The organism is Thiorhodovibrio frisius (assembly GCF_033954835.1).
Classification (GTDB): Bacteria; Pseudomonadota; Gammaproteobacteria; order Chromatiales; family Chromatiaceae; genus Thiorhodovibrio; species Thiorhodovibrio frisius.
Genome location: NZ_CP121471.1, coordinates 57,672 through 167,255, shown reverse-complemented (window position 1 = coordinate 167,255; position 109,584 = coordinate 57,672). Strand labels below are relative to the sequence as shown.

The 109,584-nt window shown below is 57.6% G+C and carries 126 protein-coding genes and 7 pseudogenes (2 of these 133 running past the window's edge); 9 read left to right on the top strand and 124 right to left on the bottom strand.

Annotated elements, in window-relative coordinates:
- The 19 genes and pseudogenes from Thiofri_RS00865 to Thiofri_RS00785 form a co-directional block, all read right to left on the bottom strand.
- On the bottom strand, positions 1-532 hold the 5' portion of the coding sequence (locus Thiofri_RS00865) for a capsule polysaccharide biosynthesis protein (RefSeq protein ID WP_009146701.1). 701 nt of this gene lie to the left of the window's left edge; only the first 532 of its 1,233 coding nucleotides appear in the window; its start codon is at positions 530-532; its stop codon lies beyond the left edge, outside the window.
- Between the two features lie 2 nt (positions 533-534).
- Positions 535-1,068, bottom strand: a complete 534-nt coding sequence (locus tag Thiofri_RS00860) for a hypothetical protein (protein ID WP_009146700.1) — start codon at positions 1,066-1,068, stop codon at positions 535-537.
- An 11-nt stretch (positions 1,069-1,079) separates the two neighbouring features.
- Entirely contained in the window at positions 1,080-2,030 is a 951-nt protein-coding gene (locus tag Thiofri_RS00855; protein ID WP_009146699.1) for a glycosyltransferase family 4 protein, read from the bottom strand.
- Between the two features lie 12 nt (positions 2,031-2,042).
- Positions 2,043-4,514, bottom strand: a complete 2,472-nt coding sequence (locus Thiofri_RS00850) for a glycosyltransferase (protein WP_009146698.1) — start codon at positions 4,512-4,514, stop codon at positions 2,043-2,045.
- Positions 4,515-4,744: 230 nt separating this feature from the next.
- Complete coding sequence (locus Thiofri_RS00845; protein ID WP_009146697.1) at positions 4,745-4,999, bottom strand: DUF2442 domain-containing protein; 255 nt, start codon at positions 4,997-4,999, stop codon at positions 4,745-4,747.
- Between the two features lie 13 nt (positions 5,000-5,012).
- Positions 5,013-5,540, bottom strand: coding sequence for an Rpn family recombination-promoting nuclease/putative transposase (locus Thiofri_RS00840; RefSeq protein WP_407702926.1), 528 nt, complete (start codon positions 5,538-5,540; stop codon positions 5,013-5,015).
- A gap of 167 nt (positions 5,541-5,707) precedes the next feature.
- A complete protein-coding gene (locus tag Thiofri_RS00835; protein ID WP_009146851.1) occupies positions 5,708-6,112 on the bottom strand; it encodes a type II toxin-antitoxin system VapC family toxin in 405 nt (134 codons plus the stop codon).
- Positions 6,112-7,029, bottom strand: coding sequence for a hypothetical protein (locus Thiofri_RS00830; RefSeq protein ID WP_323705790.1), 918 nt, complete (start codon positions 7,027-7,029; stop codon positions 6,112-6,114). The genes Thiofri_RS00835 and Thiofri_RS00830 overlap by 1 nt, the downstream gene beginning before the upstream one ends.
- A 1-nt stretch (position 7,030) precedes the next feature.
- A complete protein-coding gene (locus tag Thiofri_RS00825; RefSeq protein ID WP_009146854.1) occupies positions 7,031-7,366 on the bottom strand; it encodes an RpnC/YadD family protein in 336 nt (111 codons plus the stop codon).
- Positions 7,363-8,184, bottom strand: coding sequence for an Rpn family recombination-promoting nuclease/putative transposase (locus tag Thiofri_RS00820; protein WP_323705788.1), 822 nt, complete (start codon positions 8,182-8,184; stop codon positions 7,363-7,365). The genes Thiofri_RS00825 and Thiofri_RS00820 overlap by 4 nt, the downstream gene beginning before the upstream one ends.
- 84 nt (positions 8,185-8,268) lie before the next feature.
- Positions 8,269-9,135 (bottom strand): Rpn family recombination-promoting nuclease/putative transposase, encoded by an 867-nt coding sequence (locus Thiofri_RS00815; RefSeq protein ID WP_009146695.1) that lies wholly within the window; start codon positions 9,133-9,135, stop codon positions 8,269-8,271.
- Positions 9,132-9,563 (bottom strand): hypothetical protein, encoded by a 432-nt coding sequence (locus tag Thiofri_RS00810; RefSeq protein WP_040854245.1) that lies wholly within the window; start codon positions 9,561-9,563, stop codon positions 9,132-9,134. The genes Thiofri_RS00815 and Thiofri_RS00810 overlap by 4 nt, the downstream gene beginning before the upstream one ends.
- A gap of 153 nt (positions 9,564-9,716) precedes the next feature.
- Positions 9,717-9,926: a hypothetical protein gene (locus tag Thiofri_RS00805; RefSeq protein WP_040854243.1), complete on the bottom strand. Its 210-nt coding sequence runs from the start codon at positions 9,924-9,926 to the stop codon at positions 9,717-9,719.
- A 157-nt stretch (positions 9,927-10,083) separates the two neighbouring features.
- Complete coding sequence (locus Thiofri_RS00800) at positions 10,084-10,938, bottom strand: Rpn family recombination-promoting nuclease/putative transposase (protein ID WP_009146694.1); 855 nt, start codon at positions 10,936-10,938, stop codon at positions 10,084-10,086.
- 40 nt (positions 10,939-10,978) lie between these two features.
- Positions 10,979-11,296: a Rossmann-fold NAD(P)-binding domain-containing protein gene (locus Thiofri_RS00795; RefSeq protein WP_407702959.1), complete on the bottom strand. Its 318-nt coding sequence runs from the start codon at positions 11,294-11,296 to the stop codon at positions 10,979-10,981.
- Between the two features lie 27 nt (positions 11,297-11,323).
- Positions 11,324-11,392: pseudogene (locus tag Thiofri_RS24635) on the bottom strand (hypothetical protein); the annotation flags it as partial.
- Between the two features lie 74 nt (positions 11,393-11,466).
- Positions 11,467-11,700 (bottom strand): annotated as a pseudogene (locus Thiofri_RS24630) (hypothetical protein); the annotation flags it as partial.
- A 47-nt stretch (positions 11,701-11,747) separates the two neighbouring features.
- On the bottom strand, positions 11,748-12,077 hold the full coding sequence (locus tag Thiofri_RS00790; protein WP_051023710.1) for a hypothetical protein: 330 nt from the start codon (positions 12,075-12,077) through the stop codon (positions 11,748-11,750).
- A 2-nt stretch (positions 12,078-12,079) separates the two neighbouring features.
- Positions 12,080-14,458: a glycosyltransferase gene (locus tag Thiofri_RS00785; protein WP_323705787.1), complete on the bottom strand. Its 2,379-nt coding sequence runs from the start codon at positions 14,456-14,458 to the stop codon at positions 12,080-12,082.
- Here Thiofri_RS00785 and Thiofri_RS00780 point away from each other — a divergent pair.
- Positions 14,451-15,008, top strand: coding sequence for a hypothetical protein (locus Thiofri_RS00780; RefSeq protein WP_323705786.1), 558 nt, complete (start codon positions 14,451-14,453; stop codon positions 15,006-15,008). The two genes, Thiofri_RS00785 and Thiofri_RS00780, sit on opposite strands and share 8 nt — an antisense overlap.
- A gap of 108 nt (positions 15,009-15,116) precedes the next feature.
- Here Thiofri_RS00780 and Thiofri_RS00775 read toward each other — a convergent pair whose 3' ends face one another.
- The 14 genes and pseudogenes from Thiofri_RS00775 to Thiofri_RS00710 all read right to left on the bottom strand — a co-directional run.
- Entirely contained in the window at positions 15,117-16,040 is a 924-nt protein-coding gene (locus tag Thiofri_RS00775) for a DUF4351 domain-containing protein (protein ID WP_009146689.1), read from the bottom strand.
- The gene (locus tag Thiofri_RS00770) at positions 16,037-16,666 is read right to left on the bottom strand and encodes a hypothetical protein (protein ID WP_040854240.1); all 630 of its coding nucleotides are present in this window, start codon (positions 16,664-16,666) and stop codon (positions 16,037-16,039) included. The genes Thiofri_RS00775 and Thiofri_RS00770 overlap by 4 nt, the downstream gene beginning before the upstream one ends.
- Before the next feature lie 327 nt (positions 16,667-16,993).
- A complete protein-coding gene (locus tag Thiofri_RS00765; protein WP_009146688.1) occupies positions 16,994-17,278 on the bottom strand; it encodes a hypothetical protein in 285 nt (94 codons plus the stop codon).
- Positions 17,279-17,318: 40 nt separating this feature from the next.
- Positions 17,319-17,573: a DUF2442 domain-containing protein gene (locus Thiofri_RS00760; protein ID WP_009146687.1), complete on the bottom strand. Its 255-nt coding sequence runs from the start codon at positions 17,571-17,573 to the stop codon at positions 17,319-17,321.
- A gap of 14 nt (positions 17,574-17,587) precedes the next feature.
- Entirely contained in the window at positions 17,588-17,848 is a 261-nt protein-coding gene (locus Thiofri_RS00755; RefSeq protein WP_009146686.1) for a DUF4160 domain-containing protein, read from the bottom strand.
- Positions 17,849-17,853: 5 nt separating this feature from the next.
- Positions 17,854-18,384, bottom strand: a complete 531-nt coding sequence (locus Thiofri_RS00750) for a UDP-N-acetylglucosamine 2-epimerase (protein WP_083848386.1) — start codon at positions 18,382-18,384, stop codon at positions 17,854-17,856.
- Between the two features lie 316 nt (positions 18,385-18,700).
- Positions 18,701-19,612, bottom strand: coding sequence for an Rpn family recombination-promoting nuclease/putative transposase (locus Thiofri_RS00745; protein ID WP_009146684.1), 912 nt, complete (start codon positions 19,610-19,612; stop codon positions 18,701-18,703).
- Positions 19,613-19,735: 123 nt separating this feature from the next.
- Positions 19,736-20,239 (bottom strand): annotated as a pseudogene (locus tag Thiofri_RS00740) (Rpn family recombination-promoting nuclease/putative transposase); the annotation flags it as partial.
- Positions 20,240-20,262: 23 nt separating this feature from the next.
- Positions 20,263-20,811 carry a Uma2 family endonuclease gene (locus Thiofri_RS00735; RefSeq protein WP_009146682.1) on the bottom strand — a complete coding sequence of 183 codons (549 nt, stop codon included), beginning with the start codon at positions 20,809-20,811 and terminating at the stop codon, positions 20,263-20,265.
- Positions 20,812-20,935: 124 nt separating this feature from the next.
- Positions 20,936-21,895, bottom strand: coding sequence for a sulfotransferase family protein (locus Thiofri_RS00730; RefSeq protein ID WP_009146680.1), 960 nt, complete (start codon positions 21,893-21,895; stop codon positions 20,936-20,938).
- A gap of 4 nt (positions 21,896-21,899) precedes the next feature.
- A complete protein-coding gene (locus tag Thiofri_RS00725) occupies positions 21,900-23,030 on the bottom strand; it encodes a hypothetical protein (RefSeq protein ID WP_009146679.1) in 1,131 nt (376 codons plus the stop codon).
- Positions 23,031-23,204: 174 nt separating this feature from the next.
- Positions 23,205-23,498, bottom strand: coding sequence for a hypothetical protein (locus tag Thiofri_RS00720; protein ID WP_009146678.1), 294 nt, complete (start codon positions 23,496-23,498; stop codon positions 23,205-23,207).
- Positions 23,482-23,685, bottom strand: coding sequence for a BrnT family toxin (locus Thiofri_RS00715; RefSeq protein ID WP_255324616.1), 204 nt, complete (start codon positions 23,683-23,685; stop codon positions 23,482-23,484). The genes Thiofri_RS00720 and Thiofri_RS00715 overlap by 17 nt, the downstream gene beginning before the upstream one ends.
- Before the next feature lie 23 nt (positions 23,686-23,708).
- Positions 23,709-24,108 (bottom strand): annotated as a pseudogene (locus Thiofri_RS00710) (transposase); the annotation flags it as partial.
- Between the two features lie 180 nt (positions 24,109-24,288).
- Between Thiofri_RS00710 and Thiofri_RS00705 the strand changes: the two are divergent.
- Entirely contained in the window at positions 24,289-24,570 is a 282-nt protein-coding gene (locus Thiofri_RS00705) for a type II toxin-antitoxin system TacA family antitoxin (RefSeq protein WP_009146676.1), read from the top strand.
- The gene (locus Thiofri_RS00700; RefSeq protein WP_009146675.1) at positions 24,567-25,055 is read left to right on the top strand and encodes a GNAT family N-acetyltransferase; all 489 of its coding nucleotides are present in this window, start codon (positions 24,567-24,569) and stop codon (positions 25,053-25,055) included. The genes Thiofri_RS00705 and Thiofri_RS00700 overlap by 4 nt, the downstream gene beginning before the upstream one ends.
- 15 nt (positions 25,056-25,070) lie before the next feature.
- On the opposite strand, the gene Thiofri_RS00695 is transcribed toward Thiofri_RS00700, so the two are convergent.
- Positions 25,071-25,208: a hypothetical protein gene (locus tag Thiofri_RS00695; RefSeq protein WP_190275755.1), complete on the bottom strand. Its 138-nt coding sequence runs from the start codon at positions 25,206-25,208 to the stop codon at positions 25,071-25,073.
- Between the two features lie 96 nt (positions 25,209-25,304).
- On the opposite strand from Thiofri_RS00695, the gene Thiofri_RS00690 reads away from it, so the two are divergent.
- The gene (locus Thiofri_RS00690; RefSeq protein WP_407702925.1) at positions 25,305-25,502 is read left to right on the top strand and encodes a hypothetical protein; all 198 of its coding nucleotides are present in this window, start codon (positions 25,305-25,307) and stop codon (positions 25,500-25,502) included.
- Positions 25,503-25,840: 338 nt separating this feature from the next.
- On the opposite strand, the gene Thiofri_RS00685 is transcribed toward Thiofri_RS00690, so the two are convergent.
- From Thiofri_RS00685 to Thiofri_RS00515, 35 genes and pseudogenes are all read right to left on the bottom strand, one after another.
- On the bottom strand, positions 25,841-26,824 hold the full coding sequence (locus Thiofri_RS00685) for a KpsF/GutQ family sugar-phosphate isomerase (protein WP_323705785.1): 984 nt from the start codon (positions 26,822-26,824) through the stop codon (positions 25,841-25,843).
- Between the two features lie 22 nt (positions 26,825-26,846).
- Positions 26,847-27,173 (bottom strand): hypothetical protein, encoded by a 327-nt coding sequence (locus Thiofri_RS00680; protein ID WP_313777876.1) that lies wholly within the window; start codon positions 27,171-27,173, stop codon positions 26,847-26,849.
- A 104-nt stretch (positions 27,174-27,277) separates the two neighbouring features.
- Positions 27,278-27,325, bottom strand: a pseudogene (locus Thiofri_RS00675) (cytidylyltransferase domain-containing protein); the annotation flags it as partial.
- A gap of 36 nt (positions 27,326-27,361) precedes the next feature.
- A complete protein-coding gene (gene kdsA / locus Thiofri_RS00670; protein ID WP_323705784.1) occupies positions 27,362-28,174 on the bottom strand; it encodes a 3-deoxy-8-phosphooctulonate synthase in 813 nt (270 codons plus the stop codon).
- The gene (locus Thiofri_RS00665; RefSeq protein WP_040854232.1) at positions 28,171-28,413 is read right to left on the bottom strand and encodes a hypothetical protein; all 243 of its coding nucleotides are present in this window, start codon (positions 28,411-28,413) and stop codon (positions 28,171-28,173) included. Before Thiofri_RS00665 ends, kdsA begins: the two co-directional genes overlap by 4 nt.
- Positions 28,413-28,670, bottom strand: a complete 258-nt coding sequence (locus Thiofri_RS00660; protein ID WP_009146672.1) for a UPF0175 family protein — start codon at positions 28,668-28,670, stop codon at positions 28,413-28,415. The genes Thiofri_RS00665 and Thiofri_RS00660 overlap by 1 nt, the downstream gene beginning before the upstream one ends.
- Positions 28,671-28,870: 200 nt before the next feature.
- On the bottom strand, positions 28,871-29,161 hold the full coding sequence (locus Thiofri_RS00655; protein WP_009146670.1) for a helix-turn-helix domain-containing protein: 291 nt from the start codon (positions 29,159-29,161) through the stop codon (positions 28,871-28,873).
- Positions 29,154-29,477: a type II toxin-antitoxin system RelE/ParE family toxin gene (locus Thiofri_RS00650; RefSeq protein ID WP_009146669.1), complete on the bottom strand. Its 324-nt coding sequence runs from the start codon at positions 29,475-29,477 to the stop codon at positions 29,154-29,156. Before Thiofri_RS00650 ends, Thiofri_RS00655 begins: the two co-directional genes overlap by 8 nt.
- Positions 29,478-29,649: 172 nt before the next feature.
- The gene (locus Thiofri_RS00645) at positions 29,650-30,135 is read right to left on the bottom strand and encodes a hypothetical protein (protein ID WP_051023708.1); all 486 of its coding nucleotides are present in this window, start codon (positions 30,133-30,135) and stop codon (positions 29,650-29,652) included.
- 104 nt (positions 30,136-30,239) lie between these two features.
- Positions 30,240-30,422: pseudogene (locus Thiofri_RS00640) on the bottom strand (transposase); the annotation flags it as partial.
- 6 nt (positions 30,423-30,428) lie between these two features.
- Positions 30,429-30,809, bottom strand: a complete 381-nt coding sequence (locus Thiofri_RS00635; RefSeq protein ID WP_009146668.1) for a clan AA aspartic protease — start codon at positions 30,807-30,809, stop codon at positions 30,429-30,431.
- Positions 30,810-30,827: 18 nt separating this feature from the next.
- Entirely contained in the window at positions 30,828-31,052 is a 225-nt protein-coding gene (locus tag Thiofri_RS00630) for a sugar phosphate nucleotidyltransferase (RefSeq protein ID WP_009146667.1), read from the bottom strand.
- 59 nt (positions 31,053-31,111) lie between these two features.
- Positions 31,112-31,354: a hypothetical protein gene (locus Thiofri_RS00625; protein ID WP_009146666.1), complete on the bottom strand. Its 243-nt coding sequence runs from the start codon at positions 31,352-31,354 to the stop codon at positions 31,112-31,114.
- Positions 31,338-31,757 (bottom strand): BrnT family toxin, encoded by a 420-nt coding sequence (locus tag Thiofri_RS00620; protein WP_223296637.1) that lies wholly within the window; start codon positions 31,755-31,757, stop codon positions 31,338-31,340. The genes Thiofri_RS00625 and Thiofri_RS00620 overlap by 17 nt, the downstream gene beginning before the upstream one ends.
- Positions 31,724-32,242: a transposase gene (locus tag Thiofri_RS00615; protein ID WP_223296636.1), complete on the bottom strand. Its 519-nt coding sequence runs from the start codon at positions 32,240-32,242 to the stop codon at positions 31,724-31,726. Before Thiofri_RS00615 ends, Thiofri_RS00620 begins: the two co-directional genes overlap by 34 nt.
- 129 nt (positions 32,243-32,371) lie before the next feature.
- Positions 32,372-33,349: a hypothetical protein gene (locus Thiofri_RS00610; RefSeq protein ID WP_009146660.1), complete on the bottom strand. Its 978-nt coding sequence runs from the start codon at positions 33,347-33,349 to the stop codon at positions 32,372-32,374.
- A complete protein-coding gene (locus Thiofri_RS00605; protein ID WP_009146659.1) occupies positions 33,349-33,642 on the bottom strand; it encodes a hypothetical protein in 294 nt (97 codons plus the stop codon). The genes Thiofri_RS00610 and Thiofri_RS00605 overlap by 1 nt, the downstream gene beginning before the upstream one ends.
- A 104-nt stretch (positions 33,643-33,746) precedes the next feature.
- Positions 33,747-34,157 carry a DUF2887 domain-containing protein gene (locus tag Thiofri_RS00600; protein ID WP_009146658.1) on the bottom strand — a complete coding sequence of 137 codons (411 nt, stop codon included), beginning with the start codon at positions 34,155-34,157 and terminating at the stop codon, positions 33,747-33,749.
- Between the two features lie 1,036 nt (positions 34,158-35,193).
- Positions 35,194-35,634, bottom strand: a complete 441-nt coding sequence (locus tag Thiofri_RS00595; protein WP_009149576.1) for a toxin-antitoxin system TumE family protein — start codon at positions 35,632-35,634, stop codon at positions 35,194-35,196.
- Positions 35,609-35,875, bottom strand: a complete 267-nt coding sequence (locus tag Thiofri_RS00590; protein ID WP_143741904.1) for a hypothetical protein — start codon at positions 35,873-35,875, stop codon at positions 35,609-35,611. Before Thiofri_RS00590 ends, Thiofri_RS00595 begins: the two co-directional genes overlap by 26 nt.
- A 32-nt stretch (positions 35,876-35,907) precedes the next feature.
- Positions 35,908-36,549 (bottom strand): RpnC/YadD family protein, encoded by a 642-nt coding sequence (locus Thiofri_RS00585; protein ID WP_009149574.1) that lies wholly within the window; start codon positions 36,547-36,549, stop codon positions 35,908-35,910.
- 24 nt (positions 36,550-36,573) lie between these two features.
- Positions 36,574-37,374, bottom strand: a complete 801-nt coding sequence (locus Thiofri_RS00580; protein ID WP_009149572.1) for a DUF2887 domain-containing protein — start codon at positions 37,372-37,374, stop codon at positions 36,574-36,576.
- Positions 37,375-37,475: 101 nt separating this feature from the next.
- A complete protein-coding gene (locus tag Thiofri_RS00575) occupies positions 37,476-37,658 on the bottom strand; it encodes a hypothetical protein (RefSeq protein ID WP_009149571.1) in 183 nt (60 codons plus the stop codon).
- 13 nt (positions 37,659-37,671) lie between these two features.
- Positions 37,672-37,770: a hypothetical protein gene (locus Thiofri_RS00570; RefSeq protein ID WP_407702954.1), complete on the bottom strand. Its 99-nt coding sequence runs from the start codon at positions 37,768-37,770 to the stop codon at positions 37,672-37,674.
- 148 nt (positions 37,771-37,918) lie between these two features.
- Positions 37,919-38,113 carry a hypothetical protein gene (locus Thiofri_RS00565; protein ID WP_009149569.1) on the bottom strand — a complete coding sequence of 65 codons (195 nt, stop codon included), beginning with the start codon at positions 38,111-38,113 and terminating at the stop codon, positions 37,919-37,921.
- Positions 38,097-38,555: a type II toxin-antitoxin system VapC family toxin gene (locus Thiofri_RS00560; protein ID WP_009149567.1), complete on the bottom strand. Its 459-nt coding sequence runs from the start codon at positions 38,553-38,555 to the stop codon at positions 38,097-38,099. Before Thiofri_RS00560 ends, Thiofri_RS00565 begins: the two co-directional genes overlap by 17 nt.
- Before the next feature lie 638 nt (positions 38,556-39,193).
- Entirely contained in the window at positions 39,194-39,592 is a 399-nt protein-coding gene (locus Thiofri_RS00555) for a sulfotransferase family protein (RefSeq protein WP_009149565.1), read from the bottom strand.
- 44 nt (positions 39,593-39,636) lie between these two features.
- The gene (locus Thiofri_RS00550; RefSeq protein ID WP_323705782.1) at positions 39,637-40,620 is read right to left on the bottom strand and encodes a KpsF/GutQ family sugar-phosphate isomerase; all 984 of its coding nucleotides are present in this window, start codon (positions 40,618-40,620) and stop codon (positions 39,637-39,639) included.
- 114 nt (positions 40,621-40,734) lie between these two features.
- Positions 40,735-41,031 (bottom strand): cytidylyltransferase domain-containing protein, encoded by a 297-nt coding sequence (locus tag Thiofri_RS00545; RefSeq protein WP_323705781.1) that lies wholly within the window; start codon positions 41,029-41,031, stop codon positions 40,735-40,737.
- A gap of 28 nt (positions 41,032-41,059) precedes the next feature.
- A pseudogene (locus tag Thiofri_RS24625) lies at positions 41,060-41,227 on the bottom strand (hypothetical protein); the annotation flags it as partial.
- A 198-nt stretch (positions 41,228-41,425) separates the two neighbouring features.
- A complete protein-coding gene (gene ltrA, locus Thiofri_RS00535) occupies positions 41,426-42,760 on the bottom strand; it encodes a group II intron reverse transcriptase/maturase (protein ID WP_009149561.1) in 1,335 nt (444 codons plus the stop codon).
- A gap of 557 nt (positions 42,761-43,317) precedes the next feature.
- A complete protein-coding gene (locus Thiofri_RS00530; protein WP_009149557.1) occupies positions 43,318-43,803 on the bottom strand; it encodes a DUF3368 domain-containing protein in 486 nt (161 codons plus the stop codon).
- Positions 43,803-44,060: a UPF0175 family protein gene (locus Thiofri_RS00525; protein WP_009149555.1), complete on the bottom strand. Its 258-nt coding sequence runs from the start codon at positions 44,058-44,060 to the stop codon at positions 43,803-43,805. Before Thiofri_RS00525 ends, Thiofri_RS00530 begins: the two co-directional genes overlap by 1 nt.
- A gap of 409 nt (positions 44,061-44,469) precedes the next feature.
- Complete coding sequence (locus Thiofri_RS00520) at positions 44,470-44,760, bottom strand: helix-turn-helix domain-containing protein (RefSeq protein WP_009149553.1); 291 nt, start codon at positions 44,758-44,760, stop codon at positions 44,470-44,472.
- Complete coding sequence (locus Thiofri_RS00515; RefSeq protein WP_323705780.1) at positions 44,753-45,076, bottom strand: type II toxin-antitoxin system RelE/ParE family toxin; 324 nt, start codon at positions 45,074-45,076, stop codon at positions 44,753-44,755. Before Thiofri_RS00515 ends, Thiofri_RS00520 begins: the two co-directional genes overlap by 8 nt.
- Before the next feature lie 150 nt (positions 45,077-45,226).
- On the opposite strand from Thiofri_RS00515, the gene Thiofri_RS00510 reads away from it, so the two are divergent.
- On the top strand, positions 45,227-45,421 hold the full coding sequence (locus tag Thiofri_RS00510; protein WP_040855998.1) for a hypothetical protein: 195 nt from the start codon (positions 45,227-45,229) through the stop codon (positions 45,419-45,421).
- Between the two features lie 379 nt (positions 45,422-45,800).
- Here the strand turns inward: Thiofri_RS00510 and Thiofri_RS00505 are convergent, their stop codons facing one another.
- The 21 genes from Thiofri_RS00505 to Thiofri_RS00405 all read right to left on the bottom strand — a co-directional run bounded on the left by Thiofri_RS00505 (position 45,801) and on the right by Thiofri_RS00405 (position 62,745).
- The gene (locus Thiofri_RS00505; RefSeq protein WP_009149549.1) at positions 45,801-46,670 is read right to left on the bottom strand and encodes an RpnC/YadD family protein; all 870 of its coding nucleotides are present in this window, start codon (positions 46,668-46,670) and stop codon (positions 45,801-45,803) included.
- Between the two features lie 131 nt (positions 46,671-46,801).
- Positions 46,802-47,119 carry a hypothetical protein gene (locus Thiofri_RS00500; protein ID WP_009149546.1) on the bottom strand — a complete coding sequence of 106 codons (318 nt, stop codon included), beginning with the start codon at positions 47,117-47,119 and terminating at the stop codon, positions 46,802-46,804.
- A 154-nt stretch (positions 47,120-47,273) separates the two neighbouring features.
- Positions 47,274-47,936 (bottom strand): SAM-dependent methyltransferase, encoded by a 663-nt coding sequence (locus Thiofri_RS00495; RefSeq protein WP_009149544.1) that lies wholly within the window; start codon positions 47,934-47,936, stop codon positions 47,274-47,276.
- A gap of 295 nt (positions 47,937-48,231) precedes the next feature.
- The gene (locus Thiofri_RS00490) at positions 48,232-48,981 is read right to left on the bottom strand and encodes a glycosyltransferase family protein (protein ID WP_009149542.1); all 750 of its coding nucleotides are present in this window, start codon (positions 48,979-48,981) and stop codon (positions 48,232-48,234) included.
- Positions 48,978-50,561 (bottom strand): phosphotransferase, encoded by a 1,584-nt coding sequence (locus tag Thiofri_RS00485; RefSeq protein WP_009149540.1) that lies wholly within the window; start codon positions 50,559-50,561, stop codon positions 48,978-48,980. Before Thiofri_RS00485 ends, Thiofri_RS00490 begins: the two co-directional genes overlap by 4 nt.
- Before the next feature lie 77 nt (positions 50,562-50,638).
- Entirely contained in the window at positions 50,639-51,019 is a 381-nt protein-coding gene (locus Thiofri_RS00480) for an HAD family hydrolase (RefSeq protein ID WP_009149538.1), read from the bottom strand.
- A gap of 36 nt (positions 51,020-51,055) precedes the next feature.
- The gene (locus Thiofri_RS00475) at positions 51,056-53,452 is read right to left on the bottom strand and encodes a glycosyltransferase family 61 protein (RefSeq protein WP_009149536.1); all 2,397 of its coding nucleotides are present in this window, start codon (positions 53,450-53,452) and stop codon (positions 51,056-51,058) included.
- A 155-nt stretch (positions 53,453-53,607) separates the two neighbouring features.
- Positions 53,608-54,633, bottom strand: a complete 1,026-nt coding sequence (locus Thiofri_RS00470; RefSeq protein WP_009149534.1) for a sulfotransferase — start codon at positions 54,631-54,633, stop codon at positions 53,608-53,610.
- The gene (locus Thiofri_RS00465) at positions 54,630-55,610 is read right to left on the bottom strand and encodes a hypothetical protein (protein WP_009149532.1); all 981 of its coding nucleotides are present in this window, start codon (positions 55,608-55,610) and stop codon (positions 54,630-54,632) included. Before Thiofri_RS00465 ends, Thiofri_RS00470 begins: the two co-directional genes overlap by 4 nt.
- A 47-nt stretch (positions 55,611-55,657) precedes the next feature.
- Positions 55,658-56,863, bottom strand: coding sequence for an ATP-grasp domain-containing protein (locus Thiofri_RS00460; protein ID WP_009149531.1), 1,206 nt, complete (start codon positions 56,861-56,863; stop codon positions 55,658-55,660).
- Between the two features lie 28 nt (positions 56,864-56,891).
- A complete protein-coding gene (locus tag Thiofri_RS00455; protein ID WP_040855993.1) occupies positions 56,892-57,209 on the bottom strand; it encodes a sulfotransferase family protein in 318 nt (105 codons plus the stop codon).
- Positions 57,196-57,603 carry a sulfotransferase gene (locus Thiofri_RS00450; protein WP_051023884.1) on the bottom strand — a complete coding sequence of 136 codons (408 nt, stop codon included), beginning with the start codon at positions 57,601-57,603 and terminating at the stop codon, positions 57,196-57,198. Before Thiofri_RS00450 ends, Thiofri_RS00455 begins: the two co-directional genes overlap by 14 nt.
- Positions 57,604-57,661: 58 nt before the next feature.
- Positions 57,662-57,979: a hypothetical protein gene (locus Thiofri_RS00445; RefSeq protein WP_009149530.1), complete on the bottom strand. Its 318-nt coding sequence runs from the start codon at positions 57,977-57,979 to the stop codon at positions 57,662-57,664.
- Between the two features lies 1 nt (position 57,980).
- A complete protein-coding gene (locus Thiofri_RS00440) occupies positions 57,981-58,289 on the bottom strand; it encodes a nucleotidyltransferase family protein (protein ID WP_009149529.1) in 309 nt (102 codons plus the stop codon).
- 91 nt (positions 58,290-58,380) lie between these two features.
- Positions 58,381-58,749 (bottom strand): type II toxin-antitoxin system VapC family toxin, encoded by a 369-nt coding sequence (locus Thiofri_RS00435; RefSeq protein ID WP_009149527.1) that lies wholly within the window; start codon positions 58,747-58,749, stop codon positions 58,381-58,383.
- Positions 58,746-59,021 carry an AbrB/MazE/SpoVT family DNA-binding domain-containing protein gene (locus tag Thiofri_RS00430; RefSeq protein WP_009149526.1) on the bottom strand — a complete coding sequence of 92 codons (276 nt, stop codon included), beginning with the start codon at positions 59,019-59,021 and terminating at the stop codon, positions 58,746-58,748. Before Thiofri_RS00430 ends, Thiofri_RS00435 begins: the two co-directional genes overlap by 4 nt.
- A gap of 64 nt (positions 59,022-59,085) precedes the next feature.
- On the bottom strand, positions 59,086-59,394 hold the full coding sequence (locus Thiofri_RS00425) for a nucleotidyltransferase family protein (RefSeq protein WP_009149525.1): 309 nt from the start codon (positions 59,392-59,394) through the stop codon (positions 59,086-59,088).
- 32 nt (positions 59,395-59,426) lie between these two features.
- On the bottom strand, positions 59,427-59,873 hold the full coding sequence (locus Thiofri_RS00420; protein WP_143741903.1) for a hypothetical protein: 447 nt from the start codon (positions 59,871-59,873) through the stop codon (positions 59,427-59,429).
- 115 nt (positions 59,874-59,988) lie between these two features.
- Positions 59,989-60,471 carry a hypothetical protein gene (locus tag Thiofri_RS00415; protein ID WP_009149523.1) on the bottom strand — a complete coding sequence of 161 codons (483 nt, stop codon included), beginning with the start codon at positions 60,469-60,471 and terminating at the stop codon, positions 59,989-59,991.
- A gap of 14 nt (positions 60,472-60,485) precedes the next feature.
- The gene (locus tag Thiofri_RS00410; protein WP_407702924.1) at positions 60,486-61,544 is read right to left on the bottom strand and encodes a DegT/DnrJ/EryC1/StrS family aminotransferase; all 1,059 of its coding nucleotides are present in this window, start codon (positions 61,542-61,544) and stop codon (positions 60,486-60,488) included.
- Positions 61,545-61,770: 226 nt separating this feature from the next.
- Positions 61,771-62,745: a sulfotransferase family protein gene (locus tag Thiofri_RS00405; RefSeq protein WP_009149521.1), complete on the bottom strand. Its 975-nt coding sequence runs from the start codon at positions 62,743-62,745 to the stop codon at positions 61,771-61,773.
- Between the two features lie 344 nt (positions 62,746-63,089).
- On the opposite strand from Thiofri_RS00405, the gene Thiofri_RS24620 reads away from it, so the two are divergent.
- On the top strand, positions 63,090-63,287 hold the full coding sequence (locus Thiofri_RS24620) for a transposase (protein WP_190275822.1): 198 nt from the start codon (positions 63,090-63,092) through the stop codon (positions 63,285-63,287).
- Between the two features lie 89 nt (positions 63,288-63,376).
- On the opposite strand, the gene Thiofri_RS00400 is transcribed toward Thiofri_RS24620, so the two are convergent.
- From Thiofri_RS00400 to Thiofri_RS00310, 19 genes are all read right to left on the bottom strand, one after another.
- The gene (locus Thiofri_RS00400; RefSeq protein WP_009149519.1) at positions 63,377-65,149 is read right to left on the bottom strand and encodes a glycosyltransferase; all 1,773 of its coding nucleotides are present in this window, start codon (positions 65,147-65,149) and stop codon (positions 63,377-63,379) included.
- Between the two features lie 114 nt (positions 65,150-65,263).
- Positions 65,264-66,220 carry a sulfotransferase domain-containing protein gene (locus tag Thiofri_RS00395; RefSeq protein ID WP_143741902.1) on the bottom strand — a complete coding sequence of 319 codons (957 nt, stop codon included), beginning with the start codon at positions 66,218-66,220 and terminating at the stop codon, positions 65,264-65,266.
- Positions 66,221-66,354: 134 nt separating this feature from the next.
- The gene (locus Thiofri_RS00390) at positions 66,355-67,212 is read right to left on the bottom strand and encodes a class I SAM-dependent methyltransferase (RefSeq protein ID WP_009149515.1); all 858 of its coding nucleotides are present in this window, start codon (positions 67,210-67,212) and stop codon (positions 66,355-66,357) included.
- 15 nt (positions 67,213-67,227) lie between these two features.
- On the bottom strand, positions 67,228-69,444 hold the full coding sequence (locus tag Thiofri_RS00385; protein WP_009149512.1) for a glycosyltransferase family 2 protein: 2,217 nt from the start codon (positions 69,442-69,444) through the stop codon (positions 67,228-67,230).
- Positions 69,441-71,042: a beta-1,6-N-acetylglucosaminyltransferase gene (locus Thiofri_RS00380; protein WP_009149510.1), complete on the bottom strand. Its 1,602-nt coding sequence runs from the start codon at positions 71,040-71,042 to the stop codon at positions 69,441-69,443. Before Thiofri_RS00380 ends, Thiofri_RS00385 begins: the two co-directional genes overlap by 4 nt.
- A gap of 4 nt (positions 71,043-71,046) precedes the next feature.
- Entirely contained in the window at positions 71,047-72,066 is a 1,020-nt protein-coding gene (locus Thiofri_RS00375; protein WP_051023882.1) for a glycosyltransferase family 2 protein, read from the bottom strand.
- 64 nt (positions 72,067-72,130) lie between these two features.
- Complete coding sequence (locus Thiofri_RS00370) at positions 72,131-74,740, bottom strand: glycosyltransferase (RefSeq protein WP_009149506.1); 2,610 nt, start codon at positions 74,738-74,740, stop codon at positions 72,131-72,133.
- Positions 74,737-75,822: a hypothetical protein gene (locus Thiofri_RS00365; RefSeq protein WP_009149504.1), complete on the bottom strand. Its 1,086-nt coding sequence runs from the start codon at positions 75,820-75,822 to the stop codon at positions 74,737-74,739. Before Thiofri_RS00365 ends, Thiofri_RS00370 begins: the two co-directional genes overlap by 4 nt.
- Before the next feature lie 7 nt (positions 75,823-75,829).
- A complete protein-coding gene (locus Thiofri_RS00360) occupies positions 75,830-76,708 on the bottom strand; it encodes a glycosyltransferase family protein (RefSeq protein ID WP_009149502.1) in 879 nt (292 codons plus the stop codon).
- A gap of 11 nt (positions 76,709-76,719) precedes the next feature.
- The gene (locus Thiofri_RS00355) at positions 76,720-78,804 is read right to left on the bottom strand and encodes a capsular polysaccharide biosynthesis protein (RefSeq protein ID WP_009149501.1); all 2,085 of its coding nucleotides are present in this window, start codon (positions 78,802-78,804) and stop codon (positions 76,720-76,722) included.
- A gap of 55 nt (positions 78,805-78,859) precedes the next feature.
- Positions 78,860-79,153 (bottom strand): helix-turn-helix domain-containing protein, encoded by a 294-nt coding sequence (locus tag Thiofri_RS00350; protein WP_009149499.1) that lies wholly within the window; start codon positions 79,151-79,153, stop codon positions 78,860-78,862.
- Positions 79,140-79,472: a type II toxin-antitoxin system RelE/ParE family toxin gene (locus Thiofri_RS00345; protein WP_009149498.1), complete on the bottom strand. Its 333-nt coding sequence runs from the start codon at positions 79,470-79,472 to the stop codon at positions 79,140-79,142. Before Thiofri_RS00345 ends, Thiofri_RS00350 begins: the two co-directional genes overlap by 14 nt.
- A gap of 60 nt (positions 79,473-79,532) precedes the next feature.
- Positions 79,533-80,795: a glycosyltransferase gene (locus Thiofri_RS00340; protein WP_009149496.1), complete on the bottom strand. Its 1,263-nt coding sequence runs from the start codon at positions 80,793-80,795 to the stop codon at positions 79,533-79,535.
- Between the two features lie 9 nt (positions 80,796-80,804).
- On the bottom strand, positions 80,805-81,812 hold the full coding sequence (locus Thiofri_RS00335; RefSeq protein WP_143741901.1) for a hypothetical protein: 1,008 nt from the start codon (positions 81,810-81,812) through the stop codon (positions 80,805-80,807).
- 53 nt (positions 81,813-81,865) lie between these two features.
- Positions 81,866-82,945: a chain-length determining protein gene (locus Thiofri_RS00330; RefSeq protein WP_009149493.1), complete on the bottom strand. Its 1,080-nt coding sequence runs from the start codon at positions 82,943-82,945 to the stop codon at positions 81,866-81,868.
- On the bottom strand, positions 82,942-83,661 hold the full coding sequence (locus Thiofri_RS00325) for an ABC transporter ATP-binding protein (RefSeq protein ID WP_009149492.1): 720 nt from the start codon (positions 83,659-83,661) through the stop codon (positions 82,942-82,944). Before Thiofri_RS00325 ends, Thiofri_RS00330 begins: the two co-directional genes overlap by 4 nt.
- The gene (locus tag Thiofri_RS00320) at positions 83,658-84,440 is read right to left on the bottom strand and encodes an ABC transporter permease (protein ID WP_009149491.1); all 783 of its coding nucleotides are present in this window, start codon (positions 84,438-84,440) and stop codon (positions 83,658-83,660) included. The genes Thiofri_RS00325 and Thiofri_RS00320 overlap by 4 nt, the downstream gene beginning before the upstream one ends.
- Positions 84,441-84,451: 11 nt before the next feature.
- Positions 84,452-86,179, bottom strand: a complete 1,728-nt coding sequence (locus Thiofri_RS00315) for a polysaccharide biosynthesis/export family protein (protein WP_009149489.1) — start codon at positions 86,177-86,179, stop codon at positions 84,452-84,454.
- The gene (locus Thiofri_RS00310) at positions 86,176-86,610 is read right to left on the bottom strand and encodes a DVU3141 family protein (RefSeq protein WP_190275820.1); all 435 of its coding nucleotides are present in this window, start codon (positions 86,608-86,610) and stop codon (positions 86,176-86,178) included. Before Thiofri_RS00310 ends, Thiofri_RS00315 begins: the two co-directional genes overlap by 4 nt.
- A 243-nt stretch (positions 86,611-86,853) precedes the next feature.
- On the opposite strand from Thiofri_RS00310, the gene Thiofri_RS00305 reads away from it, so the two are divergent.
- Complete coding sequence (locus Thiofri_RS00305; RefSeq protein WP_009149487.1) at positions 86,854-87,312, top strand: hypothetical protein; 459 nt, start codon at positions 86,854-86,856, stop codon at positions 87,310-87,312.
- Between the two features lie 13 nt (positions 87,313-87,325).
- On the opposite strand, the gene Thiofri_RS00300 is transcribed toward Thiofri_RS00305, so the two are convergent.
- From Thiofri_RS00300 to Thiofri_RS00250, 11 genes are all read right to left on the bottom strand, one after another.
- Positions 87,326-88,693: a capsule biosynthesis protein gene (locus tag Thiofri_RS00300; RefSeq protein WP_009149485.1), complete on the bottom strand. Its 1,368-nt coding sequence runs from the start codon at positions 88,691-88,693 to the stop codon at positions 87,326-87,328.
- A gap of 336 nt (positions 88,694-89,029) precedes the next feature.
- A complete protein-coding gene (locus Thiofri_RS00295) occupies positions 89,030-89,278 on the bottom strand; it encodes a hypothetical protein (RefSeq protein WP_009149484.1) in 249 nt (82 codons plus the stop codon).
- Positions 89,279-89,494: 216 nt separating this feature from the next.
- Positions 89,495-89,662, bottom strand: coding sequence for a hypothetical protein (locus tag Thiofri_RS00290; protein ID WP_223296747.1), 168 nt, complete (start codon positions 89,660-89,662; stop codon positions 89,495-89,497).
- A 373-nt stretch (positions 89,663-90,035) separates the two neighbouring features.
- Complete coding sequence (locus Thiofri_RS00285; RefSeq protein WP_009149482.1) at positions 90,036-90,236, bottom strand: hypothetical protein; 201 nt, start codon at positions 90,234-90,236, stop codon at positions 90,036-90,038.
- Positions 90,237-90,407: 171 nt separating this feature from the next.
- Positions 90,408-90,623: a DUF1640 domain-containing protein gene (locus tag Thiofri_RS00280; protein WP_223296746.1), complete on the bottom strand. Its 216-nt coding sequence runs from the start codon at positions 90,621-90,623 to the stop codon at positions 90,408-90,410.
- Between the two features lie 216 nt (positions 90,624-90,839).
- Positions 90,840-94,112 carry a beta strand repeat-containing protein gene (locus tag Thiofri_RS00275; RefSeq protein ID WP_009149481.1) on the bottom strand — a complete coding sequence of 1,091 codons (3,273 nt, stop codon included), beginning with the start codon at positions 94,110-94,112 and terminating at the stop codon, positions 90,840-90,842.
- A 288-nt stretch (positions 94,113-94,400) separates the two neighbouring features.
- The gene (locus tag Thiofri_RS00270; protein WP_009149480.1) at positions 94,401-95,432 is read right to left on the bottom strand and encodes a DUF4214 domain-containing protein; all 1,032 of its coding nucleotides are present in this window, start codon (positions 95,430-95,432) and stop codon (positions 94,401-94,403) included.
- A gap of 584 nt (positions 95,433-96,016) precedes the next feature.
- On the bottom strand, positions 96,017-98,929 hold the full coding sequence (locus Thiofri_RS00265) for a glycosyltransferase (protein ID WP_009149479.1): 2,913 nt from the start codon (positions 98,927-98,929) through the stop codon (positions 96,017-96,019).
- Between the two features lie 367 nt (positions 98,930-99,296).
- Positions 99,297-100,367 carry a class I SAM-dependent methyltransferase gene (locus Thiofri_RS00260; RefSeq protein ID WP_009149478.1) on the bottom strand — a complete coding sequence of 357 codons (1,071 nt, stop codon included), beginning with the start codon at positions 100,365-100,367 and terminating at the stop codon, positions 99,297-99,299.
- Positions 100,364-101,605, bottom strand: a complete 1,242-nt coding sequence (locus tag Thiofri_RS00255) for an ABC transporter ATP-binding protein (RefSeq protein WP_009149477.1) — start codon at positions 101,603-101,605, stop codon at positions 100,364-100,366. The genes Thiofri_RS00260 and Thiofri_RS00255 overlap by 4 nt, the downstream gene beginning before the upstream one ends.
- A complete protein-coding gene (locus Thiofri_RS00250) occupies positions 101,602-102,372 on the bottom strand; it encodes an ABC transporter permease (protein ID WP_009149476.1) in 771 nt (256 codons plus the stop codon). The genes Thiofri_RS00255 and Thiofri_RS00250 overlap by 4 nt, the downstream gene beginning before the upstream one ends.
- A gap of 309 nt (positions 102,373-102,681) precedes the next feature.
- On the opposite strand from Thiofri_RS00250, the gene Thiofri_RS00245 reads away from it, so the two are divergent.
- On the top strand, positions 102,682-103,647 hold the full coding sequence (locus tag Thiofri_RS00245) for an FkbM family methyltransferase (protein ID WP_009149475.1): 966 nt from the start codon (positions 102,682-102,684) through the stop codon (positions 103,645-103,647).
- A gap of 167 nt (positions 103,648-103,814) precedes the next feature.
- On the opposite strand, the gene Thiofri_RS00240 is transcribed toward Thiofri_RS00245, so the two are convergent.
- Positions 103,815-104,777, bottom strand: coding sequence for a GDP-mannose 4,6-dehydratase (locus Thiofri_RS00240; protein WP_009149474.1), 963 nt, complete (start codon positions 104,775-104,777; stop codon positions 103,815-103,817).
- A 513-nt stretch (positions 104,778-105,290) separates the two neighbouring features.
- Between Thiofri_RS00240 and gmd the strand changes: the two genes are divergently transcribed.
- Positions 105,291-106,376: a GDP-mannose 4,6-dehydratase gene (gene gmd / locus Thiofri_RS00235; RefSeq protein WP_009149473.1), complete on the top strand. Its 1,086-nt coding sequence runs from the start codon at positions 105,291-105,293 to the stop codon at positions 106,374-106,376.
- Here the strand turns inward: gmd and Thiofri_RS00230 are convergent.
- The 3 genes from Thiofri_RS00230 to Thiofri_RS00220 all read right to left on the bottom strand — a co-directional run.
- Complete coding sequence (locus Thiofri_RS00230; protein ID WP_009149472.1) at positions 106,339-107,499, bottom strand: glycosyltransferase; 1,161 nt, start codon at positions 107,497-107,499, stop codon at positions 106,339-106,341. The genes gmd and Thiofri_RS00230 overlap by 38 nt on opposite strands.
- A 13-nt stretch (positions 107,500-107,512) precedes the next feature.
- Positions 107,513-108,670 (bottom strand): glycosyltransferase family 4 protein, encoded by a 1,158-nt coding sequence (locus Thiofri_RS00225; protein WP_009149471.1) that lies wholly within the window; start codon positions 108,668-108,670, stop codon positions 107,513-107,515.
- A gap of 248 nt (positions 108,671-108,918) precedes the next feature.
- A protein-coding gene (locus Thiofri_RS00220; protein WP_009149470.1) for a glycosyltransferase family 4 protein crosses the window boundary here: on the bottom strand, positions 108,919-109,584 show its 3' portion. It continues 462 nt past the right edge of the window; only the last 666 of its 1,128 coding nucleotides appear in the window; its start codon lies beyond the right edge, outside the window; the stop codon is at positions 108,919-108,921.

The following is a 109,584-nucleotide window of genomic DNA, read 5'->3' as shown; positions in this document are numbered from 1 at the left end:
TTGGCGAGTATTGAAAAACCAAGTGAAAGGCCATCTGATACGGCTTTTTCCCTGAGAATACAAAAATCAGTTCATTCGTTTTGCTGATCTCGCCGTACCTTGTTTTCCAGTATTTTAACCAAGCATTGCAGTGAACAATAACCTGTTGATAAGCTTTTTTTGCATTTGCCACCTCAAACCAGGTCCTTATGTTTTCGCTCGTGATCGGCAATTCAGAATGGTGAATTTCTTCTCTCAAATTCAGCAAAAGCTCTTCCCTGAAAACCGAAAGAAATCTGTTTTCAATATAAACAACTTCTTCTTCTGTCAGTTTTTGATATTCGGTTTCAATATCGCTCTCGATGCCTAACGCAGAGCGATATTTCTCGTGGAGTTCAACTGCACTCGGAGGCAAGCGCGGTAGCCGCAACGGCTTCCATTCTGTAAGTTCCAAATCCAATAGATAATGCATGTCTTTAAATGCACTAAATAAGGTAGGGAAGTTACGGGGGTTTACATTAAACCCATCAAGGATTGCAACTTTGTGCTTCATATTCAAACAGTATCCACAACTTTTAAGGATAGCTCTGCTTTAGATAGAGGATTTCCTGAAAGTCGAGGTGGCACAATGCCTAGCTCTAGAATTTTTTGGACTCTTGAGGCAAGAATCAAACGAAAAGCCTTATTTTCACCGCGGCCGTATTTACCATCAATGGCTGTCAATAGTCCGACACTTGATGTTCTTAATATCAAGTCTGCTGCAAGCGCAAAAACATGCAAAGAGTTGAACTGCTGTCGCCCCAACACACCAACGTTATTAACACTTGTCAACATAGCAATCAACACAATAAGGCGATTACATGTCGAAATTTCTTTTTTTTCAGCTAAAAAAGCGAGTGTATGTTGCATTAAAGCGTTATCGATTAGATTGACCATTAACCTGCGACCGTTACTCGCTTTCAGGAAATGAAGCGCTACGGCATTTGCCAAAAAAGGAATTTCAGGCTCTAAACTCTTGTTTATCGCTTCATTGGATTCTATCGAGATCCCCCAAGGCTGGAGAAGTTGTGAAAAATTGTGATCGCCCATGAAGGTTTCCTTCAATTGAAGACTTCAGCGTACGCTCTGTGATATAAATGGCCTACCTGAGACCATGACGATAGTCTGTCTATGTTTGGCATGGCTAAGGTTTTTGAATTGCTGAACCAATCACGAATGCTTATTGCATCCTCCTCAGGATCTCCTTTCAAAATCACGCCGTCCTCTTGGTTTTTGATTAAGTCAGCCGCAGACCCTTTTTGCGTAGCTGCTACGGGTACACCCGCCGCAAGAGATTCGTTAATTTGCGCGCCCACTCCCTCGTGACCTGAGATCATGAGTAACATATCAATGTTGGAATAAACATTCATTAACGCTGGATAGGAGAGTACAGGCAACGTGATAACGTTGAATCCGTTTGATTTGAGGTATTGAGCCATGAAGCTCCGATCACGACCAACTAGGATTAAATTAAAATTGGGGCGACCAAGCCTGATTGCCAATTTAGTTAAGTAATGTTCGCCTTTGACATAGTTTGTATACGAGCGAGATATCATTCCTAGGGTCAAGGGTCTGAGCTTATCGGCGTTTCTCTGGGTCTTTTTTTCTCGAACCTCTGCACTCAGTAACTCATCGTAACCGTGCGGTATCGTAAACTTTGGTGTGAAACCTAGTGTTTTAAGTTGTTTATACTGCATCGAGTTGTGGACTATCACACCTCTGCAGTTTGAGAGATTGCTGATGAGGTTTTGTTTTGCTTCAGGCGTTATTTGTGGATTGGTCAAGTCATCGTGAAAGGTAATTATAGAGCGCTTGGTTATAAACTCAGGGATAGCAGCATAAGGGCGATTTATATGAACTAAATCTACCGCTGATGCCTCGTCCATTTCTATCGTAAAGCAATCCACCAAAGGTTTATTTGTATAGCAAATTTCTTTAAATATACGTGTAAATATTGCACTACGAACTTTTGGAGATGTAAGAATGCCAACTTTTTTCAGATTTGCAGCCACGATCCTTCCTGATTAGCACGCGATTAGAGCATTAGAATGCCATGTCGCTTTAAAGTGTTCATGGTTCTGAGTAATACGAGTAGAAGTCAATTTTTTATCCCGCCGCCGCGTACTACTTTCTGCATGCTGCAATCCAATATCCGTCATACACCAACATCCGAGCCCGAGATCCCGCCTCAGTCGTAAGCAGAAATCAATATCCTCAAGTCCATAGTCATATTCAGTTGCAAACCCACCCAGCTGAAAAAAATCACGCGCACGGCATAACAAAAACGCTCCGGTTACTGCCGGTTGCGCCTGCCCCACCGGCGGACGTTGAGCCAGATAATCGGCTAGGCTGGGATGCCGAATCTGACGCGGATGGTGATATCCGCGCTGGTGGCTCCATGGGAAGTGGATGCCGAGGTGCTGCACGCTCGGGGTCTGGCCGGGTGGCAGGCGCTCGGGGTCGTCGTCGAGACGGATGCCGACGGCGCCAATGCTGGGGTCTTGCAGCCGTTGCAGGGCGGCGGGCAGCGCATCGGCGGTGTAGCGGATGTCGTTGTTGAGGAACAGCAGGTGCGGGTAGCGCGCGAGCGCGGCGGCGAGGTTGCAGGAGGCGGAGAAGCTGTGATTGCGCCCGCGGCGTAGGTGCCAGATCGGCGTTGGGCTGGTCGCTTGGGGCGACTGGTGGCGGGCGATGACGGCGGCGGTCTGGTCCTCGGGGTCGTCGAGGGCGCCGTGGTCGACGATGATCAGCTCCACCGGCTGATGGCGGTTGGTGGCCAGAAAGCTGGTGAGCAGGCGGTCAAGCAGCGCGGCGCCCTTAAGGCTGAGAATGATCACCGAGACGCCCTGGCGCTGGGTTGGCGACGCCTGCTGCAACGCGCGCGGCAGCGGCCCGAGCACGGGCAGCGCACTGACGCGCTCCAGCAGCCGGGCGGCATTGTCAGCGGCAGGTTCGCGCCGCGCGCCGGCGAGCAGACGTTGCAGGCGCGGGCGGTTGGCCTGGAGGCTGAGTTCGCGCTGGAAGACCGGGTGTGGCTGGGGGGATGACTGGGGCGCTGGCTGGGTTGATGACGGCGACGCGGCGCGGCTGGCCAGATGCGCGCGCAGGCGCTCGGCCAGGGTCGCGCGACTGACCGGGATAAAGGCGCCCTGCTCTTGCAGGTCGGCCAGGCCGGGCGTCGGCTCGGCAAACACCGTCAGCCCCATGGCCAGCGCATCGCTCAACTTGGCCGGCGTCTGCGCGCGGGCGGCGGCGGAGTCCGGGTCTTGCAGAAAGATGGCGATGTCGGCGGCGGCGAGCAGGTCCGGGATCGCGGCGAAGGGTTGGTCGTCGAGCAGGCGCAGGGCGAACCCACCGCGCGCCTGTTCGGCCTCCAGCGCCGCGCGCAACGGTTGCTCGGCATCCCCGAAGCGCCCGACGATGAGAAACAGCAGCTCGGGCGCGGCCTCGCCGAGGCTGGATGTGAGACTGGGCCTGAGACTGGCCCCGAGACTGGACAGCGCTTGGGCGGTCTCAAGCAGGCCCTTGTGCCGGCGCGGGGTGCCGAGGAACAGCACCACCTGTTGCTCGGGCGCGATCTGCCAGCGTGCGCGGGCGCGTTGGCCGCGCGCGGCAGAGGGCTGGAACTGGGCCGGGTCGCGGGCGTGGCGGATGATGACGCCGCCGTGGCGCTGCTGGAGCGCGCGGTTGGCGACGCTGAGACCACCGAGGGGGCCACCGCAGGGGCCAGCGAAGGCGTGGCACAGACTCATGCCGAGTTCCGTCCAGGGGCGCCCAGGGAGGTTGCTCCACGCCGGCAGGCCGTCATAACGTTGCAGCCAGTGCTCCAGCACCTGCTCGGCGCTGTGGCTGGCGAGATCGGGCAGCGGCTCGCCCTGGACGAAGGCGAGTTCGTCGTCGTCGAGATCGACCAGCACGCGGGCGTCCCACAGCAATTGGTAGAGCAGGCCAAAGAGGATGTTCGGCCAGCGCGGTTTGGACAGATGCACCAGATCGGCGGGATGGGCGCTGACCAGGTCGATGGCCTGGGCCATGAAGGCGCGCTCGTCCTCGATGAGGATGCTGTGGATGGGAATCGGGCCGTGCTGGGCGAGCTCGCGCAGCGGCGCCCAGAGCTGGCGACCGCGACGGGCGAAGCGGCTGCCGATGAGGCTGACGCACTCAATGCCGGGCGCGGGCGGCGGCTCGGGGTGCTCGGCCAGGTCTTGGTAGAGGCCGGCGAGGGTGTAGGCGCGCCCGGCGGGGTTTTCCGACAGCGACCAGCAGGTGACCACGACCTGGAGCTTGCCGCCGGCTTGAAGATTGGCTTGGCGCTGGCGGCGATGGCGTTTGCGGGCGAGCAGGAGGTTGTGGGCGAGTTGGTGAGTGAGTGGGCCATGGTGTGCATCCTTGTCTCCATCTCGCATCCCAAGCGCATACCAACGAATCGCTTCAGCATAATGGTGGGACCGCAGCGCGGCGTTAGCTTGTTGAAGGGCGGTCGGCGATGTTGACATGTTATCGCCCTTCCCTGTCGTTCACAAGCATTAGCTTTGGGGTTGACTGTTGTGCCCCCTTGCATCGACTCAGCCGAGTGTTGCGGGGCAGTTAAAGTTGGCAATTCTAGCACGGTTGGGGTTGGGTTTGGGCACGGCGATGAGGAAGGCCTCGGCCAGCTCGGGTGTCGCCGGGGCCGATCATGGAGATGCGGTTGAACATGGGTGGCTGCTCGCGGGTTTTCCGTGGCCTAGTGAATGATCCATTCGCCTGATTGCTCGATCTGCTCATGCATTGCATCAGGCGCTAAATCCAGTTCTCCCGGCCAGGTGACAAAATAGCCGTTGACCATGAGCTTGTTGAATTCCGCTGGATCGCGCAGTTTGGCAAAAACACCGCGATAAGCGGTGGGCTGAAAGCGCACTTTGCCTTCGAGGCCATCGGCAAACTTGACATAAATGCAGCCATGTTCCAGCACATGGGCCTCTTTGACATCCCAATCCATCGTGGCTCACTCGCTATTTTAGTGGTGTGATCTCTTCGGGCAGCAGATAGGCTTGCTGGGGACGATAGTCGGCCAGGACGGGTGGCGCGGGCTCAAGCAGCGGCTCGATGGTCTCGGCGGCGTTCCAGACTTGGGTGCCATTGTAGAGCACGATCGGCAGCACCGGGGGCAGACGGCCGTGGGCGCTGAGCTGTTCGGCGCGGATGAGATCTTGGTAGAGCAGGCCGATGTAACTCTGGATGCGCACCGCCATCCAGGCGTCGATGGTGGATTGGAATTCGAGCAGCAGATAGACGTAGAGCCAGTCCTTGCCCCAGCGTAGGCGCCAGATGAGGTCGTCGGCGCGGTCGCGCAGGTCTTCGGTGACGTAGCTGCCGCTGCAGCGCTCGAGGGTGCTGAGATCGAGGCTGCTCACCCAGTCGCCGGGGACGAAGCCCGTGAGCAGGTCGCGCACCATGGCCGCGTGGCCATAGAGGAGCTTGTAGCCGCTGTCGTGGGTCGGCTCGCGCCGACGCGGGGTCGTGGGTGCCGGTGATGTCATGGCGTTAAACCGGCACGGTCCTGCTGAGGCTGACGCGCTCGATGCCTGGCGCTGGCGGCGATAGCCCTAGCGGGCGCGCCGCAGGTTGCGCGCGAGCTGGCCGGCGCGCTGGGCGGCGCGCTGGGCGCGGTTGCCTTGGGCGAGAGCGCTGGCATCTTGTTGATCCATCACATCTTATGTTCAAACACGTTGACCGCCATTGAACCGGCAGCGGACTGCAACCGGCTGTCATTCGTCCACAATTCATCACAGCCATACTGCTGCGCCGTTGCCAGGTGCAAGGCGTCCGGTGTCTTGAGACCAAAACGGCTGCGCAAAGCAAGCGCACGCGCAAAGATCCGGTCGTTGATCGTCAGCCAAGTTTGCGCCTCCAAAAGAGTTTCATAGGCCTGGATGAGTGACAGTTGTTGCAGCCGCATCGGCTTGACCAAGATCTCCATTCGCACCAGAGGAGAAATGCAGAGGTTCGCGTCAGCGTTGCCTTCAAGCCAGCGCTGTGCGGCCTGCGTTTGTGGTGCGGCGCGTTCCACCCAGTAGATGAACAGGCAACTGTCGACGTAGGCGCGGCGCATTAGTCGTCGCTCCAGTCGTTCCTGAGATCGGCGATGCGCTGCTCGATCTCGTTTGGATCAGAGGTTGGTAGCGATTGAAACGCGGGAGAACGCAACAGCGCCAAGGTTGTCGCCGCGCTGGCTTCACCCGGCGCGCTGATCGGCTCCTCGAGAAACGTGATCAGAACGCTCACCGGTTCTTGATGACGCACATGGGGCGGGAGCTTGATCTGCCCGTCGGGCTCGAGCGTGGCGCGGAGTGTCAGCATAACGACTCTCTTCAGCTCAGGGATGGCGGCGAAGGGTTGATCGTCGAGCAGGCGCAGGGCGAGCCGACCGCGCGCCTGTTCGGTCTCCAGCGCCGCGCGGCGGAGGGCTGGAATTGGGCCAGGTCGCGGGCATGGCGGATGATGACACCACCGTGGCGCTGCTGGAGCGCGCGGTTGGCGACGCTGATACCATTGAGGGGTCCACCGCAGGGGCCAGCGAAGGCGTGGCACAGACTCATGCCGAGTTCCGTCCAGGGGCACCCAGAGTTGGTAACCGCGACGGGCGAAGCGGCTGCCGATGAGGGTGACGTGCCCGATGCCGGGCGCGGGGGGCGGATCGGGGTGCTCGACCAGGTCTTGGTAGAGGCTGGCGATGGTATAGGCGCGCCCGGCGGGGTTTTCCGACAGCGACCAGCAACAGACCACGACTTGCAGCTTGCCGCCGGCCTGCTGAGGGGCTTGCAGGGGGGCTTGCAGGGCGGCCTGGCGATGGCGGCGGTAGCCCTGACGGGCGCGCCGCAGGTTGTGCGCGAGCTGGGCGGCGATGGGACCATGCGCGCTGGGTTGAGCATCATCGCGCAGCCCTGCGGCGCAGTGGCGGATGGCTTGGGCGTGCTGGCCGGCGCGCTGGGCGGGGTTGCCTTGGGCAAGGGGTGTTGCAAGATTCAACTCAAGTTGCGCGTTTGATCTGGGTCAGCCAGGTGTCGCCGTCGGGGCTGAGCAGAAGCTGATCGGCGAGTTCTTCGAGCTGCTCGGGATCGCTGATGCCGGCCAGCAGGGATCGGCTCTGCTCGGCAACCTCCGAGCCAAAGCGACGGCGGGCTAAGCGGGAAAGGATGTGCCGGGTGGTTTCGCGACCTTCCTCCAGGCCTTGTTCCAGGCCTTGTTCCAGGCCTTGTTCCAGGCCCTGCTCCAGGCCCTGCTCCAGGCCCTGCCGCTTCCATTGATCAGTCCAGGTTTCGACATTGTCGGCTAGCATGTGATAGACCTCGCTCAGATCATTCATGGGGGTGACCGAAACACCGGGTAAACGCCTGGGGAGGAACACGCGCCCAAACCAGACGGCAAAGGCACGACACAAGCTGTTTTGCTCGGGCTCTTGGAGCCAGTCGACCAGGGCGCGCACGATGGCCAGGGCGTCCTCGGCGCTGCGGCTGGCTTCGAGGCGAAAGAGCGCGGCGCTGAGATTGCGGGTTGGCCTCTGTTCGGCCTTCGCCAGGCGTCGATGGTGGATTGGAATTCGAGCAGCAGATAGACGTAGAGCCAGTCCTCGCCCCAGCGTAGGCGCCAGATGAGATCATCGGCGCGGTCGCGCAGGTCTTCGGTGACGTAGCTGCCGCTGCAGCGCTCGAGGGTGCTGAGATCGAGGCTGCGGACCCAGTCGCCGGGGACGAAGCCCGTGAGCAGGTCGCGCACCATGGCGGCGTGGGCATAGAGGAGCTTGTAGCCGCTGTCGTGGGTCGGCGCGCGCCGACGCGGGGTCGTGGGTGCCGGTGATGTCATGGCGTTAAACCGGCACGGTCCTGCTGAGGCTGACGCGCTCGATGCCTGGCGCTGGCGGCGATAGCCCTGACGGGCGCGCCGCAGGTTGTGCGCGAGCTGGGCGCCGATGGGGCCGTGCGCGCCGGGTTGGGCATCATCGCGCAGACCTGCCGCATAGTGGCGGATGGCTTGGGCGTGCTGGCCGGCGCGCTGGGCGCGGTTGCCTTGGGTGAGGGGTGTGGCAAGGTTCAAAAAGCGGGTGGTTTTGTGGTTAGTGGGCGCGCTTGGTGGGTGCTTGCCCTGACTGAGGGTGAGTATAGACCCCGGCGTGGGGTTTTGCATGCTGGTGTGCGCTGGGCGTCCAAATGGTGGCCATGCTCGGCACCCATGGCGTCCTTGATGATCGGCTGCTTGGGTTGAGGGGTTTCAGTGCTGCCCACGACCGTCCGCGAGTTCTTGCACCTCGCTTTCGCTGAGGCCGGCGTAGCGGGCGATGGTGGGGATGTCAAGTTGCCCGTCCTGCAGCATGGCCAGTGCCGTTTGGTGGCGAGCAGTCTGCTCACCCTTCTCCAGGCCCTCCCGCCGCGCCGCATTCAGCATGGTCACCTCATCGCTGAGCGCCCGGTCACGCGCCTCGGCCCAATAGCACTCCTCCTCGACCGCGCTCATGGCGCGCAGCTTCGCATGGGCTTTCTGAACGGGGGCATGGGCTAGATTGTTCATCACATCGTCCTCTTTCCAGTGCTCGAAGTAAGCAATCCAGGCCGATAGGCGCTCGGGCAGTTGGCCGAGGCGGTCGGCTTTACGCAGTTCGACAATATTGACCTCAATGGTGTCCTCAAGGCACTTGGCGCGCCGAGGGTCGACCATCACGAAGCGCCACAGGGCGTTATCATCGTCGCCCGGCTCGCCTTTGAACAGATCGAAGTCGAGCAAGTGAATGCCGATGACCGCCTGGGCTTGCTGATAATCCGTGCCGGCGTTGAGTTGCTCGCTGTACAGACGCGCGAGGTACATCATGGCGCGCTTGATCCAGAACGGGAAGTGGCGCACCTGGATTTCGATATTGAAGCGCCGTCCGCGCTCATCGACGCCCTTGAGGTCAAGCACCAGGCGTTTGCCGGTGATGCGCTCGGGCGTCAGGCGAGCATCGAGCAGCGTGATCTCGACAATCGGCGGCTGGTCGGCGCGCACCGCGTTGATCAGGTCGATCAGCAACTCCGGCGCTTCGGAGAAGATGCGAAAGAAGACGTAATCGTTCTTTGGGTCGAGCAGGTCGGTTAGCTTGGTCATCTCGGCCGCTGCTCCGTGTCGGGCTGTTTGGTCATGGCCGGCGATGTCACCACGACACGACCGCCCCGCCGCGCAATGCCGGGCGCGGGCGGCGGCTCGGGATGCGCGGCCAGGTCTTGGTAGAGGCTGGCGAGGGTGTAGGCGCGCCCGGCGGGGTTTTCCGACAGCGACCAGCAACAGACCACGACTTGCAGCTTGCCGCCGGCCTGCTGAGGGGCTTGCAGGGGGGCTTGCAGGGCGGCCTGGCGATGGCGGCGGTAGCCCTGACGGGCGCGGCGCAGGTTGTGCGCGAGCTGAACGGCAATGGGGCCGTGCGCGCTGGCTTGGGCATCATCGCGCAGACCTGCCGCATAGTGGCGGATGGCTTGGGCGTGCTGGCCGTGGCGCTGGGCGCGGTTGCCTTGGGCGAGGGGGGTTGCAAGGTTCAAAAAGCGGGTCTTTTTGTGGTTAGGGGGCGCGATTGGTGGGTGCTTGCCCTGACTGAGGGTGAGTATAGACCCTGGCGTAAGGGTTTTGCATGCTGGCGTGGGCTGGATCGCCGAGGCCGATCATGGAAATTCAAGTTGCGCGTTTGATCTGGGTCAGCCAGGTGTCGCCGTCGGTCGCGGATCGATGCCCAGTGCCCGGCGGGGCGGGCGCGCCAGGCTCAGTCCCTCATCGACACCGATCTCCAAATACAGCTCAGTCCCAAGCTGCTCATGCAGCCAGGACAGCACATCGTGCTTATGGCAATCGCCCCAGACGCGGTTTTCCTCGGGCGTGCCGCCGAACCCCTGCTGATTGCGGGCCATCGCCACAACTCGCTGCGGCTGGCGGTGAGCAGCTCGGGCTGGGCTTGATCTGGGGCTTGATCTGGGCCTCTGGCTTGCAGCTGGCGGTCGATGGCGCTGCCGACCATGCCGCGGTGTCCGGCGAGGAAAATGACGGGGTTGGGGGTCTTAGTCGGGGTCATCGGCTCGCATCACGCAGTGCTTTGACCGTGGCTTCGGTCAAGCCGGCAGCGGTTGCAATCTGCTCATCGGTCAGGAGGTTCATGGTCAGAAGATTGCGTGCCACTTCTTCGCGCGCTTGGTCGCGGCCTTCTTGGCGGCCTTCGCGTTTCGCTTCATTGAGAAACGAGACTTCATCGTGCAGCGCGCGCTCGCGCACGAACGCCTGACGGCGTGCTTCTTCATCGGCGCTGAGGGCGCGCAGGCGGTTCATGGCTTGGATCACGGGTTCGTGGGTGATGGCGGTCATGGTCAGTTCCTCCTGCCAGTGTTTGAAGAAGGTAATCCAGGTGCGCAGCGGTCCTGGAGGCAGTCCGAGGCGGTCGGCCTTGTTGAGTTCGATCAGGTTGAGCTGGAAGATGTTGCCGAGGGTGACCTGGGGCTGCGTCTCGTCGCGCATTTCGAAGCGCCAGATGGCCTGCTGACGTTCGGTCTTGGTGGCGGTGAAAAGGTCGAAGTCGAGCAGGTGCAGGCCAATGGAGGCGCGCAGCTCCTGATAGTCTTCGCCAGCTTGAAGCTGTCCGCCCAGGGTGCGTGCCAGGTAGAACAAGCCGCGCTTGTTCCAGGCACCATAGCGGCGCACTTGCACTTCGACATTGTAGCAGTGGCCGTTGGCATCGCGGGCCAGCACGTCGAGGATGATGTATTTGCCGGCAAGATCGCTGGGCTCGATGTTGGGGTTGAGGATCTCGACCGCGGTGATGTCGGGCAGGTCGGGGCGCAGGTCGTTGATCAGGGCCACCAGCAGTTCCGGGGCCTCGACGAACAGCCGCTTGAAGACGTAGTCGTTGGTGGGGTTGAGGAGTGTGTGCATGGCGAAGGGGGTTGCCGAGATCAGATCCTGTGGTCGGGATTCAGGCGCGGAAGTCGCGCTGATGCTCGCGAAACCACGCATACGCCTGCCGCAAGCCGTCCTCCAGTGCATAGTCCGCCCGCCAGCCAAGCGCGGTCAACCGCGAGACAACCAACAACTTGCGCGGCGGCCCATCGGGCTTGCTTGAGTCGAAGCGGAGCTGGCCGTGGTAGCCGGTGACGCGGGCGATGGTCTCGGCCAGCTCGCGGATGGTCACATCGACATCGTTGCCGACGTTGATGTGCGAGCACATCGGCTGGGTGTTGGCCAGATAGGTCTCGGCATCAAGATCGAGCACATGCAGGCAGGCGGCGGCCATGTCGTCGACGTGCAGGAATTCCCGCTTGGGCGTGCCACTGCCCCAGATGACGACCTCGGGGGCCTGGGCTTGGGTGGCCTCGTGGAAGCGGCGCAGCAGCGCCGGGATGACAAGGTTGCTAAACCGGCCTTGCCTGACAGCGCAAGATGGAGCGCGTCGGCAAAATCCATCCCAGCCTCATGCCAATCGATCGCTTGAGCAACCAAGGGCGCCTGTTCAACCTCGACTGTCGGCAACCCAGCGATGTGTCTGAGCCGCTCGGCAACGCAGGCCGGTTCAAGCGCGTAACCGCGCTTTGATCCCATCACCCAAGCGGTCTCCAAGATCACGCTGGGCAACAACAGACATTGGCGCTGCAGCAGGAACTGCGTCGCCCATTGCGTTTGCTCCACGTCATCCTTCATCAGGTACCGCAGAACGATGTTCGTATCCAAAGCGATCCGTGGGGAGATCATGACCGCTGCCCGGCCTCCCAGTCGATGGCGTCGCGCATTTGTTGGAGCGTCAGAGGCGGGCCTTGATAAACGGATCGCTTGGTCTGCGACTCAAATTCCGTGATGGGGAAAACCGCATCCTCGGCTGGGTCGCGCCAATCATCCACCAGACCGGCGGAATGGTCGGACAGCGCGCGCACTTCCGATACCTCTGATACCTCTGATACCTCTGGCGCAGCGTCGAGCAAGATGACGATCCGCGCGTGTTGATTTTCAAGCGACTGGTACTCTTCGGGGATTTTGACCATTCCTTGTCGAATCTCTGCTTCAAAGGCGATCGCATGCATGATTATTCACCCGCTGCGGGACAGTATCGACCGTCGCGGCATTCCCTCGATTGATCGCGGTGTTGGATGTGTTGGGTCATGAAGTGAAACAACGCGGAGGGTTCGGCGCGCAGATGCTGTTCATAATAACCCCTGGCGCCCTGCGCGAGGCGCTCGGCGAGGGGGCGGTCGTGCCAAAGCGTTCGCACGGCTTCGGCGAGTTGAACGGCGGCGGTGGTGTCGAGCAGCCAGGCTTGTTCGCCATGGCGCGGGTTGAGGTCGGGATGGCCGCGCGCCATGATCACCGGGCGGCCGATGGCGAAGTATTCGGGTAGTTTGCTCGGCAGGCGCTGGTTGTTGAAGGGGCCGGGGTCGCCGGGTTGGATGAGGATGTCGGCGGCGGCGAGGATGTCTGGCACCTGGGCGCGGGGGACCCAGCCGAGTTCACGTACCGCGCCGGGCGGAGTGGCAGGCATGGGGGGGGGTGCCGGCGCGGTTGACGCCGGTGCGCAGCAGTACCGTGGGCAGGCCGTGCTGGTTGAGCCGGATGACAGCGTGATAGAGCTCGACGACCTCCTGGTGGTTGGCCCGGTGGACGTTGCCGGTGTAGGCGAGCACGCAGTGCACGGCGGGGGGCTCTGGGCTTGGCGTAGGCTGTGGTTGAGCGGGCGCGGGGAGAACAGGGTCTCGTCCACCGGGGCGGGCAGACGCTGGGTAGGGAGGCGCCGGCGGTTGAAACGCGCGAGCGGGCTGGCGATGAGGGTGAGGCCGTCGGCACGGTCGAGCAGCCATTGTCCGCGGCTGGGGTGGTAGCGGTCGCTGGGGATGCAGCGGTCGAGTTCGGCCAGCGGCAGGCGGGCGAGCTCGGCATAGGGGCGGCCAAGGGCGATGGCGGTGAGATATTCTTCGTTGTCTTCCAGATGCACCAGCAGGCGGGCGCCGGTGACGCGGCGCAGGGGCTCGACAACCCGACGCACGCACTCGCGCGGGGTCCAGGCATGGAGAATGTCGGGGCCGCGACCGTTGCGGAATTGGGCGGCGGGGACGCGCGCGAGGGCCTGGCTGTGGGTGCAACTGGGCAGGGCATCGGTGCCGGGAGCCTGATTGCCGTCGGGCACGGCGACACGGCAGTCGGCGCCCTGGGCGCGGAGTTGGGCGGCGTGGTATTTGACGTGGTAGCCGCTGTTGCTGTCGAGCGGCACGGGCAGCACGAACAGGATATTGAGGCTAGCGGTGGGCCGCGCGCGCGGTTGGGGCGCGGGCTGGCTGGCGAGGGCTTGGGTGCGGGCGGCCCAGCGCTGCTTGAAGTGTTGGTGATTGCGGGCGATGCGCGCGCGGGTCGCGTGCGGATCGCGCCGCCTGGTGGTGCTTTCGGCATGCTGCAGGCCAATGCTGGTGAGGCAGCGGCTGGTTTTACCGAGCTGCTGGCGCATGCGCAGGCACAGGTCAATGTCCTCTAACCCGTAGTCATACTCAGCGCTGAAGCCGCCGAGGCACTCGAAGTCCGCCTTGCGACAGAGCAGAAAGGCGCCGGTGACGGCGGGTTGCTCGCTGACTGCGGGTGGGGATTGGGCGAGGTAGTCCTGCACACTGGGCAGGCGAATCTGGCGCGGGTGGTGGTAGCCGCGCTCGGCGCTCCAGGGGAAGTGGATGCCGAGGTGTTGAATGCCGGGGGTCTGGCCGGTTATTTGATCGGGCGGCAGGCTGGCCGGGTCGTCATCAAGGCGGATGCCAACGATGCCATGGCGCGGGTCACGCAGTTGGGCGAGCGCGGGCGGCAGGGCATCGGCGGTGTAGAGGATGTCGTTATTGAGAAACAGCAGATAGGGGTAGCGCGCCAGGCTGGCGCCGAGGTTGCAAGAATCGCTAAAGCTGTGATTGCGCCCGCGCGGCAGGTGCCAGAGATCCAGCGCGTCGCGGTGGCGGGCGATGACGGCGGCGGTGGGGTCGTCGGGGTCGTGCGGGTCGCCGTGGTCGATGATGATCAGCTCCACCGGCTGGTGGCTGTTGGTGGCACGGAAGCGGCCCAGCAGGCGCTCCAGCAGCTCGGCGCCGCGCAGGCTGAGGATGATGACGCTGACGCCGTCGCGGGCGGCGGGGTCGGCGGCCAGCAGCGCGCGCGGCAGCGGGCCGAGCGCGGGCAGCGCGGCGAGGCGCGCGAGCGCGGGGTCGAGCGGCGCGGGGGAGGCGGCGCGCCGGGCGGTGGCGTCCACCAGGGCGTGCAGGCGCTCGCGGTTGACCGCCAGGCTGAGCTCGCGGGTGGAGACGGGGTGCGGCTGGTCGGTTGGGGCCTCGGTTTGGCGCAGGCCCTGGAGCGCGGCGGCGGGCTGGAAGTGGCGCGGGTCGCGGGCGTGGCGGATGATGACGCCGCCGTGGCGCTGTTGCAGGGCGAGGTTGAGCACCGACGAAGGCGAGCTCGTCGTCGTCGATGTCCACCAGGACGCGGGCATCCCACAGCAGGCGGTAGAGCAGCCCGAGGAGTATGTTGGGCATGCGCGGCTTCGATATGTGGACCAGGTCGAAGGGGTGGGCGCTGACCAGGTCGATGGCTTGGGCCATGAAGTGGCGGTCGTCCTCGACCAGGAAGCTGTGCAGAGGGATGGCGCCGGGGCCGGGCGCGGGATCGGACCCCTGATGGAAAGCCTCGCGCAGCGGTGGCCAGAGCGCGCGACCGCGGCGGGCGAAGACGCTGCCGATGACGGCGACGCTACTGATGCCGGACGCGGGCGCCTCGGCCAGGGCTTGGTAGAGGCTGGCGAGGACCTGGGCGCGACCGAGGGGGTTTTCCGACAGCGACCAGCAGGTGACGGCGACGCGCCAGGGGCGGCGGCCGGCGCCTGTGAGGGGGTGCTGGCGGCGGTAGCGTTTGCGCGCGAGCAGGAGGTTTTGAGCCAGCAGCTGGCTGATGGGGGTCGGTGGCTGGGGCTGGTGGTGCGCGGGCGCGTCATTTAGTAGGCCGAGGGCGTAGTGGCGGATGGCTTGGGCGTGCTGGCCGGCGCGCAGGGCGGCGTTGCCTTGCTGCAGGGCGGTGGCTGTCTGGGGCACGCTCGCGCGCCGCGGTCAGTGTAGGACGTCATTGAGGGTCTGGGCGTCGAGGATGCGGTCGGACCACTCTAGTAAGTGCTCGGAATCGGCTTCGGCGATGCGCGCGCGGGTCCCATCATCCAGCGGGCCGAAACGGCGCTCCATTTGCCTTAAGAGCACGTCGGCGGCGCCTTGTTGCAGGCCCTTTTCGATTCCAATGCGTTCAACGGAGGTGACATATCGCATCTGTGTGTTCCTCTCGAGGGTTTCGAGCTGCTGCCAGAGTTGATGTTCCAGGTCTTTGGGCAGTTGCATCATCCAGTCGATGATAGCAAACAAATCGATGATGCGCTGCCGCTCCCAGCGGCGTTGGTAGAGCAGTCGGGCGAGTCGCCATTTGACAGTATAGCGCTCGGCGTGATTGCCATGGGTTTGCTGGGTGAGCAGATGGGCCGCAGTGATGAGGGCGAAGGGATTGGGGTCGGCGAGCAAGGCCTCAAGGCGATCACGAGCGTCCATGAGCTTGGCGACCGGAAAGCGCATGGCGATCTGACAGCCCAGGGAGCGGGCGCGAAAGCTGCGTGGTTTCCAGGTGGGGCTGGGATCGGCGAGAACCACCAGGGTTGCAATTGGGCGGCGATAGCGATCATAGAGGCGATAGTTGTAGATATAGAGCCGCTCAGGCAGCTGGTCATCGCGCTGGCTTTGGATTTCGACGTGAATGTAGAGCCAATGTTCGCTGCCATCGCGGTCGCTGACGCGCACCAGGACATCAAGCCGACGGCGACCCAACTCGGCATCCCGCACGACCTGGCGCAGTTCTTGGTCGAGAAAGGTGTAGCCGGCGCTCCAGTCGATCTGTGCGGCGGCGCGTGGGAAGTAGAAGGCCATGAAGTCAGGAAAGGCGTGGATGAGCGCGTCTTTCCAAGGGCTGTCGAAGTCGTCGGCGTCTTGATTCATGCTGCATCGGCGCTGATCGGGTGAGCGCTCCGCAGGCGCGCGAGGGCAGTGGCGCGGGGCGCGGCGGCGGGCTGGAACTGGCGCGGGTCGCGGGCGTGGCGAATGATGACGCCGCCGTGGCGCTGTTGCAGGGCGCGGTTGACGACGCTGAGGCCGTCGAAGGCGGTGGCGAGGCTCATGCCGAGTTCGGTCCAAGGGCGCCCGGGCAGGTCGTCCCCGGGTGGCAGGCCGTTGTAACGTTGCAGCCAGTGCGCGAGGGCGTGCTCGGCGGGCGAGCCGGCGCCAGCACCCGCGCTGGCGCCGTCGCGCAACAGCGGCTGGCCACCGACGAAGGCGAGTTCATCGTCGTCGATGTCCACCAGGACGCGGGCATCCCACAGCAGGCGGTAGAGCAGCCCGAGGAGGATGTTGGGCATGCGCGGCTTCGATGCGCGCACCAGGTTGGCGGCCAGTTGCGCGGCGATGGGGCCGTTGCGGTGCTGGGCTTCATCGAGCAGGCCGAGGGCGTAGTGGCGGATGGCGGCGGCAGGATCGCCCGCGCGCAGGGCGGCGTTGCCGCGTTGCAGGGGGCTTTGGTGTTGGGGTGCCTGCGCGGGTTGGGGCGAAGGTTCATGAGGGGCTGGCATGAGCAGGGGCGGCGGCGCGGGCGTGTGCTCTGCCTGGTTGTTTCTTCTGGTTTTGGCGGTTTGCCTTGGGGTTGGCGGCTTGGGCCTGAGGGGCCTGGGGCCTGGGGCCTGGGTCTGGCGCGGTTTTGTTTTGTGTTGCGCGATGTGTTGAAGTTTAAACTATCTTGGGAGGGAGGGGAAGGAAGAGAAAAGATGGTGCCCTGTGCGGTGATCTGATTGGACGGGTGTCTTGGCTCGGTCTTGAAGCCTGCGTGCCGCTCAGCCTTTTGCAATGCGAACAGCTGGTCTTGGAAGACCGGATTATTCAGGTCAAGCCTGACGCTGGGCTCAGGACTGGTCATGAGCAAGCCGGGTCAGCGTGGCATCAATATCGCTGTCCGACGCCGGGTGACTGAGCGACCAGTTCATGGCTGCCTGCAGATCAGTGGCTGCCGGTGATTCGTGCAGCCAGTGTTCATTGTCGGGAATGACCGTGGCGGTGCGCACGATCCAAACCCCTGGCTCACGCTCTTCAACCAAGACCTGGCGTCCTGCGTACTGCTTGCCCAGCGATATTTGGCCATTGGCGCCCACGACCTTGACCATAGATGCCTGTGCGGTGACTGCCATCATGACGATCCTCGATAGGTTTGCGCGATGCTTATGGGTCGACCTAGTTGATGACCCATTCTCCGGTTTCTTTGATATGAGCATGCATGGCATCTGGAGCCAAATCCAGCTCACCCGGCCAAGTCACAAAGTATTGATTGACCGCTAGCTTGTTGAATTCATTTGGGTCACGTAGTTTCTCGAAGACGCCACGAAAGGCCGTGGGCTGAAAGCGAACCTTCCCTTCCAAACCATCTGCAAACTTGACATAGATGCACCCGTGCTCGACCACACGGGCTTCTTTCACGTCCCAATCCATTCTCGAAAACCTCCTCAGTTTAGCGGTGCGATCTCATCCGGTTGCTGATGCTGTTGGCACAGCTCCCAATCACGCAACAATTCACTTTGGCGCAACTCAGCCCAATCAAGCACTAGCTCGGTCGCTCGACGAGGCAATTTGCCGTCCATGATGGTCAGCGAGCGAATGTCGATGGTGGCACGGTGTTCGCCATATTCGGCGTGAAAGTGCGGCGGGGCATGTTCGTTGAAGAACATCCGAATGATGATGCCAAAAAAGCGGCTGATGATTGGCATGGGCTTTATGCTTGAAGGGCGTCACGAATACGCGTCGCCGCTAGGCCATCCCCATAGGGGTTGAGCGCACGCGCCATGGATTGGTAGGCATCGGGATCGTCCAGCAGCCGGTTGGCCTCGGCGACGATCTTGTCTTCGTCAGTGCCGACGAGTCGGACGGTACCGGAAGTGCAGCCGGTCCCCCTCCAGGCGATAGTGCTCGGCGCTGGCGGGATTAAAGCCCAACCAGTGGGTTTGGCCGCCGACTTCGACGCGACAGTGAAAAAGCGCGGGCGAAGTGGCGCTTGGCTCCGGGGGATGGCGCTAGGGGGTGTCGTGGCTACCCCGTGATCGCGGCGGGCGGTGGCGCGTGCGCACCAGGTTGGCGGCCAGTTGCGAGGCGATGGGGCCGCTGCGGTGCTGGGCTTGGTCCAGCAGGCCGAGGGCATGGTGGCGGCCGGATGGCCCGCGCGCAGGGCAGCGTTGCCGCGTTGCAGGGGGCTTTGGTGTTGGGGCCCGTGCGCGGGTTGGGGCGAAGGTTCATGAAGGGCGGGCATGAGCAGGGGCGGCGGCGCGGTCGGGCGTGTGCTCTGCCTGGTTGTTCCTTGCGGTTGGCCGGTTTGGCTTGGGGTGGTGGCCTGGGTGGACCTGGGGCTGGCGCGGTTGTGTTTGTGTTGCGCGTTGGGTTGGAGTTTAGACCATCTTGGGATGTTGGGGAAGGGAATCGAATCTAAATCGAAGGGCTTGGGCGAGGGCGGGATGCCGGTTTGTCGTGCATGCACCAGCACGGGGGCTGGAAGGGTTGCGCTGTGCGCATCTCAAAGCCCAAGATGGCCTGCCGGCGGTCGGCCTCGGTGGCGAGCATGGAGATAATCAGTCCTTTACTTTTACTGCATCGCGAAGCGCTTGAACCTCAGCCTCTGTTAAGCCTGAAGCGGCAGCAATCTGCTCATCGGTCAGTAGGTTCATTGCGATCAGATTTTGCGCGACTTCTTCGCGGCCTTCTACGCGGCCGTCCTGCAATCCCTTTTGCATTCCTTTGTGCATTCCTGTCTGTAACCCTTCCTGTAACCCTTCCCGCTTGGCTTCGTTCAGAAACGACACTTCATCGCGCAGCGCTCGCTCGCGCACAAACGCGAGGCGGCGCGCTTCTTCATCGGCGCTGAGTTGGCGGATTCGGTTCATTGCTTGATTGACGGGTTCGTGGGCGACTGCGGCCATGACGAGTTCCTCCTGCCAGTGTTTGAAAAAAGTGATCCAGGCGCGCAGTGGACCGGGTGACAGTCCGAGGCGATCAGCCTTTTTCAGTTCGATCAGGTTCATCTGCAGGATGTTCCCCAGCGATACGTTTGGCTGACGTTCATCGCGCATCTCAAAACGCCAGAGCGCCTGCTGGCGTTCGGCATCGTTCGCGATGAACAGATCGAAGTCGAGCAGATGCAGGCCGACTGAGGCGCGCAGCTCTTGATAGTCTTCGCCTGCACTGAGCTGACCGCCGAGGGTGCGCGCCAGGTAAAACAACCCGCGCTTGTGCCAGGCACCGTAGCGGCGTACCTGGATCTCGACATTGTAGCAGTGGCCTTCGGTATCCCGTGCCAGCACGTCGAGGATGATGTATTTGCCGGTGAGATCGCTGGGCTCGATGTTGGGGTTGAGGATCTCAACTGAGGTGATGTCGGGGAAGTCGGGGCGCAGGTCGTTGATAAGGGCCACCAGCAGCTCCGGGGCTTCCGCAAACAGCCGCTTGAAGACGTAGTCGTTGGTGGGGTCGAGGAGTTCGCGCATGATCATTCCTGCATCTGTGCTCGAATGGTAACAGAAGTCAGAACAAGGTTGGCGAGAAAAGTCGTAGGCCCTGCTGAAACCGCCTAGCGGGCCGAGATTGGCCTTGCCACTGAGTTCGCGGGGTCATTGGCTCGCATCCCGCAGTGCTTTGACGGCGGATTCGGTCAAGCCGGCGGCGGTTGCAATCTGCTCATCGGTCAGGAGGTCCATGGCCAGGAGGTTGCGTGCCACTTCTTCGCGCCCTTCCCGCTTGGCTTCATTCAGAAACAAGACCTCATCATGCAGCGCCCGCTCGCGCACGAAGGCGAGACGGCGGGCCTCTTCGTCGACGCTGAGTTGGCGGATTCGGTTCATGGCGTGTTGGACGGGTTCGTGGGTCACGGCAGCCATGGTGAGATCCTCCTGCCAGTGTTTGAAGAAGGTGATCCATGCGCGTAGTGGGCCGGGTGGTAGCCCGAGGCGATCAGCCTTTTTCAGTTCGACCAGGTTCATCTGCAGGATGTTTCCGAGCGAGACCTGGGGCTGGGTCTCGTCGCGCATCTCGAAGCGCCAGAGGGCCTGCTGGCGTTCGGCCTGGGTGGCAGTGAACAAGTCGAAGTCGAGCAGGTGCAGGCCGACCGAGGCGCGCCGTTGGCTTTCTGCCGCGACGGTTAGAACAGGTCATGCAGGTGGATGGCTTGACCGAAGGGCGAGACGAGGGTGTCGGTGAGGATGTCGCATTGGCGATAACCCTCGGGCTCGGGGTCGGTGGAGACTTCGACGCTCTGCTCTTGCGCATTGACCAGCCAGTAACAGGGGATGCCGGCAGCGGCGCAGAGCGCGGCTTTTTCACGATCAATGCTCAGCGAAGAGACCGCCACTTCCACGACCAACAGAGCGGTGGTGGGATGCGCCTGGCGAAAATCCTTGGGTTTGCCTTTGACCACGGAGATGTCTGGTTCAGGCTCCGAGTCGGCGAATGTTAAAGGGCCTTCTTTGCGCAGGAAATAGCCTGGGGGCAGATGATCGCGCAGGGCGGCCATGAGGCGTTCGACCAAGTATTCATGCAAGGGGGTTTTGGTTATTTTGCTGGTGACGACACCACGGAGGAGTTCGGTTTTAATACCAACCGCGCCACAGTCGCGTAACAGATGGTAGCTGGCCACTGTCAGCGGCTGCGCGAGCTGGCGAATCGCTGGGTTTTCTAAAACATTTATCATGGTAACGATTAAACCGCGTCCATAAACAGAAACGTCATTTCTTCGCAGAGGGTGCGGTCAAAATTGCACATCCTGCCGGAGAGTTCGCTGGGCTCAATGTTGGGGTCGAGGAGTGTGTTGTGCATCATGCCGGATAGCTCAGGCGGGTGAGCAGGGTTTGATAGGCTTCGGAGGCCTGCGCTTCCTGATCGAGGCGGGGCGGGTGCGGGCGGCGCGGGCGGGGGCTGATCAGGTCGCCGCTGCGGCCGGTGTTGCCAGAGAGTTCGATGACCGCGAAGGTGTCGGTGAAATCTGGATTGTAGCTGAGTGCCAGGGCCTCGCAGAGGCTTGGCATGACGGTGGTAGGTTCGGCGACGAAGTCTTCGTAACGGATCAGCGGGCAGTCCGGGTAGGCATCGAGAAAGGCGTGGACGCGCTGGGCGTATTCGTTGAGCGTGGGTGGGCTGAAGTGCTGCACCCAGCCGGTGTCGAGCAGGCTGAGGTAGGCGTCGAGCGGGTGGCGCACGGTGACCAGGGAGCGCACCGGGTGGGCGCGCTGGACGATGTCGCGTAGCGTGGGCCGATCAGGGATGGTGTCGCTGAAATGAAAATGGCCGTGGCTGTGGTCGCGCAGGATGAGATGCTGGCCTGCGCGCAGGCTTTGATCATAGAGCACTTGCAGGCCGGCGAGGAAGAGCTGGATCTGGGTTTCGCGGTCAGCGGGGCGGGAGCTGAAGCGGCTCAGGCCGATGAGGTCAGTCGGCAGAAAGCCGCCGGGGACGAAGGGACTGAGGGGGTCAACTTCGCTGAGCACCTGCGTGTTGGGTTGGGCGGAGATGCAGCGACTGATGAGCGTGCCGCCGGTGCAGGCGAGGCTGTGAACGGTACGCACCGGTGGTGGGTTTTGAACATCGGTTTCGGCGAGCAGTTGTTGGCATTGCTCAAGCAGGCTGGGCAGGGGATGCGCGAGTTCCTTGGCCTTGGCGTTGGCGTTGGCGTTGGCGTTGGCGGCTGGATGCTCGGCATAGTCGTGCAGCAGGTCGAGGGCGCTGTCGATGGCCTCGCGGAAGCGGGGCGGGGCGCTGTTGGTTGTGGGGCGATGCATCGGCTTATTTTTTCTTGCGCTTTTTGCTAGACTTTCCGTGATGCTTGGTGAGTTTTCGCGTGTCGTCCGAGGGGTTGTGCTCTAGCTGGTGCAGGTAGCCGGAGGCGGCGGTGAGGCGTTCGGTAAGTTGTTTGAGTAGGGCGTCTTGCTTGTTTTTTTGCTCAAGGACTTGCGCGTAGCGCAGCTGCAGGTCTTTGAGATCGGCATCGCGCAGTTGTTGTAGTCGCAGGATAACGCCGTTGTCGCGCGCGAGCGTGGCCTGGGCTTGGTCGCGTTCGGCGAGTTGCCCGGCGTGCTGGGTGGCCAGTTGTGCTTGCTTTTCGGCTTCTGCTTTGTGCTGGGCCGCTGACTTGGTTTGTTTTTCCGCTTCGGCTTTCGCGGCGTCCCGGGCTTTGGTTAGCTCGGCGAGTTGCGCCTGGGCTTGGTCCCTGGCCTGATCCCCGGCTTGGGACGTTTTTTTGAGTTCCTCCGCCCGCTCGGCGGCGAGCTGGGTTTGTCGGCTTATCTCTGCCCTGGCCGCTTTTAGCTCCATGAGAAGCGCGTTGCGCTGGAATGTCCAGCGCGGTCGGTCAGGATCGTGCGCATCGTCGCGCTCAATCAGGTCGAAGCCTTGCTCACCCAACCAACCGAGGATTTCCTCGGCAGCAACCGCCTGTTCGTAGAGGGGCTGATTTCCGCAGTGGAGATCGAGCTGCCGGAAACCTTGCAGCTGACTGGCATCGGCCAGTGCCATCAGGCTGGCCATCTCCTGACCGGGCAGGTCGATGATGAGCCGGTGGTGCCCTTCGGCCGCGAGCGCAAGCGAGTTGATAAAATCGCCAAGGCCGAGGGCTTGCAGCGGTAGCTTCTCTTGCAGCTTTAGGCCGGGGAATAGGTTGTGGAGGCCGGTGGCCGGCTGCAAACTGCCCGCGTCAGGCAGGTTGTAGCGGTGGAAGGTGACAGCGCCTGCGGCGGGGGCTAAAGCGGCCTGGGTGACGCTGACCTGGGTGAGCCCCTGGGCGCGTGACCGCAGAGACTCCGTCAATTGCGGGTCGGCCTCAACGAGCACCAGCCGCTTGGTGCCGGATGCGAGATGGGCCTCGAACTCACGGCAAGGGCCGGCGCCGAGGTGAATGAGGGTATCAAGCGCTTTCATCGATTAATTCCGCTCCGCCCAAAACTCCCGGACAGCACGATGCATTTTCCAGGGCATGGTGATCCAGCCGAGGGGAGATTTTCTATTCTCCATCGCGGGGCAGACCATATATGGCCCCTTTAATTGAGGTGCGAACCCCGGGGCTGGATGGTAGGGGCCAGCGCTCAGGAGAGATCAGTGCGTGGGATTAAGTATACTGTCATCGGAATTGGAATTGGAATTGTAGTGGCTTGACATCAGGCGACGCAAAGCCTCATTAACAGCATCTGAATTTGGAAATCGCGTAAATACATCTGGTTCCAGAACGACCGCAGTTGGCGGCATCAGGTATTCTTTGACCACCGTGCCGCCATCTTTTTGATGAATCGTTATCTGATAACCCTCACGCATCTTCCGGTAATGCTTGCCCCAAACTCCACGGCTAAATTCATAACCCTCTTTAATCATCTCATCATGCTGCTCTTTCATATTCCTTGCGCTCCGCAGGCGTGGCTTTGCGACAACTGATCATGCGTATATTGTCACTTCGTTCAGTATAGACAACAACCAAAAGACGCCCTCTCGCTGACAAACCAACATCGATGAAACGAGGCTCCCCTTCGGAATGGGAAATATCTGGTATTGTGATCGCAAGCGCATCGGTAAATACAGTCACTGCTTCGTCGAAATCAATGCCGTTGGCCGTTGGCACAGGCGAGCGCGCACGGGATTCAGATCCACATATCGGGCAGCGGCGATCAAATGCCGCTCATCCATGACGAACGAGTGGAACCGGTCCTGCCATAGGTGCCTGCGCCAGCCTTGGCGAAAATTGATCATGCGGGTGTAGCGCCGATGATCCTCACCAAATGCATCGCGCAAGCCAAACTCCGTCGCGGGCACCAGAATCAAATGCACATGATTGGGCATAAAGCAGTAGGCCAGCACCTGCGTTTCACAAGCTCGACAGAAAAGCGCGAGCAATCGACGATACTCCGCATAGTCGTCATCGCTAAAAAACGTCTGCTGCCGTCGATTGCCGCGCTGCGTTACATGATGCGGCAACCCCGGAACTACCTGCTCTCGGGAGTCTTGCCATTGTTCTGTCAATTTCTCACCCGTCACTAACGCATTTGTAAGACTGTAACCCCATTTGGCGTTTTTCTTCCAGGAATTAGGTATAATGTCCCCGGAATTCCCCCACCAGCGCTGTAGCAATGGACGGCAATTTGCCGTACCCTTAGGGAGTCGGGTACATTCATCGTGACGGGACTCCATCATGCCATCCGCTTCGTCAACCGCTCGCCTTGAAGCACGGATCAGCACCGATCTGCATGCATTACTCAAACGCGCCGCCGAAATCCAAGGTCGAACGATGACCGACTTCGTCGTCACCGCCGTCACCGAGGCCGCCCAACAAGCCATTGAGCAGGCCGAGGTCATCCGCCTGTCTCAGGCCGATTCCCAACGCTTTGCCGAAACCCTGTTGTCACCCCCGCAAAAAACGCCGGCGATGGAGCGCGCCTTCGCGCGCCACCAAGCGCTAGTGACGCCTGAGTGAGCGGGGCGATCTTCCGCATCGTCGCGCTCGCTGCCGACCATGACCGCCGCCCGTTCGACAGTGGCTGCGTAGCACTCGACCACTATTTTCAACGCCAAGTCACGCAGGATATCCGCCGTCGAGTCACGGCTTGCTTTGTCGCGCTCACCCAGGGACAGCGGATTGCCGGATACTATACGCTCGCATCGGCAAGCCTCTGCTTATCCGAGCTTCCCGCAGAAACAGCCAAGAAACTGCCCCGCTACCCATCAATACCAGCCGTACGTCTGGGGCGCTTGGCGGTGCATCGCACGTTCCACGGGCAAGGCCTTGGCGGCGCCCTGCTCGCTGACGCGCTAAAACGAGCGGCCCGCGCCGAGATTGCCGCTTTTGCGCTGGTCGTCGAGGCAAAGGACGAACAGGCTGCGGCCTTCTACAACCACCATGGCTTCATCGCATTGTCCGACTCACCGCGCACCCTGTTTCTCCCCTTGTCCAAGGCCTGATCAACAGTGGCAACCTCAGCACCCAAGAGCATCTACCCCCAACGCCGCCGTGGATGACCTGTTGAGCTCTTCCAGCGCCCAGGCACCATGGGGCGCGTCGGTGAGGGCTTTGCCGAGCAGTTCATGCCGATGGATGCGGGTGTCGCGGCTCATCTCCACAGTCTAGCGGATACGCTGCTGGGGTGGGCTTTGGCTGCGTGCCTCAGGCTGTTTGGTATACAGGCCCCTTTGATTAACGGGGCGCGTGCAATGATGCGCTGGGTTGAGAAGAAGGACGACGCCCTCAGTCATTGGGCGCGGGATCTCAAGCAGCGCCGTCATGCCAATGTCGCCGTGGTTGCGATGGCCAACAAACTCGTGCGCATCGCTTGGGCGGTGATGACCACCGGCAAGGCCTTCGATGCCGAGCGCGGTGCCTTAGCGAAGCCTGCGGCCGTTACCGCGTAACGCCCGATTGGCCATGAACCACTCCGATTAACCCGCCCTGATTGGGCATCAACCGAGTTCCACACCACGAGTTGCGAAGAGTGAAATTCACTGTAATGGCATGAAAGGTACGGCCGCCTCGCCGAAAACCTGACGGGGACAGCAGCCAGCGTAAGCTGAGACTGATATACTGATTGAGGACGGCGAGGTACGCGAATTCCATTAGGGCACGGGGATCGACTTTGATGATGATCCCGCTAACGATGCCGGATATATGGCCGCAACGTTTCCTTCTACCAAATCAGCGATTTTCCTCTTGCATCGCGGGGCGGACCATATATGTCCCCGAAACCCCGAACTTACTTCAATTGACTCGCATCCTGAAGTTTCAAAATCCCCGTTAACACGCCTTGGTCATTCACTACCAGTAATGCTGTCACACTGGCTTTCAGCATAATGTTTTCAGCGTCAGCAAACATTTCGGTTTCATTCACCGTCAGGGGCGAGCGTGTCATGATGTCGCTGGCCGTCAGGCTATCCATGCGGTCATGATGAAACAACGCTCGGCGCAAGTCACCATCGGTAATCACGCCCTTCAGTGCCCCGTTATCCACCACCACGCCTACGCCCAACCCGGCTTGGGTGATGGTCATGATCACATCCCGCAAGCTGTCTAAAGGGGCGCACACTGGCAGGTTAGTGTGCATCACATCCTTGATGCGTGTTAAGAGGCGTCGCCCAAGACTTCCCCCGGGATGGAAGATGGCAAAATCCTGGGGCTTGAAATGGCGGCGGTTGATCAAGGCGACCGCCAAGGCATCGCCCATCGCCAGCGTGACCTTGGTCGAGGTCGTCGGCGCCAGGTTGTTCGGACAGGCCTCGCGCTCAACGGAAATATCCAGCACCAGATCGGCGTTGCGGCCCAAGGTCGATTGCACATTCCCCACCAGTGCAATCGTTTTCACGCCAAAGTGACGCAGTGAAGGAATCAGGCGAATCACCTCTTCCGTCTCGCCGCTGTAGGAAATCAGAATCGCAACATCATCAGCCGTAAACATCCCCAGGTCACCGTGATAGGCCTCGGCAGGATGCACGGCAAAACTTGGTGTGCCGGTCGAGGCCAAAGTCGCCGCGATCTTGTTGCCGATAATACCGGACTTGCCCATGCCGGAGACGATCACCCGCCCGGTCGTCTCGAGGATCAGATGAACGGCTTGATCGAAAACCCCATTCAGCCGCTCCGCCGTCGCCTCGAGCGCCTTGGCCTGGATCTGAAACACCTCTTTGGCAGTTTGAACGCTCGACAGAGCATCACGCTCGTTTTTCGTGTTTTCTTTGTCCATACTCGCGGCTTTCCCCGACCCCTTATTGCGCCATACCGGCGGCTACCCTATTAAACCCCGTCGCTGACTGGAAGACAGCCGCCTTGCCCTGCGCCTCCAGGATCGCATCGGCCAGCTCACGCAGCGCGCCCTGCCCGCCGGCTAGCAAGGCACGCACGGCCTCCAGGCACGCTGGGGTATCCACACCCGGCCCAGTGGGCGCCACCTCAAAGGCGCGGATGTGCACCCCGGCCGCGAGCAAGCGCAACTGCTCCAGTTGCTCGGTCTGCTCCAACGCGCTTGAAAAAGCCCGGATGCCGCTCGCCATCGCGCGGGTAAGGAATCGGCGCACGGCTGAAATAGAGCGCATGGCCCTGTTGCCCCAAGACCAGCTTGACCGCATTGGGATTCTGGGCCTCGTGCGGCGCAATGGCGTGATACCCACTGCACCATGGGCTTGCCGAGCAAATCCGCCAGCGGTTTACCCGGCAAGCGGCTGGAGCCGTAGCGGGCGGGAATCACCAGGGCGATCGATTGTGCGTGAGACACCGGGGCGACCTAGTCGATGTCCAGCGCCGGCATGGCTTTCACCACATCGTCAATGGCCTTGATCTGTGCGAGGAAGGGTTCAAGCAGATGCAGCGGCAAGGCACTGGGGCCATCGCACTGCGCATGATCCGGATCGGGGTGCGCCTCCAGAAACAGCCCGTCGAGGCCAACAGCCATACCGGCACGCGCCAACTCCAGCGCCTGCTTGCGCCGTCCACCCGAGGCCGCGCCCAGCGGGTCGCGCTGTTGCAAGGCATGGGTCACGTCGAAGATCACCGGCAGGCCGCCGCAGGCGTCCTTCATCACCCGAAAGCCGAGCATGTCCACCACCAGGTTGTCGTAGCCGAAACAGGTGCCGCGATCACACAGCAGGAGCTGGTCGTTACCCGCCTCGCGGAACTTCTCGACGATGTGCACCATCTGCCCGGGGCTCAAAAACTGCGGCTTCTTGATGTTGATCGGTTTGCCGGTCTTGGCCAGGGCGATGACCAGATCGGTCTGGCGCGCGAGAAAGGCCGGCAATTGCAACATGTCCACCACCTCGGCCACGGGTGCGGCCTGCCAGGGCTCATGCACGTCGGTGAGCAGCCGCACGCCGAAGGCCTGTTTCACGGCCTCGAACAGGCGCAGCCCCTCCTCCAGCCCCGGCCCGCGATAGGAATGGATCGACGAGCGATTGGCCTTGTCGAAACTCGCCTTGAAGACATAGGACATGCCCAGCTTGGCGGTGACGGTGACAAAGTGCTCGCAGGTGCGCAGCGCCAGATCGCGCGATTCCAGCACATTCATGCCGCCGAGCAGGAGGAAGCCTGGTGGGTTCATTCGCGGGTGCCCCGAGGGATTGTGAGTCCGGTTGATGAGCGCTGCAACGGCTCGCCGGTGGCAATGCCGGTGAAGCCAGCGTCCGGCGCCCCGGCCAGCAGGGCGCGCACCCTGGCCAGGCAGTCGGGCGTATCCACGCCCGGCCCGGTGGGCTCCACCTCGAAGGCGCGGATGCGCACCCCGGCCGCGAGCCAGCGCAACTGCAGCGCGATGAAGGGCGTCGTATTGCAGAACACCATTACAACAACGCCGTCTCGCGTCGGAAATCTTCCTCAGTGTCCTCCAGCAATTCGGCACCGGCGGCCATCGCCAGCAGCAGAAAATGCACGCGCGGCATACCAAGCCACTGGGCCGCTAACCCAGAGGACAAACGCCCTTCCCGAAACAACGCCATGGCGGCATCTCGTTGCACGCGCTCGGCGAGTTCTCGCGAGTTCATGTGTAGACTGAGCATGACCTCAGGCGGGCAGGTGATTTCAACGGTGTTTGACATCATTAACCCACATCCTTCCGGTCAACTCCGGACTTGGAGGAACAGCTCCGTCGCCGATCATAACCAACCCCGCCGGGTTCGGGTAGGGGCGGCGGCGCTGGCTGAGACCGCCGCATAAAAAAGCCCCCGAGGGGTGAACCTCGGGGGCTGGACTGGAAGTGTGAAACCTAGTTAGGCGGGATCAGTCAGGGGCTGAACACCAGCTACGCATGTATCGCCGAGAGCGCGTCAGGGTTGGCCTCGACGATCTTGAGTAAAGCCCGGGCAGGACCTGCCGGACGCACTCGGTGCTGCTCCCAGTTCTGCAGCGTCTTGGGCTTGACGCCGATCAGATAGGCAAAACGGCTCTGCGACAGCCCGGTGCGCTCGCGGATCGCCTTGACGTCGGGATCGGGAAACTCCAGGACGCGCAAGCCAGCCACCTTCTCGCCACGCATATGGCAGCCCATGTCACGCACACTGTCCAGCAACTCGTCGAACTGGTTGTCATTCATCTCGAATCTCCGCTTGCATCACATCAGACAACCGCCGCAACTGATCCTGAGTCAGGTCGGCAGCGACATTCTTCGCGTAGGCATAGAGCAAGTAGCACCGCTCCTTGCTCACCCAGTGGTAGTAGATCACCCGGGCGCCGCCCCGCTTTCCCCGTCCGGGCAGCGGAACACGCAGCTTGCGCAGTCCCCGACTACCGGGAATCAGGGCGCCGGCAGCAGGGTTTTCCAGCAAGGTGTTCTGCAGCTCGGAGATATCCTCATCCGAAAACAGATCGGCTGCACAACGGACGAAGATCGGAAGTTCCACAAAAAGCATGGGCGCATTATCCGCTAGAAGCGGATGGTCGAGCAAGCTGAGAACATGTCGAAAAAGTCGGCGCTGGCGGGGCGGCGATAAAAAACCTCCGCAGCCTGGTGAGCGACGGAGGGGGGCGGGTGCTTGCGCCCTCGGTGGGTTGAGGGTCAGGGGATTAAACGTCGTACGTCCCCTATTTGCGTAAGCTGAGACTGATTAAAAAAGCCTGTGCCATCGCCTCGCGGCGATTGGAGTAGCCCCGTTCGAAGTCGGCCAATGACGTCACCAGCGCTCGACGCTGCGCGCGCGGCACCTCGCGCAGGCGCTCTAGCGGCTTGTCAACCGCAGTGAAGCGATCCACAAAGGATTCGGCCCCTAAAAACACCTGATGGCGCAGCCCACCCCAAACGCTTGGCTGACCAACGCCAGCCGCCACGAACGCCGCATAGCCCGCGCGTGCCGGGGCGCGATCCCCGCCGAACTGCGCCAGCAGCCAATCGGTCTCGAGCCAGTCTGGCGCCCTGGCTTGGCCAACCATGGCCCCATAGCTGCTCCAAGGCCACTCCGCCGCCTGGGCCACCATCCGCGCCCGCACCGGATTGAGCACGACATACCGCGCCAGCTCCAGCAAATAACGGTCGCGCTCGACCAGGATGCCCTTGAATCGCCCCTGGAACACATGTCCGACGAGACCATGACGGCGGTTGAAGCCTTGCGTATAGACACATTGAGCTGGCGCATCCCCTTGGATAGATTCGCCTCGGCCGTCTCGACCACCAGATGATAGTGATTGGTCATCTGACAATAAGCGTGACAGCGCCAGTTGAAACGCTCACACACCTGCTGGAAGACCTCAAGCCAAGCCGCGCGATCTTCGTCATCTCGGTAGATCGGCTCGCGCCGATCCCCGCGTGCGGTCACATGGTAAAATCCACCCGCCAGTTCGATGCGTAAAGGCCTCGCCATCAGGTCTCACTTCACACGTGCATGCGGAATGTTTGGACTCTCCGGATTGACCATGATCGTCTGTCGACTCGGAGACAGAACCAGATCCATATCCTCCATGGGCACGGCGCCAAGCCGCACCTCGTCTCCCATCACCAACGCCCCCACAAAGCACAGTCGATTTTCAAACGTCACTTTCAATGGGCCAACATAAGGAACACGCATCGAACGGCCATCGGCAACCGTGACCTCCCGTAAGGACTCGGTTTGTAAATCGAGCTGCAGAGCAACATGCTCGGGGATACAGAGCATCAGCGCCCCAGTATCGGCCAGCGCTTGAAGCGTGATTGAGTGGAGGTCCGGTTTGCGTGGATTGCTCAACGTGATGTCAGCAAACAAGTGCCCCATGAAATGCGCTCCGAATACCTAGTGATGGACGACCAAGCATAGCCTAACGATGCTGGATTGCAAGACCTGACCCTTGAGCCCGTGAGCCCGGGCCAGTCGCGGCAGGATGTCGGTTTCCAGCGAGCACGGCAGGCGGTCGATGAACGGACGGCCGCCGATGTCGAGCATCGGTTTGGGCAGGGCGGCGGTCAGCGGGCCGAGGCGGGTGCCTTGGCCGCCGACGAGGATGAGGGCTTGGGGCATGGGTTAGTATACTGTCCACGAACTCCCCGGAACTCCGACGATGGGAACTCCCGATGGGTTCATCTTGGCATCAGGGTTCGCAGGGCCTGGTTAACAGCGGTTGAACTTGGAAATTGCGCAAACACATCGTCTTCCAATACAACCGCATTTGGCGGCATGACATATTCTTTAACCAGAATGCTGCCATCTTCTTGATGAATCGTCACCTGATAACCCTGTCGCATTGCCAGGTGATGCTTGCCCCGAACTCCACGGCTAAAATCGTAACTCTTTTCAATCGTCTCATCATGTTGCTCGTTCATACTCTTTGCGCTCCGCAGACGTGGCCTTGCGACAACTGATCACGCGTATATTGTCACCCCGCTCGGTATAGACAACAACCAAAAGGCGACATCTCACTGACAAACCGACATCGATGAAACGAGCTTCCTCCCTGGAATGGGAAGGATCTGCGATCGTGATCGCTAGCGCGTCGGTGAAAACGGTCACTGCCTCGTCGAAATCAATACCGTGTTTCGCGCGATTACTTGACGCTTTCGTTTCGTCCCACTCGAAGTTAAGCGCCATTGTCGAACAAATCCCGCGTGTCAGTATCCTGTTGGCGTGGCTTTGGCCCAGGCTTTTGCCGCTTGAGCGCACGACCGAGGCGCTGCTCCACTGCTTCGACAAAATCATCCCCGCCGAGCGGGCGTCCGGTGCGGGCATGGGCGTGCAGGGCTTCGACGGCGTCCTTGTCCTCCGGCTGGCCGAGGAAACAAATGCGCCTGCGCACTCGACCACTCCCAATCCTCTGGTCGTTGGCATAGACGAGCGCGCACGGGATTCAGCTCCACATACCGGGCGGCGGCGATCAAATGCCGCTCATCCATCACGAACGAGTGGAACCATCCCTGCCACAGGTGCCCGCGCCAGCCTTGGCGAAAATTGATCATCCGGGTGTAGCGCCGATGGGCTTCACCCAGCGCATCCCGCAAACCAAACTCCGTCGCGGGCACCAGAATCAGATGCACATGATTGGGCATGAAGCAGTAGGCCAACACCCGCGTTTCGCAGGCGCGACAGGAGAGCGATAGCAATCGACGATACTCCGTATAGTCGTCATCGCTAAAAAATGTCTGCTGCCGTCGATTGCCGCGCTGCGTCACATGATGCGGCAACCCTGGAACCACCACTCGCGGGAGTCTTGCCATTGTTCCGTCAATTTCTCACCCGTCACAAACGCCTTAGTAAGACTGTAAGCGCATTCGGCGTTCTTCGTCTAGGAATTAAGTATACTGTCCCCAGAATCCTATGAATCCTATGTCCCCAGAATCCGAATCCTAAGGTAAGGGCTGCGATACGAACCCTTCTGAATCTGGATGCGGCGCAATTGAATGTTTTTTGTGCCCATTTTCGGACTTTGGTTCGGTTGGCTGTGTGCAATTCAGCAGCGGCGACAATGCATCAGTTTTGATAGTGTGACTGGATTCTGCAACAATGTTTTTACTTGTGAAGTAACCCTGATAAAGCGTTGCTATGGCAAGGGCAAGGGTAGCTACAACAGTCGCCAAACCCACAATCAGATAATTTGAGGTTTTTGCACGGGCTCGATTAATTTTATCCACCAGCTTTTTGTTTTCTGATTCATAATTATTACGCTCGGTTTCAATACGTTCTCTATCTTCCAACGCATCCGCCAAATCCATTTCTAGCGCCGTGACTCTCGGCAAGGTCAAGGCGTTCATTTCCGCAAACAGCGTTTGTGCCTTTACCAACTCTTCTTGTAAAAAAGAATAATATTCGATGCGCGTTTCTGCTGAAAGTCTTTGTGCGTTGATGTTTTGAATAATGTCGAGCAAATCTTGAATGATGCGTTGTTTCTTTTCCGGGTCGTCAATATCCGCTACTCGACTTTGGAAAATGCGATTGGTTTCGTAAACAAACAAATCCAACGCATCAAAATAACCGCGCTTACAGTGTTTATAGGCTTCAATTAAATTTGATTGGATTTCGGTTTTATTCGATTGACTACAGGTGGTGGCTTTTAAAATATGATGCCCGGCATAACGCAGTTGGTTCATCGTTTGCGGCACAATAGATTGGAGTGTATTAGATACAACACGAGCCAAGTTCTCTGTAGCAAAATACCAATCTTTAACAACCTTTAAATCAATATTTGGTTCTTCGCCTGGGGCGATATTGATATCGGCTATCGACGCCAATCGGTCGATGTCCGCTTGATGGCAACGCGAGTGTACGAAATCTTCGGACGGATAATCATGCGCGCCATCTTCAGCGTAACGCATCCCCTCGCCCATTAAGCACGCCCCATTAAATGCTTTAATTGGCGAACAGTTTTTTCATTCGCTTGCTGTAATTGCACACTGTTGAAACGAGACGAAACCAGATTACGTTCATACACATCCGCTTCAACGCTCCCTAAACCAGAATGAAAGCTTTCGGGACGCTCTGCTTCAAACTTAGCGTGTTGAATATGGCGCTTTAATCGTGCACGACTGACTCGCGCCGTTCTGCGTACCGTTTTATGCGGCTGAAATTCAACCGCTTGCAACCCTGTCAATCGTGTAATTAAACGATCAAACCAGCCCATAACTGCTCCTCGTTAGCCAGGCAAAATAAAGTCGAATATTATACTTTTTAAGCTCTTACAAGTCAATTGATTCCAACCTTAAACCTTAAACATTCGTGCCGTTATCAAATACCACACTCTCCATGCATAGGGCCTTGATCATCGCCTGGTCCAATACCTAGCCTAGCGGTCAACAATAGCCTGTTTGAGTCAGCAAAATCACCGCAGCGGATCGGCGGGCCTGGGGCATGCACCCAGTGCGGGTGATCCGGACTATCGGCCGCGCGGAGGAATACGGCCATGCCGAGGACTTCGTGCTCGGGGTGTTCTTCGCCATAGAGCCCCTGAAACTCGACCACATAGGCGGGACCTGCATGGCCGTCAGGCGCGACCAGCCCATCGAGGCGGCGCTCCAAGCTTTTGAGGGTCAGCGAGCAGACCCTGTAGGCGCCTTCCAGCTGCAGACCACCGGTGAGCACTCGAAAGGCCTCGGGGCCACTGCGCAGAAACAGATAGATCGGGTGGTCGGTCTTCATGCCCGGCAGGATAGACGAAGACCAACCCGCTCGGATAGCGCGGCGTATTCAGTCAACAGTGACCAGAACGGCCGCAAGGCGATCAGCGGGGCTCGAGCGGATCAGCGCAGGGTTTTCGGTATCCGGAGAGTAAGCCGGGAACTTGTCCGCGTTTAGGTCAAGGTTTGTTTTCTCTGTTTCCGCCTGGTTTCCCGGCGGTGCCACAATATTATGACCGTGCGCAGCTTCGTTACCCGGCTCCTCGCAGAACCGGACTTGGAGTGTTACACCATCCGGCTCCCAGTTCAGGTCATTCACCAAGGAATGGGCTGTCTCAACCCATCAACACAGAAAGCCCTCCTTCCATCAGACCACCCATGTTTCTCGCGCTTGGCTCCATTGGTGTGAATCGCATCGGCTCTCGTTTTCACGCGCAGAGTCCTCTCGGTGTAGGGGCGTGTTAGACCAATGCAATCTCCCAAACCGCCACTCCTTTGCTCGACCCGCATTACCGGGCGTCATCGCTCATACGAGTGGCTCCGACTTCCAGCAACCACCGCCGATGTCCTCGTTGATTAGACTTGTTCATCGGTGCCCACCTCCCGCAGACCGGCTGTTGGATCTCCCTGGTTACCACGTGCTCTCAATGTAAGGCTCGATACGGCCTCGGACCCCGGGGAGTCTCCATGCCACTGACCTTGACGCGACATGGAGTGTTGCCTGCCGGGGGGACAAACCCGTCGGCACTCTCCGACAAATTCTTTTCGGGGCTCTACACCTTCAGGGGCGGCTTCACCCGCTACCTTTGCACCTCGCCTGTTTTCATGCCTACGCACCGACGCGTCAGTTACCCTTCGCGCCGTAAGGCTTGATACCGGGCTCGCGGCTCACGATTACCCAGGCGGGACTCTAACCCGCTAGAGCACGCGGCCTTGCCAGGCCGCACTGTCCCCGGATCTCCGATCTCTCGGATCTCCTGTCCCCGGATCTCTACTGATTAACCTTGGCCTCGGTGGGAGGGCTTGCCGCGGGGGAGAACCGCAAGGCGTTCTTTCGTTCAAGACGGATCTTGCGGTCGCGCCAACTCCAATTCTCCGATTTCCTGCAAAAGAAAAGGGATATTCGGCTGTTGAAAGCTTAACCCTGGGGCTGGAATCCGATGATGTTTGATATCGGGGTGAACATGCCGGTGATGAGGATGGGTATCGGTCAGTGTGGGATCATCCGGATGTGGCTGTGAATCATACCAATAGAGCAGCCGGCCTTCTTGCCAAACCTCATAGCCATACTCGCGAATCTTTCCCGGCGAGTGATCGAAAGTGAGCCGTTCACGCACGTTTAGGCGGATACCGTGGTCGAATTCGAGCTCGCCTCTCAGGACTGCCACCGTTGCACCACGACGAACGACGACCAAGGTCGAACGCCGGATAGCCGTAAACTGGCTTTCGAGGCCATAGATGAACGCCTCGTAATCAGCCAGCGATTGGAATGGATTCATGGCGGGCGGTGCGTTCCATCAGGTCGATGTAGCTCGAGACTTGCGCCGATTGGAGCAAGCGACGCGTTTCATTGCCAAACAATTCCATTCGCTCCTGAAGAATCTGATAAGAAGCAGCCCATTCGCTCCAGTCCAAAACCCACGATGAATCGGCCGGTTCTTCACCGTTGCAATAAGCCTCGTAGAACATCTCGGTTGGAACACCGAACTTGCGCTCGAAAACCAGCAGGTCTTCGCGCATGGCGTGGATGTCGCGGAGTACATCATCCAAGGTCATCTGATCACCTCTCTCTTATCTGAGACCAGCCGCCCATCAGGCCGCCGCTTGCTCCCGCCCGAGCAGTGCATCGGCCACCGCCTCGAGTCGGCGGCAGTGATGCGCTCGTAGTAGGCACCGACGCTGTCTGGACTGAATTTCGTCACAGACGGCATATGCTGTTGCTCCTCATAAGCATAGAGTGTTTGGCGGACGTCAACGCGACAGTCCCAGAGTGCGGTGCTGAACTGCTGGGGGCGAAAGCGCTGGTCGGTATCGGCCAAGACCGCAAGGCTGGCCACTGGCACCTGATAGCGGTCGCGGATCTTGTAGTGATAGGTGTACATGCGCTCGGCAAAGGCGGTTTCCGCTTCGCCTTGCACTTCGACATGGATCAGTACCCAGACCGCGGTGCCATCGCGCAAGGTGACGCCAACCAGCTTATCGGCATAGCGCTTGGTGGTCTTGGCCTCGCGCACCAGTTGCTGGAATTCCTTGTCGAGAAACTGCACCCCTTTGGACCAGTCGATCTCGGCATGCACCGTCGGGAACAGCAGCGCTAGGAACTCCGGGAAGAAGCGATCGAGGGCCTCCTTCCAGGGGCTGTCATCGTCGCGCTTGGGCGACGCGGTCTCGGCGCTGTGGCGATCGGCTGGCATGGTCTGAGGCTGAGTCGCCTGCCCTCAATGGCGCTCGCGCTGATCGCCGAGGAGATCCTCAACGCCCGTGGCATCGAAAATGCCATCCAGCCAGGTGTCGAGCTGCGCCTCAGGCGCCGCGGCAATGCGCTGCTCGGCCCAGGTGGGCAGCGGGCCGATCCTCTCACCCTTGGCAAAGATCGACTGATAGGCCTTGGTCTCCTCAAGCGGGGTCACGAGATTCAACATGGTCCAGATCTCCTCATCGGTATAGCGGCTGAAGCGTTCAAAAAACCAGAATTCCAACACTTCTGACAACGTCTCGCGGGTGTCTGCATCGAGCGGCGCTTGTTGGATCGTCTGCCAGAGCACCGGGGCGCGCTGCGTCAGCTCCGCATCCGTCTCGATGATCAGCGGGGCGAACACGGCAACATAGGGATTGTCGGGCTCACGCGCGAGCCACTCGCGCAAGAAACTGTCGAGACTGATGCAGCGGATCGGCGAGCCTGGGGCATGCACCCAGTGCGGTCGGTCCGGAATATCCGCCGCGCGCAGGAACACCGCCATGCCCAGCACTTCATGCTCGGGGTTCTCTTCGCCATAGAGCCCGATCTTGGCGGCGAGGTTGTACAGGGATTTAGCCTTGGGCTGGGCCTGAAACTCGACCACATAGGCAGGGCCTGAGTGGCCGTCGGGCGCGACCAGGCCATCGAGGCGGCGCTCTAGGCTTTTGATGGTCAGCGAGCAGACCTTGTAGGCGCCTTCGAGCTGCAGGCCACCGGTGAGCACTCGAAACGCCTCGGGGCCGCTGCGCAGAAACAGATAGATCGGGTGGTCGGTCTTCATGCACGTCAGAATAGTCGAAGACTGACCCGCTCGGATAGCGCGGGGGATTCGGTCAACGGTGACCGGAACTGCTGAAAGGCGTCCAGCGGAACTCGTGCGGATCAGCGCAGGGCATTCGGTATATATGTCCCCGGAATGCCGAGCAGTTTATCGTCCAACAATGAACTGAAAACGCCAGTGCAATAGGAAGAGTCGAGATGAATCGTACCCGTTAGTTCATCTGCAAACTTGACCGCAAGTGTGCGATTACCAGCAGGTTTAATTTCGATGACATCCCAATGCATGTTTATCTCCTGATTATTTCAAAGGCTCGATAGGCTTCGGGTGCTGCTTTATCTGACACAAATCCCAACTTTCCAGAAGATCCCGCTGGTGCAACTCAGCCCAGTCAAGCACCAATTGCGAAGCTCGACGGGGCAGATTTCCTTCACTGATCGGGCGCGGTGCTTCCTTGTTCTGGCACTTGTTTCAATCCGCACCGAGGAGCAAAAACGCGACCGCGCGTGGTGAATGCATGACCCCTTTGGTTTTATTGTCGATACCTTTAATTTACAGAATGCTCAGAATGCTCAGAATGCGAAAGCAGCCTATTTTCCCGCTGGCGCTCGCGTAAGGCGGCGGTGCGCTGGTGCCAAAATGCCAATTGCTCCTCCAGCGTCATTTTGTTGGTCAATTGCGCAACATATTCCGCACCGCGTTGTTTTAAGCGGACACACTCAGGCTCAGGGTTCGTTGTCATAGCGAATCACCTCCAACGGTGAAAAGATGCCAATCGGTCCATAGCCTTGCAGCGTATTGACCGCGTTATATTTCGGAATCTTGTCGAAATGAACAATGTGCTTGAAATTCCAACTGACGATCAGTTCACAAGCGGACACCGTGGCCATCGCTACATGCAGCGCATCATCGGTGGACTTGGTTGTGACCACCCCTGCTTGCAAGTAGGCCTGTTGCAGCAGCAGAACCTTGCCGTCGACTAAAGCAATCTCAGCCTCTGCCGTGTGGTGGAAAAAAGCGGCGCGAACAGCTTCGGGCGCAGGCTCAATCTCTGCTTCGACCAATGCGGAGGTGACCAAAACAAAGCGACCGGATTCGAATTCCTCAAACAGCGCTTGGCTGGCGTGGGCAAATTCAGGGTCGAACAAGCCACCAAAAACTGAAGTGTCAGCATAAATTCTCATTAAAATTCCATATCCGCCCGACTTTCACACCTGCCCCAGCACCGCGATGGCGGCGGCGCAAATAACAGGACAGACTTTTTGAGCGGAAGCTCGCTTTGCTCGCCGACAATGATCTGATTGCGCGAGCACCTGTAAGGCGAGCCAAAAATTTAACCTGCTTTTTTTTACGCTTTACAGCTTGACAGTAGAAATTAATTCGACCCCGGCCCCTTTAAATTTGTTTCGGTCTCGGCTGTCATGCGGTGAGTTTAGCCGAATTGGTGCAAGCAAGGATAGCCGTCAACCCGCCGGGTTCGGGTAGGGGCGGCGGCGCTGGCTGAGACCGCCGCACAAAAAAGCCCCCGAGGCGCGAACCACGGGGGCTGGAAGTGTGAAACCTGGTTAGGCGGGATCAGTCAGGGGCTGAGCGTCCTTGCCCGGGTGGCTCGGAAAATAAACCGAACCTAAGGCCCCTTAGATTATTTGATTATTTAGTCGCCAATCTGGTGAAAATCTTCTTGGGCAAGGGCCATAGGCTGTTCTCCTTCTGCGCGATCTCTGTAGCAGCGCTGCCGCACTCTGCCTTTTTCGATGCCGATTTGAGCAATGGAGGATATCAGAGTGCGAGCGTATCGCACGCTGTCCCACGCACCGAAAGGTCAAGGATCCTTCAGGCGATAGTCAAGGCGGGTGAGTAGGCTCATGAAAGGCTCGGAGTCGCGCGCTTCTTGCTCAAGTGCGGGCAGGTGCGGGCGACGTGGGCGGGGGCTGATCAGGTCGCCGCTGCGGCCGGTGTTGTCAGAGAGTTCGATGACCGCGAAAGTGTCGGTGAAATCCGGGTTGTAGCCGAGCGCCAGGGCCTCGCAGATGCGGGGCATGACGGCGGCGGGTTCGGCGACGAAGTCTTCGTAACGGATCAGCGGGCAGTCTGGGTAGGCGTCGAGAAAGGCGTGGACGCGCTGGACGATGTCGTGCAGCGTGGGCCGATCGGGGATGCTGTCGCTGAAGTGAAAGTGGCCGGGGACGAAGGGGCTGAGGGGGTCGACTTCGCTGAGCACCTGAGTGTTGGGTTGGGCGGCGATGCAGCGACTGATGTTCGAACTTACTTCAATTGACTCGCATCCTGAAGTTTCAAAATCCCCGTTAACACCCCTTGGTCATTCACTACCAGTAGCGCTGTCACACTGGCTTTCAGCATAATGTTTTCAGCGTCAGCAAACATTTCGGTTTCATTCACCGTCAGGGGCGAGCGTGTCATGATGTCGCTGGCCGTCAGGCTATCCATGCGGTCATGATGAAACAACGCTCGGCGCAAGTCACCATCGGTAATCACGCCCTTCAGTGCCCCGTTATCCACCACCACGCCAACGCCCAACCCGGCTTGGGTGATGGTCATGATCACATCCCGCAAGCTGTCTAAAGGTGCGCACAATGGCAGGTTAGCGTGCATCACATCCTTGATGCGTGTTAAGAGGCGTCGCCCAAGACTCCCGCCGGGATGGAAGATGGCAAAATCCTGGGGCTTGAAATGGCGGCGGTTGATCAAGGCGACCGCCAAGGCATCGCCCATCGCCAGCGTGACCGTGGTCGAAGTCGTCGGCGCGAGATTGTTCGGGCAGGCCTCGCGCTCAACGGAAATATCCAGCACCAGATCGGCGTTGCGACCCAAGGTCGACTGTGCATTCCCCACCAGTGCAATCGTCTTCACGCCAAAGTGACGCAGTGAGGGAATCAGGCGAATGATCTCTTCTGTCTCGCCGCTGTAGGAAATCAGAATCGCAACATCATCAGCCGTAAACATCCCCAGGTCACCGTGATAGGCCTCGGCAGGATGCACGGCAAAACTTGGCGTGCCGGTCGAGGCCAAGGTCGCCGCGATCTTGTTGCCGATAGCACCGGACTTGCCCATGCCAGAGACGATCACCCGCCCGGTTGTCTCGAGGATCAGATGAACGGCTTGATCGAAAACCCCATTCAGCCGCTCTGCCGTCGCCTCGAGCGCCTTGGCCTGGATCTGAAACACCTCTTTGGCAGCTTGAACGCTCGACAGAGCATCGCGCTCGTTTTTCGTGTTTTCTTTGTCCATACTCGCGACTTTCCGACCCCTTATTGCGCCATACCGGCGGCTACCCTATTAAACCCCGTCGCTGACTGGAAGACAGCCGCCTTGCCCTGCGCCTCCAGAATCGCATCAGCCAGCTCACGCAGCGCCGCCCTGCTGGCCGGCTAGCAAGGCACGCACGGCCTCCAGGCACGCTGGGGTATCCACACCCGGCCCAGTGTGCGCCACCTCAAAGGCGCGGATGTGCACCCCGGCCGCGAGCAAGCGCAACTGCTCCAGTTGCTCGGTCTGCTCCAACGCGCAGGCGGGCAAGGTGGCATAGCGCTCCAGCACCGACCGCCGATACGCATAGACCCCAACGTGCTTGAAAAAGCCCGGATGCCGCTCGCCATCGCGCGGGTAAGGTAATCGGTGCACGGCTGAAATAGAGCGCATGGCCCTGCTGTCCCAAGACCAGCTTGACTGCATTGGGATTCTGGGCCTCGTGCGGCGCAATGGCATGATACAGCGTGCCGACCGCGATGGACGGATCCGCCAGCATGCCCTGTGCCAGGCGCTCGATATCCGCTAGCCTGATCAGCGGCTCATCGCCTTGTAGATTGATGTAGATGGCGGCGTCGAGCGTCTCCATCACCTCGATCAGGCGCTCGGTGCCGGAGCGATGGGTTGACATGGTAAAATAAATTCAACCGGAGAGTAAGCCGGGGTCTTACCGTGTTTAGGTCAACGTTCGTTTTCTCTGTTTTCCGCCTGGTTTCCCGGCGGTGCCACGATATCTTGACCATGCGCAGCTCGACTCCCGGCTCCTCGCAGAACCGGACTTGGAGTGTTACACCATCCGGCTCCCAGCCTGAGCCATCCACCAAGGGACGGGGTAGAGATTATGGAGAATGCGTGCCTTGGGCAGCAGCAGCCGGATATACGCCGAGAACTGTTTCCAGTTCACCGAGCGCTTCTGACTTCGCCTGTTTAGCCATGTAAACAGCAGCCGTTGGGCAAAGTAGACGTAGCTCGACAGCCCGCGACTGTTACCGCTGACGCCATAGTACTGGATGTGTCCTTGCAGATGCCGCGCAAGGAAGGCCACCATGGCGTTCCCTCCCTCAGTACGCAAGTCCCGCAGGCGCGCGTTGAGGGCCTTGAGCTTCTTGCGCAGGCGCTTGCCGTCGGTTTTGCGACCGACCACAAAGCGCCCCGTCCGACTCCGACCCACGTAGTGGGTGAAACCAAGAAAACTGAAGGTGCGTGGTCCCTGGCATTGCACCCGCCGACGTCCGAGCATGGCACTGCCAAATTGCAGCAACGCCGTCTTGCTCGGCTCGATCTCCAGAGCGAACTCGGCCAAACGCGCAGGCATCTCGGTGAGAAATGCGCGGGCGTCGGCTTCGTACTCAAAGCAGGCCACAAAGTCATCGGCGTAGCGAATCAGGTAGGCCTTGCCCGCACACTGGCGTGCAAAACGCTTTTCGAACCAAAGGTCGAGAACGTAGTGCAGGTAGATATTACTTAACACGGGCGAGACCAATCCACCTTGCGGTGTCCCCTCGACGCTGGCTGTGAATACGCCATCGTCCATGATGCCGGCCTTCAGAAACCGTTGGATGATCCGTAGAAAGTTCGGATCGCCAATGCGGTGCTCCAGAAAGCGCAGCAGATGGGCATGGGAGACGTGGTCGAAGAAGCCTTTGATGTCGGCTTCAACCACCCATTGCGTCCGTTCGTTAGTGATGACCTCCGCGACCCGTCGCAGCGAATCGTGCGCACTGCGCCCAGGGCGAAAGCCATAGGAGCAGTCCCGAAACTCCGGCTCCCAAATGGCCTGCAAGATTTGGCTAAGACGATCCTGCACCAGACGATCCTCGAAACTCGGAACGCCCAGTGGGCGCATACGCCCATCTCCTTTCGGGATGTAGGTTCGCCGCACCGGTTGCGGCCTGTAGCCCAGTCGGCGTATCCGTGCCGATAAGTCCTCCAAGCGAGCCAATAGGCCCTTGGCATAGTCCTCCTTTCTTACCCCGTCAACTCCGGGCGCCTTGCGTCCGTCTTGCCGTCCGAAGCTCTCACGCAACCCCTCGGGATCAAACAGCAACCCCATCAGGGAGGTGAACCGCGTATGCAGTTCCTCGCGCGCCTTCAGTGTGAAACGCTTCAGTTTGGTTGTCACGCTCTTAGTCCTCTCAGCGTAGGGACGTGTGTCACTGTCACATTATCTCAGACCGCCACTCCTTTGCTCGTCCCGCATTACCGGGCGTCATCGCTCATACGAGTGGCTCCGACTTCCGTGCAACACCGCCGGCGTCCTCGCTTTTTACACTTGTTCGCCGGTGCCCGCTTCCCGCAGACCGATGCACGGATCTCCCTGGTTACCACGTGCTCTCAATGTCAGGCTCGATACGGCCTCGGACCCCGGGGAGTCTCCATGCCACTGACCTTGACGCGACATGCAGTGTTGCCTGCCGGGGGGCCAAACCCGTCGGCACTCTCCAACGTAATTTTCGGGGCTCTACACCTTCAGGGGCGGCTTCACCCGCTACCTTTGCACCTCGCCTGTTTTCGTGCCTACGCATGGACGCGTCTGTTACCATTCGTGCCCCAAGGCTCGATACTGGGCTCGCGGCTCACGATTACCCAGGCGGGACTCTAACCCGCTAGAACACGCGGCCTTGCCAGGCCGCACTGACCCCCCTTATGATTCTACAGCTTCGTTATGGTGAGTGCCGTTTACGGGAGTCGGTCACCTATTTCTCCGAGTCGTTCACCCAGACGGTCGATCAATCCCTGACTGTAATAGATACCTTGGCCACGCATCGCAGCGGCCGCTTCCCGGAAAGATGGGATGAAGCCGCTTGCTTTTGCCTTGACGAGAATGCCCAGGGTTCCAGTCACGCGCAGTCCAAGGTATTCGGCCAAGCTGCGCGCACGGCGTTCATCGATCACGACGAGGTCACTACCGTGGTGACGAGCCAGCAAAATCGTCTGCTTTTCGCCGCGATCCAGATCCAAGATCATCGACTCATCCGATGGCAAATCGGGATACAAATTCACCCAAGGCAGGCGCTGTAGGGCGGGTACCGAGATCGGCCCACCCCGGGCGCATTCCTCTGCCACGGCTTGCGCCACTGCGATGTCTCCGAGAACCAGATGCAGCAGGTCGAGTCGGTCAATGCTCGCCAGCGCGATGAAGGGCGTCGTATTGCAGAACACCATTACAACAACGCCGTCTCGCGTCGGAAATCTTCCTCAGTGTCCTCCAGCAATTCGGCACCGGCGGCCATCGCCAGCAGCAGAAAATGCACGCGCGGCATACCAAGCCACTGGGCCGCTAACCCAGAGGACAAACGCCCTTCCCGAAACAACGCCATGGCGGCATCTCGTTGCACGCGCTCGGCGAGTTCTCGCGAGTTCATGTGCAGACTGAGCATGACCTCAGGCGGGCAGGCGATTTCAACGGTGTTTGACATCATTAACCCACATCCTTCCTGTCAACTCCGGACTTGGAGGAACAGCTCCGTCGCCGATCATAACCAACCTCGCCGGGTTCGGGTAGGGGCGGCGGCGCTGGCTGAGACCGCCGCATAAAAAAGCCCCCGAGGGGTGAACCTCGGGGGCTGGACTGGAAGTGTGAAACCTAGTTAGGCGGGATCAGTCAGGGGCTAAAAAATAAACCGACCCCGGCGGCCCCTTTGATTGTTTTCCTCGGCAAAAAAGCAAGCCGCGCGGTTGTGGCCGCGCTGGATGACGTGGTGCGGGTAGTCGGCAATGTGCAGGCGCGGGCGTCTTGCTGCCCGGTCAGCTCCTTGCCGACCGAAACCGCATTGCTGCGGCACACACACTTATCCTGACACTGAGGGGCGAGCAGGGGCTGAACACCAGCTACGCATGTATCGCCGAGAGCGCGTCAGGGTTGGCCTCGACGATCTTGAGTAAAGCCCGGGCAGGACCTGCCGGACGCACTCGGTGCTGCTCCCAGTTCTGCAGCGTCTTGGGCTTGACGCCGATCAGATAGGCAAAACGGCTCTGCGACAGCCCGGTGCGCTCGCGGATCGCCTTGACGTCGGGATCGGGAAACTCCAGGACGCGCAAGCCAGCCAACTTCTCGCCACGCATATGGCAGCCCATGTCACGCACACTGTCCAGCAACTCGTCGAACTGTTTGTCATTCATCTCGAATCTCCGCTTGCATCACAACAGACAACCGCCGCAACTGATCCTGTGTCAGGTCGGCAGCGACATTCTTCGCGTAGGCATAGAGCAAGTAGCACCGCTCCTTGCTCATCCAGTGGTAGTAGATCACCCGGGCGCCGCCTCGCTTTCCCCGTCCGGGCAGCGGAACACGCAGCTTGCGCAGTCCCCGACTACCGGGAATCAGGGCGCCGGCAGCAGGGTTTTCCAGCAAGGTGTTCTGCAACTCGGAGATATCCTCATCCGAAAACAGATCGGCTGCACAACGGACGAAGATCGGAAGTTCCACAAAAAGCATGGGCGCATTATCCGCTAGAAGCGGATGGTCGAGCAAGCTGAGAACATGTCGAAAAAGTCGGCGCTGGCGGGGCGGCGATAAAAAACCTCCGCAGCCTGGTGAGCGACGGAGGGGGGCGGGTGCTTGCGCCCTCGGTGGGTTGAGGGTCAGATGCGCTGGGTTGAGAACAAAGACGACGCTCTCAGTCATTGGGCGCGGGGTCTCAAGCAGCGCCGTCATGCCAATGTCGCCGTGGTTGCGATGGCCAACAAGCTCGTGCGCATCGCTTGGGCGGTGATGACCACCGGCAAGGCCTTCGATGCGGCGCGCGGCGCCTTAGCGAAGCCTGCGGCCGTTACCGCGTAACGCCCTATCGGCCACGAACCCTTCCGCTTAACCTGCCCTGATCGGGCATCAACCGAGTTCCACACCACGAGTTGCGAAGAGAGAAAGTCACTGTAATGGCATGAAAGGTACGACCGCCTCGCTGAAAACCTGACGGGGACAGCAGCCAGCTTAAGCTGAGACTGATATCCTGATTGAGGACGGCGGGGTACGCGAATTCCATTAGGGCACGGGGATCGACTTCGATGATGATCCCGCTAACGATGCCGGATAGTTGGCCGCAACGTTTCCTTCTACCAAACAGCGATTTTCCTCTTGCATCGCGGGGCGGACCATATATGTCCCCGGATCTCCCCGGATCTCGGGTCGGTTGATTGATTGTTCCAGCGCTCCCGGTGCCTCAGTGGAAAATGGTCTCCGGCGTCTCGGCAGTGAGGACACGACCCAACCAAGTGTCCAGTTGCTCCAGCTCGGCGGTTTCTATGCGCTCGCGGTGCGCTTGCACGACCTCGGGGCCGAATTTTTGATCGAGCTGGCGCAGTAATGTCCTGGCTTCGCCCTGCTGCACTCCCTGGTCAATAAATCGATCAGCAAACGCGCTCATGGTTTCAGTCTCCTCGGCATAGTGTTGTTGGTAGCGCTGGCGTTCAGTCTCGTCCAGGTTGGCATAGATGTCGACAAAGTCGAGGTATTTGATCTGGCGCTCGCGGTCGGGTTCCAGGGTGCGCAGACCGCGCACCGCTTGGGCGTAGACCTCGACCTTCTCCTCGGGCGCATAGCGCATGTTGGGCAGGTTCAACCGTGCGACCAGGTTGGGGCTGTCGAAATAATCCCGGGCCTTGAGCCCAAACAACGGCCAGGCGAGATAGCTGAACTGAAGATAATCGCGCGTGTCGCTGCCCAGGGTGAGTGTTTCATCGAACTTGCCGGGGTGGAGGAAGATCACTACGGGTACCACGCGCTCGGTGTGGTACAGCTCGGCCAAGTCCAGGCAATAATGTGCCAGGCGATGGATCGAGAAGCGCTTGGGCTCGGTTTCTTCCTCAAAGACAAACAGCAGCGCCTGGCGGCGTCCATCAGGCCATTCGAGCAGCAGCGGCACATCCAGCTCGCGAAAGCGATCACCCAAACGTTCCTTGAGTTGCTCCTCGCGCAGCGGCAGGATTCGCACCTCCTCGCCCAGCCGCGCCACTTCGCTGGCGGCGGCAAACTCAATGGCCTGGCGTGGGTAGTCGAGAATAAGGTTCTTGAAGTTTTGATCGTGGCTCATGGTTGCCCCTGGCAGCGCGCGCCGGTATCAGGCTCCGGGGTGTCGGCTGTCATGGGGGGAGTGTAGCCGATTCGGGGGCGGGGGCGGGAGTGTGAGGAGCTTAGCCGGCCCCTACGCGATTCGGAGCGCCTTTAAGGGTTGACTTGGAAAAACAATTCGAGCCTGGCCCCTTTAGCCCAGCGCGGCAGACCGCCAACGATGCGCTTAATCGCCGCGTCGTTGACCGCCTGCTGGCAGCTGCCATCGTCGGCGAGTACCTGCGCCAGAAACATCGACAATGTCTCCGTCGGCGGAAACACCCGTTCGCGATGCGCCGGCAAGAGCGCTTCGACTCCGTCGAGCAGTTGCGAACTGGTCAACACGTTGAAGAACGCGTAGGAGTCGGTCTCCTCGGCGCGACGCTGAATCTGTTTCTGTTGCTCCAAGCCCGGGCGATGGTTAGCATGCATGAAGGCTGGCTCCTCGGGTGGTTGGTTTGATTTGGCGATTTCACCGTATCACCCTAGCTGCCAGCCTTCCCCAATTGTTTTCAAGCCCTTGCGCTTATCTTAGTGCCACTCGACCCAGGCCCCTTTAATTTCCTAGAGTTAGGGGAACTTATCATTATTTTTTGTTTATCAATATTGTAGATTTGTATATACTGACACTCTCAATATCTTTTGCCATTTGTCGCTGCATTGGAGTTGGCTTGGACAACTCGAAAGACGGATGGTGTCTCCCACCGCCACATACTAAGAAATTTATAGTAGAAAAATATGTATAAGCATCTTCATAAGAATTTGCATAATTTTCATTTTCACGAAGGGGGCTAAAACTTGTATGAATATCTTCAACAATGTAACACCCCCCCTTTTCAACTGTTTTAAAGAGCACCTCAAAAGCCAATATTTGATGAGCCCATTTGTGAGATGCATCATCAATAATAATTCGGTTAGCAGGGTATTTTTTAGCTAGTAACAACAGAAAATCCAAATCTCCTGAGTTTCCAATCTCAATGGTTACTCTACTACTTTGGCATTCAAGAGTATCTGGCCGTAAATCCACCCCTACTATATGGGCCTCTGCGAAATAATCCATCCAAACCAATAGGGATTTACCTTTCTTTTGCTTCGGGCCTACTCCAAGCTCTAGCAAACTAAATTTATCCTCTCTGAATTTCGAAAAAAAAAGCTCGTAAAACGCTAGATAGTTATGAGACTTGCTTGATTTATCTGTCTTATGTTTTCTCCCAAGATCATCAAGACTATAATTGCTTTCAAAATTCATGGTATTTTTATCCTCACATCTCTTGTTAAAAGATCATCTTGCAAAACCGAACTAAACCCCGACCAAAGAGGGCACATCGTTTAAGGCGTAACCGGTTTCGAAAGAATGCCGTTATCTGGTCTGGACTCGTCATACACAATATCATAATTATAAAAAACCTCCACACAAAGCGCAAGAATTTTTAAAAACCCCTGATTAAGCCATTATGCTATATTAAAGCAGTCTTTTAGATGCGATGAACAAAGTTCCGGCGGGGCTGAACTTTCATCAATAACACCAATAAGTGCGGCCCGACTCACACCCCCTCTCGCGCCAGGAGAAGCTCGTATTCGGCGGGCACACCACAGAAATCCAGTAGAGAAAGATCGCATAGGACATAGTGAAACACCATGCCTCGGTCAATACCGAGCTGATAGAGCGGCGCGACAAATAGCTCACCGCCCTTCCAACAGGTCGTCTCAAGCCGCAACTGTTCGGCGTAAAGCTCACCGAAGATCTCGACCGACTCGAAGTGATAGAGACCGTTGGAGCACAGTGGGGAAATTCGCTCTTTCTCCCGCACCAGCTTGGCCCGCCCCATCGGAGAATCGTTGTCATCTTCGGGCAAGACGAACGACCAATGTGTGCCCTCGCCATGAAAGACCTCAAGATAACCCGAAGAGCCTTCAGCAAACTCGGTGCGCCGGAAGTCGTGACGCACGGTGTCGACGTTGAAGATCGTCAAGGCACCATCGCGATCAATGCTCGCACCCTTCAAGCCCAGTGCCACAGTCTCGGCTTGCCCCCTAGTTGGGGTATCGAGCACGACGATGCCGAAATCCTCTTTCGAAAAGCCGAGCGCTTCCAGTTGTCCACGCACAAAAATTGGGGTGTCGTCGTCTGCCCGGCAGATAAACAGAAACGGCTCAACGCCGATGTAGCGCCCGAACCCTTCAACCACATGGCGAAATACGGATTTCCCACCGTATTTCAGCATGTATTTCGGCTTATCGTAGCCCGCCTTGAAAAAACGGCTGCTCAGGCCAGCCATCGGAAACAGAATCATGAGTCACTCCATCTCTGGTAGCAAAGCAGGCCCGTTGCAAGAAGTGCATATTGGCGAGCCCCGTCATCAGAATGGAGCGGCAGCATCGACAGAAACAGCATCGTGCAGAATGCCAGCGCCTGTTTTCGGGGCAAGCCGAATTCATCAAGGATCAGCCTCTCGAACAATTCGCGAATTTCGTCTAGATTTTGGAGTTCGTCGATATGGAAATCCAAGGTTGCACCGTCACCTTTCTGCAGGCGATAGCGATTGCCGATGATGGAATCGTAGCCACCATAAACGGAATGGGCGAGTTTAGCGAGGTCGTAGCGGATGTCGCCCCAAACCGAATAGTCACCGCCTACCAGCCCACGCGGATCGACACAGACCACGCGTTCAGAACGAATGTCGTAGAACATGTTTCCAAAGAAGAGATCGCCATGCCAATAGGAGATATCCTCGGCCTTTGTCATGTCAATCTCAGCAAGCGTCTCAGCGAGAACGATATGCAGCGGCGGGAAGACAGTACCGTTGACCGTGAAGGATGTATAAGGAGGGATCTGGAACTGGTCAACGAACTGTTCAAGCCGCTCAATCGATTTCCTGCGCACCAGATCTTCAAAAAATGTCGCTGCAAACTCCGGTTGCGCCTCGGGCATCGAGCGCTCGGGCCGATGCTGCTGACAATGGTGCAAGAATTCGGCAACGCTACTAAAAATCCGCAACCAATTGCGCGGCGGCAGCCGACCTAGGGTGAACAAATCACTTAGTGTCGGGAGGTACATGTATTCCAGGCTGTAGCCTGCGCTTCCATCCCTCGACGTCTCTCCCATAAAGCGCGGGCAATGTAGCGCCAAATTAGCCGGCAGGGCGCAATACCAGTTCGCCTCCGCACGAATCTTGCGCGTATCCGCAGAGAATTTTGACAGCACGTTGTCCTCGACCGTGACCGAGTTGAAGGCACGCGCAACCAGGAGCTTCTTTTTGGACTGGTAGAACAGCGAGACATGACCAAAATCCAGCCACAGTTCCGGCTCGAAGCACTTCAAACTCATATCGCGTGCATAGGCATTGAACGCAGCGTCGAGCGAGAGGCCACGCGCGAGCGCGGCAAAGCCTTGGGGGTCAGAGAGAGAATAGTAACCGCAACTTACGAAATTGCTGCGACCGAGTGCGCTAGGCTGTTCGCTGAACACAGGCCCCTCGGTATCGACATACATCCAGTCATGACTGGTGCGAGCAACTTTAATGGCTCCAGCATCGACTAAACGCCTCTGTTCGACATCAAGCGAGACCAGCGTATCCCCAAACATGACATGTAGTGGTCCTCCGGGGCGGATTTCCTCAATCGCTCGCACGAGGGACTCGAGGACCGAGCATTCCTTGGGTAGAAAAAGCAGATTGATGCCGAGTTTTTTGAATCGCTGTGCGTCGACATCCGGTGGATAAAAATCGATTGGGAGGGTGAGAAATTTCGGCGTATCTAAGGGAAAGCCGGCGAATTGCAGTTCGTAGAGACAACCTGAACCAGTCGGCAGAAAGGTTGGCGGGATGAACCCAAACTCACTGCGCATCTCATTGTCGATATAGGCGGACGACATTACCAACAGTGTCACGATGCCCCCTATTAATGTCGATAACAGAATGCTATTTGCCGCGCACCCAAACGAAAGCCTTCCTAATCCGCATTCCCGGCTGAAATCAGCTTGCAGATTTCTTCGTATGAGTAGCGCAGGAATTCATCGGGCCGAACCGCCTTGTCGTCGACATAAAACCCCTCGAAACCGCACCAAGGCTTACCGGTCCAGATCTCGTCATAGGGTACGTCATGACGTTTAAGCCAATCGATCAGGATAGGTAGCGTGTGTGCGTTAATTTTACCGATATTGCCGTCGTAAGTGCGCATATTGCGCGCAGTCGACAGCACAACCTCAAACCCCTCGGCTCGGTAAGCGCGCAGCCTTGCAATGACCTCAAGATTTGGCGCGACGGACTCGTATGTTGTGTCAGGATGGGAGATAGTGAGCGTTTCATCGACATCTATGATAAGGCGTTTCACGGCTGTTTCCTGTAGAAAATCAGAGCCCCAGTTTTTTTACTGTTCGCATTTTATCTTGTACTCTCTATACTTTCTCCCAATAAATTGTCCGTGCGGTTTAATTATTTTCGCCAGCAACATTAACTTTAATGCTTTTTTCAGATCTCTTGATTCTAAGCTGACTGCTTCATCTCTAAATGTATTTGCAAAGCGGCTTGGTAAATGCTTAGTATTCTCATCGCCTAGCAATACTTCGAGAACTGAATCGTTTAAACCTTCATCCGCAAGTAATTTTTCAGCTTTCTTTCTAACAAATAGCCTTAAGCATCTAGGTACTTCAAGAAAACGCAATAGATTTGATCGCATTTGAGCGCTTAATGGCCCGAATTTTTCTAGCTGATCCATAGAGGAAATATCCAAAGAATCGAAAAGATAATAAAGATCTTCAAAAAGAATGTAATTTTTAAATTTAATGTCTTTATATGCGAAGTCAGCAAAAAGCAAATATTTTAACGACGATGCCGGATCCTTAGCTTTAGACATTAAGGACTTATATCGAAAATATGCAATTTTTCCGTCAGTATCAAGATCACTGACCGAGACATTATCATGCAAAATCGATCTAAAAAGGTCGCTTTCTTCTGCAACCTCTTCAAGCGTAACTCGCTCTTTATCTGATTGAAATTTCGACTTGACGGGCGTTATAAACTGAGGTTTTTTCTGCTTTATCTTCAAAGCCTTTAGGTGACGATCAAGTTCCGTATGTATCCAACTCCAGGATTTAGACGCATCATGGGATATCGCCTTCGAGAACAAAGCACAGTAATCATCCATCACATCTGTACAACCATAAGCCATACCGTCATCTGCATAGTTTTCCTGATCGCCTGCTCCAGGTAGATATACAGCCCTTTCAGATAGATTAATTTCTTTTTCCATATTAAATCGAATTGAAAGACCCGGCCTTAACACCACCACTAAATCATACCTACCCCGATCCCTTTCTATTTTCTTCTTAATCTCATTGCAACGCCATCGCCTGTAAAGCATTCTTATTGAGTTTGAGTCGCTCTTTGTTCTTTTAAATTCGAGGTCCAGATTTTCATCTTCAATATCGTATATGGCATTTGGAAAAAGCGCTTTGAGTTCATTTTCAAATTCAGGACCATTATGTGTTCGGAGTCGCTGATAAGTCATCGGAAAATGTACCCACAAATTCTTCCCATAATATCCAGGAGGAATAATTTTTGCTAAAGTTGGTTCAAAAACTCGCTTTAGCTGACCAACTCCTAAAGCACCATCTACTTTTTTGCCGGCTTTTTTCCACAAACTAAAGATTATAGTCACTCGGTAGTTAGACGGAAGTGCATTTATCTCTTCAGAAAGCTCAACAAACCCACGCATTCCTCGAAGTTGGCCACTCACACACAAACAAATATTCATCAGTTTTTTTTCCTTCACGCAGCTTTCTCTGCATGAAATGTCGTTATGACTATCTGACACAAAAATTTTAGCTTCAGACATCATATCACGAAAAACATCATTTACACGGATCTCGAACAGGTTTTTAATATGAGTATCACCAAGATAGTTTTTTAAGCTCGTCTGAATAAGCCCTTTACCTGCTGCGATCGTATCATAGTTGGCATTAGCATCTCGTCTTCTTATAATTATCACTTTACATGTTGGCTTTTTTAAGAATAGCAAGTTGTGAAATGCTGAACCTTCAATTCCTGCGATCACCTTGCTTCTGCTAAGTACATCCAGCTGGTTTTTAACACTATGTTTTTCTGGGTTAAGAATTAACCAGTTAGCTTGTTCTAATTTATCTTCTAGATTTTTTTCATTTGAATAACTTTGCACTCCATTTTTGAGCGCAGATCTTGATAACCATAAATACTCAATATCTTGAGGCTTTTTATTCTCAAATTTGCCAAGGAGATTAAAGTAAAAAGGATGTGAAAACAATCTTATTTGGTACGAAGGTTGCGGTATTAAAATAGACGAAAATCGCGTTGGCTTATCGCAAAATATCATTTCCGAAGAATTTATTCCGATAATGTCAAATATTTCTTTTTGCCAGGATTTAAGCTCATTTTTTTGACAAGACCATGCAATTGGCAATTTGTATTTATCGTACGCCCACAATCGTGACAAGCTTTCAAGTATGAAATGTCCATAATGAAACACAAGAACACCTCCATAAATGACATCTATTTTCCGATCATGCCAGTTATCACATGACAAAATATCAAATTCGTTAGCAGACCAGACAATATACTCTGGCCCATTAGGTTCATACTTCCGACGAAGATATGCTTCTGCAATCGGTATATTATTCTCATCAAGAACACCGCATTGCCGTGATTTACTTTGCGTTTTACATAATGGAATCACCCATCCATTAGGTATTACATTAGTGCCTAGATTATTTTGACTTACAATTTTAGTCACTATTCAATCCTATGGAATCAGGTCTTAAACTCTTGGCTATCTTGCAGATCGTAAACTTATCTGGGGTGATTGCGATCATGCTGCCCATGGTAGAGACATGCTATTGGCTAAATTTAATTGCGCCCTCGAAATTGTGAGGAGCGATTGAACAGGTGTCATGAAAGAGTACCGCCTACTTCGCCGACATATTCCTTAACCGCCCGTTGAATCGCTGATCGATTTGGAAGATCGTCTAAACGAGATACAGTGTAAGACGTCCGCCCAGAGTATGGACTGACAGCGGCTTGCATACCGAGCTTTAAAACAATCTGGTCATAAAATGACTTGGGGTCAGCGCAAAACGCCTCATAATCCACGTTTAGCTTTCGGTGCTCGGCCACGTCTTCAAGACCGGATGTGACGGCGCGGTTGATGGCCAGCACTTGGCCGGCGACTTGGGGGATGGGGTCGAGCGTGCGCAGTTCCTCGTATTCGGGGATCTTGAACGAGTACCAAGCGGTTTCGCTGCCCAATTGACGCTTGCGGGCGTCGAGGACGGAGGCGACATTGGCGACAGGGTCGCGCTGGATGTGGATGAAGAGCACTTGGTCGAACAGCGCATCGAGGAAGGGAATATTGTAATTGAATAGCATCGCCTTGGTGGCGAAGGGTTTTTGGAACACCGTTATGAGGCCGGCGAGTTCGGCCAGCAGGGTGCGGATGTCCATGCCTTGACGGAGTTCGTCGTCGAGCCAGACATCGCGGCTGGGCTCGGGCAGGAACCGACGCCAGAAATACCAAAATTCGTTGGGGGCCAGCACGCCTTGGGTCTTGCCGTTTTCGGAGTGATAGGCGATCTGCTGGAGGAATTCTCCCAGCTCATTGCGAAAGTTGTAGCGCGGATCGGTCAGCAACAGTTGGATTTTAGCGCCGATGATGGGCGCTTGATAGAAGCGGGAGAGCAAGTTGGTGGGATAGGCGACTAAGCCGGTGTTGGCCAGCCATTGCATGAACAGGGTGGTTCCGCTGCGCATCGGGCCCATTACCAGGATGATGGGGTGTGATGGCGGCACCGGTTCGGCAAGATAGGCCTGCTCTGACTGCCATAGGGTGGCATTGAGGTCTTTCAGCAGGGTCTCCAGTGCGACATTCCTTGAAAAGAGCGCGGTTCGTGCGGTGATGCTGTTGGGTTCTGTGTTCATCGGTGTGCCAAGATTGCAGTGGCGATCCGTTCCATGTCCTCATTCCCGTAGCGCTGATCGATGGGTAGCGGAAGCAGGTTGTTGACCAGACTGTTTGCCCTGTGGGGTGCCAGTCGCTCCAATGCCTCGGGCCAGTAGGTGGCGATAAACAGCCGCTGGCGGATGAGCGCTTGACGCAGACCGGGTTGATCGGATCGATAGGGGTAGCACAGCGGGATGTCGGTGTCTTTCATGGCGGCAAACGACTGCTGGTCAGCGCCCAAACGGCTGTGCAGGTATTGAAAGTTCGCGCGGCGTTTGGCGCGCACCGCGTCAAAATCGATGGACGACAGGATGCGCGCGGACAACGGGGACAGGCGCTTGGGTTCCGGATCATCCAGGCTGTGCTCGGCGTGCTGATAGGCGGTGTAGCCGGCTTCTGGCGTGTCGCCAAGGCGCCGGAGCAGATGGGACATGCGCGCGAAGGCGTCCTGATCGATGTGGGTGGATTGCGGCACGGGGATTTGACTGTGCAGCAAGCCGCCGTCTGGAACGCCGAAGAATTTGCGCGGTGAATAGAGGGTGGCCAGTGCTTGTGGCGATGGTGGCGCGAAAAAGGCCTGAGAATAATCCAGGATGATCTGCTCTGGTGGGAAACGTTGCAAGAGGTCATCAACAGGCTTGCTACAGAGGCCGAAGTAGTTGACGTACACTAACCAGTCGCCGGTTTGGAGTTGGATGGCCGGATCCACTTGCCAGTGCTCGGTCAGATCGTACCAAGCGTAGGCCATGCCGGCGCGCATCAGTGGGGCGAGCATGGCGTTGCAAATGTACTTGGGCAGCCAGACCCTGTTGGGACGACCCGCGCGCAGCAACGCGAGAAAAGCGGCTCTGGCGGACTGAAAGCCCTGCAAGCCGTTGTGAGGCAGTGCTCGCGGCGGTGGGAGTTCCAGCTCGAAATAGCCGCCAATGGGCTGCGTAGTGCTATTTGAATACAATGTATTAAAGGACTCTTGAATAATTTAATTTAAAAACCAAGCAATTATTACTCAAGGATAACCTTGATATCTTTTTCCATTGCGCTAATCATTTCTTGCATTTCACTATTGCTGGAAAATTGCATAATCATTTCACCCAAAGTGTCGTTTGACCCTGAAAACATTTTTACAGCATCGCCTTTAGTAACATAGATGTCCTGTTCGACAATGCAGCGTCTGGCACGATCTGATAGATAAATCTCTTTAAAGCAGCCGTTTTCGATTGCATGAACCATATAGCTAGACCAATACCCATTTGCCGGTGTTGGTTTCAACGCTGAACAATCGAGCCCCAAAGCCGCATCGACTGTATATTTTATCAAATCGACGCCAGTTGCATACTTGATAACTTCTGGGATTTTACAGCCTCCATTGCGCGGCCCTAACTCCAAGAAATAAAACTCATCTTGATCGGAAAAGACAAAATCAAAATTCAAAGCTCCTTGCTTCATTCCCAACAGATCAAGCAATCGTTGAGTCTCAGTGTGCGCAACTTCTTGAAGTTCAAGTGCATGTGTTGTAGGAAATGTTTGGCCAATTGGAACCAAGCCATTACAAAGAGAATCAAAATTCTCATTTGCCCAGCAGCGAAATGCGAGGCGACCATCTACTATAAAGCCGTCTCCTGCCACTTGATGGCCTTTTTTGATGATTTTTTCTTCAATGACTACCTTTTTTGCACGAGAATAATGTAGTGCGTGATCAAAAGCTTGATCATAAAGCGAAAAATCTTTGACTTCCGTGACTCCTTTGCTTCCAGATGAATCGACAGGCTTTACAAAAATTGGTAATTTCAATCCGGAAGCCCAGTCTTTTGCAATGTTTTTTTCAGTATCCGAGAATGATTTTGAAACAGGAACATTAAACTGATTTTCTTTTAAAAATCGACGAAACAAGTCTTTGCGCTGCAACGTTAGAACAGATTCGTAGGGATTACCGGGCAAACCTAATTTTTCAGCAACATAAGCGGCTGTCGGAGCAGCAGGATCCGAAGCATAAGCTACAATCCCATCTATCCGCTTACTTTTTGCGAGTTGTAATACCACATCCATGTCAGTTGTACTGACATTGAACCATTCATCAGCAATTTTGTGGCCAGGATTATTGGGCAAATAATCACAGGTTATTATATGGTGCCCTTGTTCGCGCGCATATCGAATTGGTGGAACCTGAGTCGGAGCTGCACCAAGAAACAAAATCGTCTTTTTTTTCATTTGATTATTAACCTGTCAAGATAAAGATTTATGTCTTATTCAAATGCGGCACTGGAATCACTAACCCCTCCGGTATCCCCAGAAAATCACAAATCTTCCGCGTCGTTTCTTCTTTCGTGATATCAATCACCAGCAGTTTCTCCGGTGCGTTCATGAAATACTTCTTGATCCGCGCATTGCGATCTTCATAATCCTTGATGCGCACTTCAGGATCATAGAGCTTTTTGAAGTCGATCAGCGGCGGCTCGGCGCCGGTATGAAATTGGGCGACATGCCGCACGGCGTTGTTGTAGGTGTAGCCTGGGTACAGATAGCGGATGTTTTTATTGAAGTCACTTTCCGTCACCCCCCCCCAAGTCACTGATTTTGAATACTTTTTGATGGAAGCGACAAAGCGAGTTAAACCACTCTTCTGAATCCCGCTCGGTCAGGATGAACTTGCTGTCCGGAAACAGCGCATCGCAGACGGCATAGACTTCGCCTTGAGAGAAAGGCATGTCCTGAAAGGCGTCGAATTTGCCAACGAAGTCCTTGAGGGGCGCATAGTTGGTGGCAAAGGTCTGACGGCTCAGGCGAATCTCCTGCCCGGCCTGCCTGGGCAGCTTCAATCCATAGCGCTTCAGAATCGCCGCCATGGTCGTCGTGCCGGTCTTGTTGTAGCCGATGCAAAACAGCTTATTGTAAGCTTTGTGGCTGAGCACCAGCGGTGCGGCGCGTTTTTGGAAGTCGTTGCTGTCCATAGACATCACTGTTGGGCTGGATAAGTGTTCGTTCGTCAAAAGATCAGCGCCTTCTATTTCAAGATAACCGTGCCATCAGCACATGATGCAATTCATGATCCAGTGGCGTGCAATCCAACCATTGCTGACAGAACGCCACCAGGCGAACAGCCGTTTGTACGAGTTCCGGCAATTCCTCATGGATCTGATTGAAATGCGCTGCTGTCGCCGCAGGGTCTAAGTCATAGTCATGCGCGGCATCGTTACGCATTTTTCGTACCCGGTGCCACTGCGCTACCGAGGCAATGACCTGATGTTTTTCAAAAAACACCAGTACATTCAAGAAAGTCGGTGTTGGCTTTGCCAGATACGCGCGTTCCCGAACCAGGGCATCCATCTTAAGGCCCCGCCGCAGGCATGAGATCCTGGGCGCTGGCCAGTGCCAGGTGCTGAAAGGCCGTGCGTGGCCCTTCGGGATCAATCACCACAAGATCCACCGGCAAACCCAGCGCCTGTTCCAGCCGCCAGCCAAGCTCCGCCTTTTGCGCCACGGAAACGGGATGATCGGCTTGCACCAGCAAATCGACATCACCGCCGCGGGCAGCATCGTTCAGGCGCGAACCAAAAACCTGTACGCGCACCCATTGCCCGAGCCACTCATGCGTCAAGCACTCAATGGACTGGCATTGTTCAGCCGTCAAACGCATGAGTAAAGCCACATGAGCTGCTTGTTATGGGATTGATAGCTGAGCACCAGCGGCGCGGCGCGTTTTTGGAAGTCGTTAGCGTCCATAGGCATCACTGATCGCTGAATGATTCTTCGCGGCTCCACACGCGCACGCTGGTGACTTGTCCACTCGACCGCGCGGCTTTGCAAAAGTCACGGTCAAATGTATGCAATTCGATGTCCCCACAGACAGCCAAGTGCAGCGCGTCGGCAAAATCAGCCCCTTGACCATACCATGACAAGGCCTTAGCAACGGATTCCGTATCTTCCAGCTCGGCGGTAATCCGATAACGGGAACGCAGCACCCACTCGGTTTCCAACAGGACGGTGCGCGAGATCCACACCCGATGCTCGCGGAGAAGCCGTTCGGCAAGATCGGCCTGTTGCGGATCATCATCAACGACCAAGCGCACCAGCATGTTGGTATCGAATGCGATCATTGGTTCCGCTGCTCTGCGGCATCCCAGTCGGTGGTGACATCAACCGGGGCGCACAGCTCCTCAGTCGATAAAGGAAACCGATCCTGTTTGAGAAAACCTCGGAGCGATTCCAGCCGTTGTGGTTGATTCGCCGGGTGAATACGAAGGCTGATCCCGGTTGCCGTGGTTTCCAGGATCAACGCACGACCACCTTCCCAATGTAATTGATCGCGGATTGGTTTGGGAATGAAAATTTGTCCATCGTTCGACAAAGTGACGGTCACTGTGGACATCCGTGCCTCCCAATGATTGTTATGGCTGAAGACCATCGGTACCGCGTGTTTTTGGAAGGCGTTGTTAGAACGCCGCCGCGGGCATGAGGTCTTGGGCGCTGGCCAGTGCCAGGTGCTGAAAAGCCGTGCGCGGCCCTTCGGGATCAATCACCGCAAGATCCACCGGCAAACCCAGCGCCTGTTCCATCCGCCAGCCAAGCTCCGCCTTTTGCGCCACGGAAACGGGATGATCGGCTTGCACCAGCAAATCGACATCACCGCCGCAGGCAGCATCGTTCAGGCGCGAACCAAAAACCTGTACGCGCACCCATTGCCCAAGCCACTCATGCGCCAAGCGCTCAATGGATTGGCACTGTTCATTAGTCAAGCGCATGTAGAAAACAACAACATGACCCACCAATCGTCTCAGTAACCACGAAAATCCTCAACCGCATCGCGCCATTTCTGCCGGATGCTGTCCAATTGACTGAACACGACATCGAAGTCAGCACTTTCCCCTGTTCGACCATGCGCCAATTCGTTGCGAGCCTGGAACAAAACCTTGAGTTTCATCAACAGCTTTCTCAACCATGGCTTGCTCTTCTCAGCAACGATCCATTGATCCAGTATCACAGCCATTGCAAGATGGTCATTCGAGCGCTGCGAATCGAGCAATTTCCTAAACCGTGCATGATGCTTTTGTCTATGATGCCGTTGACCGCGCCAACTTAAATCACGCCGAAAGCCGCCTTCACAGGCCTCGAACAACGCCAGCACCGAGAACAGCTCGTGCTGGTCAAGCTTACGCTCGTAATACCCCTGCCACTCGGCTTCCGTCATGCCGAATATGTCATCAAGCGTTGCATCGCTCATGTTCCACCGGCTGCTCGGTTGTCCAAGGTAGGATTTCAAGCTGGCGAGTCCATCCTTGGTTGCCCGATGCCATTGCCAAGCCTGGTCGATGGTCGGAAAAGGCGACATCGCGACCCTAGCCTAGCACAAGCTTGAGCAGGTGTGCCAAACTGTCTTTGGTCAAAAGGAATTGTCCGCCGCGCTCCTGCTCGGGGTAAACAAACCACCGCCATGCCTGAGTGTGGTGCAACGGCGGCGCGTCCTTCTCTCCATTGTCGTCCACATCAGCAATCAGCTTGGCGCGACCACGCGGCCCGATCACACACAGCCTTCCAAGCGCACCAATAATGCGCGCTCCTTTCGGCTGGAAAACCACCTCACTGGTTCCAATACGGACACACAGCCCAGGGGCCTCATAGAAACCAAGGACATCTTCATTGAGCGGCACTTCCAACAGGCGAATGTTGTCCTGCGGAACACCTGCAGCGATCAGTTGCTCTTGCAGTTCAGACAGCAGTTGTGTGAGCTCACCCAACCATTGCTCCCTGCGCGCCGCGCCATCGGGTGGCGGGAATGCGCGTTGCTGGTGTGATTGGATGAGTTGTTCAAGCTCGGTCATGGCGACTCCCCCCGTCAACCACGCGCAAAGTTTCGCACTATCGCGGCGATATTCTCCACATGCTCGACCTCTAAATCTGGATAGATCGGCAGGCAGATGACCTGCTCGGCCTTGGCAAAGGCGATCGGGAGATTTTCGGCACTCGCGCTTGGTAGATCTCTGTAGCTGTTGAAGCTGGCAATCAGCGGGTAGAAATAACGCCGACAAAAGTAGTTATAGCTTTTCAGGTGGTCGTAGAGGTCATCGCGACTTTTGCCGTAGCGCGCTGCATCGACGAAGATGGGGAAATAGGCCTCGTTGTAGTCCAAATCCTCGGCGGGGTGCAGGCAGCTGATGCCGGGAATGTCGCCGAGCAATTCCCGATAGCGCGCGGCCAGGGTGCGGCGGGCGGCCAGCGCGGCGTCGAGGTGCTTGAGTTGCAGCAGCCCGAGGCCGGCCTGGAATTCGTTCATCTTGGCGTTGATGCCGGGGGCGACGACGCGGATTTCGCCGGAGAAACCGAAGTTTTTGAGAAAGTCGATGCGGGTCTTGGTGCGCTGATCGTGGCAGATGATGGCGCCGCCCTCGAAGGTGTTGAAGACCTTGGTGGCATGAAAGCTCAGGATGCTGAGATCACCGTGAGTGAGCACCGAGATGCCCTGCTGACGCACGCCAAAGGCATGGGCGGCGTCGTAGATGAGTGCCAGGCCATAGTGATCGGCGATGGTCTGATAGGCCGCGACCGGTGCCGGGTAGCCATAGACATGCACCGGCAGCAGCGCGGTGGTCTGGGGGGTGATGGCGCTTTCAATGCGTTCCGGGTCGAGCTGGCAGTAGTCCGGCTCGATATCGACGAACACCGGCTTGATGTTGTTCCACCAGAGCGCATGAGTGGTGGCGACGAAGCTGTAGGGGGTAGTGATGACCTCGCCGTTTAAGCGCAGGGCTTGCAGGGCGGTGAGCAGCGCCAGGGTGCCGTTGGCGAACAGGCAAACATAGGGCACGCCCAAGTACTCGGCCAGGGCAGATTCGAGTTGCTGGTGCAGCGGCCCGGCATTGGACAAGCGGCGGCTTTCCCATATCTCGGCAAGCATCGCGGTAGACTCCTCCAGGGGGGGGAGGAAGGGGCGGGTGACGAGGATGGGGGCTTGGGGACGAAAAGGCGTCAGGGACATTTATTTAATTTATTTAATATTTAGGGTGATAAATTTTAATGCGAGCTAAGCTCTTTTATTGCGTATCCTATATCGTCATATTTTTGGAATTCATGACTATACTTATAGCCTTAATTGCGCCCCCAATCTAGGTTAAGAAGCCATATTATCTCTGATATAATTTTGCTTTTGCATGCATATTGCCTACAACACCTTCCGAAGGAGAATAATCAAGCTTTTCTATTTCGCAACGGTGAAAATCATTAATTACCTGCTCTGTAATTAAATCAAGACTCTTAAAATCAGTTTCTATGGGGTACTCCAGATGCTTCATTTCAAAATAACAAATTTTTTCGACTATAGAAATTTCTTCAAAAGATAGTTCCGATGCATATTTTTGACTGTTGTTTTTAATAACTCCTAGAGAAAGATTACTCCATGCTTTTTGCATGTCAGCATTTTCCTTCGTCAATTCATCTTCATGAAATTTAAATACGCTTTCATCAAAAGGCAACCCCAAAAACTTAATAATTTTCTTAACTTCTTCTTTATTGTTTTTGGTTAGGGCTTCATATTTTACAAAGTGAGCCTTATTTTGATTTTTTAGTAAATAATAATTCTTCATGCTCTGCTGCTGATCTTTTTTCCACTGTTTCGCAGCCATTACGATCCCGCCCCTGTGATCGGGATTTTTTTTCCAAGAAAGCGCCATATCTCTTGGATCTCGAACTTGGTATAAATACTTAGACTCAGGGAAATGCACCAATAAGAATGGCAAAAATTCATATACCTGGTTTTCTTTGATGAAAACGTGTTGTTTTCCATTGGCTTTCGCTTCTTCAAGAAATATGTTCTGGAGAAGCGTTTTTATATCTCCCGGGGATGCCAGTTCATGAAGATCATCTATAGAAAACGTTTTCTTCCAGACAGAGAAGCGTACTGACATAAGTTCATTCATATCACAAAGAAGCTCATTCCAATTAGAAGGTTTATTCAGTCTCTCATAACGAAATAAATTTCGAGCAACGGGATTTATAATGTGCTTTGTCGATGGGCTACAAATATTTGAATGGCCATTTAGTAATTTTGAAACAAAGTTGCTTCCTGATCGCTCCGAACACATTAAAAAAAACAATGACATGCTATTTCCTCCAGATCAGCTTAGGGTGAGTGATTATCGTCAAAACGCCAAAAATTTCGCCATGCATTTAACGGCCTTGATCATAAGACGGGGTACCTGAATCGCGCCAGTCAGCGCTGGAGTTAGCTAACCTAACTGTTATTTCGATAGCCACAAAGAATTTATCCGACTGTAAAACTAGGTTTTGGCCTACTTTACGATCAAGGCCCATTTAACTATCGCAAAGCCGAGAAACATTTAATCCTGATTTATTGTCTCCACTGGGGAGGGGTAAAACCCCCGCCTTTAGGCGGAAGCTTTAGCATCTCTTTTTTGGGAGGTTTAAAGGGAAAAGCTCTTACATTTTGTTGCGAGAATTTTCCCAGATTCGAAAACGCTATTGGGGACGTCATGTCTGGGCGCGTGGCTATTTCTGCCGTAGCAGCGGGCAGGTGACGGACGTGATTATCAAAGCGTATATTTCCAACCAGTGCCATGACCACGATGCCAGCTTCTCCGTTGAAGGGGAGGCTTCCCCGGAGGGGGAGCCCCCTTCGACTTAAGCCTGCTTTAGCGGGGACTGGCTCGGCTTTAGCCGAAATCGCCGGCTTTAGCCGTTCCCTGATACCATCGCCTTGAGGCGATGGTCTATTCATTTTTCATGAGGGAAGGCATAAAAAGGTGATTTAACACCCACAAATTCGACAAATTTTTTATAGCTACCCGCTTCAGCCAAATTGAGCACTAAAAGGTCGTTAGAGCGCTCTTTGAAATAATTAATTACATCTTGGTTGTATTTATTATAGTGATCAATTAGAGTTTTTTTGTTGTAAGGGTCTTTATCACTTGTTCCATAAAATTTAACAATATGATAAGCCCATCCTTTTCTATAGTAATTTGCGGTTTTTAAATTCTCAGCAGTAGGAATATTGCCTTCTTTTCCGTAAATCTTAGAATGACGACGAATTAAGCTTTTATACCATTGCTCGGCATCATCACATACCGTTAAAACAAATTTGCTGTTTTTGTAAGCGGCGTCTAAATGTTTAAATGTTTCTGGAAAACTGAACGGTGCATCTTGAAAAACTTGTGCAGAACGGCAGTAAAGTATAATCTCTGAGAAATTTCCCCCATAATAGTGCTGATCAGCTAAAGCTATAGCGGCCCTTTGATCTCCAACAGCAAAGCCTAGTTGGGCAAACGCTTTTTTTAATGCAGTAGTGCCTGTATCATTTCTGCCAATACAAAAGTATTTTCTTTCGATGACGTTACGATAATCGTGGCTATTCAAAATCTCAATGGCTTCATGAACATGCTTTATATAGTGACCGCATCCATCGAAACTATCTAACAACTTGTTTACTGATGTCAAACCTGATTTTGCTCGATTATAAAAATAAAACGCATACTGTGGATACCCCATTTCGTAGTAAAGAATACTCAACCAAGCTTGAACTGAAAAAGAATAAATGGTTCGCAGATTCTTATGCAAAGGCGTCCATGTACTTTCGTTATTTTTTCTAAAAACACTTCCAGGAAAATTTTTGATCTCTATAACTTCTCCTAGCAATGCAGAGGCAGACGCGTGAATTTGGTCGCCAGCCAACACTTTATTTATTACATAATCATATGGCAATTTTTTGTTTCTGAACATTCTTGTTGATGCGCGCGGTAAATCTATTTTTCTTAAAATCACGCGATTTTTATTTTTATAATCAATTTCATATCTTTCAGTCTGAGCGGTTATTCGATCAAGAACCTTAAAGTTTGCTTCTTCATGATCTTCATGCATGAAGATAGTTTGGTGGTAACAAAAAAAAGCATTTGAATTGTTCTCTAAAATAGATACCTGAGATTCTATTTTGTTATCCATAATCCAAAAATCATCTCCATCACAATTTGCAATATATTTTCCTTTAGCAATCTTCAGGCATTCAAGAACTGGCTTTTTACCTTTCGAGTGAATATTTTCTTTTTGTAAGATTGGTCTAATTAAATTCGGATATTTTTGCTGATACTCAAGTATGACATCAGGTGTAGTATCTGTTGACGCATCGTCATGGATAATTATTTCATATGAATATTTTGTTTTTTGGAAAATAAATCCATTAATTGCATCTGCAATATATTTACCATGGTTAAATGCGGTGCATATAATTGTAACCATCAACTCTTCACTATTTTCCCATGATGCCAAAATCTCCTCTTCCTCCGGCAAATTAAACTTTCTTTTCTGGACAATAGTTTGTATTGCTTGATTTGCAGCTTTTCTTTTTAGTTTTTGATTTTTACTAGAAGACGCTATATCTTTTAAAAGCAAAAAAGCCCGATCAAAAAAATGTACCTGAGGAAAACTCTTCAAGCTATCTTCATATAAATTAGATATGAAAGAAACTTGGGTTTTATCTGGAGTAGAAATAGCCATTTTACTTACTCTGCTAAGTACCTCAATAGTATAAATTCATTACTTTATTAATTCACCATATTGATTTATATAGATATTTTATCATGATCTTAATAATTATTTGAGTTGATATACTTAGCACTGCAAATCCGAATAAAATTTTTCTTGGCTTGAAGCGAGTTCTCTGATTTTCTCAGATATCACACTGGGGATTTTATATTTTTTTGTCTGATGTACTGGCTCTTTAGCAGAGTCATACTCATGTGAAATCTCAAGCTCTAAAAATCTTTCCAGCTCTCTCAGAAAATGGCATGGGTCTGCCTTAATTAAATCGAATGGCATGATTTTAACTTGACCACTTGCAAAAACACTCTTCCATCGCGGTATATATTCCGCATAATTTCCTCTATTTTCAATTGCGTCAAAATCAGCCGCCGCCAACCATTCATCAATTGAGCTTGACTCTCCGATACCACGTCGTTCGACATTCATTCGCAGTTGCGATAACGCCCGCTCATATGGATCGCGAATTATATAAATAATTCGCACATTATCGCCAAGCAGCTGCTTAACATAATGAACACCATCTAGTGGGAGTGTGCAATATTCCGGGGTTATGTCCCCGATCACTTTACCTTTAGCGCCCGGTCGATCAAAGGCAGTGCGATACCATTGTTCAGTAAACATCTCCCCTGACGCCAAGCCAGATAGGTATCGAATGTAATCGAAATCCGGCTCTATTCCATGGTTAACATGCCATTTCAACGACCCAAACACAGCCCTACGAATGTGGCCAGTTGTCCAAGAGCGATTTCCTTTGCAGAACAGGTGGTCAAAGTAGTGTAACTCTTTCACTGGCGGCATCCAGATTTCAGGATGTTGCTTAAGTTGCTTATAAAGCCAGCTAGTACCTGCTTTTTGCGCGCCGATACAAAGGAAATGTGGTAAATTTGACATGTTTATATCCATTTCATCTGAGATTTCGTCTGAAGAGGCTAGCGCAACCTGATTGCTCTCAAACGCATGAACTAAACGGGCAGCGTGACGTTGCTTGCGCCTGAGCAACTCGTGAAGCTGGATAGCTACCTGCAATCCCACCTCTATTAAAGAGTACTTCGAGATCGTTCACGATAAATGAACAGCAAAAGCTTTAGGTACCGTGAACATATACCGCCAGATTTTATACAAAGATTACCTGTATTTGCAAAGTAGAGAATAGAAACTGATCATGCTATCAGTTCTTTAACTGCTTTAGCATCGAAGGCACAATTAAACGCCCAACTTTTTTCAACATTAGTGTTTTGCCGAAAGCCTAATATTGACTTCGCTATCGCTTCTCGCTGACGTACATCAGTAAACTTCTGTATCGCTTGAGCTAATAAAAACTCCATGCTTGTCCGTATCGTTTCAAAATTTTTAATAGGGTTGGTTGGAATATTTTTTTTGCACACAAAAAGAACTGAATTATACTCAGTCCAGGATACTAAATGAAAATATTCCTCCATTAGCTCCATGCTCGCAATGACCCAGGGGTTTGTATAATGCAAATAATCTTGTTGTATCAAGACAGAACCCGGCTCCAGTTTAGGGAAAAATGTATTAATGATATGCTCATTGAGTTCATAACTTTTTGCTGCGTCGTTGAATAATATTGAAATTTGCTTTTTCTCATAGGCGGAATCCAATATATCGCCTTTGAAAAATTCGACATATGATGCATGCGAACCAAGCATTTCTTTGACAATTTCTAAAGTGTTTGTCCCATCAAAAGAAATTAAATCATATTTTTCTGTGTATTTAGTTTTGTCCTTCTCCTGCATTTCAAAAAAGTCATAGCTTTTAATCAATGGTGAAGAAGATGGAATTTTTTTTAAACTCAAACCAGAGGCGAGATGCGCAGTAGAGCCACCTAGGAAAGACCCAAGCTCTACGATTTCGCCCCCGTTGTAGATATTAGCTGTCAAATAGGCCAGCATCCTGCACTCTTCCACAGTGAGCATCGTGGGATTCTTGACAAGCGTATGGTTGTAGTTAAAAAATTCTGATCGCCAGCTTTTAGCGCTTAGTTTCTTAATTATATTCATCAGGTGTCCGTCGTATCATTTGTTTTTTTGAGCTGCTAGTGGCAGCCGGCAGCCTTCAACGCTCTTCTCAGAATCCCAAAACCCTCCCCGCTCCATCCCCCAATACCCCTGATACTCCCGCGCCCCATCAAAATGCTGCCCGCGCTCGATCTCAACCCGCACCCGCTCGCGAAAGCCGGCATGGTACTTAAAGTGCAACAAGCGCAACCCCAGATCCCCCACCCGCGCATTGGCCACATCATGCAACCCCTGCGCATAGCGCATCCAGGGCCGATAACGCACCAGCGCGTATTTTTGGGCCGTAAAGGCATTGGGAGCCGCCTCCGGCAGGAGCCGATGACGCAAAGCACTGAGCTGGGTTTCGGCATTGCTGTAATTCCCGCTACCGAGGCGCCAGCGCAGCAGGGGCTGGCGATCATGACAGGGCGCGGCCCGCATCGGCGCTTGGCGACTGAAGTCAGCGTCGGCGAGATCGCCCTGGGGGTACCTATCGATGAGAGGGGTGAGCGCCGCATCCCGGCCTTGGTCATCGAGCGCGGACAGCAGGCGGGTCAGCGGTCGCTCGGGGTAGCCTGGGTAGACCAGGAATTCATCCGCATCCACAAGTAACGTCCATTGCCCCGCACAGAGATTGCCTAAAGCCGCTTGTTGCCACGCGACGCCATACTGGGCGTGCCGATACTCGCCTGGGGCGTGGTAGAGCAGGACATCAGGCTGCACAAGCAGGGTTTCGCGGCTGCCGTCGTCAGAACCATTGTCGATGATGATAAAGCGGTGAATGCCCAGTTGTCGATAGTGGGCGAGAAAATGCGGCAGCAGGGTCGCTTCGTTACGCAGGACGGCGATGACCACCAGCGGCGCATCGGCTAGGTCAGCGAGGCGCTGCGGCGCACTCAGGCGCTCGATGCGGTGCGCGGCCTGGGTCGGCACGCCAGGGGGCCAGAGGGTGGCGCCCTGGTGCCAGCCGCGCCGACGCTCGTGCTCGGCGGGGCTGAGTTGGTCGAGCAAGGCGAGCAGCGGCTCGGCCTCGGGCGGCACCGGCGTGGGCGCGCTGTGCAGCGGGCCAAGCAGGTGATGCAGAAAGGCGATGCTGTCCGCCGCCCCCCAGCGGGCAAAGGCCTGCAGCGGTGCACTGAGGGCGTGCAGGCGTTGCGCGGGCGATGGCTCTGGCGCGCACCAGGCCGCATGCAGCGCCTGCCATTGCGCCTGAGCGGCTTGCAGCGGCGCGTCCAAGGCGGCCGGGTGCGCGACCCAGGCGCGGTCGAGGCGTTCCCAGAAGCTGGGGCAGAGGCCGTAGCAGTGGATGGCGGCCGTGATCAGCGCCTCGCGCTGCGCCGGAGGCGCGTCCTGGGTGGCGCGCAGCAGGAGGATCAGGCTGTCGATCAGGCCCAGGTCGTACAGACGCGAAAAGGCGTCGGTGCCGATGCCGGCGAGCAGCTCGAGGAAGGCCTGTTGCAGCGCGGCCAGACGGCTTGGGTCGGCGGGCTTGGCTGGGTCGGTGACGAGCAGGCGGCCGATGGCGAAGCGGAGGCATTCGGTATTGAGCCAGCCCTGCGCGGGCTGTTGCGCCAGCTGGTCCAGGGCTTGAGCAAGACCGGCCTGGTCGCTCCGCAGGGCCGGCGGCACCAGGGCGAGCGAGCGCTCCCAGGCGCTGGCGGTTGGCTCGGCGGCGCACCAGGCCGGTAGCTCGGCCAGGCTGGCGAGTGCTTGGCCCTCGCCCTGCTGGCACAGCAGGGGGATGATCGAGCGCCAGTAGTCGCGGCGGGCCGTGGCGCTGAGGCCGAGCTGGCGCTCGATGGCGCAGGCTTGAGGGAAGACCGCCGCCTCGGGCTGGTCGAGTAACTGAGCGTTGAGCGCACGCAGGGCGGCCCAGTGCTGCCGGCGCTCGGCGCGGGCCGCCGTGGCGGCGGGCGCTTGGGGCAGACGGCGACCGTTGGCGCGGATCTGGATGGCCGCTTGGGCGTCGGCCGAGGGCGCGGCGGCGGTCAGCGAGGGATCGAGCCGGCAGTAGAAGCCAGCCTGCGCAAAGCGCTCGCCCTCGCGGGCGGCGACATCCAAGCGCTGCGACCATACCGGGGTAAGCGGGTAGCGCCGATGCCCAAGGTGCAGACTAAGACGAATGGGACGCCCGCCCCGATGCAGCACCCAGCCCTCGACATGGGTGGGGGTGAGGCGCTCGACATAGCCCCGGATGGGGTGGAGGGCGCGCAGGCGGCGAAGGAGTTGGCTCATTGCCACAGGAGTGCCGGCGGGCTGGCGGTGACGTCCGCATCGGATGCGCAAGGCACAGTACGGAGAACGATATCGAGCGCCTCCCTGATCTGTTCCGAACCGGGGTTGCGCAAACGAAGAATTTGGCAGAAATGGTCCGTGAGTAGTGTGTCAAGCTCAGCCTGCAAGCACCTTGACTGTTGGGTTTGGCGATAGTGTCGGGCTAGGGCAGGAAATGCTGCCGGAGCATCAATATGCGATGGACTCTGCTCGATCAACAATAAGGTGAGATTTTTTTTCCATCGCAGCATTTTGATGTGTTCAAACATGGTCTCGTCGGCATCGACGAGGAACACCAGGGTTTTCCCCGGCGCCTGGAAGGCGATTTCACCCAGGTAGAGATGCCAGTGGTGATGCGCCAGGGCAACGCTGTCGGCATGATAACCAGCGACAGCGCTGTGCTGGGGGCCGAAGTCGAGCGCCTGGCGATCGAGCAGGTAGCCATAGACAGCCATGTCGGGCCGGTTCATGAATGGCTCGACCAGCGTGCGGCCCAAGGCGCGATCCGCTGCGGCGATGACGAGCATCGGGTTGGGAATCGACTTGATGTAGTCGTAGGGGTTTTCCTGGGTCGAGAGCAGCGCGAACCAGCGCTGCTGTGTGGTGATGCTGTGCAGGCTGAGGCGTTGGCGCAGATTGGCGGCGAGCTGGCCGTCTTCATCGGCCAGAAAGGCGCGATAGGCCTCCGGGGTGGCGGTGGCGATCTGTTGCAATCGCTGACGCAGCGCCTCGGCGCGGGGAGCCATCTTGCGTGCGAAATAGGCTGGCTCGGAGCACAGCTCGGCAAGATCGTCGTCATAGTAGACGCGCGGGACGCCGCGACTGTTGAAGGCGTAGCCGGTCAGGATCTCGGCGCTGCGTTCGCCGGCGGGCACCAGATTACCGACCAGGGTCTGGAAAAACAGCTCGTCGGGCACCCAGGTGCGCCGGTAGAACTTGACCAGCTTGGGATGACGATCGAGCAGGGCGAGCAGGCGCTCAATGGTCGCGGTGCGCAGGCACCACCATTGGGAACCCAGGCGAGGGATGTGGCCCAAGGGCAGGCGGCGGCGGATCTTCAGCGTTCGCTGCCAGGCAATGGATTGATCGAACCACCATTGATGGGTGCGCCAGTTGAACAGGTGGTAGTGCACCCAGCGCTCTTCCTGAAAGCCGCCAGCGACCCAATGCACTTTGGTGGCATCCACCGACTCGATGTAGTCTAGGGGTTGCTCGGCGAGATGCTCGGCCAGCAGCGCCACGGGTTTGATCGGCATGCAGGAGCCGGAGAGCAGCATCATGGCGTCGCAATCGAAGCCTTGCTGGCGGGCGAGCGTCAGACAGTTGAGCGTGGCCTGGACGATGGACCACTCGCCCCAAGTGACCTTGACGCGCTTGGCATGGAATAGGCGCCCGGGGTGGCGCTCGAGTGCCCACTCGCGGCTGTTGGCGTTGAGGTCGTGCGGCGCCGAGGCGTCGTAGTGGACGAAGACATCCGAGCCGGCGGCGAGCAGACTGTCGATGAGCGGACGCAGTTGGGCGGGGGGTTCGTGGGCGAGCAGGACGAAGGCCAGTTTCATGGTGTTACCACTCCCCCAGACCGATCAGGCCCTGGCGCGCGAGGGTCTGCCAGTTGTCGTAGCGTACCGACACACTGGGATCATGGAAGGCGCGTTGTTGCTCGATGGCTTGGGCGTACTTGCGATACTCCGAGGAGTTGTCGTAATGCTGTTGGGCGATGGCTTCTTCCTTGACCTTTTGTTGCAACTGGCTGATGAATTTGAAATGCAGCAGGGCGCCGGTGGTTTTATCGGCCGAGGCGGCTTGATTGAGCCGGCGCGGAATGGCCATGTGCATGGATTCGACATAGGCGAAATGCGCTCGCCAGCGTACCAGGGGGATTTTATTCAGTGCTGGGGCTTTCGCGGGATTGTGAGCATAGAAAGCGCGGCGGCGCACGCCACCCTGGACGAACAGATTGCGATAGCGTTGATCGTAGGATTTGCTATACCCGGTGCCGTCGAAATAGGGGCAGGTCAGCAAGGGGTCGTCGCCCTCGCGATAGGCACTGGCGTTGACGGTCTGATCGCTGTACATGTCGACCATGACGGTGAAAAAGGCGTCTTCGCGGATGCTGGCGAGGTAGTCGGTCAGGTCGCGCAGGGAGCGGCTTTCCTGATGCGGATAGACGATGAATTCATCCGGGTCGCAGGTCAGGCACCAGTGGCCGATGCCGTGGCGCAGCAGCAGATAATTGGCCCAGTACATGCCGAAATTGGAGGCTTTGTAGCTGGCGCGGGTGTGGTAAGTGGTGATGTCGGGCTGATCGGCGACAACGGCGTTGAAGTGATCGGTGGAGTCGTTGTCGACGAACAGGAAGTGGTCGATGCCGAGTGTGCGGTAGTAGTCGATGAAAAACGGCAGGCGATGGGCCTCGTTCTTCATGACGGCAACCAGCAGCAGGTCGTTGGGGCGGACGCGCTGGAGGTGGTTCTGCTTGAGGGTCAGGTCGCGACCGTGGCGCAGAGCCAGGCGGTGCATGCCGGCGACCTCGGACAGCCAGGTGGTTTTTTGGCGGAGGAATTTTCGGATTGATTTATACACAGTAAAACTTGCGATCAGGAGCCTTGCGATATCTTCTGACACGAGTATAGTCCATCGCCCAGAGCTAGGCTAATCTGTCGTTCCGATAAATCGTAAACGCTTGATTGATGCGCTGCGGTTGATCGGCCAGCGCCAGCGGCCAGAGGGCGCCGGGGTGTTGGAGCGCGCGCAGGCGGCGCGCAATGGCGCCCAGATCGAAGGCAAACACCGGATAGCCGCCACGCAGAGCGAGCGAGAGGGTGTAGCTGTAGGTTTCCGGCCAAGTGTAAGGGAACCAGGCCACATGCGGGTCAAGCGCTTGCAACCGGGTTGTGGCTTCCTCGTCCAGATAGCGGCCGGTGATGCGCACGCCCGCTTTGGTGAGTGGCTCGTTGCGAATGCTGTAGCCCAGCAGATGAAACGCCAGCGGTAGCCGGCGCTGTTGGGCATCGCGCGCGCAGGCGAGCAGCACCTCATAGCCCTTGAGCTTGCCGATGGCGCCGATGACGACGATGCGCAAGGGTTCGTCGTTCTCAATGCGGGGTTCGCGGGCTTTGATCTCTGTCGGCGCAAGCGGCTCATGCGGCAGAATCTCAATGCGCACATCCTGGTAGTAACGCTTGAGGCGTTCGGCGACATCTTCATCCGGCACCCAGACGCGCTCGGCAGCCTGGAGCACCTGATGATGTAAGGCGCGCCAGGCTTGGATGTTGGTGGCGCCAAAGTCGTTGCCGTCGCGCGCCAGGCAGGCGTTGCAGCCTTGCGCCTCGGGCTCTCCACAGTAACGGCCATGCCGGTCGGCGAGGTTGACCCGCGGGCAGATGACCTTGTAGTCATGGATATCGACTTCCAGCGAGGCATCGAGCGCGCGCGCCAGGGCGAGGATGTGGGCGGCGGCATCGGCGGTGAAGTCGATGAGTCCGTGGCTGTGGATACGGCAAATGCGCAGTGGGCGCAGTTGCTCGGCCAGGTCGTCGGTCTCGGCCAGCGATAGGCTGGGCAGGTTGAGCAGTTGCCGGCAGTTGGGCTGGGCCAATCGCACATGGGTCGCTCGGGCGCGATCCGGGCGCAGATAATAGACCCCGAAGCCTTGCGCTTGCAGCGCCTTGGTGTCTTCGCTCACATGGCGCTCGGCGCCGCCGCCGCGGTTGTGGCAGACGATGAGCACATTCTCAGCGCGCGCCTGGGCGGCGAGGCGTTCCCTATCGAGCCGTCGGCGCGCCTGGGCGAGTGGATCGCGGCGGATGAAGCTGTCGACCTGGTCACGATAGTTCGGGTAGCGGCGTGCCACGCGCTTCATGGCGTCATTGAGCAGCCGGCCTTTCTCGCCCTGGAAGGAGGCCGCGCCGATGTGGCGCACGAAGGTGTCGGCGGTGATGAGGTTCACCCAGCCGGCGCGCAGAGCGCGCTGGCAGAAGTCGTTTTCCTCGCCATAGCCGCGACCGAAGGTTTTTTCGTCGAAGTGGCCGATAGCGCTCAGGGCCTCGCGGCGCAGATAGAGGCAAAAGCCAACGCCCGTTGGGGTTTCGCAGACCTGTCCGGCATTGACCCGCGCGGTCAGCGCGTCGAGATGCGCGTAGCTGATCTCCAGCGGATAGGGGGTGTCGTGCAGAAAGCGCGGGTAGCTGCAAATGGTGGCGTTGTTCGACAGCGGGGTGACCGAGGCGATGCGCGGGCGGGAATAGGCCGCCGCGTGCAGACGATCGAGCCAGTGGTCGTAGACCTCGGTGTCGGCATTGAGCAGTACCACGTCACGGTCAGGATGCAGGGCCAGGCCGGCATTGGCGGTGGCGACAAAGCCGCGATTGGCGGGCTGGCGCTGGTAGCGGAACAGTCCTTTGGCGGCGAGCGCTTCGAGCTCCACGCTGAGGTCGGGCTCTGGGCTGGCGTCGTCGATGATGCTGAGGTCGAAGGCCAGGTTGGTACGCGCCTGGAGCACCGAGCGGATGCAACGCAGGGTCAGCTCGTTATCGCGATACACCGGAATGACGACATCAACAGTGGCGCCATCCTCTGCGGCCACGGGCTTGAGGTGCGCCCAGGCATCCGGCGTGGGTGCTTGCGGCGGCTGATCGGCTGCCGCGTCTGCGTGCAGATCCCGCGTCGGCCGCTCGCTGAAGCGCCCCCAATGCAGGTAGTGCAGCAGCGGATTGAGCCGCGCCTCGCGGACCTCAGGATTGGTGCGCAGATAATAGGCACCGTCAAACTGCGGATTGGGTGAACGCCCTTGCAGTCCGCCCCAGTTGAGATAATGGCGCAGTGGTTCGTGCTGGGAACGCGCGATATCCTTGTTATGACTGAGATAGTAGCGCAGATCGAACCAGGAACTCGGTGAGATCAGCCGATAGCGCCCAACATGATAATAATGCAGCAGGGCATTGACCTGCGGCAGGCGACCGGTGGCGCGGGCGCGATAGTAGCCAGGGTCAAACAGCGGCAGCGGCCAGCGGTTTTCGGCATCGCCATAGGCGGCGTAGTGGCGCAGCGGCGGAATGCCGGAGTCCTGAACATCCGGGTTGGTATCGAGATACCAGGTGCGATCAAACAGTTGGGTCTTTTTCAGCAGATGAATCAGCACACTGCGATAGCGCTGGCGCAGCGGATGGGTGATGGCGAGCGCGCGCAGCAGCCACAGACCGGCGAGCAACAGCTCACCTTGCCGGGCTTTCAGGCGGTGTTTAAAGAGGATTTTCACGCCGACACATCCGCGCGAGCGCGCAACTCCCGCACTTCAGCATCAAGCCGGAAGATGGCTTCCATCGCCACGACGCACAGGTGTTCCAATTCTTGCGCATTAAGCTTTGGGACATTGAGTTTGGCAAGTGGGCGTTGTTGATAGACGTCCGCTTGCCACCAGCGCGGATCGGCCAGCAAGTGCTCGCGCTGATCAGGGGAGACCAATTGGGCGAGTTGCTGGTTGTCTTCATGAAAACACTCCACCAGCTCGGTAGCAAAACCTGGCCCGATGATCCACGGTGTGCCCTGTGCTTGCAGATGAAGCTGGCGCGCCAGCACAAAATCCATGGCTGAATCGTGCGGGCCAGGGCGCAACTGCCGATGGCGCTGATAGAGCCGCAGCACAATGGCCGGCAGGCCTTGATTAATGCGCGGGCGTTGCTCCAACGCATAGCCCAGATAGGCCATGGCATCAGCAACGATGTCATCATCCAGCAAACGCACAGTCAGGCTGCTGACCCAGGGTTTATCCGCCCAGTGTCGCAGCAGGCGATGCCATTGCACGCTTTGGCGCATGCGGTTAATCCATGGGCGCGGTTGCAGCCGTGTCCAGGCGCCCCATTGCCACCAAGCGGAATTGAGCCATTCAATCTGGGGTCGCACATAGGCCAGAAGATGCACCTCGAACGCCGGATCGGCCAGCAGCCAGTCATCGGCAAACAGATGCGCCTTGGGGCCCCAGCTCTCGGACGAAAAAATCAGCCATTCATAATCTTGCCCAAGGCGCTTGAGCGTGGCGCGGGCGTTGCGCTGCTGCTGAGGACTTATTGCCCTCACATCCTCGGCGCGCGCCGAAGCCGCATAACCATAGGGGGAGGTGCGGGCATGTTGCAGCAGGGAGTCGCCCCATAGCAGCTCTCCATCCTTCTTCAGGACGAGATAGGCGCAACGCTCTCCGGTCAAGCCTTCAAAGGCTGGGGCACTCAGGAACGTTTGCAGGGCGCTCGAGCCGCATTTTGGCATGCCCAAATGCAGGAGAATTTTGATGGGTGCTGGCTTTTGACTGCCAGACGAGCGGGAGCGAAACAAGCGTGTGAACACGATGATCTCAGGAGCGCTGGGCAAGCCCGAGGATGGCGTCAACCCACCGCTCAGCAATCATCGGGATCAGCAAGCCATCCTGATTCGACTGGATCAGCTCGTCGCAGACCGAACCGGCGGCATAGATGCCAATCGCCCCCGCACGGGTGATGTCGAAGAACTTGGTGCAGGAACGCGCCCGATTAAACGGATTGTCCAGCAACGGCGCCAAGCCGATGTGGCGGCCGGGGGTGGCGAGAAAGCACTGGTAAGTAGGCCAGGACATGGGGTGAACGACGGTGGTGCGTGGCAGGCGACGGTAGCGGCGGTTGACCTTAGCGGTGCCAATGATCTCGAAGCTCAGGCGCGGTTCGGCGTCCAGCGCGGTTTGCATCACCGGATAGAGCCAGTCGATCTCAGCCTGATGGGAGGCGCTGCCGTGGTAGAAAACGCGAATGTTACCACCAACGGCGGAGTCAGGCGCAGGCAGTGGCGCGGGCAGGAGGCGTTCTGGGTTCCAGTGAGCATATTTGGCTTGCAGGTAGGGGGTCGAGACCCACAGCCTGGCCTTGTGTCGCTGTAACCAGTGCTGACGCCAGGTCGCGAGCCGGGCCAGTTTCAGCCGGTAGCGCCAGGGGGTGCCTTTTGCCGCAGCGAGATCAAAGAGGTCGTCATCCATGAAATAGATCAGTTCGCCGAGGCGCGCGCGATGGCGCTCAATCAGCCGCGCCCAGGCAGGTGGAACATAGCGAACCAAGACGACTGTCGCGCCGATCAGGTCAGTTGGATCGGGCAAAGGTTGACCAAACTGGTGGCACTGAATGGGCCGCCCGTCGGCTGGCAGCGCCGGACGCACAAAGTAATCCGTTGACGGATTGGGGCGTTCTTCGATCAGGTGAACGAACATCGGCACCAGCGTTAAGCGCCGCCGCGCACAGTTTTGATCAACACCAACAGCTTGCGCCCCTGCCGCGACCACCAGCCGTCCTTGAGGCGGCTGAGTTGCCCACTGGCGGCCCAGCGCTCCCGCTCGGTCGCCAATTGTGCCAGCACCGCCTCGCAGCTGGTGAAACCATGCAGCGTCCAATCCCAATAAAAGGCATAGTGCAGCATCACCCCGGCGACGAGTTCATCCAACATCAAGCGTCGGGCGCGGCGCGGGATGGGCCGTTGATCCTCAGTCAAACCCCAGCCGGCGTAAAAAGGACGACCGTAGACCCTGACCGGCTTAGCGCGCAGCAGCGCCTCGAAGCCAGTCAGCGAGGTCAGCGTATGCACGGCATCGGCGGCATTCAGACAGGCGACCGGACTGGCGTGTGGTTCGACCCAGTCAGCATACTGGCGCGCGGCTTCCAGCAACACGCGGCCACGGCGATTGCCGGAGAGCACATCCGGATGGGGTTTGTAGACGATGAAGGCCTCCGGCTGCGCGGCGCGCACGCTTTCGAGTAAGTCCAGATTGGTGCGCACCTGCTCGCAACCGTAGCGGATCGAGGCGTCGTCCTCGACCTGCCCCGGCGCCAGGATAATCGGGCGTCCATCCGCCGGCCAGTGGAGCTGGCCCGGTGGTTCCAAATTGTACTTGGTCAGGCCCTGGTTGACGATGGTCTGACGAATCCGCGCGGCGCGTTGGCAATCATCGGCGGTGAACTGGGCGGTATTGAGCAGGGTTTCCAGATCCGAGGGGCCGCGCGGGTCGAAATACAGCCCTTGGCGGTCGAGCACCAGCGAGCGCGGGCGGATCAGATCGGAGCCCAGCCCGACGGAGCGGTAAAAGCCGTCTTCAAGGCGCTGGATGGGCAGAGACTGACGCTTGGCGAATTCGGGGAGTCCCGCCGGAGCGTCGCGCCCCCAGTGGACGAGACCGTCGCCCGGTTGGACATCCTGCTTGGCCAGTGCCGGCACTTGGCGGACAAAGCGCACGCCCTCGGGCGCCATGGCCAGGATGGGCTTCAGATGCGCGGCCTTCCAACGGCGCATACCGACGGCGATGACGCGCCGGGGCAGGCGGGCGACGCCTTGGCGCTGGAGCAACAGCCAGTCGATGACATCGAACAGGGTACCACGCTCATGGGTGGCGGGGTTGAGGTAGCGGCTGTAATGCAGGTAGGCGGCGGCGAAGAGTTCCAGCACACTGCGCTGGCGGGTGCGGCGGGGAAAGGCTGGCTGACGGTCGTCGGTCACGCCCCAGCCGGCATACCAGGGTTGACCGAAGACGGTCACCGGCTTGCGGGCCAGGAGTGCCTCGAAGCCCAGGGTGGAGGAAACCACATACACCTGATCCATGGCCGCGATCAGGGCGTGCGGATTGCAGGGTTCGCGCAGCAGCTGGGTGTGGGCATCATCTTGGAGATGACTAAGATAGCCGCGCTTGCGCCCGGAGCTGACCTCGGGGTGGGTTTTGATGTAAAGCCTGGCCTGGGGATGTTCCGCGCGCGCGGCAGCGACCATGGCGGCGAAGGTGCTGGCATCGGCACCGCCGAGCTGGACGCTCATGTCACCGGCGGTTTGATCGACCACCAAGATGCGTGGCCCTGAATCTTCAGGGGTGAAGGTGGCCTGCGCCTGATTGTATTTGCTGAGGCGGTGAGTCAGCAGTAATTCACGCGCGGTGCTGGCCTGCTCACCGATGCCAGCGGCCAACACATCGGTCTCCGAAGCCAGCAGGGTTTCGAGCGCCGATGGGCGGGTGCTGTTGTAGTAGATGCCTTGATCATCCACCACCAGCGCCAGCGGCGGGAAACGCTCGCCGGTGCCATGTGAGCGGACAAAGCCGTCTTCGAGTGCCAGATAGGGCAGCCCATGGCGGGCGGCATAGCGGCGCGCGCGCGCGGTGTTTGGCTTAGCACCCCAGCCGGCGATGGCATCGACGGGCTTGGGAAATCCGCGCCAGCTATGGGCGACCAGCTCGGCACCCATAAGTTGGGCGAGGCCGGGGATGCGCCGCATACCGGCGGAAAAGAGACCAATACGGATGGAGGAAGATTCTTGGGAAATAATCAACGGAAAGCTTTCTCCGGAGCACCCGGCTTGATGGAATTGGGCCGGTTAACCCCTTTTATTCTGAACTGACCTGCAGATGCAAGTGCTTACCACAGGCCTGGACATAACGGCGCAAGGTCGCAATAGACGGAGAGTGCTTGCCCGTCGTAAGAGATTTTTCCAGCCGTGCCACCGCTGGTGCCTGGGTTCCCATACGCGCGGCGAGTTCGGCTTGGGTCAGGCCAGCCTCTTGCCGCGCCTTGAGCAAGGCGTCGAGCAATTCGTCTTCCTCCCTTTCGATGCGGTCAACCTCAGCCTTCACGCTAGGGCGGGCCATTAGGAACTTGATCACATCGTCATGCGTTTTCATGTTTCACCTCTTTCAAGCGGCTTATTGCGGTGTCCAACTCTTGCCGAGGTATACGATCAGTCTTCTTCACAAAACTGTGTAGCATTACGATTCGCCGTCTCACCTGCGTGCAATAAAAGACACGGGCGATTCCTTCTGCTCCTTTCAGCCGAAGTTCGAACAAACCGTTTTTCATCGATTTGGTATGCGGCTCCCCAAGATTTGGGCCAATCGCCAGCATCCGACGAGTGAGAACGACATACCGCGCAGCCAGCGTATCGGGCAAAGCCAGGATTTCATCTTGAACTGCATCGCTGTAATAACAGATATCGTATTCCATCGTACAAATAATAACAAATATGTTAATGCAGATTCGACGCACGAAGAGCCACTGCCGCTGTTACCGGCGGCAAAAAAATCGCTCAAGATGATCGCAGGCGATGCGCGCACCTTGTTCAGCGGCGAGCAGCGGGGCGAGCTGTTGCAATCGCGCGTGCAGGGCGGTGTCGGCGAGCGTTTCCTGGATCGCTTGGCTTAAGTCGGGCGCGCGGTAGTGCCGGCGGGGCAGCACCCGCGCCCAGCCGCGGCTTTGGGTGCGGTGGCTATTGTCAAATTGGTCGTCGGCCTGCGGAACCAAGAGCGACGGTTGGGCGCAGCGCAAGGCCCAGCCGATGGTGCCGATGCCGCCGGAGTGGACCACCGCCCGTACGAGCGGGAAAAGTGTTGAGTAGGGTAGATAGGGGGCTAGATGAACGTCCGGGGCCGAGGGCACTTGGGCATGAAAGCGGGTAGCGGCGATGATCAGCGCACGCGCTTCGAGTGCGCGACTGGCGTTTAGGCTTTCCTGGAAGTAATCACCAGGGTTGGCGCGGGCGTTGCCGCCGAGCGCGAAGAGGATGGGTGGGCTGCCGCTGCGGATGAAGTCGAGTGCGCGTTGGAGTTGTCGCCCGTGGCCGAGAAAATCGGCTTCCAGCCAGGTGATGCCGGTGACCAGGGTATTGGGCGGAATCGACGGAGTGTGAGAGAGAAAGCGCGGAGACGTCAATAGCAGGTTCAGCTCGCGGGAGAACAGGCCTTCAAAGCGCGGGTGGCCTAAGTGGGTTAGCCCCAGACGGGCTTGTTCTTGCCGCAGTGGGCCGCTGAGCAGTCGGCTGGAGCCGTGCACCAGGGCCTGGCTGAGGGCATGCGCCCAGGGGTGTGCGGCGCATGCGCGCTGGAAGCCATGCAACAGTGGGAACAGGCAGGGATTGTCCCGCGAGACCAGCCCCATTGGCGAGACGGCACAATAGACCCAGGGGCGGCGAAGATGGCCCGCCACCAGTGGGCCGGACAGTGCAAGCTGATTACCGATGACCAAGTCTACGCTGGCGCTGTGTTGAATGAGGGTATCCAACTCATAGCGAAGGGTGCTTGCGCTTCCGCCAAAGGCGTCGTTCGATATCCAGGACAGGGCCCGCAAGGGGCGTTTGGAAGCGGCGGCGGTCGGATCCTGCTGCCCGTCAATCGGCAGAACCTTCAGCCCCAGCGCGCGAGCGGCCTGAAGATGGCCGGACTGCGTCGCCAGCAGCACCTCATGACCGCGTTCTTGCAGTGCTTGCGCGACCGCATACAGTGGGATGATGTCGCCGAAGGAGCCCTTGGCGATGACGAGCGCACGCCCCAAGGAACCCCCTTAACCTGAACTCACGGCTGACTGTTCGAGTTTTGCGAGCCGCTGATCGAAGTTGACCAGAAACCCGGCGACGATGTCCATGAGATCGTCCGCGTCGACTGGAATGTTGTTTAAGTCGAGATGAGGCGATGCTTGGTAAGGCGGAAATGCCTCCCCGTGGGTGTAGTGCTCCGCCAGAAGCTGATTCTGCTCGGCGAAGTAGTCCAGTACGGTCTCCGTCATCGCGGGCGCTAGGAGGTGGTGCCTTTCATAGGGGCGCGACCGCCCGGACCCTGCGCTATTGGCGGCGAGGATGTCCGAGAAGCGCATTCTTGGCCGATAGCGATTGGCGGCCAGCATGAGCTTGAGTTCCACTGGCGAGGGGCTGGGATTCACCGCCGGCTGCGGTGCCACCCACTTCGGGCAGTGGCCTAACAGCTTGGCGAGAAAATCCCCCGCGATCCCTTTTGGGTGCCTTTGGGTGGCCTCATAAAGGCCAACAATCAGATTACCGGCGCCGAACAGTTGCTCAAATCGCCGGGCGCTATCGTAATACCGGAGCAGTACGTATTCTTGGTAAGTGTCGCGAACAAAGGTTTCCGGATCGCCAGTGTAATGATGGCGCTTGACTTTCTGCATGTAGCCAGAGACGAGCACCTGATCCTGCCGGCGCACGTAGTAGATGCACTTAGCCTGGCAGTCTTGCGCACGCAGGTCTTCAAGCAGTTTTCGATAGGCGTCTGTGCCGACAAAGGCAAAGAACTCGGACGACAGGAGGCAGCTTTCTGTCTTTGTGTTGCTGACCGCATCAAGCAGGGATTGATAGAGGGTGCCGTCATCCTGAAAATAGCCTTCATCGGCCTTGTCCAGCATGGAGCGGGACAAAAAACCGGCATTACCAGAGGTGATGCCACCCTTTTTTGCCTGACTCAGGTCGCTCAGCGCGAGGTAGTCAATCCCTTCCGCAAGCAGGCGTTGCCTGTTTTTGGCCAAAAAGACTTGCAGCGCGGATGAGCCACATTTTGGCATGCCCGCATGAATCCAAAGTGTTTTCATTACGCTAAAATGACGCCGCTGTGCGGTTAATCTTTGTGATCCTGAACAATCGCCAGCAGCAGTTGCAACACCAGCCCGGCCAGCGCGGCGAGCAGTGCGAATACAACGATGCGATGCAGCCGCCGGGGGCGGTTGGAGTATTCCGGCAAGGTGGGTGTTTGCAGCACCGAGACTTGTTTCAGCGCACGCATGGCTTCTACCCGGGTGTTTTCAAGCGCTGTCAGGGCGCTGGAATACAGCTCACTGGAAAACTTCATTTGCATGTTCAGCAGATCATACTCGGCTGACAGCCGATTGAGCGCGCCGCCTGAGGCACGCGCGAGCCGCCCGCGCTCTTGCGTCACCTGTTCCCGCACGCCTTGGATTTCGCTTTCGATGCGCAGCATCTCGGGCGCGCGCTCGCTCTGTGACAGACTGAGCGCCGCCTTGCGCGCCTGCAAGCTGGCAAGTTCGCTCTCCAGACCCGCAACGACGGAGCTGATGCTCGCCACGGTCTCGGGCGGTGAAACCAGGCCGTGCTCGTTTTGATAGTCGAGCAGGCGGGTGTTGTCCTCGACCATGCGCAGGCGCGCGACCTCCACCTGGCGCTCAATAAACTGGACCTGTTCTTCGGCCAGGCGATGACCCATGGCGTTCATCTGCGCCTCGCCGGCCTCAATTAAAACCTCAACGATGGCCTGTGCCATGCGCGCATCGAAGGCCTGGGCGGAGATACGCAGCACTTGCGCATATTCGTCAAGCTCAACCGAAAAATACTGGAGCATGTACTGATGAAACTTTTCGGTTGGGACATCCGCCGCCGATAACCGTGATAACCAGTCGATCTTTGGGTTGGAATAGTGCGCACGCAGGTTCAATTCGGCATCCAGACGCGCGAGCATGTCGGTCGAGAGCATGTAATCACGCAGAATCAGCAGGTCGTTATTGGTCTGACCGCTCAGGATAGCGGATAAGCCGGCTTCCGATTTGGTGATCTGCGCGCTGAGCACCACCACATTGGCGTGCGACAGATAGCGGTCAGTCGCGATCAGCGACCAGTAAATGGCGGCGCCAAGGATCGACAGGAGGATCAGCGTCCAGACGGGATTGCGGCGCAGGGCGTTCACGCGGCTTGCCGTTTTGCCGGGGTCTTTGCCGGACGCTTTACTGGGCGTTTGACGCTGTCGTTATAGGCTTTGAGTCCCTCGTTGACATCGTCGAACCACAGCGGTTCCTCACCCTTGCGTAGCCAGAGCGCGGCTTGGCAGAGATCGCGCAGAATCTCCTCCTCGTGCGACACCATGATGACGCTCGCCTGGCCGAGGCGCTCACGAAACACCTGTTTTGCCTTCTCCTTGAAGGCCGCATCGCCGGTGGCGGTGGCTTCATCCGAGAGATAAACGTCGAACTCGAAGGCCAGTGACACCCCGAAGGCGAAGCGGCTGCGCATGCCGCTGGAGTAGGTCTTGATAGGTTGATCGAAGGCTTTGCCGATTTCGGCAAAGTCTTGCATAAAGTCGATGACATCCTTGATGCGGTCGGTATAACCATGGACACGGGCGAGAAACTTGAGATTCTGCCGCCCGGTCATGGACCCCTGAAACCCACCGCTCACGCCGATCGGCCAGGAGACGCGACAACGGCGGATCACCTCACCGCGATCAGGGTGATCCTCGCCGCCGATTAAGCGCATCAGGGTCGATTTGCCGGCGCCATTGCGCCCGATAATCGCCAGGCTGATGCCTTTGGGCAGGGTGAAATTAACGTCCTGCAACACCCATTCAACAGACTGGCGGTGCGTTTGATTGTGATAGCGCTTGTAGAGGTTTTTGACTTCGATCATTTGGCCTTCAGTCGTCGTTCGAAGCGGGCATGGAGCGCCAGGCCGAGCGCGAGGGAGATTATAATCCAGCGCCACAGATACTCCAAGCTGACTCCCGCGAGCATATGGTAGCCATCAAAGTAGCGCGCGCGCAGCAATTCCAGGCCATGCGCGATGGGATTGTAAAGCAGGTAGTCTAAAATCGCTGGCGGAAACCTTTGCAACGGAAAAATGACGCCTGAGAGAATCAGCAGCGGAAGCATACTCAGTTTGACCAGTCGCTCAAGATCAGGGACTAACCGCACCACGACCGAGACCACCAGGGCGCACCCCAGCCCCAGCAACCACAGCGACAGCCATAGAAAAAAAACCCCAAGCACATCATCCGGCAGGGCATCATTGATGCCAGCCAGCACGGCCACGCCCGCGAGAATCAGCAGGACGATGGTTTGCAGCATGCCCTCCATGGCGTGGCGCACCAGCAGCGGGTCCACTGGCTTGATCTGCCGGTAAGCGAACAGCGCCTGATTGGCCTGGATGGCACTCATCCCGCGCTGGATGGCATTGCGTACCATGAAAAACCCCGTCAGCCCGATAATCAGCCAGGGGATGAATTCCGCACCGATAATTTCGCGCGTGCGTCCGATAAATGTTCGCAGACTGACCATGAATGCGACCATCATGATTGGCTCGCCCAACATCCACAGCCCGCCCATGCGGTCTTGGGTCGTACGAGCGAGCACCTCGCGCATGAAAAGTGCGTGCCAGACGCTCCAGGTGACTTGCCAGGGCGAGCGCATGGTCCCCGATTTTAGAGATCCAGGGCAACTTTCGTGGCGACGGCAATTTGGTACAAAATCTGGGTCAGGGTCTTGGACAGTTCCAGATTCTTCACCGGCACCTTGGGCAGGACCAGGATCTCGTCACCTGGGCGCATGTCAGCGCCCGAGGCCTCCACCACCTCGCCACTTTGGCGGGCAAGCAGGATCTTGCCGCGATCGGCCCGATCAGTAAAGCCGCCCGCGCGGTCAATGTAGTCTTTTGCGCGCAGCCGGTCGGTATACACCATGGCCTGAGGCACGATGACTTCACCACTGACAAAAATGGAATCGGACCGGTTGGGTATGGTAATGACATCTCCATTTTGCAGCCGCACATCCGTGATCTGCCCATTTTTGGCCACTACCAGCCGCCCGCTCACTTCCAGCTCGCGTGCGCGTTTGACGAAGTCTTGAATCAGCTTTGCCTCGCTGACGCGGATATTGGCCTCGTCCACCGTTGCGGATGATGCCCCGAGATAGGCCGTTTCCAGCCGCCGCAGGCTTTCGTTGAGGGATTCACGCTGGCGTTGGGCGACGCTCTCGCGGCGGATGGAGATGCTCTCGACATCGGCGAGTTGCGGTTGCACCGGAATGCTGTCGAGCAGCTCCGTCAGGCGCGCGTCTTTTGGAATGGTGAAGCGCGACGGGCCAATAAAGCTGCCCTCGATCTGCACCACGATGGTATCCCGACGGTGATCCACGGAGAAATCGATGGTGTCGCCATCATGGAGGCGACGCTGGCGCAGATCCGCCAGGGTGAGATATTCCGCAATCGGCCCCTGCTGGCGCATGCCACTGAGCAGCCCGTGGGAGACGCCCGGTCGCAGGCGCACCCAGGCCAGCAGTTGGCGCACCGTCTCGCCGCAGCCGGCGAGTTCGTAGCGATAGGGTTGGGCCACATCACCAAGCGCGGTCACCATGGCGCCCTGGCCCTCGACCACAATGGTGTCGCCCTCCTCGAATTGCAGCCGTGGCAGGCGGCCCTCGAGCAGGAAGGGATAGAGATCAACCCCCGCGATGACCTCATCGCGGCGCTGCACGCGAATGTTGCGAAAGCTGCCGGCGGCGAGATCGACGCCACCGGCCTGGTCGAGATAATTCAAGACCGAATCACTGGGCGTGCCAGAGTAGCGCCCTGGCGAGGGCACGAAACCGGTCACAAAAACGCCAACTGGCTGCACCCCCTGCAGATTGGTATAGACCGAGACATTGTCGGTATAAACCCCGTTGATCGCCTGGCGCACGCGGGCGTCGAGCTGCCCGGCGGAGACGCCTTGCACCGCCACGGGGCCAATCTGGGGAATAAAGACATTGCCCTGCGCATCGACCGGCAGCACCGCGTCGAGCTGCAGAGCGCCCCAGGCGCGCACCGTGACCTGATCGCCCGGCATGACGCGATAGCTGGGGTTCAGCCCCGAGACACGCATGGCGCGAAAGCCGCCCTGGAACAGACTGGCGCCGAAGGGCGGGATCTCGCCCTCGGCCCCCTCCCGCCCAGCAGCGGCAGCTGTGACTGGCCCGTAGTTCATGCTGCGCAACTGCATGCGCGGCGGGCCTTCGAGCGTATCGGCCATGGGCTCGGCCCGCTGCTCGGCCGGGATATCCACGTCCGCGCTGATCCCTTGGGCCGCTGCCGGCGCCATAGCGAACAGCAGCCATGGGAGCAATACCAGGACGCCCCCGACACGGAAGACCGGGCGTAACAGCGGCCATCTCATTGCCCCCGCCCTCCTGGCATAGCGGTTAACGCGCCCTGGTTGAGAACCGGACGACCGTCGATCTGCAGCAGGCGCACTGCCTCCCAGCTTGGCGCTTGCTTTGCCGTTTTTGCGCCATCAGGTTCGCGACAGACTAGCGCCGGCCGCGCCAGCGGGCCCGGCTCCAGTGTCAGCCGCCGGCAGCGCCGCCCGCTCGCCGCCACATAAGGCTGGTGAAATTCAACCATCATCGCCCGGCCCCAGGGGGTTTCCGGCATGGTGCGGGTGGCGCCCGCCGGCGCGGTATCCAGGGCGCGCTGAAAGGTTTCCAGGCCCATTTCCTGGGCGGATCGCTCTTCTCGAACAGCAAAGCTCCCAGGTACGCAGCCGGTTAGTGCGGCAAATGAAAGCCCCCCCAGGAGTAGCAGGCGCGCAACGCGTTGTGAAAGCACTGCAACGGCGGAATGCTCAAGAATAGACATACAAGAGAAAAGACGATGCTTCGCGTTGCTGCCGCCCATCGGCCGCCAGGGACTGACGCGGCACCCATCGCACCGCCTAAACCTGCCATAATAGCAGCTTTGGTGCGGGTTCCGCTGGCTTAAACGCACCCCAGGCCAGGCCAATCCGGTTATTAACCGGCAAGCCACCGAGGCGTGTCAGGCCAACAGCACGGATTTACGCGGGAGACATGGGTGAAAGAATTTTTCGTCGGCCTCGGGCTATCGCTGCTGCTGCTGCCCTTGGCATTGCTTGGCCTGCTGATGCTCGCCTTTTTTGGGGTGATTGGGCGGGTTGAGCGCGCGCGTGCTGGCGTGAGGGCGCTAGACCATTTCGTCAATGCCTCGGTCTTTAACGGTTACTCCTGGGAGTCAATTTCCTCCCACGCCTGGCGCGAGCGCGAGAACAAAGCCTGGGCGCGGCTGGTGGTGCGCTTTGCCGATGTGTTTCAGCCGGATCATTGTCGCCGCGCCAACAAGCGCGAGCAGCATGTGGTGGATTTGATTCTGCGGCGAAAACTGCACGCACAGACCATTGGCCAGCGGCAAACGGCCGACAGCAACCCGCCAGGCCAGTTACAAGCCGGGTCGCCAAGCCGAGCGCAAGCGAAACAGACCCTTAACCCGGCGCCCAAACCGGAACAGCTCACCTAGGCCAGGGGACGCTTTACAGCTCGGACCCAACCTCTAGCGACGCTAAATTCCCTCGCGCCACCGGAGTGACCCGCGCGGCGCCAGTCCCACTCGGCACGGCGCGCGAGGCGGACCCCGCCACCACTCGGGGCAGGGCGTGCTTGGGAATGCTGTCCAAGCCCCAATCGAACTCCAGCTCCGGCGGCCAAATCACACCCGTGTGGTTATTCACATCGGGCAAAGGCCGATAAAAGTTGCCATTGGCTTGATTGTGAGCGCGCAACCAACTGCGAAAGCGAATGTACAGATCATAATCCACCGTGCCGGGGTCGCCCCAAAAGTCATCCAGCTTGCCTTGGAAGGTTAGGCCTGGCATGTCATAAATCGGCGTACCAAGCACGCACAAGGGCGCTTTGTGGAGAATGGACGACAGCCCGACCGTGCTGTTAATCACAACACAGCCAAGGGTATGATTGAGCAGGTCCGGGAGGTGAACATCATGCACATAGAGCACGCGGCCCTGCAAGCCATACTTGGCCGCGCGCCGCGCGATAAATCGGCCATATTCGCGATAGCCGCGATCAAGCGGATGATGCTTGAACACCAGGAAATGATCCGGCGCAGCCCCCCGACTGAAGGACACCAGAACTTGCTCGATGAATTCCTCGATACTCGAGAAATCCGAGTGAATACTAATTTGCGCGTCATTATGGGTTTGTAGCGGCGCGATGAAATAACGCTTGCTCAATGCGCCCGTCAGACGCTTGGCGAGCGGTCGCTCGCGCCACCCGAAATAATGCTTTCGCCACCCGGCGCGTAGCCAGTAGAAGGCTTGGGGGATGGGTGAGAGTGAGCGATGATGCACATAATGCGGAAAACGCCAACCCATCGCCGCATTCGCCAAGGCATAAACGACGGCATGAAAGGCCGCGCGGGAAAAGCCATTCTTCACCTTGCGCGGCGGAGGCTCAACCGGCGCCCTGGGCACATGGCCGCGGTAAAAGGCGGGATCACGCGACAGGGAAGAGAAGTTGTTCACCCCGCCTTTTTCCACCGTGATGAAATCCGGGCGCAGATAACCTTCTTCAAACACATACAAAACGGCCCGCTGCCAGCGGATCACATCGGGCACCCCCAAGTGGTAATGCCGGCAATCGCCAAACAAGAAGACCGCGTCCACATCAAGGCGCGCCAGCAGGCGGCTCAGGTAGTTCGGCCAATCCTCCAGCGTGCCGCGATAGTCGATCGCGTCGTTTGGATAATAGAGCCGATCTCCGGGGCAAAAATTGATTTTAAAAACTTCCGCGCCCGCGGCTTCCAAATCCAGCCTCAACCGCCAGAAAAAAGGCCCCATCGGTCCCTGTAGCAGCAATACCCGTTGACCGGCAAAGGCTGACAGCACGTTTTCAGTTCCTCGTTTCTGGTTGATACGTCCATTGTCAGCAGACACGTCCGGCCTGTTCCCCACTGGGGCTCAGGAAGGGTTGGCCCTCCCCCTGTGCAGCCGCCCATCGCAGCTAGCGCCGAGCCTATTAAGTCCGGTACGAGGATAGCATTCTGCACGACGGTCTGCACCATTTTCTTGTCGTCATTTCTGGTTCTTGGTCATCGGCACTGATCTAGGTAGGCGCACTCCCTTCTCTCGATTCCCCGGAAGGGACTCTAACCCGCTAGAACACGCGGCCTTGCCAGGCCGCACTGACCCCTTTAGCAATCTTTAGCAAACCCTTTAGAACAGTTACGTTGGGAAAAATGCTCTTAACATCAGCGTCACAATGCCTCCTAATACCAAACCAACCATCCATTTCACAACCAGCAGCTCACGCTCTAAGCGGTTGATGTCAGCCTTGGTGGCAAGTTGCGCATCCATCGCTTCGGAAAATGCACTGACCAGTGCTTCTGCCTCTGCATTGGCATGTTCTTCAGCAATGCCTGCAGATTTAAGTTTTTCAACAAATTTTAGGGTATCAGAGGTAATGGTGGTCATGGGTGCTGCTGTTATTTCGGTGCATCTCTGACAAGAATATCACACGCCCAAACAAAAAACCCCGCTCTGCATGAACGGGAGCGGGGTTGAACTTGGGTGCGGGCGTCCTTGCCCTACGGGTCAGAGTGCCAGGCGGGAATTAAGTATGTCCCCATAATCCCCTGGTCTCAGATCCCGGCGGAGTCCCGGGATCAGGCCATTACAATCCCAATTGCTTCAGCACCAAAGGAGCTTCACCAGTGTTGCAAATGCAATGACAGCAGCCATCAACATGGCGCCCATTTTAATGATCAAACGATATTCAAGTTCTCGCAAGCGCATATCCAGATAATTTTTCGTTGCTAAAGAATCCTCAATGATTCGCCGATGTTCAGCAGCAAGCACTTCGGCTTGTTCTTGCGAAAATCCCACAAGTTGAAGTTTTTTACAAATTCATGTGTATCAAAGGTGATCGTCGTAATAATGTGAGCCCCATCAAGGTGCAACACCATTTAAAAACGAAAAACCCCGCCCCGTAAAGACGGAGGCGGGGTTGAATGTTGGGTCGCGGGCGTCCTTGCCCGTGAGGTCAGCTAGCTAGGGTATTGGCTCGAGAATTAATTCGAGCCTGACCCCTTTAGCTCTTTAGCTCCTTTAGCTAGATTTCGTCGGGCGAATCAGTTGTTCGGTGGATGATGCCTGAGATAGTAAATCAGTCCACCGCCGATCAGATTCACCAGTACCAACAGCAGTAAAAGCACCATCACTGCGCTGCTCATCATTCGCCCTCCAAGTCGCGAACAAAGGATAGCACCCAGACCGCTACGAATTCGATATTCACAAATCCCAGAATCGAAAGCACAAGCTGCACCCAGGCGACCGGCTGCGCGATGAGACCGGTATAACCGAAGACTGCGAACTGCGCCAGGGCAATGGCATGCAAGGCAGCGGCGATATGTTTCAGTTGCGCTTTGTTCATCCCATCCATCCTAACAGACCTACCGATCAACTGCTCGCGCCGACATCACTATTGCGACCTTCGTCCTGAACAAAAGCCCCCAACAACCCGGCATGCTCGATTCTGGATGATGTGGTCTAGCTTGTCTGAAATGCCCAATCGAGGCAACGGGATGAGCTCAATTTAGGCTTTCTAAAGGAACTTCACCAGTGCTGCAATGGCAATGACGGCGGCCATCATCATGGCACCCATTTTAATGATCAAACGAGATTCGAGTTCTCGCAAGCGCCTATCAAGATGCTCTTTCGTTACTAAAGAATCTTCAATGATTCGCCGATGTTCAGCAGCAAACACTTCGGCTTGTTCTTGCGAAAATCCCACAGATTGCAGCTTTTTTAACAAATTCATGTGTATCAAAGGTGATCGTCGTCATAATGTGATCCCCATCAAGGTGCAACACCAGTCCATAACGAAAAACCCCGCCCCGTAAAGACGGAGGCGGGGTTGAATGTGGGATCGCGGGCGTCCTTGCCCGTGAGGTCAGCTAGCTAGGGGAATTGGCTCAAATATTAATTCGAACTTGACTCCTTTGCTGATACCTTCCTTTGCTGATAGGTCTTAGATTTAGGCCGCGGCAACAGGATCAGGATCCACATACCCGAAGAAAGCGGGTATGTTCGCACCGTCACCCTCGATCTGGTCCGCTGTGAGTGAGACTCCAGTCAATGTCACCAGCGTATCACCGTTGTCGAAGCTGTTGTCGTCGGTTCCTGTAGTACCACTACCATCATTAAGAGCAAAGTAGGTATTGCCATTGTACAGGATAGCGTCGATAGAATTACCATTAACCTCTGCATCAACCAACTCAATGTTGGAGGCAGTGGCCCCAGATACACCGGCACTGACCAAGAAGGCAGCAGCTTCATCCGCACCTTGCGGCGTGCCCTCTGTTTCGGCATTGGTGTAATTAACCACTTTGGTGGCGAGGCTTTGGTTTGTCTGATCACCTTGGTTAAAGTCAGTAATGGTGATCTTCGTCTTACCAGCCGGGTCGGTAGCGTCATCGCCTCCGAGGAATAGATCATTGCCAAGACCGCCCGTCAAGCTGATCGTGACAGTCGAGTCTTCAGCGGCGGCGGAGGTCATCACGAATACGTCATCTTCGTTGCCGCCCGTCATAGTCGCGGCCTTGGTCACCTTTGCGCCGACGCTGTTTGCGAATAGCTCAGACCCGGTGAAAGTCACGGTCTCAGCATCGATGGCGTCAGTTCGAACACTTTGATTAGCCTGTACGCCAGGGTTTCCAAGATACTTGACGATGTCAACGGTTCCCAGTGCACCAGCCGCATTGACAGTAACGGCCTTGCCAGTGATTACCGAGTCAGCTGGATCTGGAGTTGGTTGGGCTGCTGCAGTATCCATCCCGACCAGAACATCACCCTGAGCACCATTAAGGTTCAGCGTGACATCCTGGTCATCACCCGTTTTGATGCTGCCAATGACAACTCCTTCTGACAAGCCCGAAACGGAGGCGCCGATGCCGTAACCGAGCGACTCCTTACCAATGTCACCCAGCTTTGCGCTGCCGCCGAGGCCGGCCAGGGTCAGATTAGCCATGGCCCCGAACTCGGCCGCACTCGCATCGAATGTGCCCGCGGCGTCAACTGTCAACGACTGAGCCTTGGTGAATACACTGTCTCCTGTAAACTTCGTGTCACCGGCAGCGGACACAGTGACAGCCTGCGCTTCGTTTGCTTTCAGGTCACCTTCAAATCCACTATATTGATCCACGGTCATATCGACGCTGGCGGACTTTGTCAGCGTGACGTTAGTCGTCGCCACTGTTTCCGTCTCCGACGTCCCACCCGTCACATTGAGAGTGGTCGTGCCGGCATTATCGAGCGACACCTTGCCTCCTGCATCTTTCTGTAGATTCAGCTCCATCCCCGTGGCGCCCAAGGTCGCAACATCGACCTCTAAATTCGTACCATCTTGCATCACGACTTGTTGCAATCCAGTGGTCGTTTTTGCGGAAAAAGTGGATTTAGCATTTCCCGTCCCGCCAAACTGAACGGATTCGACGCCGGACATCTGAAATTGCACGGTGCCGATGCTGCCATCGAAAACGAGCGTATCGTCGCCACCTTGGCCGTTGATTGTCACGTCGGCTGCAAAGTCGCCTTGTTTAGCTCGGAATGTATCGTCGCCGGAGCCGCCGTTGACGGTCTTAACACCCGTCGCTTCGCTGAAGTCGATATCCAAGGGCCCAGACATGTTGGTGCCGTCGAAGCTCGTTAGGCCTGTACCAACGTCGGTCATCTTCAGCGAACTGCCGCCATCGACGACAACAGACTTGGCGGAGTCCTTGCCGAGCGCAACAACGTTATCGCCCATGGCGTTGATGTTCAGATTTTCAATCCCATCGGCGTTGATGGTGACTGCCTGTTCCGCCACGCCGGTTGACTCGACAGTGCCAACATTGCTGACCTGGATGTCTTGGGTGTCATTGGTGCCCTTGGTGACATCGGTGGCGTATCCAATGGTTAGGGTACCTGAGGCGACGTCGGTGTAGCTGACATTGGAACCCAGCGTGCCAATGTCGGACAGATTCACTGACCCATCGACGATGTAGTTAGTGACGCCTTCTACGCCCTTGGCCGCGAAGTTAATTCCGCTACCGCCAGCGTTGGTTAGCTTGACGGTTTCGACATTCTTCAGGAAGCCCTCTTCCGAAAAGCCATCGAAACTGCCTTTGAGCTCGACATTGAGGGTGTCATCACCCGCGCCGCCGTCGATCTGGTCGTCGGCGTTCAGCGTTTTCTCTGTGGAAACAAAGGAGGAGACACCGTTGATCGTGTCATTGTCGGCCGACGACAATGACACTTGGTTGTACGCGTCTGGGTCTGCTGGCGCGCTGGGGCCAACCCAATCCATGCCAGTGGTGAGGTCGAAGTCGCCACCAGCCACGCCGATTTTGTAATCGCTTGCGTTTGTTGCTTGTTCGAGCGTGGTTTGCTCGTCGGGCGTGACACTGAAAACGGTGCCAGCAGGATCGGTCAGCGCAAAAGACTCGGCCCCTTCAAGTACGGTAGTCTCGGCGGCCAAGATGTTGGCTCCGGTATCCGCCAGCTTGTAGGTGCCCTCAAAGTTCTCCAGCGCTGTGATGGCCGTGGCCTGCTCGACGGTGGCGGCCGCGGAGAGCGTTACGCCCTTGGCGCCAGTCACGGTCGGCTCGTCAATGGCCGCGGCGATGTTGGTTCCGGTATCTTCGATCGACCAGACAAACAGGCTGTCGATGCTCAGCTTGGCGCTATTGGCGGCGCCGGCAAGGACGGTCTCGACATCGCCGTAGGTGGCGCCGGCGTCGGCGACGCTGACGCTGCCGGCATCGTAGGTGGTGCCAGAGCTAATGTAGTAGGGAGACGCCAAGGTGCCGGCGGCCTGCTGTTCCAGTGCGGTCTCCAGCGAGATGGGCGCGCCAGGCGTGGGAATATCGTTGCCTGCAAGGCTGGTGCCGTCAGACGGAAGGCTGGTGCCACCGATGTCTAACCCTTGGTTGCCCTCGGCGTTGGTTCCGACCTCCAGGAAGGTGGTGCCGTTGTCGAAGTTGATGATGGTGGTTTTCCCGGTGCCGCCTGCGACGCTGACGATGGTGTTCCCCTCCCCGTCCAGGATGAGGAGGGTGGTACCGTTTTGTTTCATGGTCACGTCGGTTGACGCGAGGCCGTTGAGATTGATTTCCGCAACTCCCGCGTCGAGGCCCATGGCCACGCCGCCGGCGGCGATGTTGACGGTAAAGCCGGCGGTGCTGCCGTAGAAGGTAAAGGATTGGTCCGCCCCGATGTTGATCGGATCTTCGGTCGGGACACCATTTTCATTCATTATGAAGTTAGCCATTACGTCGTTCTCCTAAACGATGAGTTTCTTAGCCTGTCTGTTGCCCGCCCAGGAAAATGGCGGCATGAGCAGAGATTATCGGGAATTTTCTACCGCGTCTAGTCTTGGGGCCTTGGCCGTTGGATTTCTCATGAGAGCCTATTCTCAATTTAGAAAAAGTCGCGGTGGATCGGGTTGAAGCGCTAATGCTGTCCGCCGAAAAGGGTCTGCTTACCGGGGCCACTTGTTGCTTCAACCGCCTTGGGCTGAAGCTGCCAAGGTGGCCACGGTAGGCGCCGCTGGTGGAGCTTAGGCGAAGGTTATATCACCGTAGCTGGGGTCCGCGTTGAATTCTTCAACGGTGGTGAAGAAGCCATCGACGCCAACAAGCTGGATGGTGGAGATAATGCCTCCGCCGTTGTCGAACTCGAAGGTGGTGACGCCGCCCTCGACGGAAACGCTGACGTCGTCGGCGGTGACGCCGCCGAACTCCAAACTGTTGGTTTCGCCAAAGTTGGAGATGTCGGAGAAGCTTGCAATATCGACGGAGTCGGTGAACTTCTGCCCGTCGACGGCGGCGACATCAGCCGGCATATCAATGGTGCCGTCGAGCGTGTCGAGGTTGAGGACGTCGCCGCCACCGCCGCCAGCCCAACCGTCGATCAAGGTTTCTGCCGTGCCTACGGTCGCGGGATCCTCGGTTACGGCGGCGATGGACTGAACGGCGTACTGGTAAACCTGCAAACCGTCCAGGTACTTTTGTAGGGCGGCGGCATCCTCGACGTAGGTTGGGGAGGCTGGATCGGTATTCCAGAAGGGTTCCGTGGTGTACTCAGGGTAGTTGGAGGCGTCACCCATGGTGTCGACGTAGTATTGCCCGACGTTGACCTTGTTGTTGGCGACGTCTTGCGCGGCCTGAGCTTCGGCTTTTTGCTCGGGGGTTAGGTTGGCGAAGGCGGGGCTGTCGTAGTCGGCCGTGAGTGTGCCGTAGAGGAAGTCAGCGATCATCACGCTCCGAGCCTCGCCGCCTTCAAGGCGCCCGGTCCAGTACTCCAGGCCGTCGGCGTCGGGATCGCGATCAGTGATGTTGTTGTAGATGGCGGTCACGAACGCGTCGTCGGTCATATCCGCCGGATACTGGACCGCGAAGGTCGGGTAGGTGGCGAAATCCGCGGCGATTGAGCGCATGAAGGTGAGATCTTTGACGTTGTCAGTTGGGCCGGCGCCGAACTGATTCTGTGCGGCGTTCAGCCAGAAGTCGTCACCTTCTTTGTCGGGGGAACGCGCGTACATTCCAGTGTACAATCCGACAATTGCTTGGGAGGTTGTGATATCAGCCATGGTTGAGGTTCCTCGCGTAGTCTGAGCTTTTGGGTGTGAGGGGTTGGAATTGCTTGTTGACCTGCTGGCTTGATCTGTTGGTGGCGCCTTGGCTCACAGACTGTTGGCTCACAGACTTGTTAGGTGCAGGGCCTGCCTTAATCAGGTTGGAACAGGTCAAATTGCTCGATATGTTGATCCTTAAGTCTTTGAAGGCGTGTCGGCTTTTATGGCGTTCGAGCGTAAACGCGCTTTCGTCTTTAGGGCTTTTTTCGGACCATTTGGCTCTAGTGCTGGATGAGCATACCGCAGCTAAAGAGTTTGTTCAATCACTAGAAGCGAAAATACGTCGGGTTATTTGGGTCGGGTAGTGCTTAATGGGCATGGTTGATGGCCTTATTTTGGAAGCGACTCAGGATGTGGTACTGACTGAGATCCAGGATGGTTGCTGTTGGTCCGGCTGCGGCGACGCATTTCTGCATAACCCGGCGTGGATTGCCGCATGACAAACCTCACAGCAGTAATCGGGTTGGGTACAGAGCTGGGTTGTCGAGAGGTTAAAGATACGGGGATCTAAGCACGGCGGCACGCAGGTGTCAAGAAAATTATTTCCGCGCCCAGCGGATCACCGCTTGTGTGACCTGACTCTGTGCGGTCTGTTCTCCGTCCAGCGGCCAATGCGTGATCGGGGTGGCGAGGATGCCGGCGCGATCACGTTGTTCGGCGGCGCCCCCGGGCCCGATCCAGGCATCCGCGACGCTGGTCGTGACGGGCGACTCCTCCAGAAGGCCGGTTGGGAGATTAAGCCATTCGCAAACTGGATTCCGGATGGTCTCGAAGACTCCTCCGCGCCAGCGCACGCACTCGAGCGCATGGCGCGAATCCCAGGCGGCTAGAAGCGATAGCAACCAGTGGGGGGGCTGGTCCATGTAAGGGGTGAGATCGAGATAAACGCGACGGATGGCGGTGGCTCGCCGATTACGCAGGATGCTTTCCACCACGGCGGCGCGCGCCTGGGCGGACAGCTGGTCGCTGCCAGGACGCGCCGCGAGATCAGAGAGGAGTTGTTGTTCCCTGACCAGGGGATGGTCGCGATAGAACCGCTCGATGTGGCGATGGTACAGCGTCGCGACACGATGGGGGGCATGATGGGCGCGCACGTAATCGCGCCCGGCGCTTGCCAAGGCTTGGCGCTTTTCGGGGGCGGTTGCCAAGTCGTCGATCGCGGCGGCCAGTTGCGCGGCGGCGCAGGCGTCTGGCAAACGGCAGACCACCTCGGCTGGCAACTCGGCGGCAAAGCCATGGGCGTTGCAGATTAGGGCGACTCCGTGGGCAAGGGCGTCGAAAATCGCGGCCGAGGTTTCGCCCCTGGACTCGGTGCGCAGTTGCACCACCACATCCGCGGCATTGAGCCAATCGGCGTACGTGGGGGAATCGACATAGCCGGTGATGCGACAGCGCGCGAGCCTGTGGCAGCGGCGCGCGATCTCGCGACCATAGTCGCCAGCGTTGGCGATCGAGCCAACTAGGATCATCCAGGCCTTTTGCGATCGCGCCGCAGCGCAGGTCTCCCAGGCGTCAAGGAGGCGGTGATTGAGTTTTGTGGGCGCGACAAAGCCAAAACTGCAGACAACGAAGGCGTCAGCGCCAAGCCCGAGCCGCTCGCGCGCAACTTGGCGGGCCACCGGGCTCGCCAGCGACAGTCTCCGCGGAAAGGGCACGACCTCGAGTTGGGCGCCAAAGGCGTCGCCATAGTGCTGCGCGAGCACTTGGCGGGCGTGGTGGGAGTGGACCAAAACGCCAAGGGTGTCTTCGAGGATTCCGCGACTGAGGGGATAGTGCGCAAGCACCGCGGCGAGGCTTTCTTCCCGTAACATTCTCAGGGCCGCGGGACCGTGATCGCGCCACAGCAAGGTGCGAAAGTCAGCGTCCGCGGATGGATGAGCGTGGAGCAGCGCCAGGATATTGCTGAGAAAGGCATCGTGTTGCACCACCACACCGGGGTAGCTACGCAACAGGCTGAACATTTCTTGGTGATACTGGCTGTTTCCGAGATGGTACAGAATGCGATCATAGTCTCTGGCATGCGCGGGGAAGGCATCCAGGGGCCGGAAGGAAAAGTTGGCGCTGAGCCAATCATCGGCGACATCGAGGCTGTCAGTGTAGAGGTCGATCGCGTAGTAACGCGCGAGCTCGGGTATGAGGCGCGCGCTGTAATCCGCGATACCGCTGCGTTGCGGCGGCAAGGGGGACAGGTAGGCCAAGCGCGGACGCTGGCGCCGCGGCGCGGCTGTCGCGGCGAGGCTGCCAAGCGCGTCCAGCGCGCGATTGGCGCTGCGCTCCCAGCTGAACTTGCGCGCCTGGACACGGGCATGCTCGCGCAGCCGTTGCCGCAACTCGGGGTTGGTTAAGCAGGCGGTTATAGCCGCGGACATGGCGGGGATACTGGTGGCGTCGAAGAGCGCCTCGGGAAGGTCGACAACCTCGACCAGGCTGCTGTTGCTGCCGGCGATGACCGGAGCGCCGCAGGACATTGCCTCGAGCACCGGAAGACCAAAACCTTCGTACAGCGAGGGGAAGATAAATAAGTCGGTCAGGCTGTATAGGGCGATGAGGTCGGCATCCGCAACATAGCCGGTGAAGACCACGGCGTCCGCGGCAAGACCCGCGCGCTTGCACACCGCCTGCAAGGCCTTGCGCGTGCTCGGTTGCATGGCGCAGACGATGACAAGTTGCCACGTCTGGCGCAGGGGTTGGGAAAGCCGCGCATAGGCGTGGATGAGTCCGTGGAGGTTTTTGCGGTGGTCGACGCCCGCGGTGCAAAGCAAGAATCGCTCGCGAATGCCATGGCGTTCGCGCAATTTGTCTGCTTCACCGGCGGCAAATTCATGCGCGGCGAATTCCCGCTCAGCGGCGCCCGAGATGTTGACCGCGGCGGACTCCGGCAGGCCGAGATGGGCAACGGCGTCCGCGCGCGTCGCGCCCGAGATGCAGAGCAGGAGGTCGGCGGCCTTGACGTCCAGAAGCACTTGATGATAGCGCTTGCGCGTTTCGGGATCGGCAAGGTAGTGATCAGCGAAGAGGTAGGGAATAAGATCGTAGAAGGTGACGGCCACGCGACAACAGGCGCCGGCCGCGGCAATGGCGACGATGGCATTTTCGTGCTGGCCCTCGAACGGGCTGGCGACATGCAGAATGTCAACCTGAAGCGCGAGGAGAAGCTGTTGATAGAGCTGGCGGCTCGCTTCGAGGAGGATGCCCCTGGTCGACTCGCTGGCGCTGGCGTCGAGCGGCAAGGCAAGAACGTGAATCCGCTCCGGCGGGATCACACCGCCGAGCCGCTCGCGCAAGGCGGCCAAGGTGTCCGGAAACCGATCCGACAGTAGCACACTGAAGCGATGGCCACGCATCCGCCCTTGGCGCGCCATCGCCAAGGCAAGACTGAGACTGTAACGCCCGACGCCACGATCACGGCTACCGCCGGTCTGGCAGGCTTGGAGATCAATCAGGATGTGCATGGAGGCGAACCCAAGCGCGCGGCCACCGTGCGTTAATCCGCGCGTCAATCAGGCGCTCGAACCGAGACTGAAGGCGCTCTGCCTGGCTACTTGCCGGACCCGTTGGATGCCGCCCCGGTTCCGCTCCTGGAGGAGGGCGCGGGTCGCGCGGAAGCATACGGAGGGAGAAAAGCAGTCGCTTGAGAGCATGACGCACGGGCATTGGCAGGAGCGGCTTTAGGCGACGCGAAAGGGCCGCGAAGCGCCCGGAGTGGCGGACGCGCGCTAGCGCGCTCTTAAGACGAATCCCCAAGCCTATCATGTCTCTTTTTGGTGATGCCGCGTTATTTTGCGCATGGTGAATTCAGTCCTGGGCGCAGGCAAAAAATTATTCGTCCCGTCCAGGCTCCCGCCCGCGCGGCGAAGGGGGCAGCTCGTAATCGTTTGGGGGACTTTTCAGCGGGCTTGCGGCCCAAAGAGTGTAATTCCTGTAAAGTCGAGTTGGGTCGTCTTGGGATAATCCGGCAATTGGCTCTGGCAGCGTGTATATTAAGCGCGGCTGCTGGAAGCCAACCCACTGCATTAAGAATCCGAGGTAGGTGTCAGCAAGCGGTATCTGGTGCGTTGGATCCGTGTAAAACCCCTGAAACGCCAACGGGTGGCGAAGGTTGATTGTTTCCACCATTAGAATCCCGCCCGGGGACAGCCGCCGCAGACAGAATTGTAGCATGGCGCCAAGACTTCGGGGTGGCAAGTGCTCGATCACTTGAAACAAGGTAATGGCGGAAAAGATTTCCGTGCCGGTCTGCAAATAGTTCAGCGCATCAGCTTCTTCCACGTCCAAGCCCGCCCTGCGGGCCCGCGCTGCCTCTTGGCTGTCACAGTCAATGCCCACGGCCGCGATCCGGTGCTCGCGCAAATATTCCAACCATTCGCCCGCGCCAGCGCCGATGTCCAACACTCTCCTCGCTTGCGCCGGCACTTGGCGAATGATAGGAAGATAACAGCGATACTGTTCGCGCAACAGTGGACGATGATCCCCACCGATTTCGCTGTAGTAGGAGTAAAAATCACGTTCTTTGTCAATCGGTTGGGTCGCGTCTGCTTGCCGCGCGATGCGTGCTTGGGCAGTGCCCAACCAGTCCGCCGTGGGGGCGTGCCAGGCGAAGGGCGGCGGTTGCAAGAATACCTGGGGCAGCAAGGGCATCAGTTGTTCGAGCCGATTGAGCCGGGTTTGATGCGATTGGTGATAGCGCTGATTGTCAGTTGCGTGGGCGGTGAGTTGCGCTTGCGCCCCGGCTAGCGTTGCCTGCGTCTGCGCCTGCTCTGCCTGCGTCTGCGCCAGCTCTGCCTGCGTCCGCGCCAGCTCTGCCCAAGCCCGTCGCTGTTGCGCACGCGTGCTTGGAATGACATGGGAAAGCCATGCCCGCAACCGCGTTTTCATGCCCGTCAAGGTCACGCTTGCACTCCCGGTTGATCATTCTTCGCCACCGGTTTGGTGGGACCGGTGAAAAACTTTGTTTCCAGCCGGCAAACTCCCCCGAAAGCCAGACCTTGAATCCCCGCGATTTCAAAACGAAGGACGCTGTCGTGCCAATGCAGCACTTCGACGCCTGATTCGGCACGACGATGCAAGCCGAGCGTGACGGTATAGTGACCAGGCGCGATGTTTAACACCACTTGCCAGCAAGCGGTCTGCGGCACCCCCAATGGTGGGTTCAGGGTCTGGTTGAACAAACTTGTGTTGGTACCGAAGATGTCTTGACCGAAACGATCACGAATCATAAAGCCAAGGGTCAGGTCATCAACGGCCTCCCGCACCAGGTAGTCCACCCAAATCTCCGCCGTCTCGCCCGCCGACATCACGTTGCCCGCGGATGCGCTCCCGACGATCCTTGCGCGTTCGATCCAGGCGCGACCGGAGCCGTACTCAGTGGGCTCGGGCGGAGTCTCTTCATGCTTGCGTTCCGCGTCCTGTTGCACGCGGGCAATGATACGGTTGTACAGATTTGTCGCCGGCTCCGGTTTGTCGTACCCGACCACCCGCCCGTTATCAAGGACCAACACTTTGTCGCATAACAACTTGATGGCGTTAAGATCATGGGAGACGAAGACAATCGATCCACCCTTGTTGCGAAACCGCTGAAGCGCGCCCATGCATTTTTGCTGGAAATAGGCGTCGCCCACCGCCAGCGCTTCATCTACCACGAAGCATGCCGGGTCTGCGTGTATGGCGATAGCAAAGGCCAGGCGCATGATCATGCCCGAGGAGTAGGTCTTGATTGGCTCTGCGATAAACTCCCCAAGCTCGGCGAACTCAATAATCGCGCTTTCGCGGTTTTTTGCACGCGCCGCTGTCATGCCCAGCAGCAGCGCGTTGGCACGTATATTTTCGAGCCCCGTCAGCTCAAGGTTGAAGCCAGTACCGAGTTCAAGCAGTCCGGTCGCCCGACCTGACACCTGCGTGCGCCCGGAATCAGGCAACAAGACACCCGTGAGTATTTTCAGCAAGGTAGATTTCCCAGCGCCATTGCAACCAATGATGCCGAGGGTTTCGCCGTCCTTGACTGCGAAGGAAACGTCATCAAGGACGTGATGCACGTGATGAAAGGCGCGCCGCAGGATCAGCTCCCGCAGCCGATCTGATGGCCGGCGGTAGAGCCGGAACGTTTTGGTTAGCTTTTCGACGACGATCATAGGAAATCGCGAATGTCTTTTTCCAGCCAACGGAGCAGGCGCCAGGCCAACACGACGACGGCGAAGCCGATGCCGGCAAGCCATGCCAGGGATGAGCTAGCGGGCAATTGCTGATCGACAAATATGGAGCGATAACTGCCTATGAATAGGTACGCGGGGTTGAGCCAATGCTGCAAATCTTGCACCAGGCGCGGCGCAATGTCGGGCACCCAAACGATCGGAGTGAGCCAGAACCAAAAGGTCAAGCCAATACCAACCAATTCACGAATGTCGCGTAGAAACACATTCAAAATCGCAAACAAAAGCCCCAACCCAAAGGCAAAGATTTGCTGCAGCAGATAGATTAGCCCGACCAACAACAACAGCTGACCTGGCCACTGCCCAACAAATACTAAGAAGCCCAAAAATAGCGCGAGGGCGATGGTGAAAGTGATGGTTTCGGAAAAAACGATGTATAGGGGCAAATAGCCCAGGTTGAGATAGATCTTGCCAATGATGTGGCGCTTGTCGATGAAGACTGTCGCACAGCGGGTGATGGTCGTGGAGAAGGCAATCCATGGCAACAACCCGCTGACAAGATATACCGGGTAATTGTATTCACCCACGCTGCCAGGGAGACGCGCCCCCATAATCTTGGCGAAAACCACGGTAAAAATAAATATCATGACCAACGGATGAATAAATGACCACAAGGCGCCAAAGACCGATCCCGAATAGCGGTCAATGAAGTCCTGCCGAGTAAATGCGAATAATACGGGCAATTTCATGCTATGGCGCTCGGCGGGAAAGTGGGCGGGCAGCTATTTGGTGGCTGAAGCACCACTTTATCCCGGATATGGTGCTCACGTTTGTCCGCCAAGTCCGCGCCTTGTTGGTAGCGCGGGCATGACAGCGTCTGTTAGGATTGCGGCATGGTCGCGCCGGCAGATGCCAGGGCGGTCATTAGACGCGACTCCACCGACCTAGGCAAGAAATTGGCCTCGCGCAGGGGAGGGTGCCGCAGCGCAATCTGCCTGGGAGGGATTTGTCCCTGCGCTAGCGTGTACAACTGTTAATCTCGGGCACGGAAAACACAAATGAAAAGGCTTGTTGAATTTTTGACGCCTGACAATGCAATTTATTATCTTGATGTCGACCCTGGGCAGGATATTTATGAGGAGCAGGTGGCTAAATCGGGCGGTTTTTTATCTGTTGCAAGGCTAACATACAACATGTGCTCGAGCAAGTCGGTGTTTTTTGATTTAGGGGCAAACATCGGAACTGTGTGCATACCTGTCGCCACGAAAGGCGCGAATGTTCATGCCTTCGAGATCCTAACTGAAAATATCGCTTCCCTCGTCAAGGCGGCGAATGCCTCTCGCATTTCGCTTGACTTGCACAAGAAAGCCGTTTGGCGCAATAGCGGAACCGTGAACTTCGGCGGTAATAGCGCCTGGGCCCATATTATCGAGTCTGGGGATGCGCAAATCGAGTCAGTTAGTCTGGACGATTTCTGCAACGAACACGATATCGGTAAGGTGGATGTCATCAAGATGGACATCGAGGGCTCGGAGCTAGAGGCATTGCAAGGGGCGGAAAGCGTCCTTCGCAAGCATTCGCCTGAAATTATTTTCGAGTCGAATGTTTTTTGTCTTCGGGGGAAATATTCCTACCACGATCTAATTGGGTTTCTATTCGCCATCGGCTACGATGTTTACAAAGGGAAGGATACGCACCTAGCACCCTACGCCAAGGGTGATTTGCAGTATGAAGTATTTTGCGATTATTTCGCGACCATCCGGCCAGCGGATGCGCTGGAAAGCCACACCGGATTCCCCGTGCGCCCATCCACCGAGCCGGAGCTAATCGATGCGATACTGCTACAGGACAAATACACCGATGTCCATCGCGAATATAGCTTCCAGATCCTTACACACAATCCACAAAGCTCCTTGAGAAATAATCAGAGTATCAAGGACGTGATGAGTCGATGGCAATCCTCGCTCGGCAAGGATATCAACCTGATCACGAATCTAAAGCGCGGAGCTGGAATCGAGGATTAGCCCGTACGGAGGCTAAACGGACCAGGCCTAAACCAGGTGCATCGTCACCACCGCGCCCCGGGGATGCTTCGCGCGGAACCGCACTTGGGCGCGCAGTCGGCACGATAGAACCAACCAGTTCGGTTTGTAATGGTTCGTGCCCTTCCGGCTTGTGTGCTTATTGGTACTCAATGGCTGTCGTGTTGCTCGGCGATGATCATGGCACGAACAATCTCTGGCACGCGCATCGCGGCTCGCCAGTTGAGACGCGCGGCGGCTTTGCCGGGATCCGCGCGGCTGCGGAGCAGGTCGGTGGGACGGTAGAGACTGCGATCGACACGAACGTGATCGCGCCAGTCGAGGTCGAGCGCGGCGAAGGTTTCGGCGATCAAGTCATTGAGACTGCACGAGTGGCCGGTGGCGATAAGGTAATCATCGGGCTGATCCTGCTGGAGCATGCGCCACATGGCATCGACATATTCGGGCGCCCAGCCCCAGTCGCGGATGATGTCGGTGTTGCCGACGCTGAGAATTTCATCGGCCCCGGCGGCAATGCGACAGGCGGTTGCGATAATTTTGCGGGTGACGAAGCGCACCGGGCGCAAGGGGGATTCGTGATTGAACAGGATTCCGGAGCACGCGAAGAGGTCATAGGCTTCGCGGTAGTTGGCGACCTGCCAATAGGCCGCGGCCTTGGCCACGGCGTAGGGGCTGCGTGGGCGAAAAGGCGTATCCTCGGTGGCGGGGGTGGCGCCGGTGTCGCCAAAACATTCGCTGGAGGATGCGTTGTAGAAGCGGATTGGCCGACCAACAAAACGCAGGGCCTCGAGCAGGTTCAAGGTGCCGAGATTGATGCTCTCGTGGGTTTCAGCCGGTTGGTGGAAGGATAAGCCAACGGAGCTTTGACTGGCGAGATTGTAGATTTCATCCGGCTCGGCCTGGGTGATGGCGGTCAGGGTGCTGCGGAAGTCGTTGATGGCGGCGGAGATGCAGCGCACTTGGTCGCGAATGCCAAGTTGGCCGAGATTGGCGAAGCTGGACAACTCGGCATCCCGCGAGGTGCCAGTAACCTGATAGCCTTTCTCAAGCAGTAACTTGGCGAGGTAGGCGCCATCCTGTCCGGAGACTCCAAAGATAAGTGCGCGTTTCATATTGCTCGGGCTGGTGATTAGTGATTGGTGATTGTTCGCGGGACTGCTTGCAGCGGATTTTTCGTTGCAATGGACTGTTGCGCGCGAGGTCGAAGACATCTCGGTAATGCCCCACGCTCGGCCAGGCTCCTTCCCACGGCATTAGGTGGTAGCATACCCCGTTTCAGCGCCGGGACGCTCGCCCAGCATGGAGCTCGCACCTAACTGCACGGGTTCTGGCTGGGATGCGGGCTTGTGAACACGGGCGCAAGCAGCCCTTTCAGCCGAGCTTCGCTGGGTCGGTGGCCGATGAAGGCCACCATCTGTGGTATTTTGGCGGATCTTATCCTGTGGCTCGATTGCTTAATTTAGTGACGGCCTGACTTTGACAACGCTCATGCACACCTGCCCTTGGACGTTGCCCCAAGGCCGCACCCAGCTTGGTCTTCCGCGAGGCCGCCGGGCAGAGTATTCGCGTGCCAAGAGGCGCTGACTGTAAACGCAACCACACTGAGACGAACTGACATAGTCGAAATGAAAAAAGCTCTTATCACCGGTGTCACCGGTCAGGATGGCGCCTACCTAGCGGAATTCCTGCTATCGAAAGGCTATGAAGTCCACGGAATCAAGAGACGAAGCTCTTTGTTCAACACGGACCGGATCGATCACCTATATCAAGGGCCGCACGAGCCTGATCGGCGGTTCATTTTGCACCATGGGGATCTGACTGATTCGTCCAGTCTCATTCGCATCATGCAGCAGGTTCGGCCCGACGAGCTTTATAACCTGGCGGCCCAAAGTCATGTCGCGGTCAGCTTCGAGGAACCAGAATACACAGCGAATTCCGACGCGGTTGGAACCTTGCGCCTGCTGGAAGCGATCCGGATTCTGGGTCTGGAGCAAAAAACCCGGTTTTACCAAGCCTCCACGTCCGAGCTTTATGGCAAGGTGCAAGAGGTTCCCCAGACCGAAACAACGCCCTTTTATCCCCGCTCACCCTACGCCGTGGCAAAACTTTATGCCTACTGGATCACAGTGAATTATCGTGAGGCATACGGCTTGTACGCCTGCAATGGCATTTTGTTCAACCACGAGAGCCCCTTGCGCGGTGAGACCTTCGTTACCCGCAAGATCACCCGGGCGTTGGCGCGCATCAAGCTCGGCATGCAGGAGCGACTATATCTGGGCAATCTGGACGCCAAGCGGGACTGGGGCCATGCCCGCGATTATGTCGAAATGCAGTGGTTGATGCTTCAGCAGGAAAGCCCGCAGGATTATGTCATTGCGACCGGAACGCAATATTCGGTTCGGCAGTTTGTTGAAACGGCCGCGCGGTCCATCGGGATCGAGATTCGGTGGGAAGGCCATGGCGCGGAGGAAAAAGGCTACAACACCGACGGTGGCAACTGCATTGTCGCGGTTGACCCACGCTACTTTCGCCCAGCGGAGGTTGAGACCCTGCTCGGCGATCCCAGCCGAGCGCGCGTCGAGCTGGGCTGGTCCCCGCGTATCGCGTTTGATGAGCTGGTCGAGGAAATGATGCGAGAGGACCTCAAGGAGGCCGAACGCGACGCGCTCTGCGCTAGCGAGGGGTATCCTGTGCTGGAGCGCCGGGAGTGAGCGCGCCCTTGGCAATCTCTGAGTAAAGTGTCGCGTAGGCTCGACCGAGCGTGTCGCCCGAGAAGAGCGCGTCGTAGCGTTGGCGGGCGTTGCGCCCAAGCCGCGCGGCCAAGGCGCTGTCAGTGAGCAGGCGCCGCATGGCGCCGGCCAGCGCCTCGGGCGATTCCGGCGGAACGACAAAGCCGGTTTTTCCGTGCTGGTTGACGAAGGATGTGCCGGTGCCGATCTCGCAACTGACCATGGGCTTGCCGTGCATGCTGGCCTCGACGAGAACCATGCCATAGGCTTCCGAGCGCAAGTGCGAGGGGAGTACGAGCCCGCGACAGGCCTTTAGTAGGGCGACTTTTTCGCTATCGGTGACGTGACCGGCGAATTTGACCTGATCGAGTCGCATGCGCCGAGCTTGCCCGCGCACCCGTGCCGCTTCTGGACCGAAACCGGCGATGACAAGCTTGCCAGGCAGGTTGCGGCAGGCCTCAAGCAAGAATTGTAAGCCTTTGTAATAACGAAGCACCCCGAGAAACAACACAAAGGGCTCGGATGGCTCGATGGCGAGACGCGCGAAGAGGCCCGCGTCCGATTGCGTCGGGTAGCAACTTTCCTCGATGCCCAAGGGAATCATGCGCAGACGCTCGGCGATGGCTGGATCTTGCAGTACCGGGCTAGTTCGCGCGTAAGCGGGCGAATTGCAGACAACAGCGTCCATGCCGCGCAAGGTGCGCAACATCAAGGGTTCATAGAGTCGTCCCAGCCATTTCTGCCGGACGACGTCGGAAATGTAGGTCAAGACCGAGGGCCTGCGCGGGGCGAGCTCGCGCAAAATATCAGCGAATGGCCAGGGAAAAAAGTAATGCACCACGTCGGCTTCAGCGACCAGGGCGCGAAAGGTTTTGACCGCTTGCAGTCCGCCGAGATCGCATGAGGCTGGCGCCGCCCAGGACCGCTGACGCACCACCTGGGCCTCGGGACGATCAATTCGCCCTGGCGCTGGATTTGGCGATAGGGTGAAAACGCTGTTTTGGACACCGAGCCTGCTGGTGCTTAGGCAGATCTGCCGAATGGCTTCCTGCATGCCTCCGGGGGGATCCGGAAAATAGGTGCGATAGACATTCAAAACCCTCATGCACGCTGGCCTTTCATGATTCGGACGCGACCTGGCGATAGACTGCAATTGTACTCTTGACGCATCGGTGCCAGGAAAAGGCGCCGGCCTGCTTGAGCCCAGCATCGCGCGCTGCGGCGCGCCATTGTTCATCTTCCAGACCGCTGAGAATGAGATCCCTCAGTGCGTCGGTGTCATTCGGCGCATGGTAGGCGGCGGCGTCGCCAGCGACCTCTGGCAGAGTCGAGGCGTTGGAGCAAACGACGGGAACGCCACTAGCCATGGCTTCGAGTACCGGCAGACCAAAGCCCTCGTAGAGGGAGGGATACACGAAAAGCCGCGCGCCGGCCATGATGGCGACCAAGCTCTCCTGGGGAAGATAGCCGAGATAGCGCAGCCAACCGGCACGTTGCGCGTCTTGCAAACGCGCGTGCAGTTGGGCGCTGCCCCAGCCGCGGTAGCCGATAATGACGAGCGGCCAACGCTGGCGTGTCGCATCCGGCAAACGGGAATAGGCATCCAACAAAACGCCAAGGTTTTTTCGTGGTTCGATTGTGCCGGTAAACAGGGTATATTGATCGGGCTTTATGTCGAGGGCGGAAAGCAGGCGCGCAAAATCCTTTCCCGGCTGCTCCGAGCGCGGGCGGAAATCCGGGGAGCTGGCCAGGGGAATTGCGTGAATCTTTTCCATGGGCCAGCCGAAGTAGCGCGCGACCTCTAGACGGGTGTGCTCGGCATCCGTGATCAAGGCGGTTGCGCGCTCCAAGGAACGCTCGATTTCCGCGCGCATGAAGCGCACTCGCTCCGGTGGGTGGCACTGGGGCCATTGATAGGGCGAAAGATCGTGAATGGTCACCACGCTCCTGCCAGCGAATGGCGGCAGGTAGTAGTTGGGGCCGTGAAACAGATGGTCCTCGAATCCTCTGAGTGATCGGGCTTTGCGCCAGGCGCCGAGCCCGCGATAGGCGGCAACGGTGAGACGGCTTTTTTGCGCCAGCCGCAGCCAAGCGGGCATGCTCGCCATGGCCTTGGCGGGATGGAGCGCGGGGACCGAGGAGACCAGTTTCGTCCCACGCAAGAACCGCAGCCCCTCAAGCTCCGCCCGTTGCAGACCCTTTGCCAGCTCGTCAGTGTAGCGTCCAATTCCCGTGAGCGGAAATTTGATCGGGTCAACTGAAAGAATGACTTTCACCGGATTTCTCTGTTGGATCACGTTTGATCGATGCGGGCGCGAGGTTGGATCGCGACCGACCGGGCACGTTATCAAATATGGCACAGCCTTGCAGCGATATGACAGCGAGAGACATTTGTGCTAGATCGTTTTTTTTTTAATTCAGGGTGTGCCTCGGCAATGCGCGCTCAACTCCATCGATCTGATTCCGCTTTGGGTCTTTATCTACCTCATGGCCCCCGCCACTCCGGCGGGTGAAACCTGCCTTTTCACGGCAAGCCCAACACCTCCTTCCAAACCGCCAAGGTCTCCCGCGCGACGCGCTCTCGCGTGAATTCTCTCAACACTTTATCCCGGCCAGCGTCGCCAAAGCCGCGGCGCATTGATTCATCGGCAAGGAGGGACGCAATGGCCTCGTTGAGCATTCCCTGGTCGCCGAAGGGCACCAGAAACCCCGTTCTGCCGTGCTCGACGGCCTCACGGCATCCGGGTACATCGAAAGTGACGATCGGCAGGCCGCAGCTTGCTGCCTCCAGCAGCGCCAGCGGCAATCCCTCCCGGTAGGATGGCAGGCAGACGATATCGGCCTGTGCCAGCACGGCGGGCATATCCGCGCGGCGCCCCCACCATTCCACGACACCCTCGTCGACCCACTGATGAAGCCGCGCCAAGGGCACCGACTCCGGATTTCGGAGATCCGGATCACCCACCAACGCGAAACGAGCCGGTACCTTCGCTGCCTTCAACGCCCGGGCACAGCTGACGAACTCACCCACACCCTTGTCCCACAGCATCCTTCCCGGCAGGATAACCAATGGTGTCGACGGCTGTCCGGTTCCTGGCAGGAACACGGAGGTATCCACGCCCGAGCTGCGGATCATGCGAATGCATCCAGGACGCGCCACCTTCGCGTCGACGAGCACGCGACAATCGTC

What these genes read in the sequence shown, in the direction of transcription:
- Thiofri_RS00530 (WP_009149557.1), bottom strand. Translation starts at nt 43,803, where the DNA reads ATGGTGTTCTGCAATACGACGCCCTTCATCGCGCTGGCGAGCATTGAC.
- Thiofri_RS00605 (WP_009146659.1), bottom strand. Translation starts at nt 33,642, where the DNA reads ATGGGCTGGTTTGATCGTTTAATTACACGATTGACAGGGTTGCAAGCG.
- Thiofri_RS00680 (WP_313777876.1), bottom strand. Translation starts at nt 27,173, where the DNA reads ATGCGCTCTATTTCAGCCGTGCGCCGATTCCTTACCCGCGCGATGGCG.
- Thiofri_RS00335 (WP_143741901.1), bottom strand. Translation starts at nt 81,812, where the DNA reads ATGCCAAAATGTGGCTCATCCGCGCTGCAAGTCTTTTTGGCCAAAAAC.
- Thiofri_RS00565 (WP_009149569.1), bottom strand. Translation starts at nt 38,113, where the DNA reads ATGACAACGAACCCTGAGCCTGAGTGTGTCCGCTTAAAACAACGCGGT.
- Thiofri_RS00325 (WP_009149492.1), bottom strand. Translation starts at nt 83,661, where the DNA reads ATGATCGAAGTCAAAAACCTCTACAAGCGCTATCACAATCAAACGCAC.
- Thiofri_RS00560 (WP_009149567.1), bottom strand. Translation starts at nt 38,555, where the DNA reads ATGAGAATTTATGCTGACACTTCAGTTTTTGGTGGCTTGTTCGACCCT.
- Thiofri_RS00845 (WP_009146697.1), bottom strand. Translation starts at nt 4,999, where the DNA reads ATGGATTGGGATGTCAAAGAGGCCCATGTGCTGGAACATGGCTGCATT.
- Thiofri_RS00695 (WP_190275755.1), bottom strand. Translation starts at nt 25,208, where the DNA reads ATGAGCCGCGACACCCGCATCCATCGGCATGAACTGCTCGGCAAAGCC.
- Thiofri_RS00400 (WP_009149519.1), bottom strand. Translation starts at nt 65,149, where the DNA reads ATGGCTATTTCTACTCCAGATAAAACCCAAGTTTCTTTCATATCTAAT.
- Thiofri_RS00705 (WP_009146676.1), top strand. Translation starts at nt 24,289, where the DNA reads ATGCCATCCGCTTCGTCAACCGCTCGCCTTGAAGCACGGATCAGCACC.
- Thiofri_RS00685 (WP_323705785.1), bottom strand. Translation starts at nt 26,824, where the DNA reads ATGGACAAAGAAAACACGAAAAACGAGCGTGATGCTCTGTCGAGCGTT.
- Thiofri_RS00280 (WP_223296746.1), bottom strand. Translation starts at nt 90,623, where the DNA reads ATGAATTTGTTAAAAAAGCTGCAATCTGTGGGATTTTCGCAAGAACAA.
- Thiofri_RS00390 (WP_009149515.1), bottom strand. Translation starts at nt 67,212, where the DNA reads ATGAATATAATTAAGAAACTAAGCGCTAAAAGCTGGCGATCAGAATTT.
- Thiofri_RS00750 (WP_083848386.1), bottom strand. Translation starts at nt 18,384, where the DNA reads ATGCCCGCCCTTCATGAACCTTCGCCCCAACCCGCGCACGGGCCCCAA.
- Thiofri_RS00245 (WP_009149475.1), top strand. Translation starts at nt 102,682, where the DNA reads ATGAAAAGGCTTGTTGAATTTTTGACGCCTGACAATGCAATTTATTAT.
- Thiofri_RS00510 (WP_040855998.1), top strand. Translation starts at nt 45,227, where the DNA reads ATGCGCTGGGTTGAGAACAAAGACGACGCTCTCAGTCATTGGGCGCGG.
- Thiofri_RS00585 (WP_009149574.1), bottom strand. Translation starts at nt 36,549, where the DNA reads ATGCCAGCCGATCGCCACAGCGCCGAGACCGCGTCGCCCAAGCGCGAC.
- Thiofri_RS00450 (WP_051023884.1), bottom strand. Translation starts at nt 57,603, where the DNA reads ATGGACAGCAACGACTTCCAAAAACGCGCCGCACCGCTGGTGCTCAGC.
- Thiofri_RS00655 (WP_009146670.1), bottom strand. Translation starts at nt 29,161, where the DNA reads ATGAATGACAACCAGTTCGACGAGTTGCTGGACAGTGTGCGTGACATG.
- Thiofri_RS00350 (WP_009149499.1), bottom strand. Translation starts at nt 79,153, where the DNA reads ATGAAAACGCATGACGATGTGATCAAGTTCCTAATGGCCCGCCCTAGC.
- Thiofri_RS00850 (WP_009146698.1), bottom strand. Translation starts at nt 4,514, where the DNA reads ATGTCAACATCGCCGACCGCCCTTCAACAAGCTAACGCCGCGCTGCGG.
- Thiofri_RS00775 (WP_009146689.1), bottom strand. Translation starts at nt 16,040, where the DNA reads ATGAATCAAGACGCCGACGACTTCGACAGCCCTTGGAAAGACGCGCTC.
- Thiofri_RS00275 (WP_009149481.1), bottom strand. Translation starts at nt 94,112, where the DNA reads ATGGCTAACTTCATAATGAATGAAAATGGTGTCCCGACCGAAGATCCG.
- Thiofri_RS00635 (WP_009146668.1), bottom strand. Translation starts at nt 30,809, where the DNA reads ATGGGGCACTTGTTTGCTGACATCACGTTGAGCAATCCACGCAAACCG.
- Thiofri_RS00600 (WP_009146658.1), bottom strand. Translation starts at nt 34,157, where the DNA reads ATGAAGACCGACCACCCGATCTATCTGTTTCTGCGCAGTGGCCCCGAG.
- Thiofri_RS00580 (WP_009149572.1), bottom strand. Translation starts at nt 37,374, where the DNA reads ATGAAGACCGACCACCCGATCTATCTGTTTCTGCGCAGCGGCCCCGAG.
- Thiofri_RS00765 (WP_009146688.1), bottom strand. Translation starts at nt 17,278, where the DNA reads ATGATGGCAGTCACCGCACAGGCATCTATGGTCAAGGTCGTGGGCGCC.
- Thiofri_RS00725 (WP_009146679.1), bottom strand. Translation starts at nt 23,030, where the DNA reads ATGAAAGCGCTTGATACCCTCATTCACCTCGGCGCCGGCCCTTGCCGT.
- Thiofri_RS00240 (WP_009149474.1), bottom strand. Translation starts at nt 104,777, where the DNA reads ATGAAACGCGCACTTATCTTTGGAGTCTCCGGACAGGATGGCGCCTAC.
- Thiofri_RS00250 (WP_009149476.1), bottom strand. Translation starts at nt 102,372, where the DNA reads ATGAAATTGCCCGTATTATTCGCATTTACTCGGCAGGACTTCATTGAC.
- Thiofri_RS00770 (WP_040854240.1), bottom strand. Translation starts at nt 16,666, where the DNA reads ATGCCAGCCCCTCATGAACCTTCGCCCCAACCCGCGCAGGCACCCCAA.
- Thiofri_RS00495 (WP_009149544.1), bottom strand. Translation starts at nt 47,936, where the DNA reads ATGAATTTTGAAAGCAATTATAGTCTTGATGATCTTGGGAGAAAACAT.
- kdsA (WP_323705784.1), bottom strand. Translation starts at nt 28,174, where the DNA reads ATGAACCCACCAGGCTTCCTCCTGCTCGGCGGCATGAATGTGCTGGAA.
- Thiofri_RS00745 (WP_009146684.1), bottom strand. Translation starts at nt 19,612, where the DNA reads ATGCGCGAACTCCTCGACCCCACCAACGACTACGTCTTCAAGCGGCTG.
- Thiofri_RS00595 (WP_009149576.1), bottom strand. Translation starts at nt 35,634, where the DNA reads ATGAATCCATTCCAATCGCTGGCTGATTACGAGGCGTTCATCTATGGC.
- Thiofri_RS00825 (WP_009146854.1), bottom strand. Translation starts at nt 7,366, where the DNA reads ATGAATGATCTGAGCGAGGTCTATCACATGCTAGCCGACAATGTCGAA.
- Thiofri_RS00690 (WP_407702925.1), top strand. Translation starts at nt 25,305, where the DNA reads ATGATGCGCTGGGTTGAGAAGAAGGACGACGCCCTCAGTCATTGGGCG.
- Thiofri_RS00790 (WP_051023710.1), bottom strand. Translation starts at nt 12,077, where the DNA reads ATGCATGCGATCGCCTTTGAAGCAGAGATTCGACAAGGAATGGTCAAA.
- Thiofri_RS00265 (WP_009149479.1), bottom strand. Translation starts at nt 98,929, where the DNA reads ATGCACATCCTGATTGATCTCCAAGCCTGCCAGACCGGCGGTAGCCGT.
- gmd (WP_009149473.1), top strand. Translation starts at nt 105,291, where the DNA reads ATGAAAAAAGCTCTTATCACCGGTGTCACCGGTCAGGATGGCGCCTAC.
- Thiofri_RS00835 (WP_009146851.1), bottom strand. Translation starts at nt 6,112, where the DNA reads ATGCGCCGCGCCTACGTCGACAGTTGCCTGTTCATCTACTGGGTGGAA.
- Thiofri_RS00460 (WP_009149531.1), bottom strand. Translation starts at nt 56,863, where the DNA reads ATGAAAAAAAAGACGATTTTGTTTCTTGGTGCAGCTCCGACTCAGGTT.
- Thiofri_RS00720 (WP_009146678.1), bottom strand. Translation starts at nt 23,498, where the DNA reads ATGAAAGAGCAGCATGATGAGATGATTAAAGAGGGTTATGAATTTAGC.
- Thiofri_RS00625 (WP_009146666.1), bottom strand. Translation starts at nt 31,354, where the DNA reads ATGAACGAGCAACATGATGAGACGATTGAAAAGAGTTACGATTTTAGC.
- Thiofri_RS00820 (WP_323705788.1), bottom strand. Translation starts at nt 8,184, where the DNA reads ATGCAAAACCCCACGCCGGGGTCTATACTCACCCTCAGTCAGGGCAAG.
- Thiofri_RS00665 (WP_040854232.1), bottom strand. Translation starts at nt 28,413, where the DNA reads ATGGTGTTCTGCAATACGACGCCCTTCATCGCGCTGCAGTTGCGCTGG.
- Thiofri_RS00255 (WP_009149477.1), bottom strand. Translation starts at nt 101,605, where the DNA reads ATGATCGTCGTCGAAAAGCTAACCAAAACGTTCCGGCTCTACCGCCGG.
- Thiofri_RS00550 (WP_323705782.1), bottom strand. Translation starts at nt 40,620, where the DNA reads ATGGACAAAGAAAACACGAAAAACGAGCGCGATGCTCTGTCGAGCGTT.
- Thiofri_RS00500 (WP_009149546.1), bottom strand. Translation starts at nt 47,119, where the DNA reads ATGCATGCTAACCATCGCCCGGGCTTGGAGCAACAGAAACAGATTCAG.
- Thiofri_RS00380 (WP_009149510.1), bottom strand. Translation starts at nt 71,042, where the DNA reads ATGAAACTGGCCTTCGTCCTGCTCGCCCACGAACCCCCCGCCCAACTG.
- Thiofri_RS00405 (WP_009149521.1), bottom strand. Translation starts at nt 62,745, where the DNA reads ATGTCATTGTTTTTTTTAATGTGTTCGGAGCGATCAGGAAGCAACTTT.
- Thiofri_RS00520 (WP_009149553.1), bottom strand. Translation starts at nt 44,760, where the DNA reads ATGAATGACAAACAGTTCGACGAGTTGCTGGACAGTGTGCGTGACATG.
- Thiofri_RS00840 (WP_407702926.1), bottom strand. Translation starts at nt 5,540, where the DNA reads ATGACATCACCGGCACCCACGACCCCGCGTCGGCGCGAGCCGACCCAC.
- Thiofri_RS00425 (WP_009149525.1), bottom strand. Translation starts at nt 59,394, where the DNA reads ATGCGCTTGACTAATGAACAGTGCCAATCCATTGAGCGCTTGGCGCAT.
- Thiofri_RS00615 (WP_223296636.1), bottom strand. Translation starts at nt 32,242, where the DNA reads ATGGCAAGACTCCCGCGAGTGGTGGTTCCAGGGTTGCCGCATCATGTG.
- Thiofri_RS00470 (WP_009149534.1), bottom strand. Translation starts at nt 54,633, where the DNA reads ATGAACACAGAACCCAACAGCATCACCGCACGAACCGCGCTCTTTTCA.
- Thiofri_RS00575 (WP_009149571.1), bottom strand. Translation starts at nt 37,658, where the DNA reads ATGCATTGGGATGTCATCGAAATTAAACCTGCTGGTAATCGCACACTT.
- Thiofri_RS00805 (WP_040854243.1), bottom strand. Translation starts at nt 9,926, where the DNA reads ATGGCCCGCAATCAGCAGGGGTTCGGCGGCACGCCCGAGGAAAACCGC.
- Thiofri_RS00545 (WP_323705781.1), bottom strand. Translation starts at nt 41,031, where the DNA reads ATGCGCTCTATTTCAGCCGTGCACCGATTACCTTACCCGCGCGATGGC.
- Thiofri_RS00760 (WP_009146687.1), bottom strand. Translation starts at nt 17,573, where the DNA reads ATGGATTGGGACGTGAAAGAAGCCCGTGTGGTCGAGCACGGGTGCATC.
- Thiofri_RS00420 (WP_143741903.1), bottom strand. Translation starts at nt 59,873, where the DNA reads ATGAGCGATGCAACGCTTGATGACATATTCGGCATGACGGAAGCCGAG.
- Thiofri_RS00320 (WP_009149491.1), bottom strand. Translation starts at nt 84,440, where the DNA reads ATGCGCTCGCCCTGGCAAGTCACCTGGAGCGTCTGGCACGCACTTTTC.
- Thiofri_RS00490 (WP_009149542.1), bottom strand. Translation starts at nt 48,981, where the DNA reads ATGATTCTGTTTCCGATGGCTGGCCTGAGCAGCCGTTTTTTCAAGGCG.
- Thiofri_RS00860 (WP_009146700.1), bottom strand. Translation starts at nt 1,068, where the DNA reads ATGGGCGATCACAATTTTTCACAACTTCTCCAGCCTTGGGGGATCTCG.
- Thiofri_RS00730 (WP_009146680.1), bottom strand. Translation starts at nt 21,895, where the DNA reads ATGCATCGCCCCACAACCAACAGCGCCCCGCCCCGCTTCCGCGAGGCC.
- Thiofri_RS00295 (WP_009149484.1), bottom strand. Translation starts at nt 89,278, where the DNA reads ATGACCACCATTACCTCTGATACCCTAAAATTTGTTGAAAAACTTAAA.
- Thiofri_RS00660 (WP_009146672.1), bottom strand. Translation starts at nt 28,670, where the DNA reads ATGATGTCAAACACCGTTGAAATCACCTGCCCGCCTGAGGTCATGCTC.
- Thiofri_RS00525 (WP_009149555.1), bottom strand. Translation starts at nt 44,060, where the DNA reads ATGATGTCAAACACCGTTGAAATCGCCTGCCCGCCTGAGGTCATGCTC.
- Thiofri_RS00515 (WP_323705780.1), bottom strand. Translation starts at nt 45,076, where the DNA reads ATGCTTTTTGTGGAACTTCCGATCTTCGTCCGTTGTGCAGCCGATCTG.
- Thiofri_RS00610 (WP_009146660.1), bottom strand. Translation starts at nt 33,349, where the DNA reads ATGGGCGAGGGGATGCGTTACGCTGAAGATGGCGCGCATGATTATCCG.
- Thiofri_RS00630 (WP_009146667.1), bottom strand. Translation starts at nt 31,052, where the DNA reads ATGCCCCAAGCCCTCATCCTCGTCGGCGGCCAAGGCACCCGCCTCGGC.
- Thiofri_RS00360 (WP_009149502.1), bottom strand. Translation starts at nt 76,708, where the DNA reads ATGTTCGTTCACCTGATCGAAGAACGCCCCAATCCGTCAACGGATTAC.
- Thiofri_RS00650 (WP_009146669.1), bottom strand. Translation starts at nt 29,477, where the DNA reads ATGCTTTTTGTGGAACTTCCGATCTTCGTCCGTTGTGCAGCCGATCTG.
- Thiofri_RS00285 (WP_009149482.1), bottom strand. Translation starts at nt 90,236, where the DNA reads ATGAACAAAGCGCAACTGAAACATATCGCCGCTGCCTTGCATGCCATT.
- Thiofri_RS00485 (WP_009149540.1), bottom strand. Translation starts at nt 50,561, where the DNA reads ATGTCGTCCGCCTATATCGACAATGAGATGCGCAGTGAGTTTGGGTTC.
- Thiofri_RS00415 (WP_009149523.1), bottom strand. Translation starts at nt 60,471, where the DNA reads ATGACCGAGCTTGAACAACTCATCCAATCACACCAGCAACGCGCATTC.
- Thiofri_RS00445 (WP_009149530.1), bottom strand. Translation starts at nt 57,979, where the DNA reads ATGGATGCCCTGGTTCGGGAACGCGCGTATCTGGCAAAGCCAACACCG.
- Thiofri_RS00430 (WP_009149526.1), bottom strand. Translation starts at nt 59,021, where the DNA reads ATGTCCACAGTGACCGTCACTTTGTCGAACGATGGACAAATTTTCATT.
- Thiofri_RS00385 (WP_009149512.1), bottom strand. Translation starts at nt 69,444, where the DNA reads ATGAGCCAACTCCTTCGCCGCCTGCGCGCCCTCCACCCCATCCGGGGC.
- Thiofri_RS00620 (WP_223296637.1), bottom strand. Translation starts at nt 31,757, where the DNA reads ATGCCCGCACCGGACGCCCGCTCGGCGGGGATGATTTTGTCGAAGCAG.
- Thiofri_RS00795 (WP_407702959.1), bottom strand. Translation starts at nt 11,296, where the DNA reads ATGGCCGCCGCCTGCCTGCATGTGCTCGATCTTGATGCCGAGACCTAT.
- Thiofri_RS00800 (WP_009146694.1), bottom strand. Translation starts at nt 10,938, where the DNA reads ATGCACACACTCCTCAACCCCACCAACGACTACGTCTTCAAGCGGCTG.
- Thiofri_RS00815 (WP_009146695.1), bottom strand. Translation starts at nt 9,135, where the DNA reads ATGACCAAGCTAACCGACCTGCTCGACCCAAAGAACGATTACGTCTTC.
- Thiofri_RS00505 (WP_009149549.1), bottom strand. Translation starts at nt 46,670, where the DNA reads ATGAGCCACGATCAAAACTTCAAGAACCTTATTCTCGACTACCCACGC.
- Thiofri_RS00590 (WP_143741904.1), bottom strand. Translation starts at nt 35,875, where the DNA reads ATGCGCGAAGACCTGCTGGTTTTCGAGCGCAAGTTCGGTGTTCCAACC.
- Thiofri_RS00735 (WP_009146682.1), bottom strand. Translation starts at nt 20,811, where the DNA reads ATGATAAATGTTTTAGAAAACCCAGCGATTCGCCAGCTCGCGCAGCCG.
- Thiofri_RS00345 (WP_009149498.1), bottom strand. Translation starts at nt 79,472, where the DNA reads ATGGAATACGATATCTGTTATTACAGCGATGCAGTTCAAGATGAAATC.
- Thiofri_RS00315 (WP_009149489.1), bottom strand. Translation starts at nt 86,179, where the DNA reads ATGAGATGGCCGCTGTTACGCCCGGTCTTCCGTGTCGGGGGCGTCCTG.
- Thiofri_RS00410 (WP_407702924.1), bottom strand. Translation starts at nt 61,544, where the DNA reads ATGCTTGCCGAGATATGGGAAAGCCGCCGCTTGTCCAATGCCGGGCCG.
- Thiofri_RS00270 (WP_009149480.1), bottom strand. Translation starts at nt 95,432, where the DNA reads ATGGCTGATATCACAACCTCCCAAGCAATTGTCGGATTGTACACTGGA.
- Thiofri_RS00755 (WP_009146686.1), bottom strand. Translation starts at nt 17,848, where the DNA reads ATGCCAATCATCAGCCGCTTTTTTGGCATCATCATTCGGATGTTCTTC.
- Thiofri_RS00230 (WP_009149472.1), bottom strand. Translation starts at nt 107,499, where the DNA reads ATGAGGGTTTTGAATGTCTATCGCACCTATTTTCCGGATCCCCCCGGA.
- Thiofri_RS00435 (WP_009149527.1), bottom strand. Translation starts at nt 58,749, where the DNA reads ATGATCGCATTCGATACCAACATGCTGGTGCGCTTGGTCGTTGATGAT.
- Thiofri_RS00440 (WP_009149529.1), bottom strand. Translation starts at nt 58,289, where the DNA reads ATGCGTTTGACGGCTGAACAATGCCAGTCCATTGAGTGCTTGACGCAT.